The 115343-nt window shown below is 62.8% G+C and carries 88 protein-coding genes, 3 pseudogenes and 1 riboswitch; of the genes and pseudogenes, 66 read left to right on the top strand and 25 right to left on the bottom strand.

Going from position 1 to position 115343, the window contains the following annotated elements:
* Window positions 1–100: 100 nt before the first annotated feature.
* Window positions 101–3283, top strand: coding sequence for an error-prone DNA polymerase (locus CR103_RS11095; protein WP_099916042.1), 3183 nt, complete (start codon window positions 101–103; stop codon window positions 3281–3283).
* A gap of 236 nt (window positions 3284–3519) precedes the next feature.
* On the opposite strand, the gene CR103_RS11090 is transcribed toward CR103_RS11095, so the two are convergent.
* A complete protein-coding gene (locus CR103_RS11090; protein WP_099916041.1) occupies window positions 3520–5196 on the bottom strand; it encodes a methyl-accepting chemotaxis protein in 1677 nt (558 codons plus the stop codon).
* A gap of 204 nt (window positions 5197–5400) precedes the next feature.
* On the opposite strand from CR103_RS11090, the gene CR103_RS11085 reads away from it, so the two are divergent.
* Window positions 5401–6729, top strand: a complete 1329-nt coding sequence (locus tag CR103_RS11085) for an amidohydrolase (protein WP_099916040.1) — start codon at window positions 5401–5403, stop codon at window positions 6727–6729.
* An 18-nt stretch (window positions 6730–6747) separates the two neighbouring features.
* Here the strand turns inward: CR103_RS11085 and CR103_RS11080 are convergent, their stop codons facing one another.
* Window positions 6748–7149, bottom strand: a complete 402-nt coding sequence (locus tag CR103_RS11080) for a PRC-barrel domain-containing protein (RefSeq protein WP_099916065.1) — start codon at window positions 7147–7149, stop codon at window positions 6748–6750.
* Between the two features lie 417 nt (window positions 7150–7566).
* Here CR103_RS11080 and pyrG point away from each other — a divergent pair, with 417 nt between their 5' ends.
* The 5 genes from pyrG (at window position 7567) to CR103_RS23365 (ending at window position 12473) form a co-directional block, all read left to right on the top strand.
* Entirely contained in the window at window positions 7567–9273 is a 1707-nt protein-coding gene (pyrG, locus tag CR103_RS11075) for a CTP synthase (protein ID WP_229443005.1), read from the top strand.
* On the top strand, window positions 9270–10127 hold the full coding sequence (kdsA, locus tag CR103_RS11070) for a 3-deoxy-8-phosphooctulonate synthase (protein WP_099916039.1): 858 nt from the start codon (window positions 9270–9272) through the stop codon (window positions 10125–10127). Before pyrG ends, kdsA begins: the two co-directional genes overlap by 4 nt.
* An 88-nt stretch (window positions 10128–10215) precedes the next feature.
* On the top strand, window positions 10216–11499 hold the full coding sequence (eno, locus tag CR103_RS11065; RefSeq protein ID WP_099916038.1) for a phosphopyruvate hydratase: 1284 nt from the start codon (window positions 10216–10218) through the stop codon (window positions 11497–11499).
* A gap of 54 nt (window positions 11500–11553) precedes the next feature.
* Window positions 11554–11907 carry a cell division protein FtsB gene (gene ftsB, locus CR103_RS11060; protein WP_099916037.1) on the top strand — a complete coding sequence of 118 codons (354 nt, stop codon included), beginning with the start codon at window positions 11554–11556 and terminating at the stop codon, window positions 11905–11907.
* 179 nt (window positions 11908–12086) lie between these two features.
* Window positions 12087–12473: a collagen-like domain-containing protein gene (locus CR103_RS23365; RefSeq protein ID WP_099916036.1), complete on the top strand. Its 387-nt coding sequence runs from the start codon at window positions 12087–12089 to the stop codon at window positions 12471–12473.
* A 248-nt stretch (window positions 12474–12721) separates the two neighbouring features.
* Here the strand turns inward: CR103_RS23365 and CR103_RS11050 are convergent, their stop codons facing one another.
* The 6 genes from CR103_RS11050 to CR103_RS11025 form a co-directional block, all read right to left on the bottom strand.
* Complete coding sequence (locus CR103_RS11050) at window positions 12722–14743, bottom strand: S9 family peptidase (protein WP_099916035.1); 2022 nt, start codon at window positions 14741–14743, stop codon at window positions 12722–12724.
* Window positions 14744–14906: 163 nt separating this feature from the next.
* Window positions 14907–15494 carry a DUF4360 domain-containing protein gene (locus CR103_RS11045; protein ID WP_099916034.1) on the bottom strand — a complete coding sequence of 196 codons (588 nt, stop codon included), beginning with the start codon at window positions 15492–15494 and terminating at the stop codon, window positions 14907–14909.
* A gap of 67 nt (window positions 15495–15561) precedes the next feature.
* Window positions 15562–16158 carry a DUF4360 domain-containing protein gene (locus CR103_RS11040; protein WP_099916033.1) on the bottom strand — a complete coding sequence of 199 codons (597 nt, stop codon included), beginning with the start codon at window positions 16156–16158 and terminating at the stop codon, window positions 15562–15564.
* A 413-nt stretch (window positions 16159–16571) separates the two neighbouring features.
* A complete protein-coding gene (locus CR103_RS11035) occupies window positions 16572–17042 on the bottom strand; it encodes an acyl-CoA thioesterase (protein WP_229443004.1) in 471 nt (156 codons plus the stop codon).
* Between the two features lie 38 nt (window positions 17043–17080).
* On the bottom strand, window positions 17081–18055 hold the full coding sequence (gene hslO, locus CR103_RS11030) for an Hsp33 family molecular chaperone HslO (protein ID WP_099916032.1): 975 nt from the start codon (window positions 18053–18055) through the stop codon (window positions 17081–17083).
* A gap of 3 nt (window positions 18056–18058) precedes the next feature.
* Window positions 18059–18583 (bottom strand): gamma carbonic anhydrase family protein, encoded by a 525-nt coding sequence (locus tag CR103_RS11025; protein ID WP_099916031.1) that lies wholly within the window; start codon window positions 18581–18583, stop codon window positions 18059–18061.
* A gap of 188 nt (window positions 18584–18771) precedes the next feature.
* Between CR103_RS11025 and CR103_RS11020 the strand changes: the two genes are divergently transcribed.
* The 9 genes from CR103_RS11020 (at window position 18772) to bamC (ending at window position 26926) form a co-directional block, all read left to right on the top strand.
* A complete protein-coding gene (locus CR103_RS11020) occupies window positions 18772–19650 on the top strand; it encodes an alpha/beta fold hydrolase (protein WP_099916030.1) in 879 nt (292 codons plus the stop codon).
* An 87-nt stretch (window positions 19651–19737) separates the two neighbouring features.
* Entirely contained in the window at window positions 19738–20571 is an 834-nt protein-coding gene (locus CR103_RS11015; RefSeq protein WP_099916029.1) for a 3',5'-nucleoside bisphosphate phosphatase, read from the top strand.
* Window positions 20572–20661: 90 nt separating this feature from the next.
* Entirely contained in the window at window positions 20662–21552 is an 891-nt protein-coding gene (htpX, locus tag CR103_RS11010; protein ID WP_099916028.1) for a protease HtpX, read from the top strand.
* A gap of 3 nt (window positions 21553–21555) precedes the next feature.
* Entirely contained in the window at window positions 21556–22176 is a 621-nt protein-coding gene (locus CR103_RS11005; RefSeq protein WP_099916027.1) for an L-threonylcarbamoyladenylate synthase, read from the top strand.
* 84 nt (window positions 22177–22260) lie between these two features.
* On the top strand, window positions 22261–22953 hold the full coding sequence (locus tag CR103_RS11000) for a site-2 protease family protein (RefSeq protein WP_099916026.1): 693 nt from the start codon (window positions 22261–22263) through the stop codon (window positions 22951–22953).
* Between the two features lie 5 nt (window positions 22954–22958).
* Window positions 22959–24161, top strand: coding sequence for a tryptophan--tRNA ligase (locus CR103_RS10995; protein ID WP_099916025.1), 1203 nt, complete (start codon window positions 22959–22961; stop codon window positions 24159–24161).
* A 10-nt stretch (window positions 24162–24171) separates the two neighbouring features.
* The gene (locus CR103_RS10990) at window positions 24172–24729 is read left to right on the top strand and encodes a class I SAM-dependent methyltransferase (protein ID WP_099916024.1); all 558 of its coding nucleotides are present in this window, start codon (window positions 24172–24174) and stop codon (window positions 24727–24729) included.
* An 84-nt stretch (window positions 24730–24813) separates the two neighbouring features.
* Entirely contained in the window at window positions 24814–25698 is an 885-nt protein-coding gene (gene dapA / locus CR103_RS10985) for a 4-hydroxy-tetrahydrodipicolinate synthase (RefSeq protein WP_099916023.1), read from the top strand.
* Window positions 25699–25759: 61 nt separating this feature from the next.
* On the top strand, window positions 25760–26926 hold the full coding sequence (bamC, locus tag CR103_RS10980; protein WP_099916022.1) for an NlpB/DapX family lipoprotein: 1167 nt from the start codon (window positions 25760–25762) through the stop codon (window positions 26924–26926).
* Window positions 26927–27093: 167 nt separating this feature from the next.
* Here the strand turns inward: bamC and CR103_RS10975 are convergent, their stop codons facing one another.
* The 3 genes from CR103_RS10975 to CR103_RS10965 form a co-directional block, all read right to left on the bottom strand.
* A complete protein-coding gene (locus tag CR103_RS10975; RefSeq protein WP_099916021.1) occupies window positions 27094–27351 on the bottom strand; it encodes a hypothetical protein in 258 nt (85 codons plus the stop codon).
* Window positions 27352–27653: 302 nt separating this feature from the next.
* On the bottom strand, window positions 27654–28133 hold the full coding sequence (locus CR103_RS10970; protein WP_099916020.1) for a DUF7931 domain-containing protein: 480 nt from the start codon (window positions 28131–28133) through the stop codon (window positions 27654–27656).
* 81 nt (window positions 28134–28214) lie between these two features.
* Window positions 28215–29336 carry a cupin domain-containing protein gene (locus tag CR103_RS10965; protein ID WP_099916019.1) on the bottom strand — a complete coding sequence of 374 codons (1122 nt, stop codon included), beginning with the start codon at window positions 29334–29336 and terminating at the stop codon, window positions 28215–28217.
* An 83-nt stretch (window positions 29337–29419) separates the two neighbouring features.
* Between CR103_RS10965 and CR103_RS10960 the strand changes: the two genes are divergently transcribed.
* Window positions 29420–29959 carry an FKBP-type peptidyl-prolyl cis-trans isomerase gene (locus CR103_RS10960; RefSeq protein ID WP_099916018.1) on the top strand — a complete coding sequence of 180 codons (540 nt, stop codon included), beginning with the start codon at window positions 29420–29422 and terminating at the stop codon, window positions 29957–29959.
* A 50-nt stretch (window positions 29960–30009) separates the two neighbouring features.
* On the opposite strand, the gene CR103_RS10955 is transcribed toward CR103_RS10960, so the two are convergent.
* The 3 genes from CR103_RS10955 to CR103_RS10945 form a co-directional block, all read right to left on the bottom strand.
* Window positions 30010–30948, bottom strand: coding sequence for a hypothetical protein (locus tag CR103_RS10955; RefSeq protein ID WP_229443003.1), 939 nt, complete (start codon window positions 30946–30948; stop codon window positions 30010–30012).
* 41 nt (window positions 30949–30989) lie between these two features.
* On the bottom strand, window positions 30990–33662 hold the full coding sequence (mutS, locus tag CR103_RS10950; RefSeq protein WP_099916063.1) for a DNA mismatch repair protein MutS: 2673 nt from the start codon (window positions 33660–33662) through the stop codon (window positions 30990–30992).
* Window positions 33663–33960: 298 nt separating this feature from the next.
* Entirely contained in the window at window positions 33961–34191 is a 231-nt protein-coding gene (locus tag CR103_RS10945; protein WP_099916016.1) for an SGNH/GDSL hydrolase family protein, read from the bottom strand.
* Window positions 34192–34390: 199 nt separating this feature from the next.
* A riboswitch (TPP riboswitch) is annotated at window positions 34391–34497 on the top strand.
* A gap of 69 nt (window positions 34498–34566) precedes the next feature.
* Between CR103_RS10945 and thiC the strand changes: the two genes are divergently transcribed.
* The 16 genes from thiC to CR103_RS10860 all read left to right on the top strand — a co-directional run bounded on the left by thiC (window position 34567) and on the right by CR103_RS10860 (window position 58418).
* A complete protein-coding gene (thiC, locus tag CR103_RS10940; protein ID WP_099916015.1) occupies window positions 34567–36483 on the top strand; it encodes a phosphomethylpyrimidine synthase ThiC in 1917 nt (638 codons plus the stop codon).
* A gap of 8 nt (window positions 36484–36491) precedes the next feature.
* Window positions 36492–36695, top strand: coding sequence for a sulfur carrier protein ThiS (thiS, locus tag CR103_RS10935; RefSeq protein WP_099916014.1), 204 nt, complete (start codon window positions 36492–36494; stop codon window positions 36693–36695).
* 20 nt (window positions 36696–36715) lie between these two features.
* The gene (locus CR103_RS10930; RefSeq protein WP_099916013.1) at window positions 36716–37504 is read left to right on the top strand and encodes a thiazole synthase; all 789 of its coding nucleotides are present in this window, start codon (window positions 36716–36718) and stop codon (window positions 37502–37504) included.
* Window positions 37501–38289, top strand: coding sequence for a bifunctional hydroxymethylpyrimidine kinase/phosphomethylpyrimidine kinase (gene thiD / locus CR103_RS10925; protein ID WP_099916012.1), 789 nt, complete (start codon window positions 37501–37503; stop codon window positions 38287–38289). Before CR103_RS10930 ends, thiD begins: the two co-directional genes overlap by 4 nt.
* Window positions 38286–38894, top strand: coding sequence for a thiamine phosphate synthase (thiE, locus tag CR103_RS10920; RefSeq protein ID WP_099916011.1), 609 nt, complete (start codon window positions 38286–38288; stop codon window positions 38892–38894). Before thiD ends, thiE begins: the two co-directional genes overlap by 4 nt.
* A 15-nt stretch (window positions 38895–38909) precedes the next feature.
* Window positions 38910–40139, top strand: coding sequence for a D-amino acid dehydrogenase (locus tag CR103_RS10915; RefSeq protein ID WP_099916010.1), 1230 nt, complete (start codon window positions 38910–38912; stop codon window positions 40137–40139).
* 432 nt (window positions 40140–40571) lie between these two features.
* A complete protein-coding gene (locus tag CR103_RS10905) occupies window positions 40572–41573 on the top strand; it encodes a LacI family DNA-binding transcriptional regulator (RefSeq protein WP_099916009.1) in 1002 nt (333 codons plus the stop codon).
* A 300-nt stretch (window positions 41574–41873) separates the two neighbouring features.
* The gene (locus CR103_RS10900) at window positions 41874–44153 is read left to right on the top strand and encodes a TonB-dependent receptor domain-containing protein (RefSeq protein ID WP_229443002.1); all 2280 of its coding nucleotides are present in this window, start codon (window positions 41874–41876) and stop codon (window positions 44151–44153) included.
* Between the two features lie 100 nt (window positions 44154–44253).
* Window positions 44254–46086: an alpha-amylase family glycosyl hydrolase gene (locus CR103_RS10895; RefSeq protein WP_099916007.1), complete on the top strand. Its 1833-nt coding sequence runs from the start codon at window positions 44254–44256 to the stop codon at window positions 46084–46086.
* A 34-nt stretch (window positions 46087–46120) separates the two neighbouring features.
* Complete coding sequence (locus CR103_RS10890; protein ID WP_099916006.1) at window positions 46121–47056, top strand: PfkB family carbohydrate kinase; 936 nt, start codon at window positions 46121–46123, stop codon at window positions 47054–47056.
* A gap of 19 nt (window positions 47057–47075) precedes the next feature.
* Window positions 47076–48419 (top strand): MFS transporter, encoded by a 1344-nt coding sequence (locus CR103_RS10885; RefSeq protein WP_229443001.1) that lies wholly within the window; start codon window positions 47076–47078, stop codon window positions 48417–48419.
* Window positions 48420–48610: 191 nt separating this feature from the next.
* A complete protein-coding gene (gene glgB / locus CR103_RS10880) occupies window positions 48611–50836 on the top strand; it encodes a 1,4-alpha-glucan branching protein GlgB (RefSeq protein WP_218968471.1) in 2226 nt (741 codons plus the stop codon).
* Between the two features lie 13 nt (window positions 50837–50849).
* On the top strand, window positions 50850–53039 hold the full coding sequence (gene glgX / locus CR103_RS10875) for a glycogen debranching protein GlgX (RefSeq protein ID WP_099916005.1): 2190 nt from the start codon (window positions 50850–50852) through the stop codon (window positions 53037–53039).
* A 62-nt stretch (window positions 53040–53101) separates the two neighbouring features.
* The gene (glgC, locus tag CR103_RS10870) at window positions 53102–54385 is read left to right on the top strand and encodes a glucose-1-phosphate adenylyltransferase (RefSeq protein WP_099916004.1); all 1284 of its coding nucleotides are present in this window, start codon (window positions 53102–53104) and stop codon (window positions 54383–54385) included.
* A gap of 55 nt (window positions 54386–54440) precedes the next feature.
* Window positions 54441–55904: a glycogen synthase GlgA gene (glgA, locus tag CR103_RS10865; RefSeq protein ID WP_218968470.1), complete on the top strand. Its 1464-nt coding sequence runs from the start codon at window positions 54441–54443 to the stop codon at window positions 55902–55904.
* A 63-nt stretch (window positions 55905–55967) separates the two neighbouring features.
* Window positions 55968–58418, top strand: a complete 2451-nt coding sequence (locus tag CR103_RS10860) for a glycogen/starch/alpha-glucan phosphorylase (RefSeq protein WP_099916003.1) — start codon at window positions 55968–55970, stop codon at window positions 58416–58418.
* A 48-nt stretch (window positions 58419–58466) separates the two neighbouring features.
* Here CR103_RS10860 and CR103_RS10855 read toward each other — a convergent pair whose 3' ends face one another.
* Both CR103_RS10855 and CR103_RS10850 read right to left on the bottom strand, forming a co-directional pair.
* On the bottom strand, window positions 58467–59462 hold the full coding sequence (locus tag CR103_RS10855; protein WP_307719698.1) for an aldo/keto reductase: 996 nt from the start codon (window positions 59460–59462) through the stop codon (window positions 58467–58469).
* Between the two features lie 686 nt (window positions 59463–60148).
* Entirely contained in the window at window positions 60149–63295 is a 3147-nt protein-coding gene (locus CR103_RS10850) for an alpha-1,6-glucosidase domain-containing protein (RefSeq protein WP_099916058.1), read from the bottom strand.
* 580 nt (window positions 63296–63875) lie between these two features.
* On the opposite strand from CR103_RS10850, the pseudogene CR103_RS24315 reads away from it, so the two are divergent.
* Together CR103_RS24315 and CR103_RS24310 are read left to right on the top strand one after the other, a co-directional pair.
* Window positions 63876–64148 (top strand): annotated as a pseudogene (locus CR103_RS24315) (IS1595 family transposase); the annotation flags it as partial.
* A 23-nt stretch (window positions 64149–64171) separates the two neighbouring features.
* On the top strand, window positions 64172–64576 hold the full coding sequence (locus CR103_RS24310; protein ID WP_143752579.1) for a hypothetical protein: 405 nt from the start codon (window positions 64172–64174) through the stop codon (window positions 64574–64576).
* Here CR103_RS24310 and CR103_RS10840 read toward each other — a convergent pair.
* Window positions 64556–65578 (bottom strand): DUF2345 domain-containing protein, encoded by a 1023-nt coding sequence (locus tag CR103_RS10840; protein WP_229443000.1) that lies wholly within the window; start codon window positions 65576–65578, stop codon window positions 64556–64558. The genes CR103_RS24310 and CR103_RS10840 overlap by 21 nt on opposite strands.
* Before the next feature lie 37 nt (window positions 65579–65615).
* Here CR103_RS10840 and CR103_RS10835 point away from each other — a divergent pair.
* Window positions 65616–65756, top strand: a pseudogene (locus CR103_RS10835) (DUF411 domain-containing protein); the annotation flags it as partial.
* 693 nt (window positions 65757–66449) lie between these two features.
* Here CR103_RS10835 and CR103_RS10825 read toward each other — a convergent pair.
* Window positions 66450–67763 carry an MFS transporter gene (locus tag CR103_RS10825; RefSeq protein WP_099916000.1) on the bottom strand — a complete coding sequence of 438 codons (1314 nt, stop codon included), beginning with the start codon at window positions 67761–67763 and terminating at the stop codon, window positions 66450–66452.
* Between the two features lie 925 nt (window positions 67764–68688).
* A pseudogene (locus CR103_RS10820) lies at window positions 68689–68893 on the bottom strand (IS4 family transposase); the annotation flags it as partial.
* A 411-nt stretch (window positions 68894–69304) separates the two neighbouring features.
* On the opposite strand from CR103_RS10820, the gene CR103_RS10815 reads away from it, so the two are divergent.
* Window positions 69305–70144 (top strand): hypothetical protein, encoded by an 840-nt coding sequence (locus CR103_RS10815; RefSeq protein ID WP_143752578.1) that lies wholly within the window; start codon window positions 69305–69307, stop codon window positions 70142–70144.
* 262 nt (window positions 70145–70406) lie between these two features.
* On the top strand, window positions 70407–71597 hold the full coding sequence (locus CR103_RS10810; protein WP_143752577.1) for a hypothetical protein: 1191 nt from the start codon (window positions 70407–70409) through the stop codon (window positions 71595–71597).
* Window positions 71598–71648: 51 nt separating this feature from the next.
* On the opposite strand, the gene cphA is transcribed toward CR103_RS10810, so the two are convergent.
* Window positions 71649–74219, bottom strand: a complete 2571-nt coding sequence (gene cphA / locus CR103_RS10805) for a cyanophycin synthetase (protein ID WP_099915997.1) — start codon at window positions 74217–74219, stop codon at window positions 71649–71651.
* Window positions 74220–74304: 85 nt separating this feature from the next.
* Window positions 74305–76506 carry a cyanophycin synthetase gene (locus tag CR103_RS10800; RefSeq protein WP_099915996.1) on the bottom strand — a complete coding sequence of 734 codons (2202 nt, stop codon included), beginning with the start codon at window positions 76504–76506 and terminating at the stop codon, window positions 74305–74307.
* Window positions 76507–76847: 341 nt separating this feature from the next.
* On the opposite strand from CR103_RS10800, the gene CR103_RS10795 reads away from it, so the two are divergent.
* The 6 genes from CR103_RS10795 (at window position 76848) to CR103_RS10765 (ending at window position 82287) form a co-directional block, all read left to right on the top strand.
* Entirely contained in the window at window positions 76848–79133 is a 2286-nt protein-coding gene (locus CR103_RS10795; protein WP_099916057.1) for a cyanophycin metabolism-associated ABC transporter, read from the top strand.
* 23 nt (window positions 79134–79156) lie between these two features.
* Entirely contained in the window at window positions 79157–79627 is a 471-nt protein-coding gene (locus CR103_RS10790; protein WP_099915995.1) for a cyanophycin metabolism-associated DUF1854 family protein, read from the top strand.
* A 28-nt stretch (window positions 79628–79655) separates the two neighbouring features.
* On the top strand, window positions 79656–79955 hold the full coding sequence (locus CR103_RS10785) for a YciI-like protein (protein ID WP_099915994.1): 300 nt from the start codon (window positions 79656–79658) through the stop codon (window positions 79953–79955).
* A gap of 433 nt (window positions 79956–80388) precedes the next feature.
* Window positions 80389–80928 (top strand): GNAT family N-acetyltransferase, encoded by a 540-nt coding sequence (locus CR103_RS10780; protein WP_099916056.1) that lies wholly within the window; start codon window positions 80389–80391, stop codon window positions 80926–80928.
* A gap of 360 nt (window positions 80929–81288) precedes the next feature.
* Window positions 81289–81771 (top strand): GNAT family N-acetyltransferase, encoded by a 483-nt coding sequence (locus CR103_RS10770; RefSeq protein ID WP_229442999.1) that lies wholly within the window; start codon window positions 81289–81291, stop codon window positions 81769–81771.
* Between the two features lie 123 nt (window positions 81772–81894).
* Complete coding sequence (locus tag CR103_RS10765; protein ID WP_099916055.1) at window positions 81895–82287, top strand: VOC family protein; 393 nt, start codon at window positions 81895–81897, stop codon at window positions 82285–82287.
* A 54-nt stretch (window positions 82288–82341) separates the two neighbouring features.
* On the opposite strand, the gene CR103_RS10760 is transcribed toward CR103_RS10765, so the two are convergent.
* Window positions 82342–83184: a class I SAM-dependent methyltransferase gene (locus tag CR103_RS10760; RefSeq protein WP_099915992.1), complete on the bottom strand. Its 843-nt coding sequence runs from the start codon at window positions 83182–83184 to the stop codon at window positions 82342–82344.
* A 362-nt stretch (window positions 83185–83546) separates the two neighbouring features.
* Between CR103_RS10760 and CR103_RS10755 the strand changes: the two genes are divergently transcribed.
* From CR103_RS10755 to CR103_RS10695, 14 genes are all read left to right on the top strand, one after another.
* On the top strand, window positions 83547–84812 hold the full coding sequence (locus CR103_RS10755; RefSeq protein WP_099915991.1) for an ice-binding family protein: 1266 nt from the start codon (window positions 83547–83549) through the stop codon (window positions 84810–84812).
* A gap of 28 nt (window positions 84813–84840) precedes the next feature.
* Window positions 84841–85986, top strand: coding sequence for an OmpA family protein (locus CR103_RS10750; RefSeq protein WP_229442998.1), 1146 nt, complete (start codon window positions 84841–84843; stop codon window positions 85984–85986).
* A gap of 332 nt (window positions 85987–86318) precedes the next feature.
* The gene (locus CR103_RS24100) at window positions 86319–87446 is read left to right on the top strand and encodes an OmpA family protein (protein WP_099915990.1); all 1128 of its coding nucleotides are present in this window, start codon (window positions 86319–86321) and stop codon (window positions 87444–87446) included.
* A gap of 180 nt (window positions 87447–87626) precedes the next feature.
* Window positions 87627–90203, top strand: a complete 2577-nt coding sequence (locus CR103_RS10740; RefSeq protein ID WP_099915989.1) for an excinuclease ABC subunit UvrA — start codon at window positions 87627–87629, stop codon at window positions 90201–90203.
* Between the two features lie 99 nt (window positions 90204–90302).
* The gene (locus CR103_RS10735) at window positions 90303–93782 is read left to right on the top strand and encodes a response regulator (RefSeq protein ID WP_099915988.1); all 3480 of its coding nucleotides are present in this window, start codon (window positions 90303–90305) and stop codon (window positions 93780–93782) included.
* 35 nt (window positions 93783–93817) lie between these two features.
* Entirely contained in the window at window positions 93818–94609 is a 792-nt protein-coding gene (locus tag CR103_RS10730) for a CheR family methyltransferase (RefSeq protein WP_099916053.1), read from the top strand.
* Window positions 94606–95214, top strand: coding sequence for a chemotaxis protein CheB (locus CR103_RS10725; protein ID WP_099915987.1), 609 nt, complete (start codon window positions 94606–94608; stop codon window positions 95212–95214). Before CR103_RS10730 ends, CR103_RS10725 begins: the two co-directional genes overlap by 4 nt.
* Window positions 95211–96410: a hybrid sensor histidine kinase/response regulator gene (locus CR103_RS10720; protein WP_099915986.1), complete on the top strand. Its 1200-nt coding sequence runs from the start codon at window positions 95211–95213 to the stop codon at window positions 96408–96410. Before CR103_RS10725 ends, CR103_RS10720 begins: the two co-directional genes overlap by 4 nt.
* A 401-nt stretch (window positions 96411–96811) precedes the next feature.
* The gene (locus tag CR103_RS23850; RefSeq protein WP_267873986.1) at window positions 96812–96946 is read left to right on the top strand and encodes a hypothetical protein; all 135 of its coding nucleotides are present in this window, start codon (window positions 96812–96814) and stop codon (window positions 96944–96946) included.
* 26 nt (window positions 96947–96972) lie between these two features.
* Window positions 96973–98034, top strand: a complete 1062-nt coding sequence (locus CR103_RS10715) for a ligase-associated DNA damage response exonuclease (RefSeq protein ID WP_099915985.1) — start codon at window positions 96973–96975, stop codon at window positions 98032–98034.
* Window positions 98027–99685, top strand: a complete 1659-nt coding sequence (locus CR103_RS10710; protein WP_099915984.1) for an ATP-dependent DNA ligase — start codon at window positions 98027–98029, stop codon at window positions 99683–99685. Before CR103_RS10715 ends, CR103_RS10710 begins: the two co-directional genes overlap by 8 nt.
* Entirely contained in the window at window positions 99682–102168 is a 2487-nt protein-coding gene (locus CR103_RS10705; protein WP_099915983.1) for a ligase-associated DNA damage response DEXH box helicase, read from the top strand. Before CR103_RS10710 ends, CR103_RS10705 begins: the two co-directional genes overlap by 4 nt.
* Before the next feature lie 8 nt (window positions 102169–102176).
* Window positions 102177–102839, top strand: coding sequence for a ligase-associated DNA damage response endonuclease PdeM (pdeM, locus tag CR103_RS10700; protein WP_099915982.1), 663 nt, complete (start codon window positions 102177–102179; stop codon window positions 102837–102839).
* A 127-nt stretch (window positions 102840–102966) separates the two neighbouring features.
* Window positions 102967–104031, top strand: coding sequence for an outer membrane lipoprotein (locus tag CR103_RS10695; RefSeq protein WP_099915981.1), 1065 nt, complete (start codon window positions 102967–102969; stop codon window positions 104029–104031).
* 139 nt (window positions 104032–104170) lie between these two features.
* Here CR103_RS10695 and CR103_RS10690 read toward each other — a convergent pair whose 3' ends face one another.
* The 3 genes from CR103_RS10690 to CR103_RS10680 form a co-directional block, all read right to left on the bottom strand.
* A complete protein-coding gene (locus CR103_RS10690; protein ID WP_099915980.1) occupies window positions 104171–104977 on the bottom strand; it encodes a Crp/Fnr family transcriptional regulator in 807 nt (268 codons plus the stop codon).
* A 456-nt stretch (window positions 104978–105433) separates the two neighbouring features.
* The gene (locus CR103_RS10685; RefSeq protein WP_099915979.1) at window positions 105434–106078 is read right to left on the bottom strand and encodes a response regulator; all 645 of its coding nucleotides are present in this window, start codon (window positions 106076–106078) and stop codon (window positions 105434–105436) included.
* A 127-nt stretch (window positions 106079–106205) separates the two neighbouring features.
* On the bottom strand, window positions 106206–106670 hold the full coding sequence (locus CR103_RS10680; protein WP_099915978.1) for a universal stress protein: 465 nt from the start codon (window positions 106668–106670) through the stop codon (window positions 106206–106208).
* A 379-nt stretch (window positions 106671–107049) separates the two neighbouring features.
* Between CR103_RS10680 and CR103_RS10675 the strand changes: the two genes are divergently transcribed.
* From CR103_RS10675 to CR103_RS10640, 8 genes are all read left to right on the top strand, one after another.
* Window positions 107050–107916, top strand: a complete 867-nt coding sequence (locus tag CR103_RS10675) for a protein phosphatase CheZ (protein WP_099915977.1) — start codon at window positions 107050–107052, stop codon at window positions 107914–107916.
* Entirely contained in the window at window positions 107916–109811 is a 1896-nt protein-coding gene (locus CR103_RS10670; protein WP_099915976.1) for a chemotaxis protein CheA, read from the top strand. Before CR103_RS10675 ends, CR103_RS10670 begins: the two co-directional genes overlap by 1 nt.
* Before the next feature lie 230 nt (window positions 109812–110041).
* Window positions 110042–111445 (top strand): 3-isopropylmalate dehydratase large subunit, encoded by a 1404-nt coding sequence (gene leuC / locus CR103_RS10665; protein WP_099915975.1) that lies wholly within the window; start codon window positions 110042–110044, stop codon window positions 111443–111445.
* Window positions 111446–111475: 30 nt separating this feature from the next.
* Window positions 111476–111610, top strand: a complete 135-nt coding sequence (locus CR103_RS10660) for an entericidin A/B family lipoprotein (RefSeq protein ID WP_099915974.1) — start codon at window positions 111476–111478, stop codon at window positions 111608–111610.
* Between the two features lie 36 nt (window positions 111611–111646).
* The gene (gene leuD, locus CR103_RS10655) at window positions 111647–112294 is read left to right on the top strand and encodes a 3-isopropylmalate dehydratase small subunit (RefSeq protein ID WP_099915973.1); all 648 of its coding nucleotides are present in this window, start codon (window positions 111647–111649) and stop codon (window positions 112292–112294) included.
* Window positions 112295–112334: 40 nt separating this feature from the next.
* The gene (gene leuB, locus CR103_RS10650) at window positions 112335–113405 is read left to right on the top strand and encodes a 3-isopropylmalate dehydrogenase (protein ID WP_099915972.1); all 1071 of its coding nucleotides are present in this window, start codon (window positions 112335–112337) and stop codon (window positions 113403–113405) included.
* Window positions 113406–113429: 24 nt separating this feature from the next.
* Window positions 113430–114557 (top strand): aspartate-semialdehyde dehydrogenase, encoded by a 1128-nt coding sequence (asd, locus tag CR103_RS10645; RefSeq protein WP_099916052.1) that lies wholly within the window; start codon window positions 113430–113432, stop codon window positions 114555–114557.
* A 313-nt stretch (window positions 114558–114870) separates the two neighbouring features.
* A partial coding sequence (locus tag CR103_RS10640) for a type IV pilus assembly protein FimV (RefSeq protein ID WP_441293457.1) occupies window positions 114871–115343 on the top strand: 473 nt, incomplete at its 3' end.

Genomic DNA, 115343 nt, shown 5'->3' with positions numbered 1-115343 from the left:
ATTGCCATCGGCATTTCCTTGCTCATCCGGATCGGTAGGATATACTGTGTTTTTATACAGTACTTTTTATTTGCAGCCTTAATTTTCGTAGCCCACCCCGATGCCGTCCCCCCATTCCCCGCCAGGCCTGCCCGATTACGCCGAGCTGTTTTGCTTGTCGAACTTTACTTTTCTGCAGGGTGCCTCGCACGCCGAAGAGCTGGTGGAGCGCGCGGTCCGGCTCGGCTATTCGGCGCTGGCGCTGACCGATGAGTGTTCGCTGGCCGGCGTGGTGCGTGCCCACGCGGAGGCGAAAAAAGCGGCGCTGCCGTTCATCGTCGGCGCCCATTTCCACCTGACGAACCCGGATGGCGAAGCGGCGTTGTCGCTGGTGCTGCTGGCCCAAAACCGCGAAGGCTACGGCAACCTGGCCGAACTGATCACCATCGCCCGTACCCGCAGCGAAAAAGGTACTTACCGGCTGATGCCGGCCGATTTCAGCGCGCCGCCAGCCGAGCGTGCCCACCTGGCGCACCTGGCGCAGCTGCCTGATTGCCTGGCGATCCTGCTGCCGTCCTATCCCGCTCATGACGCAGCCGACGTCGACCGCCTGCACGCGCAGGCGGCGTGGATGGCGGCGACCTTTCCCGGCCGCGCCTGGATCGGCCTGAACCTGCTGCACCGCGCGTTCGACGAGGCCCACCGCGCCACCATCGAGGAAGTCGCCTGGCAGCACGCGCTGCCGGTGGCGGCGGTCGGCCACGTCGTCATGCACGTGCGCTCGCGCAAACCCTTGCAAGACACGTTGTCGGCGATCCGCATTGGTAAACCCGTGGCCGAGTGCGGCTACCAGCTGGCCCAGAACGCCGAGCAGCACCTGCGCGCGCGCCTGCGCCTGGCCAACATCTACGCCCCCGAGGTGCTGGCCGAAACGATCCGCATCGCCCGCCTGTGTACGTTTTCGCTCGACGAGCTGCGCTACGAATATCCGAACGAGGTGGTGCCGGCCGGCCACACGGCGGCCAGTTACCTGCGCAGCGAAACCTACATCGGCGCCCACCGGCGTTTTCGTGACGGCATCCCGGCCAAGGTGCAAGCCCAGCTCGAGCACGAACTGACCCTGATCGGCGAGATGGAATACGAGCAGTATTTTCTGACCGTCTACGACATCGTCCGTTTTGCCCGCTCCAACAACATCCTGTGCCAGGGCCGTGGTTCGGCCGCCAACTCGGCCGTCTGCTATTGCCTCGGCATCACCGAAGTCGATCCGGCGCGCGGCAATTTGCTGTTCGAGCGCTTCATCTCGAAGGAGCGCAACGAGCCGCCCGACATCGACGTCGATTTCGAGCACCAGCGGCGCGAAGAGGTGATCCAGTACATCTACAGCAAGTACGGCCGCACCCGCGCCGCGCTGGCCGCGGTGGTGATCAGTTACCGGCCCAAAAGCGCGCTGCGCGACAGCGGCCGCGCGCTCGGCATCGACCTTGCCATCGTCGAAAAGGTGGCCAAGTCCCATCACTGGTTCGACAGCAAGCAGGACCTGGTGAACCGGCTGGCCGAAAGCGGGCTCGATCCGGAGTCCAGGCTGGCGCGCCAGTGGGCCACCCTGGCCCAGCTGCTAATCGGCTTTCCGCGCCACTTGTCGCAGCATCCGGGCGGCTTCGTCATCGCCCGCGGCAAGTTGTCGCGCCTGGTGCCGATCGAGAACGCCGCGATGGCCGAGCGCAGCGTCATCGAGTGGGACAAGAACGACTTGCAGGAACTGGGCCTGATGAAGGTCGACGTGCTCGCGCTGGGCATGCTGTCGATGCTGCGCCGCGGACTTGCGCTGATCGGCGAGCGCCATGGCAACGCAGTCGAAATGCAGGATATTGCGCACGACGACAAGCCGACCTACGACATGATGTGCGCGGCCGATACGGTCGGCGTGTTCCAGATCGAGTCGCGCGCGCAGATGAGCATGCTGCCGCGCCTGCTGCCGCGCACATTCTACGATCTGGTGATCGAGGTGGCGCTGGTGCGCCCCGGCCCGATCCAGGGCGGCATGGTCCATCCCTATTTAAAACGGCGCCAGGGGCTGGAGCCGACCCATTACCCGAAGCCGGAAATCCGCGCCGCGCTCGAGCGCACGCTGGGCGTGCCGATCTTCCAGGAACAGGTCATGCAGGTGGCGATCCTGGCGGCCGGCTTCACGCCCGGCGAAGCCGACCAGCTGCGGCGTGCGATGGCGGCGTGGAAGCGCAAGGGGGGCCTGGAAGCCTACTACCAGCGCATCGTCGGCGGCATGCTCGAGCGCGGCTACGAACTCGCCTTCGCCGAGGCCATCTTCAGCCAGATCCAGGGTTTCGGCGAATACGGTTTTCCGGAATCGCACGCCGCCAGTTTCGCGCTGCTGGCCTACGCCAGCGCGTGGATCAAGCGGCACGAGCCGGCCGCCTTCCTGTGCGCGCTGCTCAATAGCCAGCCGATGGGTTTCTACAGCCCGTCGCAACTGGTGCAGGACGCGCGCCGCCATGGCATCGAGGTGCGCCCGGTCGACATCGCCATCAGCGGCTGGGAGTCGACACTCGAAGAGTTCGAGGAATCGCGCGCGCGCCAGCCCGCGGTACGGCTGGGAATGTCCCTGCAGCGCGGCATGCGCCGGGAAGTGGCGGCGCGCATCGAGGACGCGCGCGCGATCCGGCCGTTCGCCAGCGTCGCCGACCTGGCGCGCCGGGCCGGGCTCGAGCGCGGCGACCTGCAGGTGCTGGCCGCCTCGAACGCCCTGGCTTCGCTGGCCGGCAACCGGCGTCAGGCGCTGTGGCAGGCGGTCGGCGCGGTGCCGGACAAGGACTTGCTGCGCCCGACCACGCCCGACGAGGAAACGCCGCAGCTGCGCGCGCCGTCGGAAGGCGACGAGATCGTCGGCGACTACCGTTCGCAGGGGCTGACCTTGGGACGCCATCCGCTGGCGCTGCTGCGCCCCCAATTACTGAAACAGCGCTTCATGCCGGCGTCGACCTTGCACGATTACCAGAATGGCCAGCTGGCGCGCGCCTGCGGCATCGTCACCGTGCGCCAGCGTCCGGGCACGGCGAAAGGCGTGCTGTTCATGACGCTTGAAGACGAGACCGGCAACATCAACGTGATCATCTGGCCCAGCCTGGTCGAGCAGCAGCGCCGCGAGGTGCTGGGCGCGCCGCTGCTGGGCGTGTATGGGATCTGGCAGAGGGAAGGGGAGGTGCGCCACCTGGTCGCCAAGCGGCTGGTGGACATGTCGGCGCTGCTGGGACGGCTCGGAACCCAGAGCCGGGATTTTTGCTGAACGGGCGCGCTCAAATAACTATCGTTAACCTGAAAATCATCAATTTCCCGTGGCGTCGCGTTGCGGTGTTCCAATAAACGGTGAAATCGCCTTTGTGTGCACGGTCGTCGCTCGGTCGCCGCCGCCCACACGACTGATGCCATCGCTTCAGCATACGCCAAACCAATGCTTCAGAAATGTCAGCTCAGCCTGGCGCGTTCGCGTTCGCGAGGGCGACGGTTTTTAGGCTAACGAAATCAGAACTCTTCCCACTCATCGCTACCCGCCCCGCGCGCTGTGCGCTTTGGCTGCGGTGCGGCGATCGCGCGGGTCCTCGGCGCCGCGCGCACGGCAGACGCCGGCACTGGGCGCAGCCGCGGCTCCGCCTTCGCTGCTTGGGCCAGCTTGAACACGCTGACCACCTGCGCCAGGCGGCCGGCCTGCTGCTGCATCGATTCGGCCGCCGCCGCCGACTCTTCCACCAGCGCCGCATTTTGCTGCGTCACCTGGTCCATTTCGGCGATCGCCTGATTGACCTGTTCGATGCCGTCGGTCTGTTCGGCGCTGGCGATGGTGATCTCGCCCATGATGTCGGTGACGCGGCGAATGCTGGCCACCACCTGCTCCATCGTGGCGCCGGCCTGGTCGACCAGTTTTGCGCCGGCGTCGACCTGGTCGACCGAGTTGCCGATCAACGTCTTGATTTCCTTGGCCGCCGCCGCCGAGCGTTGGGCCAGCGTGCGCACTTCCGACGCCACCACCGCGAAGCCGCGGCCCTGTTCGCCGGCGCGCGCCGCTTCGACCGCCGCGTTCAGCGCGAGGATGTTGGTCTGGAAGGCGATGCCGTCGATTACACCGATGATGTCGACGATCTTGCGCGACGATTCATTGATCGAACCCATCGTCACGATCACCTGGCCGACCACTGCGCCGCCCTGGATCGCGACGTCAGAGGCGGTCTGCGACAACTGGTTGGCCTGGCGCGCGTTGTCGGCGTTCTGCTTGACGGTCGACGTCAGTTCTTCCATCGATGCCGCGGTTTCTTCCAGCGAGCTGGCCTGTTGTTCGGTGCGCGCCGACAAGTCGTGGTTGCCGGCGCTGATCTCGTTCGAGGCGGTCGTGATCGAATCGGTGCCAGTGCGCACTTCGGTGACGATGCCGACCAGGCTGTTGTTCATGTTGGCCAGCGCGCGCAGCAGGGCGCCGGTCTCGTCGTTCGACGTCGCTACAATCGTGCGCGTCAGGTCGCCGCCGGCGACGGTTTCGGCCAGCTCGACCGCCTGGCGGATCGGGCGCGTGATGCCGATCGTCAGCAGCCACGAAAAGCCCACTCCGACCGCGACCGCGCAGGCGGTCAGGATCATGATCAGCTTCGTGCTCAGGCTGGCGGTGGCGTCGATGGCGTGGGCCGTCGCGTCGATTTCACCGCGCTGCAGCGTCACCATGTCTTGCAGCATGTCCTGGTACGCCTTGGCCTGCGGCGTGTACACCTGGTCGAGCAGCTTGACCGCTGCCTCGTTGTCGCCGGCGGCCTTGGCCTTGAGCGCGTCGTCGCGCGCGGCACTGTAGAGCTTGCGTTGCGCCATGATTTTTTCGTACAGCGATTTTTCGGCAGCACCCTGGATCATCGGCTCGGCCTGCTTGGTCAGCTCCACCACGCGCTTGGCGGTGGCGGCGCCGTCTTCCTTGAAATACGCGCTCAATTCCGGGTCTGCGCTCTTGATAATCGCCTGGGTGCGGCGGATGGCGCCGAAATTCTGGCCGTACCAGTCGGTAAACAAGCGCTCCTTGGTCAGCGGCTGGACCATCATGGCGTGGGTCGACGCTGCCACATCGTTGAGGCGCCAGACACCGACGATGGCGATGAACACGGTCATTGCCAGGATGAGGGCGAAGCCAATGCCGAGGCGCGGGCCGATCTTGATGTTTTTCACGTTTACTTGCTACTTCCCGTCAAAAATCGCTGAAAATAAAGCCAGGCTTCCATGCTACAGTGCTTTAAAGCAATATTTAATTCATTAATGAAATAATTTGACGGATTGGTTCGCATGTTCTTCGGCCAATTCGATTCGCGATAACATTCGCGGAAATGTTTTTCATCCCTGCATCCGCCCCCATTTTTACCTCAGGACACGCTCATGATTTCAACGCCCCGCTTTTTACAAAAACTGTTAGTTACCGCCCTCGTTGCCAGCGGCGTCGCTCACGCCGCGCCGTTGCCGCAAGCCTTCACCGACCAGCTGAACTCTTTGTATCCGTCGGTCGAATCGCTGTACCAGGACCTGCACCGCAGCCCGGAACTGGCGTTTAACGAGCACCAGACCGCCGCCAAGCTGGCCGCGCTCGCCAAGGGGCTCGGTTTCGAGGTAACGACCGGGGTCGGCGGCACCGGCGTGGTGGCGATCCTGCGCAACGGGCCGGGTCCGACCGTCATGCTGCGCACCGAGATCGATGGCCTGCCGGTGCTGGAAAAGACCGGCCTGGCGTTTGCCAGCACCGTCACCACCAAGAATGCGGCGGGTGAAACGACCCCGGTGATGCACGCCTGCGGCCACGACCTGCATATGGCGGCCTGGTTCGGCACGGCGAAACTGATGGCCGACAACCGCAAGGCGTGGAGCGGCACCCTGATGCTGGTCGGCCAGCCGGCCGAGGAGACGGTGTCGGGCGCCGCGGCGATGCTCAAGGATGGCCTGTTTACCCGCTTCCCCAAGCCCGACTACGCACTGTCGATGCATGACGACGCCAGCGGGCCGTCGGGCGTGATCATGTACCACGCCGGCGCCTTCCGCGCCTCGTCCGACGTCGTCAACATCACCATGTTCGGCCAGGGCGGTCACGGCGCGGTGCCGCACGAAACGCGCGACCCGATCGTGATGGCGGCGCGCCTCGTGCTGGCCCTGCAGACCCTCATCTCGCGCGAGAACAATCCGCTCGACCCGGTCGTCATCACCGTCGGCAGTATCCAGGGCGGCACCGTGGCCAACATCATCCCGGACCAGGTCAAGCTGCAACTGTCGGTGCGCACTTTCAAGCCGGAAGTGCGCAAGCGCGTGCTGGCAAGTATTGCGCGCGAAGCCAAAGGCGAGGCGATCGCCGCGGGCGCGCCGAAGGAGCCGCTGGTGGAAATCAAGCAGGGCACCGATTCGGTCTACAACGATCCGGAGCTGATCGGCCGCATGGTCAAGGTCGTGCAGGGCGCGGTCGGCCCCGATTTCGTGAAAGAAATGCCGTCCAAGATGACCTCGGAAGACTTTTCCCAGTACGGCCTGCAGCCGGGCGTGAAGGCGATCCTGTTGCACGTGGGTGCGGTCGAGGCGTCGCGCCTAGCGGCGGCGACGAAGGCCGGCCAGCCGCTGCCGGGCACCCATTCGCCGCAGTGGGCACCGGACTTCAAGCCGACCGTGATCAACACCATCAAGGCCGAGACCGCGATCCTGCTGGACCTGTTCGCGGAAAAGAAGTAACGACGGCGGCAATCAAGATCAGGTCGCGCTGGTGCCGTAATAACCGTGGATCTGGCTGGCCCAGGACTGGTCGGCCATGTTCGGCCAGCTGTCGGTATCGAAGCCGGGCGCAGCCTCGATCTTCGCCTTGTCCATGTTCATCCGCATCTGGTGGTTGGCGGTGTCGAGGGTGAGGGCTTGCCAAGGCACTGCGAACAGTTTTTCGCCGATGCTGAGCACGCCGCCGCTCGACATCACCACATAGGCGATTTTGCCGCTGCGCATGTCGAGCATGATCTCCTTGATCTCGCCAAGATGCTCATCCTTCAGGTTGTGCACGTGATCGCCAATCAGGGTGTCGGCGCCCATCAGTTCCGGGCCAGGCCCCTTGTGGTTTTTGTTCGAATACATGCCCAAAGTGTCGCGGTTCATATATGACATGGTGGTCTCCCTTGTATGTGCGTTGTACAAGCTGCCAGCATGGGCGAAACACTCTGCCCGGTCTGTTCGCTCGCACACGTACGCCGTCGTCAGGGCGCAGTGTGCGCCGTCGGCAAAGTACCGTACCACCGGCGCACGCGCGAACATTTCGGCCAGCGTCACTTCATGAAACGTCCACGCCAAGGAAATCGGCCATGCCGTCGCCTTGGCTATCAACAATGACAGGGCATGCTAACGATGGCTAGTCAATCCGGGTAAAAAATTAACATTTTACCAATTAAAATCACGGCTTATTGGTCGGCGCCTCCGGCAACCCGGCCTGGCGCAAGCGCGGGACCTTTTAACTTGTCATTCGGAAGTGCGGCTGCTTAAGGTATAATCTCAATTTCCCGCACGTGCCGTTCGGCACCTCCTGCAATGACCAAATTTGTCTTCGTCACCGGTGGCGTCGTGTCATCCCTTGGAAAAGGGATTGCCGCCGCCTCTCTCGCCGCGATCCTCGAATCGCGCGGCCTTAAAGTCACCATGCTCAAGCTCGACCCGTACATCAACGTCGATCCGGGCACCATGAGCCCGATGCAGCACGGGGAAGTGTTCGTCACCGACGATGGCGCTGAAACCGATCTCGACCTTGGTCACTACGAGCGCTTCATCAGCACCCGCATGCGCAAGGTGAACAACTTCACCACCGGCCAGATCTACGAATCGGTGATCCGCAAGGAACGCCGCGGCGAATACCTGGGCAAGACGGTCCAGGTCATCCCGCACATCACCAACGAGATCCAGGACTATATTTACCGCGGCGCCGAAGGCTACGACGTGGCGCTGGTCGAAATCGGCGGCACCGTCGGCGACATCGAGTCGCTGCCTTTCCTGGAAGCGGCGCGCCAGCTGTCGCTGCGGGCCGGGCGCAAGTCGGCCGCCTTCGTGCACCTGACGCTGGTGCCGTACATCGCTTCGGCGGGCGAACTGAAAACCAAGCCGACCCAGCACAGCGTGCAGAAGCTGCGCGAAATCGGCATCTTCCCGAACGCGCTGCTGTGCCGCGCCGACCGCCCGATCCCGGCCGACGAGCGCGCCAAGATTTCGCTGTTCTCGAACGTCGAAGAAGCGGCCGTCATCTCGGTATGGGACGTCGACACCATCTACAAGGTGCCGCAAGTTTTGCACGACCAGGGCCTCGACGAAATCATCCTGGAGACGCTCGGCCTGGAAGCGCCGCCGGCCGACCTGTCGATGTGGACCAAGCTGATTCACGCGCTGGAACACCCGAAGGCGGCCGTCACCATCGGCATGGTCGGCAAATACGTCGACCTGACCGAGTCGTACAAGTCGCTCACCGAAGCGCTGCGCCACGCCGGCATCCACACCGAAAGCCGGATCAACATCGAGTACCTCGATTCGGAAGACATCGAGACCAAGGGCTGCGCCCACCTGGCCAAGTACGATGCGATCCTGGTGCCGGGCGGCTTCGGCAAGCGCGGCGTCGAGGGCAAGATCATGGCGGCCCGCTATGCGCGCGAAAACAAGATCCCTTACCTCGGCATCTGCCTCGGCATGCAGGTGGCGCTGATTGAATACGCGCGCCACGAAGCAGGCATGGCGAACGCCAACTCGACCGAGTTCGATCCGGACACCGACCAGCCGGTCGTCGCCCTCATCAATGAGTGGCAGAACCATGACGGCAAGGTCGAAAAACGCGACGAAAGTTCGGACCTGGGCGGCACCATGCGTCTCGGCGCCCAGACCTGCGCGGTGAATCCGGGCACGCTGGCCTTTGATATCTACGGCAGCGTCGTCACCGAGCGCCACCGCCATCGCTACGAAGCGAACAACCACTACCTGTCGCGGATCGAAGCGGCCGGGCTGGTGGTGTCGGCGCGCACCCCGACCGAAGATCTGTGCGAAATCATGGAGCTGCCGCGCGAAGGCGTGCACGCTCACCCGTGGTACATGGGTGTGCAGTACCACCCGGAGTTCAAGTCGACCCCGCGCACCGGCCACCCGCTGTTCATTTCGTTCATCAAGGCAGCGCTGGCCCACCAGGCCGCGGCCCTGGCCCCGACGCAAGCGGCGCTGGTGGTCAACCTGCCGCTGCGTAATTTGCAAGGAGACGCGGCATGAAGCTTTGCGGATTCGATGTCGGCCTCGATCAATCGATCTTCCTGATCGCCGGCACCTGCGTGATCGAGTCGCGCCAGATGGCGCTCGACACCGCCGGCACGCTCAAGGAAATCACGGCGGCGCTCGGCATCCCGTTCATTTACAAGTCGTCGTTCGACAAGGCCAACCGCTCGTCGGGCACGACGTTCCGCGGCCCGGGCATGGACAAAGGCCTCGAGATCCTGGCCGACGTCAAGCGCGAGATCGGCGTGCCGGTCCTCACCGACGTCCACTCGATCGAAGAGTTGGCTAGCGTTTGCGCGGTCGTCGACGTGATCCAGACCCCGGCGTTTTTGTGCCGCCAGACCGACTTCATCGTCGCCTGCGCCCAGACCGGACTGCCGGTCAACATCAAGAAGGGCCAGTTCCTCGCGCCCGGCGACATGAAAAACGTGATCGACAAAGCGCGCCAGGCGGCCAGGCAGGCCGGCGTCAATGAAGACAACTTCATGGCCTGCGAGCGCGGCGTCTCGTTCGGCTACAACAACCTGGTGTCGGACATGCGTTCGCTCGCCATCATGCGCGAATCGAACTGCCCGGTGGTCTTCGACGGCACCCACTCGGTGCAGCTGCCAGGCGGCCAGGGCACCTCGTCCGGTGGCCAGCGCGAGCACATCCCGGTGCTGGCGCGCGCCGCGGTCGCCGCCGGCATTGCCGGCCTGTTCATGGAAACCCATCCGAACCCGGCCCAGGCCTTGTCGGACGGCCCCAACGCCGTCCCGCTTGCGCGCATGAAGGAACTGCTGTCCGTCCTCGTCGACCTCGATCGCGTGGTCAAGAAGGCCGGCTTCCTCGAACTGCAAAATTTTGCGTAATACGGATGTTGATGCCGGGGTCTGGCCTGACCCCAGTTAGATCTTCACGCCCGCTGAACAGACTTTTTTACCTTCGGAGACCAAAAAAATGAGTGCTATCGTTGACATTATCGGCCGTGAAATCATGGATTCGCGCGGCAATCCGACCGTCGAATGCGACGTGCTGCTCGAGTCGGGCGTGATGGGCCGGGCGGCGGTGCCGTCGGGCGCTTCGACCGGCTCGCGCGAAGCGATCGAGCTGCGCGACGGCGACATGAAACGCTATTTCGGCAAGGGCGTGCTGCAAGCCTGCGAGAACATCAACACCGAAATCTCCGAAGCCATCATGGGCCTCGACGCCAACGAGCAAGCCTTCCTCGACCGCACCCTGATCGACCTGGACGGCACCGAGAACAAGAGCCGCCTGGGCGCCAATGCGATGCTGGCGGTATCGATGGCGGTGGCCAAGGCCGCCGCCGAAGAAGCCGGCCTGCCTTTGTACCGCTACTTCGGCGGCTCGGGCGCGATGCAGATGCCGGTGCCGATGATGAACGTCATCAACGGCGGCGCCCACGCCGACAACAACCTGGACATCCAGGAATTCATGATCATCCCGGTCGGCGCGCCGTCGTTCAAGGAAGCGATCCGCTATGGCGCCGAAGTGTTCCACACGCTGAAAAAAATCCTGCACGAGCGCGGCCTGACGACGTCGGTCGGCGACGAAGGCGGCTTCGCCCCATCGGTTGCGAACCATGAAGAAGCGATCAAGCTGATCATGCTGGCGATCGAGCAGGCCGGCTATGAGCCGGGCACCCAGATCGCGCTCGGCCTCGACTGCGCCGCCAGCGAATTCTACAAGGATGGCAAGTACGTGCTCTCTGGCGAAGGCATGTCGCTGTCGGCGACCGATTTTACCAACATGCTCGCGACCTGGTGCGATAAGTACCCGATCATCTCGATCGAAGACGCGATGGCCGAAGGCGACTGGGAAGGCTGGGCGATCCTGACCGAGGCGCTGGGCAAGAAGGTGCAACTGGTCGGCGACGACCTGTTCGTCACCAACACCAAGATCCTCAAGGAAGGTATCCAGAAGGGCATCGCCAACTCGATCCTGATCAAGATCAACCAGATCGGCACCCTGACCGAGACCTTCGCCGCGATCGAGATGGCCAAGCGCGCCGGCTACACCGCCGTTATTTCGCACCGCTCGGGCGAGACCGAAGACTCGACCATCGCCGACATCGCGGTCGGCATGAACGCGCTGCAGATCAAGACCGGTTCGCTGTCGCGCTCGGACCGCATGGCCAAGTACAACCAGCTGCTGCGCATCGAAGAGGACCTGGGCGACATCGCCAGCTATCCGGGCCGCGACGCGTTTTATAATCTGAAGTAATATTTTTTTACATCCTGTTAACCCCCGGCCGGCCTTGCTGGCCGCTGTCAATCCATGCGCCTGATAACGCTCGCCCTGTTCGCCCTGCTGTTGCTGATCCAGTATCCGTTATGGCTGGGGAAGGGCGGCAGGGTGCGCGTGGCCGACCTCGAAACCCAGGTCGCCGCCAGCCACCGCAAGACCGCTGAACTGCGGGCGCGCAACGCCAAGCTCGACTCCGAAGTGCGCGACCTGAAAGACGGCACCGGCGCCGTCGAAGAGCGGGCCCGCTACGAGCTCGGCATGATCAAGCAGAACGAAATTTTCGTCCAGGTGCTTGACGAGAACGGCAAGCCGACCGAGTCGAAGACACGCTTGCCGACGCCCCTCCCCCCCGCGCCCGCCGGACGCAAACCTGCCAGCCATTAAGTCCGTCGTGCTATGCGCGTTAGCGTACGGACTCAAGCGCAGGAAGCGCTTATCCTCACTCAATCGTTGCTCGTTGACATGATTTACATGCGTGAATAAGACGATCCGGAAATGTTCTGGACGGGACGGCTACCCACACTCTCGTGTGTAGTTTCCTCGGCGACCTACAGGGAGATATCATGAACTATTTGACAAAACTCGTTCCAGTATTGGCAGCCCTCGCATTGGGCGGCTGCATTTCGCTGCCGGCAGGTCCGGCGGGCCCGCAAGGCGCCACCGGTGACACCGGAGCAACCGGTTATACGGGCGAACCCGGGATGAACGGTGCAACCGGGCGCACTGGCGCGACCGGATACACCGGTGCCAGTGGCGGCACCGGCGCCACCGGTGATACAGGTGCAACCGGCTACACCGGCGCGACCGGCGCAACGGGCAACACGGGCGCGACTGGGGACACTGGCGCAACGGGCAACACCGGTGCAACCGGTAACACAGGTGCGAGGGGGAATGCCGGCGTCAAGGGCAGCGCCGGGAATGGCACCGTGATCGTGGTGCCGAATCGCTAGGCAGATTCACTCCAGGGTGTTGCCTTAGGGCGGTCGCGGCAAGCCTTGCCGCAACCGTCCGAGGCACCGCGATACTGATACCGCAACAACGCGACACTCTGGCCAACGATGCGCTCGACTACCGACTGCTGGCAAGCCGCAGTTTCCTCCAGTTCGCAGTACAGAAATAGTGCAGGCGATAGTGGCAAAAGAAAAAGCGCCAACCGCTTCGGTTGGCGCTCTCTTGCGGCAAGTGCGCTTGGTACTGCTTACATCGCTTCCTTCAGACCCGGCGAGAACTCGGCGCCGTGCTTGACCTGCGCGCTCGACGCTTTAAGCGAGGCGCCAATTGGTTCGGCGCGTCCGCCCAGGCACTTGCCGAGGAAGTTTTCCGTCACCGCCATGAAAGCGATGTTGTTGGCGGGACGGGCGAAACCATGTCCTTCATCGGGGAACACGACGTAGGTGACAGGAATGTTCTTCGCGCTCATCGCCGCGACGATCTGGTCAGATTCGGCAACGTTGACGCGCGGATCGTTGGCGCCCTGGCCGATCAGCAACGGCCGGGTGATCTTGTCGGCCGAGTACAGCGGCGAGCGTTCCTTCAAAACCGCCTTGCCCGCCTCCGTGGTCGGATCGCCGATGCGCTTGTAAAACCGCTGCTTGAGCGACTCCCAATAAGGCGGAACCGTGCTTAGCAGAGTGAACAGGTTGGATGGACCGACAATGTCAACGCCGCAGGCAAACTGGTCCGGCGTGAACGCCAGGCCGGCCAGGGTCGCATAGCCGCCGTACGAAGCGCCCATGATGGCGACCTTGTCGCGCGTGGTGATGCCTTCGGCGACTGCCCAGGTGACCGCGTCGAGCAGGTCGTCGTGCATCTTGCGGCCCCATTGCATGTCGCCGGCGGAAATGAATTTTTTACCGAAGCCGGTCGAGCCGCGGAAGTTTACCGACAGCACCGCGTAGCCCCGGTTGGCGAGCCACTGATGCACGCTGTTGTAGCCGTAGCCGTCGCGCGCCCATGGCCCGCCATGCACCAGCAGCACCATCGGGACCGGCGCGTTGGTTTTGTCGCCGGCGCTTTTCGGCATGGTCAGGTAGGAGACCATCGTCATGCCGTCGCGCGACTTGATTTCCTTGGGCAGCATCGGCACCAGCGGCGCGCCTTCCAGTTCCGGGCGCGAGGTGTACAGTTTGGTCAGGCGTTTGCCCTTGCGTTCGTACAGAAAAGTCGACGATGGCTCGATGACGCGGTCGATCACCACAATCCATTTTTCGCCGTCTTCGCTGCGCGAATTGATCCAGAAGGCGCCTTTGGCCTGCTTTTTCAAGAATGCCAGGTCGGCCGCGATTTTTGGGTCGACAGCGATGAATTCATTGGTCAGGTAGTCGAGTTGATAGGCTTGTACCCGGCCGGTGCGCGTGTCGGGCAGGGCGGAGGTGATGTCGGCGCGGGCATCCTCGGCAATGACTTTGGTCTTGCCGCTGGCCAGATCCTGCTCGAGCAGCGCGGCCGTGTTGCGGCCGCGCGAATCGGCCCAGTAGAGCGACTTGCCGTCGGTGGTAAAACCCAGCGGGCGCGTGGTCTGCACATCGTCCATGCCGACACTGGCGTATGGCGTGGGCGCCACTTTGCCGTCGGTGACGGTGTGGAAATCGGTGCCGCCGGCGCTGTTCGACTTGGTGGCGATGCGCAGGTTCAGGCTCTCATCCGGTAAAAAACTGCTGTAGCCGTCATTCTGGAACACCAGCGCGAGCTTTCCGGTGGCCAGGTCAAGGCTGTGCACATCGTGCCATTTTGGATCGCGGTTATTGACCGCCACCAATATCCGGTCCTTGACGTTGTTGCTGATGCCGACCACTTGCACGCGCGTTTTTTCAAACGGCGTCAGGCTTTTTTGTTCGCCACTGGCGACGTTTACGCCGTACAACAAGAAATTCTCGTCGCCGCCCTTGTCATTGATGAACAGCACCGATTTCGAGTCCGGCGCCCAGAACATGGCGCGGATCGGACGCTTGGTCTCGGCCGTGAGCGGCTTGGCCTTGGACAGGTCCGACAATGGAGCCACCCACAGGTTCATGACGCCATCGCGCGGTGCAATCCAGGACAGGTGCTTGCCATCCGGGCTGATCTGCGAACCGGCTTTGGTCGGGTTGCCGAAGAATTTGGCGCGTTCGATCAGGGGCGTGGTCGATAGCTGTGCGGCGGATGCCTGGGCGAAGGCGGAGCCGGAGCCGAAGCCGGTAACGGCCGCCAGCACCAGCACGGACAAGATAGGACGAATCATGTGGAAGCTTTCTGAATGGTCGATGCAAGATGGTATTACGAAAACCATAATGTTGGTAAAAATTCGGATGCATACATGAATTGGCCAGCAAGCCGGCGAAAAATCAGTTTGAAGGGGCGAAGGCAGTGTTAAAAGCACCGCGCGCAAGGAACCAACATACGTGTCAAGGGCAGTTTTTCAAATCGAGGTGGTAGACAATCGCCCCACCCCTGGCAGCATCAGTGGTGTCGAGCGACGCCATGGCCTCGCCGTCCCCCCGGTCGCCAACCAAATTAAGTGAAATGGCGACGTTTAACATGGCATTGGCGCCGCATCCGACGCGTTTCATCTGTCCGGCGCCAATGGTTTCAGTAAAAAAATAATCGCCTTCATGCGCACCTTTGATCTTGCGCTTGAAAACACGACCGTGCGCATGGTTGTGCGGTCCTAAAAAGTATTTAACGGCGAGTTCAGTTTCCTGTGTCGACGCCAGTTTCGCGAAGCCACGGTAGTCGACCTTGTAGACACCGACGGATCGATGTGCGGGCAAGTTCAGTGGCGCCGAAATCTGGCATAGCTTTCTCTGCGCCGCGACGCTCGAACCCGGGCCGCTTTCAACGGTAAATTGGTCAAACAAGATACTCAGGGTCGTGCCATCGGGCGCCAGGACGATCGAATAGCTACCTTCGGGGCATCCATTGGCTTGCGCCGCGCATGCGGGCAGGGCAATAAACGCCATGCAGGCGAGCGTACTTGTCATTAGCAGCGTCATGGGTCTGTCCTATGCATGTCGAGGGCGGACGCGCTGATAGAGCCGGCGCGCCCAGGCTGTAACCGATTTAAGCGCCGCATTTCTTCCATTGCAGCTGATAAATGATTCCCGCATTGACATCTTGCGAGTCGATCGATGTAAGCGCTTCCTTGTTACCCACTGTTCTCACGCGCATGCTCGAGTTGGTTCGCAAATTAACGTCGGCGCCGCAACCGGACCAAACAACCGACTCAGCGGTGAGCTCGTTGTTGATCAAATAGTCCTCGTCGAGGACGCCACGAAATATGCGCTGGAATGCAGGTCCTTTGCTGCCCGCAAAGAAATATTCGACATTGAACTGCGAGGTCGCGGTTGCCGGCAAATGATTAAAGCCGCGGTAATCGATTTTCAGCACAGATACGCTCATTCCCTGCGGCACGTGTACCGGAATGGCGATATTGCAGCTCTTGCGGTCGAAGCTTTTTCCAGTCGTGCCTCCGACCGAGATTTGGTATTGGTCGAATAGCAAACTCAAGGATTTTGCATCCGGGCTCAACGTAGCCGATACAGTGCCTTCCGGGCAGCCGGTGCCGCCATATCCCGGCTTGCCGAGGGAAATGTCATCGGCGGCAAAAGCCGGTGCGCTAAGAATCATCGTGGAAAGTAAGAGGGCATATGATTTCATGGTGATTCTCCTGTGAGATTTTGGTCGACAGAACGCACTTGCAATGAATAGTCACGACTGTTTCAGTTACCAAGAAACCAGACCGGCAACTCAGGTGTAAAAGCATTCGGATAACCAGGTTGCTGTTGGCCGTATGGCGTATCGACAGACTATTCGGCGAAGACCCGAGAGGGTGTATTGAAGCGGTTTCAGCTGTAAGCGAAGGTAACCATGGGCTGGGGCTGGCAACCGATGCGGGTCATGCGATCGGCCGGGCGGCGCGATCGGCGTCGGCCTGTCGTGGCCGGGCCGCTATTCGCACTGGTCGGTCGAGATGATCGACCAGCGCGATCTGGTGTATTTGCCGCATCTCACTGCGATGCTGATGCCGCAGTGCTGAGGATGGACGATCCGCTTAAGCGGGGGCTGGATATTTAGGTCTGTATGGTTTCGAGTATCTGGCGCACTGCCGCAGGAATCGGCACCGGGCGATTGCTTTTGCGTTCAACGTACACATGCACGAAATGACCGGCCGCAGAAGGCAGGGGATCATCGTTGCGGTACAGCGCGATTTCGTAGCGCACGCTGGAGTTGCCCAGCTTGGCCACGCGGATGCCTGCATGCACGGTGTCAGGAAAGGAGATCGCGCTGAAATAGGCGCAGCCGGAATCGACGACGAAGCCCACGATGTCGCCCTTGTGAATATCGAGCACGCCGCGTTCGATCAGGAACTGATTGACTGCCGTGTCGAAGTACGAGTAGTAGACAACATTGTTGACGTGGCCGTAGACGTCGTTGTCCATCCAGCGCGTGCCAATCGCGAGGAAATGCGCGAACGCGGAGCGGGGCGCGTCGCGCATTCCTAGAGCCTGTTCCAACAGGCCACGGTCGCTACTGGCGCGCATGTCATCATCCGCTTTTTCCTTCCCACTGGAATAGACGTTTAGTGCTTGATGTCGCCGGCGGCGATCAAGGTTTCGACCGGCGTATCGCTGGCGAACAACTGCGCGCAGTCGACCTTGTCGAAGTCGTAGTGCTTGCCGCAGAAATCGCAATTGATGCCCAGGAAGTCCAGTTCGGCCAGCGCATCGTCGACTTCGGCGCGGCCCAGCATCTTGAGCATGTTGCCGACTTTTTCGCGGGTGCAGCTGCAGAAAAACTGCGGATGGGCCGGGTCGAACACGCGGATCGTCTCTTCCCAGAACAGCCGCTGCATCAAGGTCCCGATGTCGGTCGACAGCAGCTCTTCTTGCTTTAAAGTCGAGGCCAGGATGACGGCGCGGTTCCACGTCTCGAGGTCGTCCGCCTCGCTGGCCTGCTCGACCTGATCGATCTTGCCGCTGTGGCGCGGCAGTTTTTGCAGCAGCAGGCCGCGCGACACGGTGGCGTCGGCGGCCAGCCAGAGGCGGGTGTCGAGCTGCTCGGAACGCAGCATGTAGTTCTCGATGACGGTGGACATGTCGTCGCCGTCGAGTGGCACGATGCCCTGGTAGGGCTGCTGGCCCGGCATCTTGTCGAGCGGGTCGAGGGTGATCACGAAGCGGCCCTTGCCGTGTACGTTGAGCAGTTCGGTCAAGCCGGCGTCGTCCGCCACGATGGCGTCTTCGGACAGTTTTGCGGTGGCGCGCAATCGCAGGTCGGAGTCGCATTCGACCACCAGCAGGCGTACCGGGCCGTCGCCGTGGATCTGCATGATGATGGCGCCGTTGAACTTGAGGTTGGCCGACAGCAGGGCGGCCGCCGCCAGCATCTCGCCGAGCACGGTCTTGACCGCCGGCGGATAGTCGTGCCGGGCCTGGATTTCGCGCCAGGTGGCGGACAGTTCGACCAGTTCGCCCTTGACGGCGGCGTTGTCGAAAATAAATTTTTGCAGGGTGTCCTGGGTATCTGGGGTATCTGGGGGTGTGGTTTGTGTCATGGTTTATCCGATTTTTTTCAGTTCCGACCGGTACAGCTGGCCGCGCCTGACGTAGCCGTCGGCGATCTCGCCGAGCCTGGCAGTGTCTTCCTGCGTCAGCGTGCGCACGGCCTTGGCCGGGCTGCCGATGATCAGGGTGTTGTCCGGGAATACTTTACCTTCGGTGACCAGCGCGCCGGCGCCGACCAGGCAACCCTTGCCGATCTTCGCGCCATTCATGATCACCGCCTGGATGCCGATCAGGGCGCCGTCGCCGATACTGCAGCCGTGCAGCATGGCCTGGTGGCCGATCGACACGCCGACGCCGATCTCGAGCGGATAGCCCATGTCGGTATGCATCACCGTGCCTTCCTGCACGTTGCTGTCGGCGCCGATGGTGATGTGCTCGTTGTCGCCGCGGATCGTCACGCCGTACCACACGGTGGTGTTGGCGCCAAGGGTGACCTTGCCGATCAGGTTGGCGGTATCGGCCACCCAGGCCGAAGGGTCGATCTGGGGCGCGTCGTCACCGAGTTGATAAATAGCCATAGTGTGTTGGAAGGTTTTTTTGTTGGAATAGCGGTATTTTACGCCCGCCGGTCGCCTCGCCGGGCTGACGTTGATAAATTGGGCCCGTCTGCCGGAAATCAATGCAAGCACGGTGGCTACGCAACCGCCGCGTATAATTCGAACGGTCGTACTTTTACTGTTTGACATTGAGCTTCTCAGGCATCTTCATGAAACCATCCCGATCCGAATTTATTAGCGTGCGCGGCTTGCGCACCCATGTGCGCCACTGGGGCAGGCAAGGCGCGCCCGTCATCTTCATGGTGCACGGCTGGATGGACGTCGGCGCCTCGTTCCAGTTCGTCGCCGACAGCCTGGCCGGCGATTGGCATATCATCGCCCCCGACTGGCGCGGCTTCGGCCAGACCGAGCGTTCGGGGTGCGACACCTACTGGTTCCCCGATTATCTTGGCGACCTCGACGCCATGCTCGACCATTATTCGCCGGCCGTGGCGGTCAATCTGCTCGGCCATAGCATGGGCGGCAACGTGGCCGGCATCTATGCCGGCGTGCGGCCGCAGCGGGTGCGCCGGCTGATTAATCTGGAAGGCTTCGGCATGCCGGCCGCTGGCCCCGAAAAAGCGCCGCGCCACTATGCCAAATGGCTCGACGAGCTGCGCGAACCGGCCGAGCTGCGCACCTATCCGAGCGTGGCGGCGGTGGCATTGCGCCTGCAAAAAACCAATCCGCGCCTATCAAGCGAACGCGCCGCTTTCCTGGCGGCGCACTGGTCGGCCCGGAACGACGCCGGCGACTGGGAAATTTTGGGTGACCCGGCCCACAAGAAGCCAAGCCCGATCCTGTACCGGGTCGAGGAAGTCATGGCGTGCTGGAGCGCGATCACCGCGCCCGTCATGTGGGTCGAGGCGGCCGACACGACTATGTGGCAATGGATGGGACCGAAGCCGCAGGCGCGCATCGAAGTCGACCGCCGGCTCGGCCACCTGAAGGACGTCGAAACCCACATGATGCAAGATGCCGGCCACATGCTGCACCACGACCAGCCTGAACAACTGGCGCAGCTGGTCGAAACCTTTCTCGCCAAATAAGCAAGCAAACGGGGGCGCCCGACATCGCCGTTCCCGTCCGCGTACAATGGACGCTCCGTCACTGATGCTTCGAAGTGCCTTGTCCTTATGTTGAACGTAGATTTGCATTGTCATTCGAATGTGTCCGACGGCGTGTTGTCGCCGGCGGCCGTGGCGCAGTACGCCAGCCGTGCAGGGGTCGACGTCTGGGGTCTGACCGACCATGACGAAGTCGGCGGCATCGCCAGCGCGCGCGCCGCCGCCGCCGAGGTCGGCATGCGCTTCATTGCGGGTGTGGAAATTTCGATCACCTGGGCTAACCAGACCGTGCACATCGTCGGCCTGCACATCGACGAAACCAACCCGGTGTTGCTGGAGGGGCTGGGCGACACCCGCAGCGGGCGCGATGCGCGCGCGCGCGAAATGGCGGCCCAGCTGGCGCGCGCCGGCATTGCCGACGCTTACGAAGGCGCCCTCAAGTTCGTTGCCAACCCGGACCTGATGTCGCGCACCCATTTCGCCCGCTTCCTGGTCGAGCGCGGCGTCTGCGCGAACATTGCGGAGGTGTTTCGCAAGTACCTGACCGAAGGCAAGCCTGGCTACGTGCCGCACCGCTGGGCTTCGCTCGGGCAGGCGGTCGGCTGGATCAAGTCGGCCGGCGGCATCGCCGTGATCGCCCATCCGGGCCGCTACAAGTTCAGCGCGCTCGCCGAGGGTGCGCTGTTCGACGAATTCAAGCAGTTGGGCGGCGCCGCCATCGAGGTCGTCACCGGCAGTCATACGCCGGACCAGTATCCGGTGTACGCCGAGCTGGCGCGGCGCTATGGTTTTCTGGCCTCGCGCGGTACCGATTTCCACGCGCCGGGCGAGTCGCGCGCCGATTTTGCGCTGCTGCCGCCGCTGCCGGCGAACGTCACACCGGTATGGCACGACTGGTTTTAAGCTCTTGAATTTTCGGCAAGCCAGCCTTATCTTATTAGCAGTCCATCAATTTACCAATCGCGCGCATTTGCCTGCGCCCGGGAGCCCTACATGAAGCGCATTATCTTGTTCCTTGCAACCAACCTCGCCGTGATGCTGGTGCTTTCGCTGGTGCTCAATGTGCTGGGCGTGGGTAGGGCGGTGACCGGCGCCGGCATCAACGTCCCGGCGCTGCTGGTGTTTTCGCTGGTGGTCGGCTTTACCGGGTCGATCATTTCGCTGCTGATCAGCAAACCGATGGCCAAGTGGTCGACCGGCGCGCGGGTGATCGACAACCCGGCCAACTCGACCGAGCTGTGGCTGGTGAACACCGTGCGCCAGCTGGCCGAACGGGCCGGCATCGGCATGCCCGAGGTGGCGGTCTACGAGGGCGAACCGAACGCGTTTGCCACCGGCGCGTTTAAGAATTCGGCGCTGGTGGCGGTGTCCACGGGCCTGATTGAAAGCATGAACCGCGAAGAGGTCGAAGCTGTACTCGGCCACGAGATTGCCCACGTCGCCAACGGCGACATGGTCACGCTGGCGCTGATCCAGGGCGTGGTCAACACGTTCGTGGTGTTCATGGCGCGGGTGGTCGGTTTTTTTGTCGACAAGGTCTTGCTGCGCAGTAACAGCGAGCGCGGCATCGGCATCGGCTACATGGTCACCGTGTTCGTCTGCGAGCTGGTGTTCGGCCTGCTGGCGTCGATCATCGTCGCCTGGTTCTCGCGCCAGCGCGAGTTCCGCGCCGATGCCGGTTCGGCAAACCTGCTGGGCAGCCCGGTGCCGATGCAGCGTGCGCTGGCGCGCCTGGCGGGCGTGCCCGCCGGCGAGATGCCGAAAGCCATGTCGGCGTTCGGCATTTCCGGCACCGGCGGCGGCTGGGGCGCGCTGTTTTCGACCCACCCGCCGATGGAACAGCGGATTGCCGCGCTGCAGAACCTGCAAGCGCGGCCGGCCTGACGCATGAGCCAGTTCTTCCAGATCCACCCGGAAAATCCGCAGGCGCGCCTGATCAAGCAGGCCGCGCAGATCATCCACGGCGGCGGCATCGTCGCGCTGCCGACCGACTCGTGCTACGCGCTGGTATGCCACCTGGACGACAAGGGCGCCGTCGAGAGGCTGCGCCGCATCCGCGGCATCGACGAAAAACATCACCTTACCCTGCTGTGCCGCGACCTGTCCGAGATCGCGCTCTACGCGCGGGTCGACAACAGCCAGTTCCGCCTGCTCAAGGCGGCCACCCCGGGGCCGTACACGGTGATCCTGGAGGCAACGCGCGAGGTGCCGCGCCGGCTGTCGCATCCGTCGCGCAAGACGATCGGCTTGCGGGTGCCCGAAAATGCCATCGCCAACGCGCTGCTGGCGGAACTCGGCCAGCCGCTGATCGGCACCACCCTGATCACTCCGGACAACGAATTACTCAACGATCCGGAAGAGATACGCGAACAGATGGGCAAGCTGGTCGACCTGGTCATCGATGGCGGCGCCTGCTCGATGGAGCCGACCACGGTGATCGACCTGACCTCGCTTGAACCGGTGCTGGTGCGCCAGGGGCGCGGCAACGCGGCCTTGTTCGGCCTGTGATGGCGCTGCGATTACCGACGCACATATCAAGGCAAACCTGCCGCAAACTGCGGCCTGCCGGTCTGCTCTGTTAAAATCCACGGCATGAATGAACTCGATACGATCGTCCGGACGGTTACCGTATATGCAATTCCGGTGTTGTTTGCCATCTCACTTCACGAAGCCGCGCACGGCTACGTCGCCAGGTATTTCGGCGACCCGACCGCGTCCGACGCCGGTCGCCTGAGCCTGAACCCGGGCCGCCATATCGACCCGTTCGGCACCATCTTGCTGCCGCTGATGCTGTACCTGTCGCCGCTGCACATCCCGTTCGGCTACGCCAAGCCGGTGCCGGTCGATTTTGACCGCCTGCGCAACCCGCACCGGCATATGCCGTGGGTGGCGGCGGCCGGTCCGGCGGCCAATTTTGTCATGGCGCTTGGCTGGATGATGCTGTTCGTGGCGCTGGCGTCAAGCGGCGCCAACGATGCTGCCGGCGGCATGAGCGAATTCTTTTTCAGAATGGCGAAAGCGGGCATCACCGTCAACGTCGCCATGTGCGTATTTAACCTGATCCCGGTGCCGCCGCTCGACGGCGGCCGCATCCTGACCGGCCTGCTGCCGCTGTCGCTGGCGCGCAGGTTCGCCCGCATCGAGCGCTACACACTGTGGGTGTTCGCCGCCCTGATCGCCCTGATGTACCTCGGTGTCCTCGATGGCGTGTTCGTGCGGACGATGAGCTTTGTCACCCGCCTGCTCGCTACCCTGGTGTACCCCCTGACCTTACTGTTGAACTGAGCTCCATGTATCCCGATCGCGTTGTTTCCGGTATGCGCCCCACGGGCTCGATGCACCTTGGCCACTTTCATGGCGCCCTCAAGAACTGGATCAAGATGCAGTCGGAGCATCCTTGCCTGTTCTTTGTCGCTGACTGGCACGCCTTGACCACCCATTACGACGACCCGGCCATCATCGAGCGCAGCGTGTGGGAAATGCTGGTCGACTGGCTGGCCGCCGGCGTCGATCCGTCGCAGGCGACGCTGTTCATCCAGTCGAAGGTGCCCGAACACGCCGAATTGCACCTGCTGCTGTCGATGGCCACGCCACTCGGCTGGCTCGAGCGGGTGCCCACTTACAAGGACCAGGTCGAGAACCTGGCCAACAAGGACTTGTCCACCTATGGTTTTCTCGGCTACCCGCTGCTGCAGGCGGCCGACGTATTGATCTACCGCGCCAGCCTGGTGCCGGTGGGCGAGGACCAGGTGCCGCACATCGAAATGATGCGCGAGATCGCGCGCCGCTTCAATCACCTGTACGGCAAGGAGAAAGGCTTCGAGGAAAAGTCGATCGAGGCCGTCAAAAAGCTCGGCAGCAAGCGCGCCAAGCTGTACCTCGAACTGCGCACCGAATACCAGCAGGAGGGCAGGGACGACGCGCTCGACCAGGCCCATGCCATGCTCGACGAAGCGCAGAACTTGTCGAACATCGACCGCGAACGGCTGTTCGGCTACCTCGAAGGCAGCCGCAAGCTGATTTTGGTCGAACCGCATGCAAAGCTGACGGCCGCTTCGCGCCTGCCTGGCCTCGACGGGCGCAAGATGTCCAAGAGCTATGGCAATGCGATCGCGCTGCGCGAGGACAAGGACTCGGTTACCAAAAAAATCCGCACCATGCCGACCGACCCGGCGCGGGTGCGCCGCACGGACGTCGGCGACCCGCTCAAATGCCCGGTGTGGCAGCTGCACGAAGTCTATTCCAGCAACGCCACGCGCGAATGGGTGGTCAAGGGCTGCACCACGGCCGGCATCGGCTGCCTCGAATGCAAGCAGCCGGTGATTGACGCCGTCATCGCCGAACAGGAGCCGATGCATGAGCGCGCCCAGCAGTACCTGGACGATCCGACCCTGGTGCGCGCCATCGTCGCCGACGGCTGCGACAAGGCCCGCAAGCTTGCGCAGGAAACCATGCGCGACGTGCGCGAGGCCATGGGCCTGAGTTACAGTTGATGAGCAGCCGATGAGTGCGCCTTCGCCCTGGGTCGTCCGCTTCGCGCCCCTGGTGCCGGGCGGCGAAGTGCTCGACCTGGCTTGCGGCGGCGGGCGCCATGCGCGCCACCTGGCCGCGCTCGGTCACCCGGTGCTCGCACTCGACCGCGATGCCCAAGCGCTGGCGCTGGCCGCCGGGCCCGGCATTACCACTGTCGAAGCCGACCTCGAGGTGGCCGGCGCCGCCTGGCCGTTTGGTGCTGGCCGCTTTGCCGGCATCGTCGTCACCAATTACCTGCACCGCCCGCGGCTGGCGCAGCTTGCCGCCAGCCTCAGGCCAGATGGCGTGCTGATCTACGAAACCTTTGCGATCGGAAACGAAGCCTTCGGCAAGCCGTCCAATCCCGACTTTCTATTGGCGCGCGGCGAACTGCTCGCCTTTGCGCACCAGGCCGGCCTGCGCGTGATCGCTTTCGAGGATGGCCGCGCGGATGGGCCGAAACACGGCTTGAAACCTGCAATGCTGCAGCGCCTGTGCGCTTGCGGGCCGAATTTTCCAGCGAACAATGCCATGCTGGGGCCTGTTTGAGTCTGGTTTCTAGGCAAGAATGAACCATTCAGGCGGGGTATCCGCTACAATCAGGTTTCTATTGACCACCAACGTCACGAAATTATGATCAAGGGCAGCATAGTAGCAATCGTCACCCCGATGTACGAAGACGGCAGTCTCGACTACCCCGGCTTGCGCAAGCTGATCGACTGGCATATCGCCGAAGGCACCGACGGCATCGTGATCGTCGGCACCACGGGCGAGTCGGCCACCGTCAACGTGCAGGAACACTGCGAGTTGATCAAGCTGGCGGTCGAGCATGCGAAAGGCCGTATTCCGATCATCGCCGGTACCGGCGGCAATTCGACCGACGAGACCATCGTCCTGACCCGCTTCGCCAAGGACGCCGGCGCCGATGCCGCGCTGCTGGTCGTGCCGTATTACAACCGGCCGACCCAGCAAGGCATGTACCGCCACTTCAAGGCAATTGCCGAAGCGGTCGACCTGCCGATCATCCTGTACAACGTGCCCGGCCGCACGGTTGCCGACATGTCGAACGAGACGGTGCTGCGGCTGGCCGCAATCCCCAACATCGTCGGCCTGAAAGACGCCACCGGCAACATTGGCCGCGGCGCCGAGCTGCTGCGCCTGGCGCCGAAATCGTTCGCCGTCTATTCGGGCGACGATCCGACTGCGATGGCGCTGATGTTCATGGGTGGCGCCGGCAACATCTCCGTCACCGCCAACGTCGCGCCTCGCGCCATGCATGCGCTGTGCGTGGCGGCGATGGCCGGCGACGTCGCCGCTGCCGTTGCCATCAACAACCAGGTCATCCCGCTGCACGCCAAACTGTTTGTCGAGCCCAACCCGGTCCCGGTCAAATGGGCAATGGCCGAAATGGGCCTGATGCCGGCCGGCCTGCGCCTGCCGCTGGTCCCGCTTGCCGAAGAATTCCACGACACCGTCCGCGCCGCCTTGCGCGAAGCGGGTGTCCTTCCACAGCCCTGAGCCCGCAAGGGTCCGGATTATTTCTGACACCAGCTGCCCGCAGCGCTTATCCAGTTACGACATGACTACTCGCAAGACAATTACCCCCGTCGCCGCCCGCGGCTTCGTCCTTTCCGCGCTCATGGTCAGCCTGAGCGGCTGTGGCATGCTGAGCTCGGTGATGGAGTCCGATAAACTCGATTATCGCTCCTCCAAGAAAGCAGTGGCGCTGGACGTGCCGCCTGACCTGACCCAGCTGCAGAAAGACAACCGTTACGCCGTGCCGGACGGGCGTGGCGTTGCCACCGCTTCCGGCCAGCAGCAAGCCAGGGGCGCTGTCCCGGCACTGGCTGCCAGCGGCGATGTGATCGGCGTGGCCGGTAACGCCGCCGTCAAGGTCGAGCGCAACGGCAACCAGCGCTGGCTGGTCGTCAAGCAGACGCCGGAACAGCTGTGGCCGCAAATCAAGCAGTTCTGGAGCGACTCCGGTTTCACTGTCGAAACCGAATCGGCGGCCACCGGCGTGATGGAAACGAACTGGGCGGAAAACCGCGCGAAGATCCCGCAGGACATCATCCGCAGCACGATCGGCAGGGTATTCGAATCGGCATACTCGACCGGCGAGCGCGACAAGTACCGCACCCGCCTCGAGCGCGCCGCCGACGGCAGCACCGAAATCTACATCAGCCATCGCGGCGCCGAAGAAGTGCTGACCGGCCCGCAAAAGGAAACCATCCAGTGGGCGGGGCGTCCCAACGACCCCGGCCTCGAATCGCAATTCCTTGCCAAGCTGGTAGCGCGCCTGACCGGGGCCGCCGACGTCAAGGCGGCCGCGCCGATGGTGGCGAACGCCCCGGTGCAGCAAGCCCACGCCAAGCTCGTCGCCGGCGCCAACGCTGCTTCCAGTTATGTCGAAGTCGACGAAGGATTCGACCGCGCCTGGCGTCGCGTCGGCCTGGCGCTGGACCGGGTCGGCTTCACGGTGGAAGACCGCGACCGCGTCAACGGCGTGTATTTCGTGCGCTACGTCGATCCTGACGCTGCCGGCAGCACCGGTTTCCTGAAAAAGCTGTTCACCTTCGGCGCCGCCGCCGACAAGGAAAAAGAAGCGCAGCGCTTCCGCATTGCAGTCAAGGCCGACGCCACCGGCAACGCCAGCCAGGTGGCGGTGCAGACCAACGACGGCAAGGCCGAGGCAACCGGCGCCGGCGTCAAGATCCTCAAGTTGCTGGGCGACGAGCTGAAATAATGGTGTAGAAGGCAGATGGGTCCTCGCGAACGCGGCGACCCCATTAGCGTAACAGTAGCCGGCCCCGTGCCGGTTTTTTACGCCTGGCCCTTGCGGACCAGCTGCGGACCAAAACCACCAGGCGTAAAAAAGCCGGCCCGCAGGCCGGCTCTTTCAACGCCAGCGAATTACTTGGCTGGTGCAGCAGCAGCAGCAGCCGAAGCGGCAGCCGAAGCAGCGGTCGAAGCAGCAGCAGCAGCGTCAGCAGCCGACGAAGCAGCCATCGAAGCCTGGGCAGCTGCGTCAGCAGCAGGAGCTGCAGCAGGAGCAGCAACTGGTGCGGTTTCAACTACTGGAGCTGGAGCAACAACAGGAGTTTCTTCTTTTTTGCTGCAAGCAGCCAAAGCAACAGCCAGCAGGGAGATGATCAGCAGGGATTTTTTCATGGGTTTTCCTTAATTAATTCAAAAGTAGAGACTATGTTGATGCGATGAATAATTACCGGTAATTATCGCTCATTAGGAGATCTCGTTAGCTTTCGTACCTGTAATGGTGCCTGACAGACAACGGAAACTTCCTAACCCGATATTATATCTAAATTTGGTGCTTCGCAATAGGCAAAAGATGCTTTTATGGAAGTTTTTGGCTTCCTGGCAAAGTTCATTTTGTAACAATATGTTTATATTCGATGATTTGTCCTGTCATATTTCTTTTTTAGCCACAAAATTTGGCGGTTTCCGTTGCTGCGCTACAGCCCGGTCGGCGTCGGATGCAGGCAAGGACGCGATTCCAGCCAGATGCCGTCGAACCGTTCCAGGCTGATCGCCGCCGCCGGCCTTGACCCGAACGCCGCCTCGCCGCGCATGTGGTCGCTATGAAAACGCCGCACGATGTTGACCGCATCGCCGATGCAGAACGAGTCGGTCAGCTGGCGCAGGTTGGCCGGCGTGGCGCGGCACGCGATGCGGTGGCCGAAATCGCGCAGCAGGCGCATGAAGCGCGGGTAGTCGTGCCCGATGGTGCCGCTGCGGTGCATCGCCAGCTGCATCGTGCCGCCGTTGGTGAGGAAATGGCGCAGCGCCGCATCGACGTCTTTCGTGCCGAGCGGGAAAACGCGAAAATCCGGGTCGAACAGCTGCAAACTCAGGGTTGATTTCTCGATGCATTCGCGAAACCGCAAACCCAATTCGAGCTGGGCGGTAAAGCCGGTGGCGGCGAGGTTTTCCATGGCGGCGATCCGATTGACCCTCTTGTTAATCAGCCCAGTTAATTAGCCCAGTTAATCAGCCCAGTTAATCAGCCTAGTTAATCAGCCCAGTTCGATCCAGCCGTCCTGGTACCAGGCGTACAGCGACTCCATCACATCGTCGGAAGGCGAGGCCAGCGCCGCGCCGTTCAAGGCGCGTTCGTTGGCCAGTGCGTCGAGGATCGCCTTGTCGGCCCGGCCCACGGCAAACGACTCGCCGTTGATGAACACGTGCTTGCCGCGGTACAGCATGCGGGTTTTCGGCGACAGCGCCGCGCCCCGTTTGGCTACCGCCTGGGCGAAGCGGCCCATCGTCAGCGGCTTGGCCGGGCCCTTGAAAAACACATTGTGCTTGGGCTCCGACAAGTGCTCACCGAGGAAAATCGTCACGTCTTCCTCGGTGAAGCGGACCTTGTTGATTTCCTCGGTAATGGTCGACAGCATGTGGCGCGGGATCTCGGCGGGTTTGCTGGTCGCTTCCAGGTCGGGGTCGGCGTAGAGGCCGGGCAGGTCGATCGAATCGGCCATGAACTGCAGGAAGGCCTCGCCCAGTTCCTGGTACGACGGCGAGCGAAAGCCGATCGAATACGTCATGCATTCGCCCTCGGCCACGCCGTCATGGGCATAGTGCGGCGGCAGGTACAGCATGTCGCCCGGCTCGAGCACGAATTCTTCCTGCGGCTTGAAGTTCTTGAGGATCTTGAGCGGCATGCCGTCGACTAGCGACAGGTCTTTTTGCGCACCGATCTTCCAGCGCCGCTTGCCGTGGACCTGCAACAAAAACACGTCGTAGGAATCGAAATGGGGACCGACGCCGCCACCATCGCTGGCGTAACTGATCATCAGGTCGTCGAGCCTTGCATCGGGAATGAAGCGGAACTGGCGCAGCAGCGCGTCGGCGCCGGCGTCGTACAAGTTGGCCCCTTGCACCAGCATGGTCCACCCTTTGCGTTCGCGCGGCGGCAATTCGGCCAGCGGACCATGTTCCATATTCCACTGGCCGTCGAAATTGGTGATCAGGCGCGATTCGATGAAGTTTTCGGTGGCCATCTTCGCCAGTGCGTCGAACGGCAAAACCGGCTTGATGCCAGGAATCGCCTGGCGAATCAACAGCGGTTTCTTGTGCCAATAATCGCGCAGGAATTGGGCGGGCGTGATGTTGCCGAGGAGCGGAATTTTTTTCATGCGACATTATAACCATGCTTGAACAAGGCAAAGCCGATGTCGGAGGTATAATCTGCCTGCTATAACAATGAGAGGAAAGCACTATGAAGATTGCCAAGAACACAGTAGTCACGGTCAACTACAAATTGTCGGACGCACAGAACAACCTGATCGAAGACGGCAGTCAGCCCATGGTCTACCTGCACGGCGGCTACGAGAACACGCTGCCGAAGATTGAAGAAGAGCTCGATGGCAAGGAAGTCGGCTATGCGTCTACTCTCCAGATCGAGCCGGACGACGCCTTCGGCGACTACGATCCCGCGCTGGTGAAAGTCGAGCCGCGCAACCGCCTGCCCGAGCCGCTCGAAGTCGGCATGCAGTTCGAAGGCATGCCCGACAGTCAGGAAGGCGACGACGACGCGATGATTTTCACCGTGACCGACATCGCCGACGACAAGGTCGTGCTGGACGGTAATCACCCGCTGGCGGGCATGGCGCTGCGCTTCGAACTGTCGGTGATCGACGTGCGCGCTGCAACTGACGAAGAAATCACCCACGAGCACGTGCACGGCGCGCATGGCCATCATCATGGCGATGACGACGACGACGCGGGCGATGAGTTCCGGTCGCATCCGGTGCATTGATACATTTCAACGTCGTCCTCGCGTAGCGGGGACGACGTCGTTCAGTTCTTTTACTTCTCGTCCGCCGCATCCTTCAGCGCGAACGGTGGATTCGCCCCCGGCGTGACCTTCACCTCGACCGCGCGCGATCCCAAGCTCAGGTGACCCAGGTTGGCACGCCATTCGATTGCCGGCGCACCCTTTTTGTGCGCCGGGTCGGAATCGACCAGCAGCACCTTGCCCGCAAACTTCGCCGCCAGCGTAGCGATCTGGCGGCGCGTTTCGTCGAAGCCGTCCTGCCGGTTGGCCGAGCGCGCCAAAAAGCCGCGCAGGCCGGTGGGCTGCGCCAGCGCCTTGACGTCGCCTTCCGAAAACAGCACCACCGCCTCGAGCTTGTCGCGCCGCGCCATGGCGAACAGGCGGTTTAGCCAGAACCGGTTGGCCACCATCCGGTCTTCGAACTCGCTGTTGCGGCCGGCCTCGGGACGAAAGTGGTTGTTATTGGCGGGCAGGTTAACGGTTGCATACAGCACGTCGCCAACCTGCCAGTGGGCGTTCTCGGGATAGCCGCGAAATTTGCCGCTGGCCGACAGGCGCGTGAGCGCCAGCTTGCGCGTGCCGAGCGAGGTCGGCTCGTTGTAAAACAGTTCGCGCAGGCGGTTGAGCCGCTCGATCGCCACCGAGCGGCCGGAACGATTTTTGCACTCGCTCCAGTCACTCGCCGCCGGCAGCACGATCATTGGCCGGCGCGCGTCGTCGAACAGCTCACGCCGCGTTTCATACAGCTTGTCGCTGCACGCTTCGTCCGCACCCTTGATGCCGGTGACGACGACGAAGGCGAGAGACGCTTCGCTCTCGTCGGCGATCGCCTGCTTCAGCCTGGCCTCGCCACCGCTGCCGGCCTCAATGAAGCTGTTGCCGATCACGCCGAACTGATGGCGTGTGGGGTCGTTTTTCGGCGCCGCCAGCAGCGCGCCGTGGACGGCCAGCGCGGCCAGCGCGGAAAGCAAACGCGCCGCCGCCGCGATCCGTCGATGTGCCGGGCGCGCCATTATGCGGACAAACGCTTTAGCTGGTAAAGCTGATCGAGCGCCTGGCGCGGCGTCAGCGCGTCGGGATCGATCGCCGCCAGCGCCGCCAGCAGTTCGCTGCCGGCCGCATCGGCGCCGGCGTCCTCTCCTGCATCGACCCGCGGCTCCACGCACGGCAGTGCGAACAGGTCCAGTTGCGGCGTCGTGTCGAGCGCCTGCGATTCGAGCCGCGCCAGGTGCTTGCGCGCCGCCTTGATCACGCCCTGCGGCACGCCGGCCAGCTGCGCCACCTGCAGGCCGTAGCTTTGCGAGGCGGGGCCGGCCTGTACCGCATGCAGGAACACGATGCTGTCCTTGTGCTCGACCGCCGACAGGTGCACGTTGGCCGCGCTCGGATGGCTTTCCGGCAGCTGCGTCAGCTCGAAATAGTGGGTGGCGAACAGCGTGAAGCTGCGGCTGGTGTCGATCAGGTGGCGCGCGATCGCCCACGCCAGCGCCAGGCCGTCGAACGTCGAGGTGCCGCGGCCGACTTCGTCCATCAACACCAGCGAGTGTTCGGTGGCGCCGTTCAGGATGGCCGCCGATTCGGTCATCTCGACCATGAAGGTCGAGCGCCCGCCGGCCAGGTCGTCGGTGGCGCCGATACGCGTGAAGATGCGGTCGATCGGGCCGATCGTGGCGCTGGCGGCCGGTACGTAGCTGCCGATGTAGGCCAGCAGCGTGATCAGGGCGACCTGGCGCATGAAGGTCGATTTGCCGCCCATGTTGGGACCGGTGATCAGCAGCAGCCGGCGCTCGTGGCTGAAACAGCAGTCGTTGGCGATGAAGCGCTCGATCTGGTTTTCCACCACCGGGTGGCGGCCTTCGCGGATATCCAGGCAGGGCTCCGCCACCAGGTGCGGCGCGTTCCAGTTGTGTGCGAGCGCGTGGGTCGTCAGCGCGGTGAGCGTGTCGAGCTGGGCCAGCGCGCGCGCGATGGTCTGCAGGCTGCCGATATGCGGCGCCAGGTCGGCCAGCAGCAGCTCGTAGAGCAGCTTCTCGCGCACCAGCGCCTTGTCCTGCGCCGACAAGGCCTTGTCTTCGAACACCTTCAGTTCCGGCGTGATGTAGCGCTCGGCATTTTTTAGCGTCTGGCGGCGGCGGTAATCGTCCGGCACCTTGTCGGTCTGGCCGTGGGTGACTTCGATGTAAAAGCCGTGCACCTTGTTGTATTCCACGCGCAGGTTGGCGATGCCGGTGCGGGCGCGTTCGCGCGTCTCCAGGTCGACCAGGAACTGGCCGGCGTTTTCCGACAGGCCGCGTAGTTCGTCGAGCTCAACGTCGAAGCCGCGCGCGAACACGCCGCCGTCGCGCACCATCGCCGCCGGCTCTTCCATCACCGCGCGCGTCAACAGGTCGAGGCAGGTGTCAGGCGTCGCCAGCGCGCCGTGGATCGCCGCCAGCAGGCCCGGTTCGCCAACGGTGAACGCGCGCTGCACGCCGGCGCGCAGCGCCGGCAGCTGTTTGAGGCCATCGCGCAGGCAGGCCAGGTCGCGCGGGCGCGCCGACAGCAGCGCGATGCGGGTGGTGATGCGTTCGATATCCGGCACCTGGCCAAGCGTGACGGCGAGCTCGCCGCTGGCGTCGAACCTGGCCAGCGCGCCGATCGCCGCATGGCGCGCGCGCGCCACGCCCTGGTCGCGCCGCGCGTGATGCAGCCAGTGGCGCAGCATGCGCGAACCCATCGCGGTGCGGCAATGATCGAGCAGCGAGAACAGCGTCGGCGACTCCTGGCCGCGGATGGTCTCGGTCAGCTCGAGGTTGCGGCGGGTAGCCGCATCCAGGCCGATGAATTCATTTTCGGTTTCGGTCGACAGCGAACGCACGTGCTGCAGGCCGCGGCCCTGGGTCGACTGGGCGTAGCGCAGCAGCGCGCCGGCGGCGCCGAAAGCGGCGCCCAAGCCATCGGCGCCAAAGCCGGTGAGGGTGGCAACGGCCAATTGGTCGAGCAGCGCCTTGTGGCCGCCGACGACGTCGAAGTGCCAGTCGGGCACGCGCTGGGTGTGGGCGATGCCGTCACCGGTGAACAGGTCGGCGCCGGGGTCGGCTTCCTGGTGGAGAAGTTCGGCCGGTGCGATGCGTTCGAGTTCCTGCCGCAGGCGCGCGCCGACGCTGCGGCTGTCGCCCGAAAACTCCATCAGCTTGAGCGCGCCGGAAGCGAGCGACAGCCAGGCCAGGCCTACCGTGACGACCTTGCGAGTGCTGATCGTGCACAGCGCCAGCAGCGGCCGTTCGGCTTTTTCGGGCAGCAGGTCGGCGTCGGTCAGCGTACCCGGCGTGACGACCCGCATGACCTTGCGTTCGACCGGCCCCTTGCTGGTGGCCGGGTCGCCGATCTGTTCGCAGATCGCGCACGATTCACCCAGTTTGACCAGCTTGGACAGGTAGGGATCGAGCGAGTGAAAAGGAATGCCGCACATGCGGATCGGGTTGCCGTTCGAGGCGCCGCGCGCCGTCAGCGTGATGCCGAGGATGCGCGCCGCTTTTTCCGCGTCGTCGTGAAACAACTCGTAGAAGTCGCCCATGCGGTAGAACAGCAGCATGGTCGGGTAGTCGGCCTTCAGGCGAAGATATTGCTGCATCATCGGCGTGTGTTTTTCGCCCGCGCCGTTCTTGATGGCGGCTGCGTTGATTTCGGTGGGAACGGTGGTCATTTCTTCTTTATCGGTGTGGCACTGGCTTGCCTGAGTCAATCCCCATTTTACCGCTTTCGCGTTGCTCATCGGCGCCATTCTGCCGCGGCGTCTGAAAAACGTTCAACCCGGCTGGCCGGGCGAAGCCGGTTTTTTCAGCGTATGACGACCGTTCCGGTAAAGCCGTTTTGGCTGGCCAGTAACGACAAGCCGCGCTCGTCGGCGCCCAGCATATCGACGCACTGAGCACGACACCGGCAGGGGCTTACCCGGATTCGGCTGCGCGGGCCGATGACCATGCCGTGAGACTGGACGCGTCTTAGCCGGCGATCATGTCGTTGAGCGTTGGCGCCTGCGACACGGGGATAGTGCCGGTGCCGGGGTGGCCGATATCGTTGATGCCGATCAGCACGATCATGTATTCGACGCCAGGCTGGGCCAGCACGTCGCGGTCGAAGCGCTCCAGCGTATTTTTGCCGAACAGCGGTGGTTGACCCGGGTCGCGCAGCAGCCGGTTGCCGCCGATACCCTTGTTGAGCACGCCAAGCATGCTGGTGTTGCCTCACAGATCCGTCGGTAATCGAGTCGCCCAGCGCGACGATCGATGCGCTCAAATTGCGTCCCTGCACGTCGACGCTACTGAGGAACGGCCATGCTGCGCAGCCCGCTCGAGCCTGCCGGCAAAAATATATTTATCCATAGTTGGCGAAAGCGTCATAACGCGGTTAGAATTGACGCTGCCGAACAACGGCAAACGCTAGGGGTCCTGCAAGTCGCGAACGCGATGCGCGGGTGAGAAACACCCTCTGAACCTGATCTGGATAATGCCAGCGAAGGGAAGCATAGTGATATCGGCCCCGCGCCGTCTCCCTACACTCCTTTGCTGGCTCCTGCTCGATATACCGAGAAGCTGACAAGGAGCCACATGAACGCCGTTACCCCGCAATTTCTCTCCGCCACCGCCACAGTGGACGAGGCCGCCATCCTGCCGTTGCCGATGTCGCGCAAAGTGTACGTCGAGGGCAGCCGCCCCGACATCCTGGTGCCGATGCGCGAAATCAGCCAGTCCGACACGCTCGACTCCTTCGGCGGCGAGAAAAATCCGCCGATCTACGTCTACGACACTTCGGGCCCCTACACCGACCCGGCAATCGCCATCGACATCCGTTCCGGCCTGCCATGCCCGCGCACGCCGTGGATACTCGAGCGTGACGACACCGACGAACTGCCCGGGCCGACGTCCTCCTACGGAGTCCTTCGCCTGGCCGATCCGGCCCTTGCCGCGCTGCGCTTCAACCTGCAGCGCAAGCCGCGCCGCGCCAAGCCAGGGGCCAACGTCAGCCAGATGCACTACGCGCGGCGCGGCATCGTCACCCCCGAAATGGAGTTCGTCGCGATCCGCGAAAACATGCGCCGCAAGGAGTACCTGGCCGAGCTGCAGGCTTCCGGCCCGATGGGCAACCGGCTGGCCGAGCTGATGGGCCGCCAGCACCCGGGCCAGTCGTTCGGCGCCAGCATGCCGGCCGAAATCACGGCCGAATTCGTGCGCGAGGAAGTGGCGCGCGGGCGCGCCATCATTCCGGCCAACATCAACCATCCGGAAGTCGAGCCGATGATCATCGGCCGCAATTTCCTCGTCAAGATCAATGCCAACATCGGCAACTCGGCGGTGACGTCGTCGATCGGCGAGGAAGTCGAGAAGATGACGTGGGCGATCCGCTGGGGCGGCGACAACGTCATGGACCTGTCGACCGGCAAGCACATTCACGAGACGCGCGAATGGGTGATCCGCAACAGCCCGGTGCCGATCGGGACCGTGCCGATCTACCAGGCGCTCGAAAAAGTGAACGGCAAGGCCGAGGATCTGACCTGGGAAATCTACCGCGATACCCTGATCGAACAGGCCGAGCAGGGCGTCGATTACTTCACCATCCACGCCGGCGTACTGCTGCGCTATGTGCCGATGACGGCCAAACGGCTGACCGGCATTGTCTCGCGCGGCGGCTCGATCATGGCCAAGTGGTGCCTGGCGCACCACGAAGAATCGTTCCTGTACACGCACTTCGAAGACATCTGCGAGATCATGAAGGCGTACGACGTCTCGTTCAGCCTGGGCGACGGCCTGCGTCCGGGCTCGATCTACGACGCCAACGACGAAGCCCAGCTGGCGGAACTGAAAACGCTGGGAGAGCTGACCCAGATCGCGTGGAAGCACGACGTGCAGGTGATGATCGAAGGCCCCGGCCACGTACCGCTGCACATGATCAAGGAAAACATGGACCTGCAGCTCGAGCAGTGCGACGAGGCGCCGTTCTACACGCTCGGACCTTTGACAACCGACATCGCGCCCGGCTATGACCACATCACGTCAGGCATCGGTGCTGCCACCATCGGCTGGTACGGCACCGCGATGCTGTGCTACGTCACCCCCAAAGAGCACCTCGGCCTGCCCAACAAGGCCGACGTCAAGGACGGCATCATCACCTACAAGATCGCGGCCCACGTCGCCGACCTGGCGAAAGGCCACCCGGGCGCCCAGATCCGCGACAACGCGCTGTCGAAAGCGCGCTTCGAGTTTCGCTGGGACGACCAGTTCAACATCGGCCTCGACCCCGACAAGGCGCGCCAATTCCACGACGAGACGTTGCCGAAGGATTCGGCCAAGGTGGCGCACTTTTGCTCGATGTGCGGACCGCATTTCTGTTCGATGAAGATCACGCAGGAAGTGCGCGAGTATGCCGCCAAACAAGGCATCTCGGAGGTCGCCGCCCTCAAGCAGGGGATGGAAGTGAAATCGGTGGAATTCGTCAAGCGCGGCGCCGAAATCTACCAGAAGCAGTGAGCGGCCCGATGACAGACATCATCCTGAACGGCGCGCCGCACCAGATGGCACCAGGCGCGACCCTGGCCGACCTGGTCGAGGCCATGGGGCTGTCGACCGGGGCGCTGGCGCTGGCGGTCAACCGCATTGTCGTGCCGCGCCAGCAATGGCTCGTGCGCGGCGTGTCGGCGGGCGACCAGGTCGAAGTGGTCCACGCCATCGGCGGCGGCTAATTCAATTTCAAGGACGAGACATGAACGAAGAAAACCAAGGCTTGACCATCGCCGGCAAGACGTATCGATCGCGCCTGCTGGTGGGCAGCGGAAAATACCGCGACCTGGCGCAGACGCGCGAAGCGACGGACGCCGCCGGCGCCGAAATCATCACCGTGGCGATCCGGCGTGTAAACATCGGCCAGGATCCAAACGCGCCGAACCTGCTCGATGTGCTGCCGCCGTCGCGCTACACGATCCTGCCCAACACCGCCGGCTGCTACACGGCAAAGGACGCGGTCTACACGCTGCAGATGGCGCGCGAACTGCTGAACGGCCACAAGCTGGTCAAACTCGAGGTGCTGGGCGACGACAAGACGCTGTTCCCGCATATGCCGGAAACGCTGGTGGCGGCCGAGGCGCTGGTGCGCGACGGCTTCGACGTGATGGTCTACTGCAGCGACGATCCGATCCAGGCCAGGCTGCTCGAGCAGATCGGCTGCGTCGCCGTGATGCCGCTGGCCTCCTTGATCGGCTCGGGGATGGGCATCCTCAATCCGTGGAACCTGTCCCTGATCATCGAACAGGCCAGCGTGCCGGTACTGGTCGACGCCGGTGTCGGCACGGCGTCGGATGCGGCAATCGCGATGGAACTCGGCTGCGACGGCGTGTTGATGAACACGGCGATTGCCGGCGCGCGCGATCCGGTGCGCATGGCGCGGGCGATGCGCATGGCGGTCGAGGCCGGACGCGAAGCGTACCTCGCCGGGCGCATCCCGAAACGTTTTACGGCGTCGCCGTCGTCGCCGATGGCCGGCCGCATCGCATGAGCCAAAGGCCGGCCGGGTCACGTCCTACCGTGCTGGTGTTTGCCGGCGCCGACCCGAGCGGGGGCGCCGGCATCGCTGCCGACATCCTCGCGATTGCCGCAATGGGCGCGCACGCGCTGCCGGTGATCACCGCGCTGACCGTGCAGGACAACGACCGCGTGTTCGACATCAATCCGGTGGCAAGTGAAATGGTACGTAGCCAGGCCCTGGCGCTGATCGGCAAAATCGCCATTCACGCCGTGAAGATCGGTATCCCCGGCAACCGCGCCAATGCCGAGGCGATTGCGGACCTGGTCAAAGCACTGCGGCTGCATCTGCCCGGTCTGCCGGTGGTGCTCGATCCGGTGCTGGCCAGCGGCGCCGGCGATTTTTTAACGCGCGAGGATGCGCTGGCGCCGCTGCTGGCGCTGGCGACGTTGACGGTGCCGAATTTGCCGGAAGCGCGGGCGCTGGCGCTCGATGGCGGCATGGGAAAAAATCGCACCGCGGGCGACGTTCTCGTCACCGGCGGCCATGCCGATGGTGAGTTCGTCATCAACCGGTGGCTCAGTGGCGGGCGCGAACGCGCATGGCGCTGGCCGCGCCTGCCCGGCCAGTTCCACGGCAGCGGCTGCACGCTGGCCTCGGCAATCGCGGCGCGGCTGGCCTGCGGCGACGGCATGGAACAGGCGCTCGGCACCGCCCAGCAATACTGCCACGACGCGCTGGCGGGCGCGTTTTCGATCGCCGGCGGCCAGCGCATTTTGCTGCGCACAACTGACATGACATTGAAGGAAGCGCCATGAGAGGACTGTACCTCGTCACACCCGACTGGAACGACACTGCCGCATTGTTGAAAACCACCGAACAGGCCTTGCGCGCGGGCGCGGCCATGGTCCAATACCGCCACAAGAGCGCGAGCCCGGAGCTGCGGCGCGAACAGGCTTTGCTGCTGCTGGCGTTGTGCCGGCGCCATCGAACTCCGTTCATCGTCAATGACCATCTCGCGCTGTGCATTGAAATTAATGCCGACGGCGTGCACGTGGGCGGCCTTGATGCCTCTGTGGCCGAGGCGCGCAAAGCCCTCGGCGGCGAGAAAATTGTCGGCGCCTCCTGCTACGGCGACAGGCAGCTTGCGCGCGACGCGTGCGCCAACGGCGCCAGCTATGTCGCCTTCGGCGGCTTTTATCCATCCCGGGTGAAGCAGTATCCGGTGACGACGCCGCCTGACATCGTCGACTGGGCCAAGGCTGAAATCGCGCTGCCGTGCGTGGTGATCGGCGGCATGACGCCGGCCAATGCGGCGCCGCTGGTGGCGCGCGGCGCCGACATGGTGGCGGCGATCAGCAGCGTGTATGGCGCGCCGGACGTCGACGTGGCGATGCAGGATTTTGCGCGCCTGTTCGCCTGACCTGATGGCCGGTCGATGAAGGTAATCGTGCTGGGCGCCGGTGTGATCGGCACCGCGTCGGCGTGGTACCTGCGCCGGGCCGGCATTGACGTGACCGTGATCGAGCGCCAGGGCGGGGCGGCACTGGAGACCAGTTTTGCGAACGGCGGCCAGATTTCGGTCTCGCACGCCCAGCCGTGGGCCAATCCGGCAACCCTGCTAAAAGTGCTGGCTGACCTCGGGCGCGAAGACGCGCCGCTGCTGTTCCGGCTGCGCGCGGACCCGGTGCAGTGGCGCTGGTGCCTGCAGTTCGTGCGCGAATGCTTGCCCGGCAGGGTGGCCGCCAACCTGCGCCGCATCGTCGCCATTGCCGAAGACAGCCGGCGCTGCCTGCAGGAATTGCGCTTTGAAACCGGGATCGAATTCGACAGCCTGTCGCGCGGCATCCTGCATTTCTATACCGATCAACGCGAGTTCGACAAGTCGCAGGGTGCGGCGGCGGCGATGCGCGAGCTAGGCTGCCCGCGCAATCCGATCAGCGCCGACGAGGTGGTACGCATCGAGCCGGCGCTATCGAATGTGCGCGCGCAACTCGTCGGCGGCGATTTTACCGCCAGCGACGAGTCGGGCGACGCGTTCGCATTTACGTCGCAGCTGGCGGCAAAGGGCGCTGCGGGCGGCATCGAGTTTTGCTATAACACCACTGTTACGCGCCTGTTGAATGAAGGAGGCAAGGTGAGCGGCGTCGAGATCATCGATGGCGTAGGCCGCCACCAGGTGCTGCGCGCCGACGCCTTCGTCGTCGCGCTCGGCAGCTTCTCGGCACCGCTGCTGGCCCCGCTCGGGGTCAAGCTGTTGATCTATCCGGGCAAAGGTTATTCGGCGACCTACCGGATTACCGACCCGGATGCGGCGCCGACGGTGTCGCTGACCGACGACGGCCACAAGCTGGTGCTGTCGCGCTTAGGGTTGCGGCTGCGGGTGGCGGGCACCTGCGAATTGAACGGCTATTCGCGTGAACTCAATCCGGTGCGCTGCGAAGCGATCACGCGGCGCGTGCGCGCGCTGTTCCCTGGCGCCTGCGATTACGACGACCCGACTTACTGGGCCGGCTTGCGCCCGCTTACGCCGTCGAACGTGCCGTATATCGGCACGACGCGCTATCCGAATCTGTTCCTCAATACAGGGCATGGGACGCTCGGGTGGACGATGGCCTGCGGCTCGGGGCGGGCGATCGCGGAAATCGTTTCAGGGCGCAGGCCCTGACCGCCATTATCGGTTCACCGTCGCCATCCGTCTGGTGCAGCACCCACGCCAGCTGGCCCGGCGTGACACCGTTCGCGTCGACATTGGCGCCCTGCAGACGCGCAACCTGGTGACGGAAATCGGATGGTGGATATTGTTCGGCGCGTTTGGCGGTGCCGGCCAGGCAGGATATTAAACCCCGCAACCCCCGCGAGCCTTGCACCGGCTGCCGGCTGCCGGCCGATGCCGCGACGTCACCGCGCCCGGCGCGATCGCCGGTGCATCTGAACGTCAGCCGTTTCGATGCAAGCAGGCTGTGCCCGCACCTTTGCAGTCGCGCCACGCTGACATACAATGGGCCGCTTGGCCCTGCGGGGCGCCTGGAAGAAACGGCGTATGGTGAAAGTTCAACGAGAACAAGCGGGTAACGATGGCGCGCGACGGCGCTTGCAGATGGCGGACATTGCGCGCCTGGCCGGCGTCTCCACGGCAACCGTATCGCGCGCGCTGAATCACAGCCCGCTGGTCAACGAGGAAACCCGTGCCAGGATTCTCGAGCTGGCCCGGTCGCTGAAGTACTCGATCAACGTCGGCGCGCAAAACCTGCGCCTCAAGCAGAACCGCACGGTGAGTGTGATGTTTCCGGTCGAGCGCGACACGCGTCAGCATCTCTCCGACCCGTTCCTGCTGGCGATGCTCGGCAGCCTGGCCGACGCCTTGACCGAGCAGGGTTTCGACATGCTGTTTTCCCGTATCGGTAGCGATGAACTCGGTGCGGCGGCGGCGCCGTTCGACAGCGGGCGGGCGATCGGCATCATCCTGATCGGCCAGTGGCAGCGTCACGAACAGATCAATGAGCTGGCGGCGCGCCAGGTACCCATCGTGGTGTGGGGCGCCCATTTACCCAATCAGCTCTATTGCTGCATCGGCGGCGACAACGTCCGCGGCGGCGAGTTGGCCACCGAGCACCTGCTTGCGCTAGGCCGCCGGCGCATCGCTTTCTTCGGCGACCTGGCACTGCCCGAACCCCGGCAGCGCTATCGCGGCCATTGCGCTGCGCTCGAGCGCCACGCCATCGCCGTCGACCCCCGCTTGCAAGTGCCGGTATCGTTCTTGCCCGAGGGCGGTGTGCAAGGCGTGCTTGAAATGGTACGCCGCGGGCACGCATTCGACGCCGTGTTTGCCTGCAGCGACCTGCTCGCCATGACCGCGATCGATACGCTGCGCACGCATGGCATGCGGGTGCCCGACGATGTCGCCGTGACCGGCTATGACGACATCGCCCAGGCGGCCGTTTTTCATCCGCGCCTGACGACGGTGTGCCAGCCGATCGCGCTGGCCGCCGAGACGATGGTCGCTTCGCTGCTGTCGCTGATCAATGGCGGTCCGGTCCGTTCGGTCGAACTACCTACCAAGCTCAGCATCCGGGCCAGCGCCGGCGAACTGCTGGTTTGAAAAGCCAGCAGTGCTGGCTAGACATGATGGTAAAAATGTAATCGATTTCAACGGCAGCGTTTCGGTAGAAATTCAAATAGCCGTGCCGCTACGTCGTCTATTTCAGCGCGATCCTCGCCTAAATTAACCCGGCATGTAGCGGTCTGTACGCAAAATACAACACTATGCAATGAATCGATGCAATCGATTGCACTCGGTTTGAAACATCATGATAATGAGCTTTGATCGATGCGCAAATACAACAGCCAAACGCGCTCGCTATCCCTCGCTGGAAATAATTTAAAATAATTGGAGAAGACCATGAAATTGAATTTCACTCGTATGGCCGCGGCCGTGTCACTGGCCATGTTGCAGATGAACGGCGCGTTTGCCCAGCAGGCACCGGCCACTACCGGCGGCGATGCCCTGCAAATGGAGCGGGTGGTCGTTACTGGTAGCGCCGCCGGGACGTCGAAAATGAAGTCCAGTGTGTCGATCAGCACGATGGAACACGACGCCATCATGCAGGCGGCGCCAACCAGCGCGGCCGATGTGCTGCGCTCGATTCCCGGCGTGCGCTCGGAGTCGTCCGGCGGCGAGGGCAATGCCAACATGACGGTGCGCGGTGTGCCGATTTCGGCCGGCGGCGCACGCTACGTGCAGATCCAGGAAGACGGCCTGCCGGTGCTGCAATCGGGCGACTTCAATTTTATTACGCCCGACGCCTATGTGCGTATCGACGGTACGCTGTCCCACCTCGAAGTTGTGCGCGGCGGCTCGGCTTCGACGCTGGCGACCAATTCGCCAGGCGGCATCATCAACTTTATCAGCAAGACGGGTGCAGAAAAAGGCGGCAGCGTCGGCGTCAGCACCGGCCTCGACTACCAATCCACGCGATTGGACTTCGACTACGGCGCCCCGATTTCGGACAAGACCCGCTTCTTCATCGGCGGCTTCTACCGCCGTGGCGAAGGAATCCGCGAGAGCGGCGTGACGAGCGAGCGTGGCGGGCAAATTCGCGGCAACATGACCCATGAACTCGATAATGGCTTCATCCGGCTGTCGTTCAAGCACCTCGATGACCAGACCCCGACGACCTTGCCGGTGCCAGTGCAAGTAAGCAATCAGCGCATCTCCACCATTGACGGCATCGACCCGCGCACCGTCACTTTTTATTCGCCGTATTGGGTGTCCGACGTGGCGCTCGACAAGAACAACAACCGCGTCTCGCATGACGTCAACGACGGCCTGACCGTCAAGAGCAACACCATTGGCCTGGAAGCGCAGTTCAATTTGGGCGCCGGCTGGACGTTGAGCGAGAATTTCCGCAAGTCGAGCAACAGCGGGCGCTTTATCGGTGTATTTGCCGCCAACAACGGCAAGATTGGCAACTACACCGTGGCATCCGGTCCGAACACCGGCAAGCCATACGCAGGGCGTGCATTTTCCGCTGTCGTGTTCAATACCTCGATCGACGACGCCGGTTCGGCGATGAGCAACACCAAGCTTGCCAAGACGTTCCAGCTTGCCGACGGCGCCAAGCTGACCGCAACGGGCGGGCTGTATACATCGATTCAGAACATCGGCCTGACCTGGAACTTCAACGAATACCTGATGCAGGCCACGGGCGACAAGCCGGCATTGCTCAAAACCGCCAGCAGCACCCCCGGCCTGGTCGGACCGGCCTTTGGCGGCTGCTGCTCGCGCGCCATCGACATGCAATACCGCTTCATTTCCCCGTACGTCAACATGGGCTTTGAACGCGGCGCGTTCAACGTCGATGCCAGCGTGCGCCAGGATCGCCAGAAGGCGAGCGGCACGGCCAACATTGCCACTGGCGCCGTCCGCTACAACCCGGCCACCGTACAGTTCGTCGATTACAGCCTGAATCACAATTCGTATTCGGTGGGCGGCAATTACAAGCTCACACCCGCGCTGGCATTTTTTGCGCGGGCCAGCGACGGCGTTGCCTTCAATGCCGACCGTATCCTGTTCGGCACGCCGCTCGATGGCAGCGCGCCGATCAATATCAACACGGTCGAGCAAATCGAAGGTGGCGTGAAGTGGCGCAGCGGCGCGCTGAGTACCTTCGTGACGGCGTTCCAGGCCAAGACGCGCGAGACGAACTACGAAGCGACGACGCAAAAGACCACCGCCAACAGCTACGACGCCAAGGGTGTCGAACTGGAAGCGGCCTACCTCATCGGCGCATTCAAGGTCAACGGCGGCGTGACACTGACCAACGCCAAGATCATTGCCACTGCACCCGGCTCGGAAGCGTTGATCGGCAACACGCCGCGTCGCCAGGCCAAGGTCGTGTACCAGCTGGCCCCGACGTATGCCTTGGGCGACGCGCTGTTCGGCGTCAGCGTGATCGGCACCGGCAAAGCGTGGGCCGATGACCAGCACACCATCCTGATGCCGGCCTACCAGGTAGTGAACGGTTTCCTGAAATACCAGGTCGCCGCGAAAACCTCGATGTCCCTCACCGTCAACAATCTGTTCAACAAGATCGGCTACACCGAAGTTGAGGGCGATGGCCATGCCGCCCGCTCGATCACCGGGCGCTCGGTCAAGCTTGGCTTGACGTATTCGTTTTAAGTAATACGCAAGTTACCGGTCCCGGTGCGCCTGCACCGGGACCGGTGTAATCCCCGCTGGTGTTAGTTCCGCCGGTGTCAGTCCCTCTTTCGAAAGTTGTATGCAATTGCCCAACTCCCAACGCCTGCTTGACGTCCTGCCCGAACATTTGCGGGCGGAAGCGGAGCGCCGCTACGCCGTGCGAGGTCCCGTGCTGTACCAGCATCTCTTCAAGCTGTACGGCGGCACTCCCGGTTTCGACCTGTGGTACGGCGACCTGCTCGAGTCGATCGGCCGCCTGCACGGCGCCCGTGCACCGGCGCTGCTGGCGCAAGATGCGCAGCGCGCGGCGCAACCGGACTGGTTCGCCAGTCAGCACATGCTCGGCTACAGCACCTATGTCCAGCGCTTCGGCGGCAGCCTGCGCGGGGTGGCCGAGCGCATCACGCACCTGCGTGCGCTGGGCGTAAGTTACCTGCACTTGCTGCCGTTCCTGCGCCCGCGCGCCGGCGAAAACGATGGCGGTTTTGCGCTTGCCAGTTTCGACGAAGTCGATCCGGCGCTCGGTACCAACGGCGACCTGGAAGCGCTATGCGCGCAGCTGCGCACTGCCGGCATCAGCCTGTGCTCGGACCTGATTTTGAACCACGTCGCTGACGATCACCCGTGGGCGATCAAAGCCGCGCAAGGCGACGCGCAATTGCGCGACTACTTCCATATCTACCCCGACCGCGTCATGCCCGACCGCCACGAGCGCACGCTCGCACAGGTCTTCCCGCAGGCAGCGCCCGGAAACTTCACGTTCGTCGAAGCGCTGGGCGGATGGGTCTGGACCACGTTTTACCCGTTCCAGTGGGACCTCAACTATGCCAACCGCGCGGTATTGGCCGAGATGGCAGGCGCGCTGCTGCGCCTGGCCAATAGCGGCGTCGAGGTATTCCGGCTCGATTCCACCGCATTCCTGTGGAAGCGCGAAGGCACCGACAGCATGAACCAGCCGGAGGCGCATACATTGCTGCAGGTGTTGCGCGCCATCGTCGATATCGCTGCCCCCGGGGTGCTGCTCAAGGCCGAGGCGATCGTGCCGACGTGCGAGCTGCCGGCCTATTTCGGCGCCGAGGGCGAGCCGGAATGCCATCTCGCCTACCACAGCACCTTGATGGCGGCGGCATGGGCGGCGCTGGCCGAACAGGATTGCGCCATGCTGCGTGAAGTAATCGAGACGACGCCGAAGCTGCCGCCGGGAGCCAGTTGGGTGACGTATGTGCGCTGCCACGACGACATCGGCTGGAAAGTGCTGATGGCGGAAGCGCGCTCGGCGCAGCGAATTGGCGCAATCGCCCAATTCTACCTGGGGCAGGGCGATGGTTTCGCGGCCGGCGTGCCATTCCAGGAGGGCGGCGCCGGCACCGTTTACGCCACCAACGGTATGGCGGCGTCGCTGGCCGGACTCGAATCGGCGCGCGACGAGCAGCAGTGGGAACACGCGCTCAGGCGATTGTTACTGGTGCACGGCATTGCGCTGTCGTTTGGCGGAGTGCCGATCCTTTACATGGGCGACGAGCTGGGGATGCAAAATGACTACGCGTACGCCGTCGATCCTGAGCGCGCGCATGATTCGCGATGGGTCCAGCGTGCCAACTTCGACGCGCAACGGCTGGCGCAGAAGGGCGACCCGTCCACGCCTGCCGGCAGGGTGTACGACGCCATCCATACACTGATCGCGCAGCGCTGCCGGCAGCCGGCGCTGGCCGCTGGCGTACCGCGCAGCGTGTGCCACACAGCCGATCCGGCATTGCTGGCATTGGCGCGCGGCAGCAGCTTCCTGGGCTTGTTCAATTTTTCCGCGCGCAACATCAGCGTCAGCCTGGCGGCGATGGGCGAAGGGGCCTGGCCAGGACAAGACGAGTGCATCGAACTGGCGCCTTGGGCAATGCTCTGGCTTGAACGCTGAAGCAGTCGCCGAGACTGACCGAAAGGACTAAAATATGTTTGCAGACACCAAAACCACCGTCGTATTCGGCGAAGCACTGGTCGATGATTTCATCACTGAGGTGGTGGTTGGCGGCGCCCCGTTCAACGTCGCCCGCCACCTGGCCGCGTTTGGCGCGGCGCCATTGACGATCACGCGGATCGGCAGCGACGCCAACGGCGCTACCGTGCGCGCCGAGTTTGCGCGCTTTCGCATGCGCGAAGACGGCCTGCAGGTCGATGCCGTCGCTCCCACCGGGCGCGTGATCGTCGAGCGAGGCGAGGGAACGCACCGCTTCATCATTGCGCCCGATCAGGCCTACGATTATATCGAGGCCGGCGCCGCGCTGGCGGCAATGTCCCGTTGCACGCCTGCTACCATCTACTTCGGCACGTTGGCGCAACGTGCAAACGATTCTTGCTACGCGCTGACGCAACTGTTGGCGGCCACGCCGGCGCGGCGTTTCCTGGACCTGAACGTGCGCGAAGGCCAGGTGACGCAGCGGTGCGTGTTCGCCTCGCTGCACCATGCCGATATCGTCAAGGTCAATGAAGATGAATTGGGCAATCTGTTCAGCTGGTACACGCACGCGCGCCCGTGCCCGACAGACATGGCCGACGAGCGCCTGCACGCCGCTTGCGCGATCTTGATCCGCGTATTCGGCCTGACCGGCTTGATCGTCACGCTCGGAGAACGCGGTGCGGTGTATTTCGGCGCCGAGCGGTTTCGCCTGCATGCCGGTGCAGGCGACGTTGTCGACGTTGTCGATACGGTCGGCGCGGGCGATGCGTTCTCGGCGGTTTTTTTGCTCGGCAGCGCGCTTGGATGGCCGCTCGAAACGATTCTGTCGCGCGCCAACGAATTTGCCGCCGCCATCTGCGGCATCACCGGCGCGGTGCCGGCCGATACCGCATTTTACGAGCCCTGGATGACGCGCTGGCTCGCTGATTGATCACTTACGAAAGCATATCGTGACCCATAAACCGCATTTGTCGTTCTGGCAGATCATCAACATGAATGTCGGGTTCTTCGGAATCCAGTTCAGCTTCGGCTTACAGCAAAGCAGCATGAGCCCGATTTACAAGTATCTCGGGGCGGACGATGCGACGCTGCCGTTTTTATGGTTGGCAGGCCCGGTGACCGGCCTGATCGTGCAGCCGATCATTGGCGCCATGAGCGACCGGACAATTACCCGCTGGGGCCGGCGAACGCCATACTTCCTGATCGGCGCGATCTTGTGCAGTGTCGGCTTGTTGTTCATGCCTTTCAGCCCAACGTTATGGGTTGCAGCGAGCCTGTTGTGGATCCTCGATGCCGCCAACAACGTCACGATGGAGCCGTACCGCGCTTTTGTCAGCGACAAGCTTGCCCCTGCCCAGCATTCACTGGGATTTTTGACCCAGAGCGCGTTTACCGGGTTGGGCCAGACGCTGGCTTACCTGACGCCGACGTTGCTGGTGCTTTTTGGCATGAACAAGGATGCCACCAATGACAGCAACATCCCGCACATCGTTATCGCCGCTTTCCTCACCGGCGCCGTGTTTTCCTTGGCGAGCGTGCTGTGGACCCTGAAAACCACGCCGGAAATCCCGCTCGAACCGGATGAGTTGCAAAAAATTCGCCTCAAGTCTCCAGGCGTCAAGGCCATGCTGCTCGACATTGCAGTAGCGATACGCGAAATGCCGCCGACCATGAAGCAACTGGCCCTGGTCAAGCTGTTTCAGTGGTACGCGATGTTTTGCTACTGGCAGTACATCTCGCTGTCCCTGGCGACGACCCTGTACGGCAGCACCGACCCGACCACGACAGGTTTTCGCGATGCGGGGCTGCTGAACGGGCAGATCGGCGCTTTCTATAATTTCGTCGCATTTATCGCAGCATTCGCACTGGTTCCCTTCACGCGCCGTTTCGGACCGAAAGTGATGCACAGCATATGCCTGACGCTGGCCGGCGTCAGCATGCTGTGCATTCCGCTGATCCACACGCCCGCCTTGTTGTTCGTGCCAATGGTCGGGGTCGGACTGGCATGGGCGAGCATCATGGGCAACCCCTACATCATGCTGGCAGGCTGTATCCCGCCGGAGCGAACCGGGGTCTACATGGGTATTTTCAACATGTTCATCGTCATTCCGATGATTATCCAGATTTTCACCTTGCCGCTGTTTTACCGTGCCTGGCTGGACGGCAATCCGGAAAACGTCATCCGGCTGGCCGGTGGCCTCCTATTGTGCGCAGCGGTGGCCGCGTTATGGGTCAAAGTGGGACCCGTTTCTTCCCGACTGGCGGCGCAGAAAGCGCAACCGTTGCAGGCATAGTTTGCCGGCTTGTGGACACGCTCAAGCGTGGCCACGAGCCGGGGCCGTGCCGACAGTTGAGCATGAGTAACCGTTGTGATAATGTACAGTTGTTTGGTTTTTGGCCGTGATGCATGATCGAACCGCCCGCATGTCGATCGACCCGGCAGCGGGAAACGATCGCCAGGAACGACACCATTTTCAAGGAACTCATGATCGTTGAACAAGCAACCGTCGCTGCGCTGATGCAGGGCGACCATGGCGATCCGTTTGCCGTACTTGGCATGCATCGGCACAATGGCGCCCTGGTCGTGCGGGCCCTGTTGCCGGGAGCGGCATCGGTGGCCGTGATCGACGCTAAAAGCGGGTGCAGGCTCGCCAGCCTCGACCAGATTGATGGCAGCGACGTGTTCTGCGCTGTGATCGCCCGGCGCAAAACCCCGTTTGCCTACCGCTTGCGGGTCGACTGGGGCAGCCATCAGCAACATCAGCAGCAACATCAGGACATCGACGATCCATATCGCTTTGCGCCGATCCTGGGCGACATGGATCTGTGGCTGCTGGCGGAAGGCACGCATTACCGTCCTTACGAAAAACTCGGTGCCCATCTGGCGCACATCGATGGCGTGGCGGGCGTCAGTTTCGCGGTCTGGGCGCCGAACGCGCGGCGCGTGTCGGTCGTCGGCAGTTTCAACAACTGGGATGGACGGCGCCACATGATGCGCTGGCGCGGCGCCTCCGGCATATGGGAAATTTTCCTTCCGCAGCTCGCCATTGGCGACCTGTACAAGCTGGAAATCAAGACCCTGGACGGCGAACTGCTGCTCAAAGCCGATCCCTTCGCGCTGCGCGCCGAACTGCGCCCGGACACCGCCTCGGTGGTGCAGGCATTGATGCCGGTGCAGCCGTCGAACCCGGCGCGCCGATTGGCCAACAGCCTTGGCGCACCAGTGTGTATTTATGAAGTGCATCTTGGATCATGGCGCCGGGTGCCGGAACAAGGCAATCGGTGGCTGACCTACCGCGAACTGGCCGCGCAACTCGTCCCGTACGTGAAGGATCTCGGCTTCACCCATATTGAATTGCTGCCCATCAGCGAACATCCGTTCGATGGCTCGTGGGGTTACCAGCCGGTCGGGCTGTACGCGCCGACCTCGCGTTTCGGCAGCCCGGACGACTTTCGCTATTTCGTCGAGACCGCCCACGCCAGCGGCATCGGCGTGCTGCTCGACTGGGTGCCGGGGCATTTCCCCAGCGACGCCCACGGTCTGGCCAAGTTCGATGGCAGCTGCCTGTACGAGCACGCCGACCTGCGCGAGGGCTTTCATCCGGACTGGAACACGCTGATTTACAACTATGGGCGCAAGGAAGTTCTCAACTACCTGGTCGGCAATGCGCTGTACTGGATCGAGCGTTTCGGCATCGATGGTTTGCGGGTCGATGCAGTGGCCTCGATGCTGTACCGCGACTACAGCCGCAAGGAAGGGGAATGGATCCCGAACCAGTTTGGCGGGCGGGAGAATCTGGAGGCGATCGCGTTTTTACGCCGGCTCAATGAAGTCGTCTGCGCCGAACGTCCCGAAGCGATCACGATGGCGGAAGAATCGACCAGTTTTCCGAACGTGTCGCGCCCGCTGGAAACAGGCGGCCTGGGGTTCCATTACAAGTGGAACCTGGGGTGGATGAACGATACCCTCAAGTACATGCAGCAAGACCCGCTCAAGCGCAAACACCATCACGACAACATCACCTTCGGGTTGGCATATGCGTTCAGCGAAAATTTTGTGCTGCCGCTGTCGCACGACGAAGTGGTGCATGGCAAGGGCTCGATCCTGGCGCGCATGCCGGGCGACGAATGGCAGCGCTTCGCCAACCTGCGGGCGTATTACGGTTTCATGTGGGGGCATCCGGGCAAAAAACTGTTGTTCATGGGCTGCGAATTCGGCCAGGCAAGCGAATGGGATGCCGACAGCAGCCTCGACTGGCACTTGCTGAAGCAGCCGTTGCACCAGGGCGTGCAGCGCCTGGTGCGCGATCTGAATGCCGTCAATCGCCACTATCGCGCACTGCACCAGTGCGACTTCGAGCAGCGCGGTTTTGAGTGGATCACCCACGAAGACCGCGAAAACTCCGTGCTCTCGTTCATCCGCCATGCCGGCGCTGGTGCGAATGGTGCGAATGGTGCGAATGGTACGAATGGCGACACCGTGCTGGTGCTGTGCAATTTCACGCCGGTAATCCGGCACGACTATCGGATCGGCGTCGCGCAAGCGGGATGCTATCGTGAAATCATCAATACCGATGCCACAATATATGGCGGCAGCGGAGTCGGCAATGGCGTCCTGCGGACCGAACCGATTGCCGCACATGGCCGCGCTTGCTCGCTCAGCCTGAGCCTGCCTCCGCTGGCGACGCTGATGTTGACACTGGTGCCGTGAAGGAACCCACAGGATGACGGGTGCAACAACATTGAGCGCAGGCGCGGCCTATCCGTTGGGCGCGCATTGGGATGGCCGCGGCATCAATTTTGCGCTGGTGGCGCCGCATGCGCACTCGGTTCAGCTGTGCCTGTTCGATGCTGGAGGCGAGCGCGAACTGATGCGGCTGGCCATGCCCGTTTGCCAGGACGGCGTCTGGCATGGCTATCTCGACGCCGGCGCACCTGGCCTGGTGTATGGCTATCGGGTCTTTGGCCCGTACGCGCCGCAGAATGGCCACCGCTTCAATCCCAACAAGGTGCTGCTCGATCCGTACGCGCGCCAGGTGGTGGGGCAATACCGCGGTCAGCCAGGTTTCCTCGATCAGCAGGCGCCGCTGCCCGCATTGCCCTCCAGCGCGCACGTCGATCCGAACCCGTTCGACAATGCCGCGATGGCCCTCAAGGCGCAGGTCGTGCATGCACCATACGACTGGGGCTCGGATGCGCCGCCGCGGGTGGCCCGGGCCGAGACCATCGTCTACGAAGTGCACGTCAAGGGTTTTACCCAGCTGCATCCCGGAGTGCCGGAGCCGCTGCGCGGCAGTTACGCCGGCCTCGCGCAACCGGCCGTGCTCGATTACCTGCAACAGCTCGGCGTTACCACGTTAAACCTGCTGCCAGTTCATCAGCGCGCCGACGAGATGCGCTTGCAGCAGATCGGCTTGTCGAATTACTGGGGGTATTCCAGCATCGGCTTCTTTGCGCCCGAGATGCGCTACTGGTCCGGCCAAGCCGGCAGCACCTCGATTTCCGAATTTCGCGACATGGTCAAGGCGGTGCATCAACGCGGCATCGAAGTAGTGCTCGATGTGGTCTACAACCATAGCGCTGAAACCGACGAATTTGGTCCGACGCTGAGCTTTCGCGGGATCGACAATGCGCTCTACTACCATCTACAGCCCGGCAATCCTGCCTTGTACGAAAACTGGACCGGCTGTGGCAATTGCCTCAATCTGGCAGAACCGCGCGTGCTGCAACTGGTGATGGATTCCTTGCGCTACTGGGTCCTGGAGATGCACGTCGATGGTTTTCGCTTTGACCTGGCGCCCGAATTGGCCCGCACTGCCCAGGGCTTTTCCAGCACTGCCGCCTTTTTGGCGGCAGTCCGGCAAGACCCGGTGCTGGCGCAAGTCAAACTGATCGCCGAACCGTGGGACATCGGGCCGGGCGGCTATCAGCTTGGCAATTTCCCTGCCGGCTGGCTCGAATGGAACGATCGATACCGCGACACGATGCGTGCTTTCTGGCTCACGCAGGGAGCCTCGCTGGGAGAATTTGCCCGGCGCTTTGCCGCTTCCAGCGATGTGTTCCAGCACCGCGGACGGCAGCCGGATGCCAGCATCAATTTCATGACGGCGCACGACGGTTTTACCTTGCGTGACCTGGTCAGTTACAACCACAAGCACAATCACGCCAATGGCGAGGACAACCGCGACGGCAGTCAAGACACGCTGAGCTGGAATTGCGGCGTCGAAGGCGCCACCGACGACGCCGGAGTGCTGCAGTTGCGCGCGTCGCTGCAACGGGCCTTGCTGGCGACGCTGTTGTTTTCGCAGGGCACGCCGATGCTGCTGGCCGGCGACGACATCGGCCATTCCCAGCACGGCAACAACAATGCGTATTGCCAGGACAATCCTGTGTGCTGGCTGGACTGGCAGCATGCCGATCACGCACTGGCCGCATTGACCGGCCGCCTGATTGCACTGCGGCGCCGCTATCGCGCCCTGCGCCAGGCCGGCTGGTACAGCGGTGCGACGCAGCACGATGGACACAGCGACATCGCCTGGTTGACGCACGATGGCGCGGCGCTGGACGAGGCGGCGTGGAACGCCAAGCACCGCTCTTGCATCGCGATCCGGCTGGGCGCGGATGCGGGGAAAGAAACCTGCCTGCTGCTGATCAATGCAGAAGCCCAGGCAGTCGATTTTGTGCTGCCTGCGGGAACCTGGCGGATGGTGATCAACACGGCCAACCCTGCTTTGCCGGAGCGTGACGTCGGCGCCGGCTTGAGGGTGCCGGCGCGTGCTGTCGTGCTGCTGGTGTCGGGAGCGGCCATCGTCGATGCGCTGAAAGGCGCTGCCGGCGAAACCCTGGCGCTTGCCGACGACCTGGCGGAAATTTCGGCGCGCGCGGAAAGGAGCCAACCGGCAGTGGCAAGCTGAGGACGCTCGCAAGCAACGGACCTATTTTGTATCGCAACGATCATAATAAAAACGGAGGCAATATGCAGCAACTGGAAAACAACAACAACAACAACAACAACCTGCTTTCCCGCCGGCTGCCGGAACGGGCCGTCGTGCTGGTGCTGGCGGGCGGACGCGGTTCGCGCCTGGAGCAGCTGACCAGCAAACGCACCAAGCCGGCGGTCTACTTCGGCGGTAAGTTCCGCATCATTGATTTCGTCTTGTCGAACTGCGTCAATTCGGGCTTTCGGCGCATTGGCGTCGTTACCCAATACAAATCGCACTCCTTGCTGCGCCACCTGCAGCGCGGCTGGAGCTTTTTGCGCGGCGACAATAATGAATTCATCGACCTGTTACCGGCCCAGCAGCGCGTCAATGAAGAACACTGGTATCGCGGCACCGCCGACGCGGTGTTTCAGAACATCGACATCTTGCGTTCCTACAATCCGGAGTTTGTGGTGGTGTTAGCGGGCGACCATATTTACAAAATGGATTATTCCCTGATGCTGCGCGACCATGTTGCCACCAAGGCCGACTGCACCGTTGGGTGCATCGAGGTGCCGAAAGCGGAAGCGTCGGCCTTCGGCGTGATGGCGATCGACGCCAAACGCACCATCACCGCTTTTATCGAGAAGCCCGCCGATCCGCCGACCATGCCCGGCAAGCCAGAAATGACACTGGCCAGCATGGGGATTTATATCTTCAATGCAAAATATCTGTATCAACTGCTGGAGGACGATATCGCCAATCCGGCATCGAGCCATGATTTTGGCAAAGACATCATTCCAAAGATCGTCGCCGCCGGCGGCGCGGTCGCGCATCCGTTCAGCATGTCCTGCATTCCGACGGCCGACGGCGTCGCCTACTGGCGCGATGTCGGCACCGTCGACGCCTTCTGGTCAGCCAATCTCGACCTGGCGTCGATTTCGCCGGAACTGAACATCTACGACGACAAATGGCCAATCTGGACGCATCAGGAACAATTGCCACCAGCCAAATTCGTTCACGACAGCGCGGGCGCGCACGGGATGGCGGTCAACGTGCTGATCTCCGGCGGCTGCATCGTGTCGGGCTCGCATGTGGCGCTGTCGGTCCTGTTTTCAAATGTACGGGTGCACTCGTTCTGCCACATCGACCAGGCGGTAATCCTGCCGCGTTCCGAGATCGGCGAAAATTGCCGCCTGACCAAGGTCGTCATCGATCGCGGCTGCAAGATTCCGGCCGGAATGGTCATCGGCGAAGATGCCGAGCTCGATGCACAACGTTTTTTTCGCACCGAAACCGGTGTGGTGCTGGTGACTTGCGAAATGCTGGAAAAACTCTGAAGTAATGAGTCGTATGGGCAGGAAAATGATGGGTGCTCGAGTAGTTTGAACAGGAATGAAGATGCGTGTTTTACATGTTTGTGCTGAAATTTATCCCTTGCTGAAGACCGGCGGCCTGGCCGACGTCGCCGGCGCTTTGCCGGCGGCGCAGGCGCGCGCGCGCTGCGATGCACGCGTGCTGGTACCGGGTTTTCCGGCCCTGCGCGCTGGCATCCTCGATCAACGGCTGGTGGCAGAGCTGGCGCCGGCGTTCGGCGCACAGGCGATACGGCTCTATTGCGGCATCTTGCCCGATAGCGGCGTAATGGCTTATGTGATCGACGCGCCGGAACTGTACGACCGGCCCGGCAATCCGTATGCCGATGCGAATAATCATGCGTATCCCGACAATCATCGCCGCTTCGCCTTGCTTGGCTGGGTGGCCGCGCGCCTGGCGCAAGGGCTCGATGGCTCCTGGCGGGCGCAAGTGGTGCATGGGCACGACTGGCACGCCGGCCTGGCCGCGGCGTATTTGAAAGCGGCAGAGCACGCTGCCGGCCGCAGACTGGCCGGCAGCGTGTTCACCGTGCACAACCTGGCGTATCAGGGCAACTTCCCGCGCCACGCGTTTGTCGATCTGAACTTGCCGGCGTATTTTTTCGACGTCGACGGCATCGAGTTTCATGGCCAGTGTTCATTCATGAAAGCCGGTTTGTTTTACGCCGACAAGCTCACCACGGTCAGTCCGACCTATGCGCGCGAAATTCAGGGCAGCGAACAGGGCTGCGGCCTCGATGGCTTGCTGCGCAAGCGCATGGGCGATTTGTCCGGGATACTGAACGGCGTCGACGATACGGTATGGAATCCGGCCCTTGACGGCTTGATTGCCGCGCCGTTCGCCACCGGCACCATGCGCGGCAAGCAAACGTGCAAAGCGGCGCTGCAGCAGGAAGCGGGGCTGGCGATCGATGCCGATGCGCTCTTGTTTTGCGTGGTCAGCCGCCTGAGCGAGCAAAAAGGATTGCACCTGTTGTTGGCAGCTTTGCCGGAGATTGTGCAACGCGGCGGCCAGATCATGCTGCTGGGCAGCGGCGATGCGGCACTGGAAAACGCTTTTCGCGACGCCGCAGCCGCGCAGCCGCACGCGGTCGCTGTGCGGATTGGCTACGACGAGCAGCTGGCGCACCGGATCATCGCTGGCAGCGATGTGATCCTGGTACCATCGCGCTTCGAGCCCTGCGGGCTGACCCAGCTTTACGGGCTCAAATACGGCACCTTGCCGCTGGTGCGCAAGGTCGGCGGACTGGCCGATACCGTTGTTGATTGTTCGCTGGAAAATTTGGACGAGGGATTGGCAACCGGTGTCGTCTTCGACACCTTCGATGCGGCCGCAATCAGCGCGGCGCTGCGGCGGGCATGTGCGCTGTATAAACGCAAAGCCGACTGGAAGCAGGTGCAGAAACACGGCATGCAGCAACAGTTCGGCTGGGATGCGGCAGCGGCGCAGTACATGGCGCTGTATGCGCGGATCGGGGTTTGACGATCTGATCCGCGCCAGATTGTTTTGCTCCAGCTTGATTTACTTTTCAAAAGACACCACGCAATGAACCTGACTGATTTTCAATACGACAATTTGGCAAACGATGTCGCCCATCTCAAGCTGTCGATTGCCAACAAACTCATTTACACGGTTGGCAAAGATCCGGTAACGGCCCAGCCGCAGGACTGGTTGCAGGCAACCGCCCTGGCCGTGCGCGATCGGCTGGTGGAGCGCTGGATGAAAACCACCCGCGCCCAGTACAAGCAAGACGTCAAGCGGGTGTATTACCTGTCGATGGAGTTTCTGATCGGACGCACGTTTACCAATGCGCTGCTGGCGCTCGATATCTACCAGAATGTACAGCAGGCGCTCACCGAGATGGACGTCGATTTCGACCAGCTGGTCGACCTTGAACATGATGCCGCCCTTGGCAATGGCGGCCTGGGCCGGCTTGCCGCCTGTTTTCTCGACTCGATGGCCACGCTCGGCCTGTCCGGGTTCGGTTACGGCATCCGCTACGACTACGGCATGTTCAAACAACAGATCATCGACGGCCATCAAGTCGAGGTTCCGGATTACTGGCTGACGGGCGGTAATCCGTGGGAGTTTCCTCGCCCGGAAGTGCAATACCGGGTGCGTTTCGGCGGCCGCCTCGAGCAGGACGGCGAGACCGTGCGCTGGCTTGATACCCAGGATGTGCTGGCCACGGCGTACGACACCATCATTCCCGGTTACGCCACCGAAACGACCAACACGCTGCGGCTCTGGTCGGCCAAGGCCAGCAGCGAAATCAACTTGTCCGCTTTTAATCAGGGCAACTACATGGCGGCGGTCGAAGACAAGAACCATTCTGAAAACGTGTCGCGGGTGCTGTATCCGGACGACTCCACGCTGTCCGGGCGCGAGTTGCGCCTGCGACAGGAATATTTTTTCTGTGCTGCCAGCTTGCAGGACCTGATCCACCGCTATCTGCGCACGCACAGCAGTTTCGACCAATTGCCGGACCATGTCGCGATTCACCTCAACGATACGCATCCGGTACTGGCCATCCCCGAGTTGATGCGCCTGCTGGTCGATGAGCACCACGTCAAGTGGCCGCAGGCCTGGGCGCTGACGCAGAAAGTGTTTTCATACACGAACCACACCTTGATGCAGGAAGCGCTGGAAACCTGGCCGGTCGATCTGCTGGGGCGGGTCTTGCCGCGGCATTTGCACATCATTTTTGACATCAATGCCGGTTTCATCGCCAACATTACCGCCACCTTCGGCGCCGATATTGCACTCATGCGGCGCGTGTCGCTGATTGACGAACAGGGCGAACGGCGGGTACGGATGGCCTATCTGGCGGTGGTCGCCAGCCACAAGATCAACGGCGTCTCGGCCCTGCATTCCGAGTTGATGAAGCAATCGATCTTCGCCGATTTCGCCAAAGTGTTTCCGGATCGCTTCAATAACAAAACCAACGGCGTCACGCCGCGACGCTGGCTGTCGCAGGCCAATCCGTCCTTGTCCCGGCTGATCGACGACCGCATCGGACGTGACTGGCGGCGCCACCTCGAGCAACTATCCGGTCTGAAAGACATTGCCGGCGATGCCGTTTTCGGCGCGCAATTTCGCGCCGCTAAACTGGCCAACAAGGTGCGCCTGACCAACTGGGTCGCGACCAATCTCGGCCTCGCGCTCGATCCGGCGTCCTTGTTCGATGTCCAGATCAAGCGCATCCATGAATACAAGCGCCAGTTGCTCAATGTGTTGCATGTGATCACCCGCTACAACCGCATCCTCGCCAATCCGGATGCCGACTGGGTGCCGCGCACGGTGGTGTTTGCCGGCAAGGCAGCGTCGGCCTATCACATGGCCAAGCAGACCATCAAGCTGATCAATGACGTCGCCGTCACGATCAACAACGATGCGCGCCTGAAAGACCAGCTCAAAGTCGTGTTCATTCCGAACTACAGCGTCAGCCTGGCGGAAATCATCATCCCGGCAGCCGACCTGTCGGAGCAAATCTCCACCGCCGGCACCGAAGCGTCCGGCACCGGCAACATGAAATTCGCCTTGAATGGCGCGCTGACGATCGGCACGCTCGATGGCGCCAACGTCGAAATGCGCGACAGCGTTGGCGCCGACAACATCTTCATCTTCGGCAACACCACGCACGAAGTCGATGCCTTGCGCACCCATGGTTACCAGCCGCGCCTGATCTACGAGCACAATGCCGAACTCAAACTGGTACTCGACCAGCTGCGTGACGGTGTTTTTTCCCCAAGCGACAAGGGACGCTTCCAGCCGATCTGCGACACGCTGTTGAACTGGGGCGATCACTATTTGCTGCTGGCCGATTACGCCAGTTATGTCGCTACCCAGGACCAGGTCGACGAGCTGTATCGCCAACCGGACGAATGGACGCGTAAAGCCATCCTGAACGTGGCCGGCATGGGCATTTTTTCATCCGACCGGACGATTGCCGAATATGCCGGGCAGATCTGGCATGCGGCGCCGATCAAGCTGTAGGGCAAAGCCAAGGCCGCGCGGGTTGCCCGTGATGTTGGCTGGGCATGGTCAGCGGTCCACCGTCGCCATCCGCTCCAAGCTGTAGCGCGGCCCGGCGACCTGCGTCAGCGCGCTGGCCAGTTGCGCCAGTTCGGCTGCGTCAAGCGCAATGTCAGCGGCGGCGACGTTCTGTTCGAGGTAGCCGCGGCGCTTGGTGCCGGGGATCGGCACGATGTCGTCGCCCTGGTGCAGCACCCACGCCAGCGCGAGCTGACCCGGCGTGACGCCCCTGGCGGCGGCGATGTCGGCGATGATTCGCGCTGCTTCGACGTTGGCGTCGAAATTGGCGCCCTGCAGGCGCGGATCCTGGTGGCGAAAATCGGATGGCGGATAGTCTTCGGCGCGCCTGGCGGTGCCGGCCAGGAAGCCGCGCCCGAGCGGGCTGAAAGCGACCAGGCCGATGCCCAGCTCGCGTAGTACCGGCAGCACCGGCAGCACCGGTTCTGCGCCAGCTTCGAGGTTGCGCTCCCACAGCGAGTACTCGCTTTGCAGCGCGCTGATCGGATGCACCGCGTGGGCGCGACGAATGTTGGCGACGCCCGCTTCGGACAGGCCGAGGTAACGTACTTTACCTTCGCGTACCAGCTCGGCCATGGCGCCGACCACGTCTTCGATCGGCACCTGCGGATCGATGCGGTGCTGGTACAGCAGGTCGATGTAGTCGGTACCCAGGCGCCGCAGCGATCCTTCCACCGCGTGCCGGATGTGCGCCGGGTCGCTGTCGACGCCGACGTTGGCGCCGTTCTCGATGCGAAAGCCGAACTTGGTGGCGATCGTCACTTCGCTGCGCCGGCCGCCCAGCGCTTGACCGAGCAAGGTCTCGTTGGTGTACGGGCCGTAGACTTCGGCGGTGTCGAACAGCGTCACGCCCAATTCGATCGCGCGCTGGATCGTCGCGATCGATTCGGATTCAATCGCCGCGCCGTACGCCGTACTCATGCCCATGCATCCCAGGCCGATCGCCGATACGGTCAAGCCCTGGCTTCCCAAGCTGCGCTGTTTTATTTGCTGTTTGCTTTGCTGTTTGCTCTGCTGTTTGCTCACTTGTTTCTCCTGAACGAAAGTGGGTGGGCGATGCAATGCATCGACAGGTCCAGTATCGCCTTCTGTTGAAAATTACACAATCCGGTTAACATGCATGCCGCTTACATGCCGGGCAAGCACCTGGCATTGAACCTGCACGCCTTCATCGATTACCTGGTAGCCGCGCAGTGCTGTCCGGAACAGGCGCGCGGTGCAGGGCTTCGCCGCTGAAGTCGATCTGCATCGGCGTGGCGGTGGGAAACACGAGCGAGAGAGAGCCAGCAGAAGTATCCGGTGACGGATGGCGTCGGGGGGCGGCCAGGGTGGCTGCGAAGGTCGACTCCGGCTGCGTCAAGATGTGCAATTTGCGCTATTTGGCGCGGTCGGCAACTAGCTGCGCCATACAGGTCGAGTAGCTTATCTGCGCCGCGACCGGCTCGATATCGTGCATCGCTTCGGCCGGCGTTCCCAGGAACTACTCCAGGCGCGCCACCGCGTGCATGGTTGGCGCGGCGCGATGACTGAGCTCGTCGTCTGCATTGTTCATGGTCACTTCTCGAAGATCCTCGGAATCTCGATTGTGCGCCACTGCGGGCAGTTTCGCCGCACGCCGCGGCGTGCGAATTTCAGTGTCTTAACTCAGCGTCTTAATTCAGGTTGTGATGATCTCAGTCGTCATCCCCTTTACCGGAATTTTCGACGAACACCACCGTGGTGCGCGGCGGGATCGTGAAGCTGCCGGTGGCGCTGTCGTACAGCGCGGTGCGCGCCCATTGTTCGCTGCCGGACTGGCGATGCGCCTTGTGGGTTTTCAGCATGCGGCCCTTCAGTTCGGCCACGGCGAGCGTCTTGGCCACCTTGTCGACGTTGAACAGCACCACCACGCTCTTGTATTTGGCGCCCTCGTAGCTGCGCGGATGCTGGCCGTCGATGCTCATCACGATCAGCCCGGGTAGCTGTTGCGGGCCGACGTTATAAAAACGCAGCCGATCCGTCACATCCTGGCCTGAGCGCAGGCGGAACAGCGAACTGTCCTTGCGGATCGACAGCAGGCCGGTGACATACCCCTTCGCGGCGACGATGTCGGCCATGCGCGGCATGAGTTGCGGATTGGCCAGCAGCGGCGCCATCAACGGCCAGTTGTCCCGGTTGACCCCGGCCATCGGCAAGCCGGCGCCGAAATTGTTCGACTGGTAGCTGTAATCGAGTTTGTTGAACCAGTCACCGGCGTTGTAGCTGTCGCGGTCCATCGATTTCGAGCGCAGGATTTCCTGGCCGGCGTGGAAGAAAGGCACGCCTTGCGACAGCAGGTTGAGGGCAGCGCCGAGGTTTTGCACGCGCACGCGGTCGGCCATGCTGGTTGCCACTGGCAGCTTGTAGGCGTTCAGGTCGAACAGCGTCTGGTTGTCGTGCGCCTCGATGTAGTTGATGGTCTCGCCCGGATTGGCGGCGAAGCCTGCGCCCTGGCCGAAATAATCGATCTGCGCGTTGCTGCGCAAGGAACCGAAGCGGTCCGTAAAACGGTAGTCGCGCAGCGTGCCCGACAGGCCGACCCGCACCAGGTCGGCCAGGCGCAGCAGGTCGTCCTTCGACTGGTTCGCCAATGCGTTTTGGTCGTACCAGGCGCCGTTGATGAAGCCCTGCTGGCTGACCAGGCTGGAACCGCCATCGCAGCAGCCGCCGCCGCGCACCGCGTCGCGCAGGCGGTCGTTGAACGAAGCGATGCCGGTGCCGAACATGTTGACCTGGCGCGCCTGCACGAAGCGCGCGTCGTTGCCGGCGCTGCCGAAATTCCAGCCTTCGCCATACAAATAGATGTCGCGCCCGGCGGCCTGGTTGACACGGCTTTGCAACTGGGTCATCACGGCCAGCGGCGCAAAACCCATGAGGTCGAAGCGGAAGCTGTCGACCTTGTACTGGCTGGCCCAGGTGGACACCGAATCGATCATCAGCTTGCCCATCATGGCGTTCTCGGCGGCGGTGTCGGCGCAGCAGCTGTCGCTGGTGATGCCGCCGCTGGCGTTGAGGCGATAGTAATAAGCCGGCACGATCCGGTCGAGCACCGACAGGGGGCCTTGCTGCGAGCCGCTGGTATGGTTGTACACCACATCCATCGTCACGCGCAGGCCCTGCTCGTGCAGCGACTGCACCATTGCGCGAAATTCACGTACCCGCACCGCGCCGTCGTTGGCGTCGGAAGCGTAGCTGCCTTCCGGCACGCTGTAGTGGACCGGATCGTAACCCCAGTTGAAGCAGTCGCTGTCCTGGCTGGCCGCGACCGCCGCTTGCTGGGCGCTCGCATCGGGTGCGCCAGCCGGGATCGCCGGCGCCGCGCAGCCGCTGCCATCGACACCTTCATTGACACTGGCAAAATCGAAGCTCGGCAACAGGTGGATGTGCGTCATGCCGGCCTTTTGCAAGGAGCGCAAATGGCGCATGCCGTTCGAGCCGGTGTCGGTAAAGGCGAGGTATTTGCCGCGGTGCGGCTTCGGTACCGTCGCGTCGCCGGCGCTGAAATCGCGGATATGCAGTTCATAGAGCGCGATGTCGGTGGCATGCGCCAGCGTTGGAATGGTGTGCTGGTCCCAGCCGGCCGGTTTCAGCGCCGCGCTGTCGAGGTTGGCGACGAAACTGCGGCCGCTGTTGGCGTTCAGGCTGAGCGAATACGGATCGGTCACCAGGTTGGTGACGACGCTGTTGCCGGCCCAGCGCGACAGCACCTTGACGGTGTAGGTGTAGTAGTAGCGATTGCTCCAGCGCGCATCGGGCGCGCGGTAACTCCAGACGCCGCTGGCGGCGTCCTTGATCATCGCTACCTGGCTGGTGCTGGCGGCGTTCGCGTCCGGGTACAGGTCGAGCGCGACCGACCTGGCGGTCGGCGCCCACACGCGGAAAGTCGGCACGCCGGCGCCGCTGAAAGTGACGCCCAGTTTGCTGTTCGACGCGGCGGCGGCGAACACGCTATCGAGCATGCCGGCCATTTGCAGCGACGTCACCTGCACCAGCTTGCCGTCGGTGCCGTATTGCGCGACCGCGAACTGGGAACCGGCTTGTGCGGCCAGCCTGGCGGCGTCCAGCTCGGACATCGCCAGCGCGGTGGCGCCGGCCAGGTGCGGAAATTTTTGCAAGAGCGCGGCGGGCAGGGCGCCAACCGGGGTCAGGTCGACGCTGCCGTCGGCCCCGATGACGCCGCTGGTGCTTGATCCGAGGCCGCCGTTGGCAGCATAGAACAAGCGGTAGCTGCCGTTGCCGGCAGCGCCCGGCCAGGCCAGCGTGGTGGCCGAGAGCCAGTGCGCGCTGGCGTCGTTCAGGTTGCCAAAGCTGATCGGCGGCGGTGTCGCGTACACCGTGCAACTGCCCTCCAGCATCCAGATTTCCTGGCCCGCGGTGGCAATGCCGGCGGCGAAATTGACCGACTGGTCGTTGCCGCAGTTCTTGTTGCCGGCGCCGTCGGTGACGAGGAAATGCAGCGCGCTCTTGCCGGTATTGACCGGAATGTCGACGTAGCTGCCGAAGCTGTCGGACTGGGTCATCATGAAACGGTCGGTGATCCACGCCGAACTTGGGTTTTGCGGCCCGTCCCACGAATACACGCCCCATTGCGAAGCGTCGCCCTGCACGCGGCGGTAGTGGATCCGGATGGTGCCGGCAGCTTGCGCCGTGCTGGCGCTGACGCCGCTGGCGAGCAGCCTGGTCGGCTGTGCGGCCGCGGCCGATTCTGCGCCATTGCCGCCGCATGCGGCGAAAAGGATGGCAGCGGCGAAACCGCTTGCGGTGCGAAAAATAGACGAACTAAAACTACCAAAATTGGGCATGCCGGTCTCCAGATTGTTATTGGTGACCCGTGTCGGCACGTAAAAAGCGCCTTGCCGCTGGGCGCCGACATGCATGTGGACGAGTCTTTATGTAAGAATACTACACATTAAAACGTGGAAAACCGTGGTGCAAAAATAAATATGTACGGCGAGACAATGCGCGGCCGGGGGGCGGGTCCAGGGCGATTGCATGAAGCCTGGCCCCAATCGCTGATTCGATTCGTAAAATCTTGCTTGTACACTCGAAAAGAAAGGCGTTTACTCTCGGTATTTAAGCGAAGAGATGGCAAACGCACCGATATCTGTAGCGGCTCGCATTTGACGCCGATTTCGGCTCGAATTAATTGAAAATGACCGCAGGCCGGTACGCATGCTATCTGCAAATGAGCTTGCAATCGTCGGCGCTGGCTTGCATTCCATGGCGACGTGCTTGTGCTGAATGCAAATCACGGGTTTGTTTGCCCGTGCGGCCATATAGCCGCTGACGAATTCAGGCGGCAGGGACGACGTTACTGGCAGTGTGGCGCCTGTCGCGCATCAGACCAGCCTGCACTCGGGAACGGTGATGGAGCATCGTCACCTACCGTTGACGAAGTGGTTCCTGGCGATCTACCTGATCACGCAGTCGAAGACGAACATCGCAGCGCTGGCTTTGATGCGGCAGTTGGGCATTTCCTGGAAGGCCGCCTGGCTGCTCAAGCACAAGCTGATGGCGGCGATGGCCCAGCGCGAGGCCGATCGCCCGCTGGAAGATGATATCGGTGTCGATGACGCCTACCTGGGCGGGGAGCGCACCGGCGGCGGGCCGGGACGCGGATCGTCGAACAAGGTGGCCTTCGTCGCGGCCGTGGAAATGCGCGAGGGCGTCCGCAACGAGTGCGTTTCGATCCAGTCGCCGGCTTTTCGTTCGCGGCCCTGACGCTTGCCGGCGGCGATCAGCAAGTCGCCGTAGGTCGGGCCGCGCGGCCACATCTCTCCGGAATCTCGCACCAGTTCCATGCCAGGGTCGAAACCCCAGCAGCAGATATCGATGCTTTCCTTGGCCGCATTGATTTGCGCGGCGATGTCCTTGAAGCTGTCCTCTCCGCAAATGAAAACCTTCAATGCACTGTTGTCGCAGATTGGGTGCGTGGCGTGCTGATGCTCCAGCAGCCACTGGGAGGAACTGCTCGATCTGCGTTTTTCTTCGCTGACGTAAATGGTTTGCGTTCGTTTGATTGCATCTGCCATGGCGCTTTTCCAAATGGTTCGGTCTGCAGTTCAGTCGTGTTGCCGATTTGATGGCGTGTCTTGCGCCGACGGCGCAGCCTGGCTTATCGCTGCGTTTTCGGCAGACGGTAGCCGGTCTTTTTCTGTCGCCGATACGTTCAGTACAAATGCTTCGCCATCGCCCATGACAATGCGATAGCGCGGCGTGCCCGCCTGATGGGGAATCTTCGCCACGCCCAAACGGTCGGTCATGCCGTCCTTGATTTTCGTGTCGCCTTTGAACAGCGCGTAGGCCAGGTGCTCGTAATTACCCCCGGCAAAGTGAGGCCGCAGATCGTGGTACAGATATTCCTTTTCCGGCTCTGCCGATTCTGCGCGAGCTATATCGTTTTTCGGCGGCGGCGCGCCTGGTTGCGGACGATTCGCAGGCGCCAACGTTTCGAGGTTGCCATGAAACAGCGTCGGCGAGGCGCTGAAGCACTGCACCTTGTCGCTGACCTCGAACATTGAGTCGCCGCCATGCAGGCGCACACCTTTCTTGCCGCGGATGTCGACCCAGTCCGACTCGCTGATCAAGGTCAGCACCTTGTTGGCAACGGCCGTGATGTCGTCGGACTGCGCCTGGATGTGCACCTTCCCGGCAGCGGCGATCAGGCGCATGCCGGCCTTGTGCACGAACAGCCGGAAGGCATTGGTGACGCTGGCGAGCAGGCTGTCGCCGGTGGCGATCGACAGGTTCATGCCGGCCGTGATTGCGGTGTGCTCGGCGCTGGCGATGTTGGTCGACTTCTTGCTGGTGGTCGCGATACCGGCCGGGCTGGCGAGCACCAGGTGCGGTGCGGCCAGCTCGGGAAACACAGCGTCGCCATTGGTGCCCTGAATGGCGTCGTTCTGGTCCTTGACGACCTTGGCGACGGCGCTCTGGTCGCCCTGCGCGTTGGCGGCGTCGTGCGCGTGCGCCGTTTCGGCCAGCGATTTCTGCAAGGCAGCCGCCGCGACCAGGCGCTTGATGCTTTCGTCCATCCCCTTGACTGGACCTTGCCCGCGCGGGCGTGGCTCGGTCGTCAGCAGCATGCCGCCACCGGCGCGCACCACGCCCGCCGTGTCGGGCGCAAAGCCGAAGGCGAAGGGCCTCGCGGTACCAGCCATGCCGCTCGGCTCGTCCGGCATGGAAGGCCCGCGCAAGGATCCGTTTGACGTCCTGCCGGTAAAAGCGGACGGCAGCACGTCGGTCTACAAACATGACAAGTAATTGTCCAGGCCGCGCCAAGCCTGACGCCAGGCTGCTCGATGCCTGGCATTGTGCGCCGCTGCCGCAGGAATTTTTCGCTAATGTTGCGTCTGCCAAATTTACCCTTGAGCCTTGCCTTGGACCTCACGTTGCTGTGCTCGCCACGGTGCATTGCGTGTAACGCGTGGCGTCGGCAGGTTCAAACTGCCCCTTCGCTCCGTTCCTGCGCGCGATCGCTCCGCGCGCGACAGCGCCTCCGATGAAGTCATGCTCAACCGGCTACTCCATGAAATGGATGGATTGCGCGGACGTGTTTTTCATTCTGCCGACGAATCGGCCCGGGACCCTCGAGCCGGCCCTCGCCGGCCTACCAGGCCGAATCGATCAGCCGCCCGCGATGCTTGCACTTTTCCCGCACATGCAAAAAAGGCTTACAACTGAACGTTGCAAGCCTCTGATGTACAACGAATTCTTGGTGGGAAGTGCAGGCTTCGAACTTGCGGCCCCTGCAGTGTGAATGGTCGATTTCGGGACACTTCTGAACGACGCCGGACAACTCTCTCACAGGAAAAAACTGGATGTTCGGCCCGGGTTGCCCTCAGGTATACGCCGCTGTTTTCGTCCTGTTTCGTGTTACTTCATACCTTGCCTAGCCACGTGGTTCAATTGTGCGATAGAAGCAGGCGAGGACAAGCACGCTCGCCTGCTCGCTTTCTATTTATTGACCAATTCCTTTGGTTGCAATAATGCCAGAACCGCACCGAGGAACAGCGCAGCGGAAACGACATACATACCGGCGTTGGTGCTCTGCGTAACGTCTTTCATGAACCCAATAATGGATGGACTGACGAAGCCAGCCAGGTTGCCGATGGAATTGATCATCGCAATCCCGGCAGCGGCTGCGGTACCGGTCAATATTGCGCTCGGATAAGTCCAGAACACCGGCATCGTCGACAACAGGCCTGCTGTGCCGAGCGACAGCGCTGCCAGCGCGATGACCACATTGGAGCCGTAAATCGTGCTGAGCAACAAACCCAGGCCGCCCAGCGCGCTGGCAATCGCAAAGTGCCAGCGGCGCTCGCGCATGCGGTCGGCGCTTCTGGCGTTGAGCAGCATGGCGACCACCGCGCAGCCATACGGGATGGCGGTCAGCAGACCAACGTCGAGCGGGTCCTTGACGCCCGCAGCCTTGACCAGCGTCGGCAGGTAGAAGCTCACGCCATACAGGCCCATCATGCAGCAAAAATAAATCGCTGCCATCAGCCAGACTTTGCTGTCACCGAAAACCTTGGCCAGGGAATGATCCGCCTTGCCGCTGCCATCTTTCGCGATGTTTTCTTCGAGCATCTTCTTTTCTGCTTCCGTCAGCCACTTCGACGCGCCAATGCTGTCCGGCAGGTAGAACAGTGTAACGACGCCGAGGATGAGCGATGGAATGGCTTCCAGCAGGAACAACCATTGCCAGCCTGACCATCCATGCACACCGTTAAACGCGTTCAGGATATAGCCCGACAGCGGGCCACCGACAACGCCGGCAATCGGAATGCCGATCATGAACAATGCGTTCATGCGACTACGCCGTTGTGCCGGGAACCAATAGGTCAGATACAGCACGATGCCAGGGAAAAATCCCGCTTCGGCCACGCCAAGCAGGAAGCGAATCGTATAGAACATCGTCGGGCTGGTGACGAACATCGTCGCGGCCGAAAGGATCGCCCAGGTGATCATGATGCGGCCGATCCAGATGCGGGCGCCGACCTTATGCATGATGACGTTGCTTGGCACTTCGAACAGGAAATAACCGATGAAGAAAATACCGGCGCCCAAGCCATACACAGTCTCGCTGAAGTGCAGGTCATTGAGCATCTGCAGCTTGGCGAAGCCGACGTTGACGCGGTCAAGATAAGCCGCCACGTAGCACAGGAAAAGAAAAGGCAGCAAGCGCCATGTCACTTTGGCGTAGGTCTGGTCTTCCAGCTGAACGCGCTTTTTTAACTTGCGCTCGAGATTAAGGGACGTTGTGTTCATATTTGTTACCTAAAAAATAAAAATCAGGATCTACAATCGTCGGAGGATCACTTCCCCGCTGTCGCCATTGAATTGCTGTTCCAGGCCTGATACCGAACAATTATGCACACACGAACCGCCAGAATTGTCGGCCAGACCTTGGGCCACCCTCCGCACGAGGGCAAGGACATGTCGGTGTTGTTTGATTGCTTGGCTTCCGGCCGGGTGGGCAGCATGCCGCCGTCAACGCGAGTACCTGCCGAACAAGAGACAAATACCGGGACACCCGCATATCAACAGCAAACGTAGTTAAAACGAGTATAACTATAATTCGACCAATAGTCGCGTAAAATGAGCCGGAAATTTGTTGCACTTGCTAAAGAGTTCACGGGCAAGGCGCCGTTGACGAAGCTGCCGACGCCGTCAGTGCTGAGCAACAGCATTTGAGCTCGATTTTCTCCATCCAGGCTGCTAGCGGACGGTTTCGATTGGCCCGAAACCCTGGAGCCGGCCCTCGCCAGCCGCGATTTTTGCACTTCCCCCGAACATAAAAAAAAGGCTTGCAACTGAACGTTGCAAGCCTTCGATTTCAAACTAATTCTTGGTGGGAAGTGGCAGTTTCGAACTGCCGACCCCTGCAGTGTGAATGACGAATAATGATACTTCCCGGGATATTACTGGACTATCCTCTCATAGGAGAAACCCGGTTTTTTGTCCGGTGACGTCCACCAAAATCCGCTGCAATTTTTCGTACTTTTTTCGTACCTTGCGCTCGATCCTACGGTAGGATTTATGCTTCATCCTTGCATGTTAGAGCCTGTCATGAACCGATGGAACAAAACTAAATCCAAAGCAATTTGACGCCGACGAGTCTCAGCAAGCGCCACTCGATCGGCTTGACGCCATCGGGCGCGTCGACCTCGCGCGGCTTCACGCCGTGCCGCGCCGCCATCTCCGCGATCCGCTCGTAGCCCTCGATCCAGCGCACACTTTCCTTCGGTCCGCCGCGCCCACATCCACGCGTCGATAATGCCCAGCGGTGCGCGCGCGGGCGTGACCGCGTAGGTCGGATGCAGGTACATGCCGCGCTGGGCCTCGTAGCTCAACGGGCCGAGGCAAAACGCGCCTTGGCCGTTGAAGTCCAGTTCGGTCTCGGTCCAGGATGCAGGTGCGGTAGCCGATTTCGTTCATTCAAAAGACGAAAGTAAACCTGAACTTCGAACGCTTCCAGCAAGGATACCGGTGCGTTTGTCATCTCTTCGCTTAAATATCGAGAGCAAACGCCTTTCTTTTCGAGTTTACAAGCAATATTTTACGAGTCGAATCGAATCAGAGACGGGGGGGGCCAGGCTTCATGCAATCGCCCTGGGGGCGGGTCGGCGCGGCAGCCGCCTATCAGCAAGCAAGTGAAAGATATTTCTCGTGTTCCATTGATATAAGACAAGGTTGCTCACCTTTTGGTTGGTAATGACGGGTCCAACTGCCTATATTAAAAAGCTGTCACTTGTCTTTTTTTCTACAGCCAGCCTTTCCGCATCCTGGAGGAATACCCGACCATGCTGATGAGCCCACCCGCCGCTGCCGCTGCCGCTGCCGCTGCCGTGCTGGCGCCGTCGGCGCACGCCTTGCTCAAGAGCGTGGCGCGCGCGCCGGCCAAGGTGCCGGCCGCCGACGTACGCGATGCGCTGGCGCGCATCCTGGCCGGGGTGGGGTTCGTCAAGGCGCACCGCACCAGCCGGCTGCTGCAGTTTTTGGTCGAGAAACGGCTTGCCAATGCGGTGCGCGACATTAACGAGTACACCATCGGGATCGAAGTATTCGAGCGCGACCCGGCCACGTTCAGCCCGGGCGAGGATCCGGTGGTGCGGGTCCAGGTCGGGCGCCTGCGCGAAAAGCTGAAACTGTATTACGCCGCCGTTGCGCCGCGCCCGGAGATCGTCTTCGCCATTCCGACCGGGAGCTATATGCCTGTCATCGAGCGCAGCCGGGGCGGCGGCGAGGCGTCTGAACCCGGCGGCCTGCTGGCGATCACGCCGCTCGCCTGCATCGCCGAGGACGATGCCTGCGCCGCTTGCGCGGCGTTCACCCGCGGCCTGGGCGAGGAGCTGACTCACCGCCTGTTCCTGCAATTCGGCAACAAGGTAGTCGCGCCTGGTTTTTCCAGCGCGCGCCAGCCTGGCGCCGCTGTGCCAGCCCTGGCGCGCGCCGGGCATGTACTCGAAGGCAGCGTACGCTTTGATGGCGAGCTGATCAGGTTGTCGATCCGACTGGTTGGCGCCAGCGACGGGGCCATCGCCTGGTCGCAGCAATTTGACCGCTGCCGCGCGTTTACCATCGCTTTGCAGGAAGAGCTTGGCTACTTCGTGTGCGCCGCGGTGAAACGCCATTTCCAGCACGACTGACCCGATACCGTAGCAGCGCGACGGCGTTACCTGTTGATACTGATCAAGGCATTCGCTTCCCGATACAGTTTCACCCAGGTGTCGAGCACAGGCGCCCATTCGGCAACTGTGCGACGCCTTATCACGCCGATCCATCCAACACAGAGGGAAGTCCATCATGGCACTTGATAATCAAGATATGTTTGCAATTTATGTAGCCAGTTTGTCAAAAGCATGCGGTTTGCCAGTCAACGCGCCCAACCTTATTCTCACTGGCAATGCATTGCAGGCGAACCTGGCCTACAATTCCAAGTCGCTGACCAGCCCGCCGAGCCTGCAGCAGGCGCTGGCGCAGGTGTACAACCTGGCGGACACCGAATTGTTTCCGCAAGGAATTTACGACCAGACCACGAATTCCTTCTTTAACGATTACGCCAGCTATATCGACAACCTGGTGCCGCAGGGCTCGCAAAAGGCGCCGACGCCAACCCAGCAGGGCCAGATCAACCTCATCAAGGGTAATCTCTCCACCGCGACGACGCAGTTCTACACCGACCAGAGCGGCGCCTTCACCGCCTATCAGCAGGCAACGACAATGTATCCCGGCAAGTATCCGAGCTTCCAGAGCTACCTGAGCCAGACCGCCTGGGGCGCCACCCTGAACACCGACGCCAACCTGATGAACGGCTACAACAGCCAGCTCAACAACATTTACAGCGCCGTGTATGGCCAGGATTATGTGGCGATCCAGCTGGCCAAGACCACGGTCGACAGCGTGCGCCAGGCCAAGCTCGGCTCTGCGGCCCAAATGCCGACGGTGATGAGCATCGCGGTCGCCTCCGGCACCCTGATCGTGCCCGACTACGTGCCGGGCGACCTGTCGCAGTTCTCCAATTGGGTCGACCAGACCGTCGCCCAGCACGGCAACAGCGGCGAGCAGGCCATTACGATCGGCTTTAGCGGCACGTCGTCGATGTATGACTTCTCCAAGTCGAGCTATTTCAGCCAGACCAACTGGGGTAGCAGCTTCTGGTTCTGGTCGGCTGGCGGTTCGTCCACCCAGTCGTCTTCGCAGGTCAACGTCGATACGGCCTCGTCTTCGTTCAACCAGCGCATGGCGTTCGACGCCATCACCACGGTGTCGCTGGAGCCGGGCCCCTGGTACGATTCGTCGCTGATGTACGACTATCCGAACCAGGCCGGGCTGGTCAGGCCGACCGCGCTGCTGGTGGCGATGTATCCGTCGATCACGGTGACGATGGATGCGGCAAGCTATGCGGCGGCGCAGTCGGCGTACAACTCGTCGAGCGGCTTCGGAGTCGGCGCCTTCTGGGCCAGCGCCGGCAGCCAGACCAGCACCAGTTCGGTCAACATGAACGCCGTGTGGCACGCCAGCGGCAGCAGCGTGACGATGTCGAGCCAGTCGACGACGCCGGTGGTGGTGGGCCTGCTGGTGGCACCGCTCAAAAGTTGACCACAGCTGACCACCGCTGACCCCGGGCCGGCGCGGCGGCCGGCCGCCCGGTCAGCCTTCGGCGATGCGCCCGGCGATATGGGCCAGCGCCTCATCGACCTGATCGATCAGGATCAGGCACAGGTCGCCCGGCATCAAGCGCGCCAGCGCGGTGTCGATGGCGACGAATTCGCCGTTGATTTCATCGACGTAGCTGGTGCGTTTGGCGCCGGCCAGGCCTTGGCGCAGCAGCGCGACGACCTCGCCGTCTTGGCGTCCGCGCTGGCACTGGTCCTGGTACAGCAGCACGTCGTCGAAGGCAGCGCCGAGGATCTCGGTCTGCTGGCGGATGTCCTGGTCGCGCCTGTCGCCGGCGCCGCTGATGACGACCGAGCGGCGCTTCGCCGGCATGCTCTCGACAGCGCCCACTAACGCCAGGATGGCGTCCGGGTTGTGGCCGTAATCGGCGATCACGGTGGCGCCGCGGTAGTCGAAGACATTAAAACGGCCTGGCGCATTGTCGCTTTCGCCGGCGAACGATGCGAGGCCGGCGCGGATCGCTTCCCACGGCATGTCGACCGCCCACGCCGCCGCTACCGACGCCATCACGTTGTCGACCTGAAAACCGATGGCGCCGTTGCGCGTGATCGGCACTTCCGACAGCGCCATCCGGTGCGTCGTTTTGCCTTGCGCGGCAACGATGTCGCCATTGTCGACAAAGACCACGCGCTTGCCTTGCGCGCGGTGCATCGACATCACTTCGTGGTGGACGTCGGCGCCAAAAAAGGTGACGGCGCCGCGGCAGTTGTCGGCCATGCGGACGACGACCGGGTCGTTAGCGTTAAGCACCGCCATGCCGTTGGCGGCGACGTTCTGCACGATCACGCGTTTAAGCACCGCGAGGTCTTCGAGGGTAGTGATGTAGTTCAGGCCGAGGTGGTCGCCCGAGCCGATGTTGGTGACGACGGCGACCTGGCAGCGGTCGAAAGCGAGGCCTTCGCGCAGCAGGCCGCCGCGCGCGGTCTCGAACACGGCGGCGTCGACGTCGGGATGAAGCAGCACGTTGCGCGCGCTGCGCGGGCCGCTGCAGTCGCCGCTGTCGATGCGCCGTCCTTCGATGTAGACGCCGTCGGTATTGGTCATGCCGGTGCGCAGGCCGCCGGCGGTGAGCAGGTGGGCGATCAGGCGCACCGTCGTCGTCTTGCCGTTGGTGCCGGTGACGGCGACGACCGGGATGCGGCCGTCGTCGCCGTCGGCGAACATCGAGGCAACGATCGCTTCACCGACCGGACGGCCTTTGCCGAACGAGGGCGTCAGGTGCATCCGCAGGCCCGGCGCGGCGTTCACTTCAACCACCCCCCCGTGCTGTTCTTCGATCGGTTTGAGCACGCTGTCGCATACCAGGTCGACGCCGCAGACGTCCAGCCCCACCATGTGGGCGGCGGCGATCGCGCGCGCGGCCACTTCCGGGTGGACGTCGTCGGTGACGTCGGTGGCGGCGCCGCCGGTCGACAGGTTGGCGTTGTTGCGCAGGATGACGCGGCGCCCGCGCGGCGGTACCGAGTCGGCCTCGTATCCTTGCGTCGCCAGGCTGGCCAGCGCGATGTCGTCGAAACGGATTTTGGTCAGCGGCGTCGAGTGGCCGTTGCCGCGCCGCGGATCGAGATTGACCTGGTCGACCAGCTGGCGCACGGTTTTGGCGCCGTCGCCGGTCACTTGCGGCGGATCGCGGCGGGCGGCGGCGACCATCTTGCCGCCGACGACCAGCAGGCGGAAGTCGTTACCCGGCAGGTAGCGCTCGACCAGGATGTCGTCGCGAAATTCGGATGCGGCGGCAAAGCCGGCATGCATCTGTTCGCGGGTGGTGATGTTGACGGTGACGCCCTTGCCCTGGTTGCCGTCCTTCGGCTTGATCACCACCGGCAGGCCGATCTCCAACGCCGCTGCCCAGGCGTCGTCGGCGTCGAGCGCCACCCGCCCGTGCGGCACCGGCACGCCGGCCGCGTCGAGCAGCTTCTTGGTCAGTTCCTTGTCCTGGGCAATGGCTTCGGCGATGGCGCCGGTGCGGTCGATCTCGGCGGCCTGGATCCTGCGCTGGCGGCTGCCCCAGCCGAACGTCACCAGGGAGCCGTCGGTCAGGCGGCGAAACGGAATGTTGCGCGCCACCGCGGCCTGCACGATCGAACCGGTGGACGGGCCGAGGCGCACGTCTTCATCGAGTTCGCGCAATTGCGCCAGGGCGTTGTCGATGTCGAACGCGGTGTCGTCGAAAGCGGCCTGTAACAGCTGCTCGGCCAGCGTCAACGCCAAACGGCCGACGGCTTCTTCCGAATATTCGACGACGACCTGAAAAATGCCCCGTTCGAGCGTGGCGGTGGTGCGGCTGAAGGTGACGGGGCAGCCGGCCTGTGCCTGCAGGTCGAGCGCGGCCAGTTCGAGCACGTGGGCCATCGGGATGCTGTCGTCGTGGCCGGTCGGCTGCAGCGGCGAGAGCGCCGGGAAGCGGGCGCGCACCCGGGTTTCGAAACCGGCGAGGTTGCCAACGCAATCTTCGTCGGGAGTGCAGGCGACGATCGCCTCCACCGACGTGTGGTGACTCCAGAGGTTGGGGCCTCGCAGCGCCCGTACGCGTGATACTTGCATAAACCGTGATCCTGTCTGATGGGGGGGGCGGCGCCACGCGCCGGCCGGGGGACGTAACCCGGCGCCGCGCGCCGGGCCTGATTCATTAATGAGCTGGTAGCTTCGGCGCCGCGTCGAAAGTGCGCAGGCCGGCCACCAGCAATTCCGGGGTGACGTCCAGCGCCCACGCGGCAGCTACCGCGGCGAGCACGCTGGCCGGGTATTTGACGGTCGCGGTTTTCATCGAAGACAGCGGCAACAGGGCGGTCTCGAGCGCGCCGTCGGCGATCACGATGGCGCCCGCGCGGACGAACACCGTGCGCTCGCCGGCGGCGCGGTGACGCGCGACGACGTCGTTGTCGGGGTCGAGCGCATAAAAAATCACCTTGCCGTCGCACAGTGCGGCCAGTTCCGCCACTTGCGCGTTGTCGGCGTTGAGCACCGCCACGCCGTCGGGCAGGATAACGTCGACCTGGGTGCGGATCACGTTGGCCATGGCGTCGGCATCGCGGATATAGAATTCGGCCAGGCCGAGGCTCTCCATGCCTTCCATGTCGGTGACGATGCCGACCTGGCATTTGTCGTAAGCCAGGCCTTCGGTCAGGATCATCCGCGCGTGGCTCTCGAAAACCGCGGCGTTCAAGGTGCGGTTGATCAGCAGGCGCTGGCCGGTTTCCCACTTGATGCAATCGCCGGCGACGACCTGGCGATTGTCGAGGTACATGCCCTGGCCGCTGATTACACCAACGTGTTTGCCGGTCAGCTGCAACAGGCAGCCGGTCAGCTTGGCGATCAGGCTGGTGCCGAGGGTGCCGGTGACGCCGACGATCGGGATGCGGCCGTTTTGCGCGGGAGTGAACAGGTGGGCGATGATGGCGGCGCCGACCGGGCGGGCAGGGCCGTCGGCCGGTTTCAGGTGGGCCAGCAGGCCGGGGCTGGCATTGACTTCGATGATGGCGCCGCGCTGCTCCTCTAACGGGCGCGAGATGTCTTCGCACACCAGGTCGATGCCGGCGATGTCCAGGCCCACCACGCGCGCCGCCAGCGCCGCCGCATGACGGACCGACGGGTGGATCTTGTCGGTAACGTCGAAGGCAACGTTGCCGTTGGGCTGGATCAGCACCTTCTGGCCGGCCAGCGGCACCGAGTATGCGGTCAAGCCCTGGCGTTCCAGTTCGAGGATGATCTCGGCGCCTTCTTCGGGCGCCAGCGCGTTGAGCGGCGAATCTTCGCCGCTGCCGCGGCGCGGGTCGGTGTTGATCTGGCTGTCGACCAGCGCGATGATGTTGGCAGCGCCGTCGCCGGTTACCCACAGCGATTCGCCCTTGGCGGCGGCGACTACCTGCGTGCCGACCACCAAAATGCGGTGCTCGTCGCCGGTGATGTAGCGCTCCACCAGCACGCTCTGGCTGTCGCCCTTGCGGCTGGCCAGGTGATAGGCGGCGACGACGTCGGCCTCGGTCATCAAATTGAGCGAGACGCCGCGGCCGTGGTTGCCGTCGTAGGGTTTGACCACCACCGGCAGGCCGATGTCCTGGGCTTCTTCCCACGCCTCTTCCGCGCTGCGCACCAGGCTGCCCTCAGGCACCGGCAGGCCGCACGACTTGAGCAGCGACTTGGTCAGATCCTTGTCGCTGGCGATGCTTTCGGCGATTGCGCTGGTGCCGTCGGTTTCGGCGGTCCAGATGCGGCGCTGGGCGGCGCCGTGGCCGAGCTGCACCAGGTTGCCGTCGGTCAGCCGGATCGACGGAATATGGCGTTCGGTGGCAGCTTCCACGATGTGCGCGGTCGACGGCCCGAGACAGTGTTCGTCGACCAGGTTTTTGAGGATCGCCACTTCGGCCGCGAGGTCGAACGGGGTATCGCTGGTGTCGTCAGGCCCGTTGATTGCCGCCATTAACAGCGACCGTCCGGCCGCCAGCGCGGCGCGCCCGACGTGCTCTTCGCGGGTACGAAAGGCCATCTTGTAGATGCCGGCCTCGCCGGTCTCGCGCGTCTTGCCGAAGCCGGTGCGCATACCCGCCAGGGTTTGCAGTTCCAGCACCACGTGTTCGAGGATGTGGCCGGCCCAGGTGCCTTCGCGCAGGCGCTTGAGGAAGCCGCCGTACTCGCCCACGCCGCAGCGGTGCACGACCAGCCCCGGCAGCGACTCGACCAGCCGCTCGTACAGGCCGGGAATCAGGTTCGAAGGGAGCTCTTCCAGCGCACCGATGTCGACCACGACCTCGATGACGGGACGGTAGGTCCAGATGTTCGGCCCGCGCAGATGTGTCACGCGGAGGAAATCAAGGTCTTTCTTCTTTATCATTTAATAATTTCTTGATAACAGCCGCGGTGTTCATGACACACGTGGTCGTTGTAAGGCATTGCCTGTTTGACTGCATCTGGCTGCGCTTGAAAAAGCCGGGCTTTTCTGTGGCGCATCATGTTGTATACTTGCTGTAACGAAGCTTACCGCGCTGAACTGATTTCTACCAGTGTCTATGCGCCCAGGCGCCACCGATAAAATACCGTAGATTGCTCTTCCCTCTGGAGCGTGGTCCGCCGGCTCAGCTTTTCTTCAACAATTTTATTGGTGAGCATCCTGCGCGCCACCAAGCGCCTTTTCCCCTTTTTCGAGAGCACTCGCCAGTAACAGGCGGCATGACGATGACAACTCAACAATTTGTTCCTCCATCGGCGGTGGCGCTTGCGGCCAGTTTCCTGCCCGACCACTGGCAGGCTGACGTGGAGAAAAATCTCTTACCCGGGGAGAACGTTTTAAGTAGCGTCGAGGTTGACCTCGATGCGAAATTACGTTTCACAAAGAGCATCCTGGTCGTTACCAACCGCCGGCTGATCGGGCGCGCCCCGGGCGAAGCGGCCTGGCGCGAGTGGACCTACCGGCCCGGCCTGCAGCTGAAGCATCACGACCATGCCGGCGTCGGCCACCTCGAGCTGATCGATGAACAAGGCCGGCTGGCTGCGTGGCGCTTCACCCTCGGCCAGAACCTGCAGGCAATCCGCGTACTCGACGCCTTCCGCGAACAGCTCGACAGTAGTGTCACCGGCCGGCAGGTCGAAAAAGCCGAGCAGAACGTTTGCCCGAGCTGCAAGGCACCGCTCGAGCCGGACCAGGAAGAATGCCCGATCTGTACCAAGGTGTTGTATACGCCGCCGTCGACCTGGACCCTGTTTCGCCTGTGGCGCTTCGCCACGCCGTACCGCGGCCAGCTGGGCCTGGGTTTTTTCCTGATGGTAGCCAGCACCGCGGCCCACATGATTCCGCCGTATCTGACCATGCCGCTGATGGACAATGTCCTGATTCCTTTTCAGAACGGCCAACCGGTCGACCAGGGCCTGGTGTGGCTGTACATGTCGGGCCTGTTCGGCTCGGCCGTGCTGGCCTGGCTGCTGGGCTGGGCCAAGACCTATGTATTGGCGCTGGTGTCGGAACGGATGGGCGCCGACCTGCGCTCGGCCACCTATGAACACCTGATGAAGCTGTCGCTCGAGTTTTTCGGCGGCAAGCGCACCGGCGACCTGATGTCGCGCATCGGCAGCGGCAGCGACCGCATCTGCGTGTTCCTGTCGCTGCACCTGCTCGACTTCGCCTCCGACGTCTTGATGATCATCATGACCGGCGTGATCCTTTGCTCGATCAACCCGCTGTTGGCCGTCGTTACCCTGGTGCCGTTGCCTTTCATCGCCTGGATGATCCACATCGTGCGCGACCGCCTGCGCACCGGCTTCGAAAAAATCGACCGCGTGTGGGGCGAGGTCACCAATGTACTGGCCGATACGATTCCCGGCATTCGTGTCGTGAAAGCGTTTGCCCAGGAAAAGCGCGAAGCGACGCGTTTTCGCGAAGCGAACCGGCACAACCTGGCGGTCAACGACAAACTCAATCGCGTGTGGTCGCTGTTTTCGCCGACGGTGTCGTTCCTGACCGAACTCGGTTTGCTGGTGGTGTGGGTGTTCGGCATCTGGCAGGTGTCGAAAGGCGACATCACGGTCGGCGTGCTGACCCTGTTCATCACCTACAGCAGCCGGTTTTACGGTCGCCTCGATTCGATGAGCCGCATCGTGTCGGTGACGCAAAAGTCAGCCTCCGCCGCCAAGCGCATCTTCGACATCCTCGACCATGTTTCGAGCGTGCCCGAGCCCGCCAACCCGGTCAAGCTCGACAAGATCGAGGGCAGGATCGACTTGCGTGAAGTCGGTTTTCGCTATGGCAACCGGGCGGTGAACCGCGGCATCACCCTCAACATCAAGGCCGGCGAATTCGTCGGCCTGGTCGGCCACAGCGGTTCGGGCAAGAGCACGCTGGTCAACCTGATCTGCCGCTTCTACGACGTCTCGGAAGGTGCGATTTTGCTCGATGGCGTCGACATCCGCTCGTTCGCCGTGTCCGACTACCGCCGCAACATCGGCCTGGTGCTGCAGGAGCCGTTCTTGTTCTTCGGCACCATCGCCGAGAACATCGCCTACGGAAAACCTGGCGCCAGCCGCGCCGACATCATCGCTTCGGCGCGCGCCGCGCACGCCCACGAATTCATCCTGCGCCTGCCGCAAGGCTACGATTCGATGGTGGGCGAACGCGGCCAGGGCTTGTCGGGCGGCGAGCGCCAGCGCATTTCGATTGCGCGCGCGCTGCTGATCGATCCGCGCATCCTGATCATGGACGAGGCGACGTCGTCGGTCGATTCGGAAACCGAGAAAGAAATCCAGAAGGCGCTCGACAACCTGGTGCAGGGCCGCACCACGATTGCCATCGCGCACCGGCTGTCGACCCTGCACCGCGCCAACCGGCTCATCGTGCTCGACCGCGGCGTGGTGGTGGAAGAGGGCAGTCACGACCAACTGATGGCGCGCGAAGGCGCGTACTTCCGGCTTTACGAAGCGCAGGCGCGCAACGTCGATGCCGACATGGACGACGGCGATCAGGGCAACTAAGGGACAACTAAGGGACAACTAGCATGGCAACGAGCATTTTTAACCTGACCCGCGACAGCTTCGGCGGCCTCGCCTTGACGCTCGAGGACGGCCAGCGCTTCGAGGGCGTCTCGCCGGTGCGCGCTTTTCCGATCCAGTCGCCCGACCAGGGCATTTCGCTGGTGCTGCATGACGGCAAAGAGGTCGCCTGGATCGACGACATGGCCGACCTGCCGCCAGGCGTGCGCGCGCTGCTGCAGGACGAACTGGACGGGCGCGAGTTCATGCCCGAGATCGTCCACATCGCCAGCGTCAGCAGTTTTGCGACGCCATGTACCTGGTTCGTCAAGACCGACCGCGGCACCACCGAATTCGTCCTCAAGGACGAGGGCGACATCCGCCGCATCGGCGACGCCTCGCTGCTGGTGGCGGATAATCATGGCATTCACTTTTTGGTGCGCAACATGTTTACTATCGACAAGCACAGCCGCAAGATCCTCGACCGCTTTTTGTAAGTCCTTAAAACCTTCTTCTGGAGTGTGTATGCATTATCTGTTGTGTTACGACCTCGCCGCCGACTACCTCGAGCGCCGCGGCCAATTCCGTACGCCGCATCTGCAACTGGCGTGGGACGCGCAGCAGCGCGGCGAACTGGTGCTGGCCGGCGCGCTGTCGGAACCGGCCGACATGGCGATCTTGCTGTTTCAGGGCGACTCGCCCGAGGTGGCGGAACGGTTCGCCGAGGCCGATCCGTATGTTACCGAAGGGCTGGTGGTGTCGTACAAGGTGCGGCCGTGGAATACGGTGGTGGGGGAGTTGGCGTTTACGCCGATCAGGCCGTGAAGCTGTGGGCGGCGTGCGGGCCGCCACGCAGGTGAATCGCAAGGTCGTCGCGCAAGCTTTGTTCGGCCGCGGCGAAACGCCTGGCACGCAGCCGCCTTTGTGTTTTGCCAGCAGTGCGACGGCATATGCAGCAGGTGCGGCGACTTCGGCACGTTTGGCCATTGATGCGGCGCCAGCGGCCTTGAAGGCGCGCACCGCCTCGTCTTCGTTAAAGGCATACGCCTGGGCAATCCCCTGCGCGAACCAGCGGCGGGCGCCGTCACTGGCTTGCGAAGGGAGCAGGGTGGTGGCGCCAAAGCCATCGAGAACCGCAGGTAGTGAATGTGGGGTTGTCAATTATGTCATATCATTGTCTGGCCTATTTCTGGCCTATTAAATGGCGCGGCGAAGGAATGATAAACTCATCGATTGCCAAAAGACCACGAAAGCGCGCATGCAGATTGCCTTTGGAACCCCGGATCAACCCGACGTGCATGTGCTGATAAGTGAACTGGATGCTTACCTGTATTCGCTGTATCCCGCGGAAAACGTGTACGCGCTGGACCTGGCCTCGCTGCTAAGCCCGGGCGTGCTGTTTGCCGTGGTGCGCGATGCCGCTGGCGAAGCGGTAGGCTGCGGCGCCATCGTATTGACGCCTGCGTATGGCGAAATCAAACGGATGTACGTCCGCCCGCAGGCACGCGGCCAAGGCTTCGCGCGCAGGCTGATCGACACCCTGGAAGCGAAAGCGGTGGAACAGGGTTGCCGAACTTTTATGTTGGAGACGGGACCGACGCTATCGGAAGCGATCATCTTGTATGAACGCCTGGGTTACCGGTGCCGTGGACCGTTTGGCGATTATCCCGATGACCCGCTCTCGGTTTTTATGCAAAAGGACGCAGGTCAAGGCCGTGCGGCCCTGTTGGGACGCCGAAGCTTCAGGTCCGTTTCAGGGCCAGAAACGAATCTTTGTTTTGCCGCGACCAGGCGCTAATGCGAACCACGCGACAAAAGTGCCGCATGCCATTGACCGTAGGGCGTGTTGGCCACAAGCGGCCGGTTGAAATCCGGTGCACCATCAGTCCACCACTCAGGTCCACCCAGGTCCACGCTCGCCCAGGTCGCGCTTGACTGCGTCGATCGCCGCGCGCGTTGCGCTCCGCCCCGGTGTCGCGGGATTTTAAGGCTGCGCCGACTTGCCGGCGTGCACTCATGAGCCGATCGACCAGTTGTTGCCTCTCTTCCGGTGGAAGTTCAGGATTACTCATGCGCCAGAGGCGGCCCGCTACGACGAAGTACCGGCCGTCCGACCATCAAATGCATGGCGCAAATTCCGAGGTGGTGGCCAAAGCGATTGGCTCTGCTCCCGCGTTTTAATAACGTCTCGCTCGAGGAGAAAAAGGTGCCGCTAACCTGGTCACATTCAATCGACAATCTGGACTGGGAGGAGCTCTCGGCGCTGTTCGAAGCCTGTCCGCCGATGGGGAACAAGCGCGCTTGCGACCTGCGGCTGGCGTTCGGCGGCAGCATGTTCCGCTGCTTCGTGCGTGACAGCGGCAAGCTGGTCGGGGTAGCGCGGGCGCTGGCCGACGGCGTCTATATTGCCTACATCGGCGACATTGCCGTGCTGCCAGCGTATCGGGGCATTGGCCTGGGCAAGGCGATCGTCGCCGAACTGCTGCGCCTGTGCGCAGGGCACAAGAAGATCATTCTGTATTCGGTACCCGGCAGCGAAGCGTTTTACCGCCAGTTTGGCTTTCGCGGCATGCGCACGGCGATGGCCATTTTCGAGAACCAGGACGTCGCCATGCAACGCGGCTACGTCGACACGGCCTGATGCAAGCAATCAGGCTTGCAGCAGCGGGCCACAGCCATGGCCTGGCATCGCCCCCTGCTGGCTTATTTATATTATCATTTGGAACATAGCCCGGAGAAAACCTCTGCGGTACAAGGAGAGATCATGTTCAGTCATGTAATGGTAGGGTCGAACGATATCGAACAGGCAAAACGGTTCTACGACGCCGTGCTCGGCACGCTCGGGGCAAGCGAACCGATTCGTAACCAGGCACCTTCTGGTCACACCCGGCTCTTCTACCGGCATGCGGGAACTACCTTTTGCATCAGTGAGCCGATCGACGGGGAAGCGGCGACATGTGCGAACGGCGGCACCATCGGCTTCAAATGCAGCTCGCTCGAGCAAGTGCAAGAATTTCACGACGCAGCAGTCGCGTACGGCGGTCAATCGGTTGAAGACCCGCCGGGCCTGCGTAACAGCGCCATGGGAGCAATGCACCTGGCCTATGTGCGTGACCCGGACGGCAATAAGCTCTGCGCAATCTACCGGGCTAAATAAGGCGGTCGATGCAGAAGTCCGATTGGGTGCGGTTATGCCGCGGGGGACGCTTCGTTATGGAGCGGCGGGCTTGCGTGCTTCCATAAACAACGACGTCGGGTCAAAGACGGCGCCGCCTTTGACGTCCAGTTCATACGCCGGCCAATCGGGAATCGCGCTGCTGTACGCATCGACCTTCTCGGCATTCACAAAACCGACTTCGGCAAGAAGTTTCGATAAGGAGAACCGGTCGTACATCCACATATGGACCTCTCCGCCCAGCCTGAAAGAACCGATACGCGACGCCTCGCTTCTCAACTTGTCCCTTAGCCTCATCGAGACGAAGCTGAACAGGCGTCTTGGTGTAACGCGTTTTAACTTGTCAACCGTTAGTAATTGCGGCCCGCCGCCCGCCGCGTCCGCTTGCCCGCGGTTGCTTTTGAGAAGGCTGCGCTGCCCGACGCGGTCAACAATATAGCGCTCGTTCGGTAAGCTTGGCTGCTTCAAAAACTCGCCCATCAGACCACTACTACGGTTTCTAACCGTCTGGTCATACATTTCGAGCAAAATCCAATCGTAGTTTGCAACCGACACTTCGGTCGGATTCTTGATATTTTCATTCAAGTGGCGCAAATACTCGCTGACGATGTTCTCAAGGTCCGGGACCACAACACGCACTATGCCACCCGGCTTCAATACCCGAAAGCACTCGCGCAAGAAGTCAGGAGCCTTTTCTTTTGGAAAATGCTCGAGAACCTGGGAATGGTAGAGGGCGTCGAACTGGTTTTCGCCGTATGGAAACCCTTTCAACAGGTTGTGAACCTGGACGTGCGGACTGTGCGACGCCATGTCTATATTGGACCACGCTGTGTGAAACTTGTCGCCACAACCAACATTGAGATAGTTAACTTTGTCCATGGCCGCCTCGCAATAGGATTGACAAACGTCGCCAGTGTATATCGGTTGTGCCGTGCGGCATCAGTGACCCGACTTTAGATTGAGCGTCGTCAGCAATCCCAGCGGTTTCAAGTACAAAGTGCCACACCGGGTTGATGAACAGTAGCGGTCGAAGCTGCAATGTGTTGTTTTCTACGTAGATATTTCCACTTCGCAATCCAATGAGCGTTACCGAACAGATCCATTGTGGCGGGCACGCAATGATGGCTGCCCAAGCTCGATTGCTGATATCAATATCGCATCGATCGTGAAATTTCGATCCGCCGAATGGCCCATCCGGCGCGAATCGAGAACAACAGCTACCTCCAAGAAGGAACACCATCATGAATGCTTTGAAGCGCTACACAAGGACACTACTTTGCTCGGTCGGCTTTCTCGGCGCCGCGCTTGTCGCCGGTTGCGGCGGCGGCGACCAGGGCCGCGATCCGATCCTCGGCCTGCCGGCCGCCGTGCCCGTCACCCTGACCTCGATCGCCGTGACGCCGCAAGCGCCAACGCTGCAAATCGGCGCCGCACGCGCCTTGCTGGTAACCGCCACTTATTCGGACACCACCACCGCCAACGTCACCAGCGCCTCGACGTTCGTGTCGGCCACCCCAGCCGTCGCCACGGTGTCCGGTTCCGGCGTCGTGAGCGGCGTTGCGGCAGGCAGCTCGACCGTTACCGCCAGCTACCAGGGCTTGAGCGCCGGCACCAACGCCACCGTCGTTGCCGTCACCTTGACCAGCATCGCCGTCACCCCGGCCACCGCCACCATCGGCGTCAACACCTCGCAGCAGTTCATCGCCATTGCCACCTACGCGGATAACAGCACCGGCAACATTACTTCGAGCGCGGCGTGGACCTCGTCGAACACCGCCGTTGCGACCGTGCTGCCTACCGGCGTCGCCACCGGCCTCAGCGCCGGCACCACCACCATCACCGCCAGCTCGGCCTCGAAATCGGGCAGCGCCGTGCTGACCGTCACCGCAGCCCTGCCATTGCCGCCATCGGCGCCGGTCGATCTGGGCCGCGCGACGAACTTCGCCGTGCTGGCCGGTACCTCGCTGACCAACAACTCGGGCGGCACCACGCTGATCGGCGGCGACGTCGGTTCGCCGTCGCAGACGACCGATCCTAAACAGGATCCCGGTTTCACCAACTACAAGTCGGGCGCACCCCTCGACAACGCACTGGCTGACCTGCAGGTTGCGATCAGCGACGCCAACGGCCGTACCTGCGACGTCAACTTTGCCGGCGGCATCGACCTCGGCGGCGCCACGCTGGCTCCCGGCGTGTACTGCTACGCCGGCTCGATCAACCTCACCGGCACACTGACCTTGTCCGGTTCCGGCGTGTACATTTTCCGTACCGCGACGACCTTGAACACGACCGCCAATTCGATCGTTCAGCTGCTGAACGGCGCCACTGCCGCCAACGTAACCTGGGTGCCGGTCGGCCCGACCACGCTGGGTGCGAACAGCGTGTTCAAGGGTTCGATCCTGGGCAAGGCTGCCGCCATCACGGTCGGCGACAACACCACGCTGCTGAGCGGGCGCGTGCTGTCGGGCGCTGCTGTAACCCTGCGCAATAACCAGATCGCCAAATAATCGTCCACGGAAAGCGGAGAACAACATCATGAAATTTGCTAAAAAACTAGGAACGCTGACCGCAGTTGCGTGCGCCATGCTGGCCGGCCAGGCATGGGCCGCCGAAGACACCTTCATCAACCCGGACTGGGCCAACAGCGCCTGGTACATCGGCGCCGGCGCCGGCCAGTCGCGCGCCAACATCGACGATGCGCGCCTGATCCGCAGCTTGACCGCCAACGGCGCCACGCTGGGCAGCTTTACGACCGACGAGCGCGACAGGGGCTTCAAGGTATTCGCCGGCAAGCAGCTGAACCAATATGTCGCCATTGAAGGCGGCTACTTTGACCTCGGCAAGTTCGGCTTCAATGCCACCACGTCCGGCAACGGCGTTCTCAATGGTGAAGCCGGCTTTCGCGGCGCCAACCTCGACCTGGTAGGCCAGCTGCCGCTGACGCAGCGCTTCTCGCTGCTTGGCCGGATCGGCATGAATTATGCCAAGGCCAGCACGCACTTCACCGGCAACCGCCTGGCTGCGGTGACCAATCCGAACCCGAGCGAACGCAAAATCGGCGCCAAGGCCGGCCTCGGCCTCGAGTACAAGTTCAGCGAAGCGCTGGCGATGCGCGCCGAAGTGGAGCGCTACCGGGTCAACGATGCCGTCGGTAACCGCGGCGACGTCGACCTGGCGTCGGTTAGCCTGGTCTACAAGCTGGGTCGCCCGGCCGCGCGAGCGGCGGTGTATGTCGCGCCGCCGGCTGCCGAACCGGTAGCCGCGCCAGCGCCGGTCGTGGTGCAAACGCCACCGCCGCCGCCGCCGCCGCAGCCCGTCTCTGAAAAAGTATCGTTCGCTGCCGAATCGCTGTTCGACTTCGACAAGGCCGTCGTCAAAACGGACGGCAAGGCGGCGCTCGACGGCCTGGTGGCCAACCTGCAGGGCATGAACCTTGAGGCGATCGTGACCGTTGGCCACACCGATTCGGTCGGCTCCGACGCCTACAACGAGAAGCTATCGTTGCGCCGGGCTGAAGCGGTCAAGGCTTACCTGGTGTCGAAAGGCGTTGAGGCGTCGCGTGTTTTTGTCGAAGGCAAGGGCGAAGCACAGCCAGTGGCCGACAACAAGAGCGCCGAAGGCCGCGCCAAGAACCGCCGCGTGACGGTCGAAGTGGTCGGCACCCGCACGGTAACGAAATAATTCTTCGTAAAAATATCACCAAATGTAACTGGTTTTAACAAACGTGTTGTCGTTTGAAGAGGCCGCCCTTTGCAAGCCGGGCGGCTTTTTGTCACTTTTTTTCTATCAAAAAACCACATTATTGCAAACTTGGTACAATTAGTTCTTAAATTCAACAGTTATGCGCGTTAGCGAACAGAGCAGCGAGTTCAAAACGGCAATAGTTGAGTCCATGGTTGCTACCCAACAAGCATAGACCGCAAAATTTCCCCGACGCCGACCCTCGGCGGTTGAGGAAGAAATCCAGGCTTCATTCATTAACAACACTGAACACTGAAAACGGAAAAAATTACATGAAATTCGCTAAAAAGGTCGGCACCCTGACCGTCATCGCCGCTTCGCTCTTTGCTGCCCAGTCGAGCTCGGCTGCTGAAAACGATTTCATCAATCCAGAGTGGGCCAATACCGCCCAGTACATCGGCCTCGGCTTTGGCCCGTCGCGTGCTGCCCTGAACAACAGCCAGATCAACAGCGCCATCAGCAACAGTGGCCGTATCAATGCGACCACGGAAGACAACCGTGGCTTCGGCGGCAAATTGATCGCAGGTAAGCAACTGAACCGGAACTTGGCAGTTGAATTCGCCTACTTTGACTTGGGCAAATTCGATTACAGCGCATCGAACGTCACCGGCGGCACCCTGAGCCGCCACACCAGCGTGCGCGGCGGCAGCCTCGACCTGATCGGCATCCTGCCGATGTCGGAGCGTATCTCGGCCTACGGCCGCGTCGGCGCTACTTATGCCATGGTGCGTGACAACATCGGTGGCAACCGTGCTTACGCCGGTGACGAGTTGCGCAACAAGAAATTCAACCCGAAAGTCGGTGTTGGCCTTGAATACAAGCTGTCGGAGGCGCTGGCCTTGCGCGGTGAAGTCGAGCGCTATCGCATCACCGACGGTTTCCGCAACCGCGACCACGTCAACGTCGCATCGGTCAGCCTGATCTACAAGATGGGCCGTCCGGTCGCAGCGCCAGTGGTCTACGTCGCGCCAGTCGTCGCGGCCGAGCCGGCGCCGGCGCCAGTGGTCGTGCAAACGCCGCCGCCGCCGCCGCAGCCAGTGTCGGAAAAAGTCTCGTTCGCCGCTGAATCCCTGTTCGACTTCGACAAGGCGGTCGTCAAGCCAGCCGGCAAGGCAGCGCTCAATGAGCTGCTGGGCAAGCTGCAAGGCATGGACACCGAAGCGATGGTCAGCGTCGGCCATGCCGATTCGGTCGGTAGCGATGCGTACAACCAGAAGCTGTCGCTGCGCCGCGCCGAAGCTGTCAAGGCCTACCTGGTGTCGAAAGGCGTTGCACCATCGCGCGTCTTCGTCGAAGGCAAAGGCGAGTCCCAGCCAGTGGCCGACAACAAGACCGCCGAAGGCCGCGCCAAGAACCGTCGCGTGATCGTTGAAGTCGTCGGTAGCCGCTCGTCGAAGTAATCGATTAAAGTAAGCTGAAACCTGGCTGAAACGCCGTCCCTGAAAGCCGTCCGGCGCAAGCCGGGCGTTTTTTTTCGTGCGCGTAAATTTCCCGGCTAGGCTGTTCGGTGTGGCAGCGTACCGTTGCGAAGGCCATCCGGTGGTCTGATACGGTTATCGACATTGCACCGCGAGAACGGCATGCGCATGCGCAGCAGCAGCAGCAACAACAACAACCGGCCGCTTCCCGGGTTTGTCCAGGTACGCGGCGCGCGCGAACATAATCTGAAAAACGTCACCCTCGATATTCCGCGCGACGCACTGGTCGTTTTCACCGGCGTCTCCGGTTCCGGCAAGTCCTCGCTCGCGTTCGGTACCTTGTACGCCGAGGCGCAGCGGCGCTACCTCGAATCGGTGTCGCCGTACGCGCGCCGGCTGTTCCACCAGATGCCGGTGCCCGACGTCGACGACATCACCGGCCTGCCGCCGGCGGTCGCCCTGCAGCAGCAGCGCGGTTCGCCCACCACCCGTTCCTCGGTCGGCAGCGTCAGCACCCTCTCCAATTCGCTGCGCATGCTGTATTCGCGCGCCGGCGACTATCCGGCCGGCCAGCAGTTGCTGTACGCCGAATCGTTTTCTCCCAATACGCCCGAAGGCGCCTGCAGCGAGTGCCATGGCCTTGGCCGGGTCTACCAAGTGACGGAAGCATCGATGGTGCCGGACGATACGCTCACCATCCGCGAGCGTGCGGTGGCGGCCTGGCCGACCGCCTGGCACGGCCAGAACCTGCGCGACATCCTCACCACGCTCGGCTACGACGTCGATACGCCGTGGCGCGCGCTGCCGAAAAAAGACCGCGACTGGATCCTCTTCACCGACGAGCAGCCGACGGCGCCCGTGTATGCCGGCTTCACCCCAGGCGAGGTGAAAGAGGCGCTAAAGCGCCGCGCCACCCCGAGCTACCAGGGCACGTTTACCGGCGCGCGCAAATACGTGCTGCAGACGTTCGCCACCACCGAGAGCGCATCGATGAAAAAGCGCGTCGCGCGCTACATGGTCAGCTCGCCATGCCCGCTGTGCAAGGGCAAGCGGCTGCGCCGCGAATCGCTGTCGGTCACCTTTGCCGGCCTCGACATCGCCGAGATGGGACGGCTGCCTTTGGCGCGGCTGGCGGCCTTGCTGCGCCCGCACGCCGACGGCAGCGCCGCGCGCAATGCCAGGGCGGCGGCCCTGCATCCCGAAAAGCTGATCGTCACCCGCCGCATCGCCGAAGATGTGGTGGCGCGCTTGAACGTGCTGGAGGACCTGGGGCTCGGCTACCTGGCGTTGGAGCGCAGCACGCCGACCCTGTCGCCGGGCGAACTGCAGCGTCTGCGCCTGGCCACGCAGGTGCGCTCGAACCTGTTCGGCGTCGTCTACGTGCTCGATGAACCCTCGGCCGGCCTGCATCCGGCCGATACCGAGGCCCTGTTGACCGCGCTGGCCCAGCTCAAGGCATCGGGCAATTCGCTGTTTGTCGTCGAACACGCCCTCGATGTGATCGCCCACGCCGACTGGATCGTCGACGTCGGCCCGGCTGCCGGCGAGGCGGGCGGCCACGTGTTGTACAGCGGGCCGCCGGCGGGGCTGGAACAGGTCGAGGCTTCGCAGACCCGCCGCTACCTGTTTGCCAAAGACAAGCCGGCGCTGCGCCAACCGCGTCAACCCACCGACTGGCTGCGGCTCGAAGGCGTCACTCGCAACAACCTGCACCGGCTCGATTGCGCGTTTCCGCTCGGCGTGCTGACCGGCGTGACCGGGGTCTCGGGCTCGGGCAAGTCGAGCCTGGTCAGCCAGGTGCTGGTCGAACTGGTGGCGGCTGCCCTGGGCCACGAACTGGAAGCCGGGCCGGACCAAGGCGAAGGGGAGGGCGCGGGCGAGGCGCTCGAACAGGCGGCGCAAACGCCGCTCGAAGGGCGCATCGTGCAGGGACTGGCCGGCATCAAGCGGCTGGTGCGGGTCGACCAGCGGCCGATCGGGCGCACGCCGCGCTCCAACCTGGCCACCTACACGGGCCTGTTCGACCATGTGCGCCAACTGTTCGCCGCTACCGACACAGCGCGCGCGCGGCGCTACGACGCCGGGCGCTTTTCGTTCAACGTCGCCAAGGGCCGCTGCGAGCACTGCGCCGGCGAAGGCTTCGTGATGGTCGAACTGCTGTTTTTGCCCAGCGTGTATGCGCCGTGCCCGACCTGCGGGGGCGCGCGCTACAACGCCAACACGCTGGAAGTGCGCTACCAGGACAAGAACATCGCCGAGGTGCTGGCGCTAAACGTCGACGCGGCGGCGCGGTTTTTCGCCCACGAGAGCGCGGTGGCGCGCTCGCTCGAGATGCTGCGCGAAGTGGGCCTGGGCTACCTGCGCCTGGGCCAGCCGGCCACCGAGCTGTCGGGCGGCGAGGCACAGCGCATCAAGCTGGCCACGGAACTGCAGCGTGCCGCGCGCGGCAACATGCTGTATGTGCTCGACGAGCCAAGCACCGGCCTGCACCCGGCCGACGTCGATAAACTGGTGGTGCAGCTCGACCGCCTGGTCGAGGCCGGCAACACGGTGATCGTCGTCGAGCACACGATGCGCATCGTCGCCGCTTGCGACTGGGTGATCGATATCGGACCGGAGGCGGGCGAGGCCGGCGGCAAGATCGTCGCTTGCGGGCCGCCACGGCAGCTTGCGCGCGCCAGCGGCAGCCGCTCCGCGCCTTACCTGGCGCGCTTCTTCGACAAATCGGCATCAATCTAAGTGCCTTGGAGTAAGAGCGAGTAAGCGCGGTTGTTTGTGCGCTGTGGCATCTGCGTTAAACTGCTGCAATCTTTTTGAACCAGCAGGTAGTTACGACCCATGATCTACAACAGTCAGTTCCGGCGCATTTTGGCACGCAATATCGCCATACCGCTTGCAGTGGGCATCTTCAGCGCCGCAGCCTTCGTCGGCATTATTGTCTACCTGATCAGCGTGCTGAACTGGGTCGAACATTCGCAGCGCGTTATCGGCGACGCTAACCAGGTCGCCAAGTTGTCGGCTGAAATGGATAGCGGCTTGCGCGGCTACCTGATCACGGACGACGAAAGCTTTTTGGCGCCCTACCTGCTGGCCCTGCCGCGCATCGCGGACGAGCTGGCCGCGCTGGCGCACGAGGTGGGCGACAGTCCGGCCCAGGTGGCGCTGCTGCGCAAGGCCGCCGCCGCCCAAGTGCTGTGGAACCAATACGCCGCTGAAATGATCGAGGTGCGCCGCAAGGACAGCGATTACGTGCCGATCGTCAAGAGTGGACGCGGCAAGTCGCTGGCCGACGAGGTGCGCCGCCAGTTCGCCGCCTTCCTCGATGTTGAACAGCGATTGCTCCAGCAACGCAGCGAGTCCGCCAGGACCGTCACCAAATGGTCGGTCGGCCTGTTCCTGCTGTTCAGCCTGACGCTGTCGGGCTTGCTGGCGTTGTTCGGCCGGCGCGAACTGGTATCGCTGTCGACGTCGTACACCGCCGCGATCGACCAGCAGCAAGCGCACACCGAATTGCTGGAAAACCAGGCCTGGCTGCGCAGCGGCCAGTCGGAGCTTGCGGCCAGCATGGCCGGCCATCACGCGATGGGGCAGCTGGCCCAGGCCACGCTCGACCATATCGCGCGCTACCTTGACGGCGTGGTGGCCGCGCTCTACGTGCGCGAGGATGGCGGATCGATGCGGCGCGTGGCCAGCTACGGCTTTGCCGCTTCGTGGGCCGGCCAGGAACAGCTGTTCGGCCCGGGCGAGTCGCTGATCGGCCAGGCGGTGCGCGAAGAGCGCATGCTGGCGCTCGACAATCTGCCGGCGGACTACATCAAGGTGTCGTCGGGCCTGGGCCGGGCCGCGCCGCGCCAGCTGTTGATCGCGCCGTTTCGCAACGAAGGCGAAATCAACTGCGTTATCGAAATCGGCTTCCTGAACAACACCGCCACGCGCGACCTCGAGTTCCTGCAACTGGTGGGCGAGAGCATCGGCGCCGCCGTGGCCGCCGCCCGCTTCCGCCAGCGCCTGCAACAGTCGCTCGCCGAAACCCAGCAGTTGAATGAAGAACTGCAGGTGCAGCAAGAGGAACTGCGCACCGCCAATGAGGAACTCGAAGAGCAGTCGCGGGTGCTGGAACAATCGCAGTCGAGCCTGGAGAACCAGCAGGCCGAGCTGGAGCAGACCAACGACCAGCTGGCCGAGCAGGCACTCATCCTCGACACCAGGAACGTCGCCCTGACGGACGCCCAGGACCAGCTGCGCCAGCGCGCGCGCGATTTGGAGCGCGCCAGCCGCTACAAGTCCGAGTTTTTGGCCAACATGTCGCACGAATTGCGCACGCCGCTGAACAGTTCGCTGATCCTTGCCAAGCTGTTGTCGGACAATACCAACGGCAACCTCAACGCCGAGCAGGTGCGCTTTGCCCAGACCATTTATTCGGCCGGCAACGATTTGCTGCGGCTGATTAACGACATCCTCGACATTTCCAAGGTCGAGGCCGGGAAACTGGAACTGGTGCTCGAATCGCTGCCGGTGCGCCGCGTGGTCGAGTCCCTTTGCATGACATTCGAGCCGCTGGCCCAGCAAAAGCAGCTCAGCTTCCGGGTGCTGGTCGCGCCGTCGGTGCCGGCCACCATCTGGACCGATCGCCAGCGCCTCGAGCAGATTCTGCGGAACCTGCTGTCGAACGCGGTCAAGTTCACCGACAGCGGGGCGGTAACGCTGACGGTGCGTAGCACGGGCGACAACGCCGCGGGCGGCCCGTTGCACTTCGCCGTCGAGGATTCCGGCATCGGCATCCCGCCCGAACAGCAGCAAAAGATTTTCGACGCGTTCCACCAGGCCGACGGCACCACCAGCCGGCGCTTCGGCGGCACCGGGCTTGGCCTGTCGATCTCGCGCGACCTGACCGCCTTGCTCGGCGGCGAACTGAACGTGACCAGTTCGCCTGGCAGCGGCAGCGTGTTTACGCTGGTGCTGCCGCGCACCTGCCCGGCGGTCGACGGCGCGGGCGACGCGGCGCCAACACCGGGGTTTGCGCCATCGCTTACGCTACCCTTTATGCCCCCCATGCCCCCCATGCCGCCCGCCGCGCCGCCGCCCGCCGCCTTACTCTTCGACGACGACCGCGCCGCCGCGCCCGGCGCCGCCACCCGCACGGTGCTGGTGATCGAGGACGACGCCAGTTTCGCCGCCATCCTGTACGCGCTGGCGCACGAGATGGGTTACCGCTGCCTGGTCGCGCTGACCGGCACCGACGGCCTGCAGTTGGCAAGCGGCCACCTGCCCGATGCCATCCTGCTCGACATGCGCCTGCCGGACCGTTCCGGCCTGTCGGTGCTGCAGCTGTTGAAAGATAATCCGCAGACCCGCCATATCCCGGTCCACGTGGTGTCGAGCAGCGACAACGGCGGCGAGGCGATGGGCCTGGGCGCCATCGGCTACGCCATGAAACCGACCACGCGCGAGGAACTCGAGCTGGTATTTCGCAAGCTGGAGGAAAAATTTACCCAGAAGATCAAGCGCATCCTGCTGGTCGAGGACGACGAGCGCCAGCGCGGCAGCGTGGTGGCCTTGATCACCGATACCGACGTCGAGATCGCCGCGGTCGGCTCGGGCGAGGAGGCGTTGGCGCTGCTGAGGACAAGCGTGTTCGACTGCATGATCATCGACCTCAAGCTGCCCGACATGCAGGGCAACGAGCTGCTTGAGAAAATGTCGCTTGAAGCGCTGTGCTCGTTCCCGCCGGTGATCGTCTACACCGGCCGCAACCTGACGCGCGCCGAAGAAAACGACCTGCTCAAGTATTCGCGTTCGATCATCATCAAGGGCGCCCGTTCGCCCGAACGCCTGCTCGACGAAGTGACGCTGTTCCTGCACAAGGTCGAGTCGAAGCTGTCGACCGAACGCCAGAGCATGCTCAAAACCGTGCGCGACCGCGACCGCGTGTTCGAAGGCCGCACCATCTTGCTGGTCGACGACGACGTGCGCAACGTGTTCGCCCTGACCAGCGCGCTCGAGGGGCGCGGCGCGAAGGTCGAGATCGGCCGTAATGGATTCGAAGCAATAGCGAAGCTCGATGAAGTGGCCGCCATCGACTTGGTGCTGATGGATATCATGATGCCCGGCATGGACGGCATGGAAGCGATGCGCCGCATCCGCGCCGACGGCCGCTTTGCCCGCCTGCCGATCATCGCCATCACCGCCAAGGCGATGAAGGACGACCAGGAGCAGTGCCTGGCCGCCGGCGCCAACGATTACCTGGCCAAGCCGATCGACCTGAACCGCCTGTATTCGCTGCTGCGGGTGTGGATGCCCAACCTGGAGCGGATTTGAAGCCCCGGCTGGACGCGGCCGACATCGAACTGCGGATGCTGATCGAAGCCGTCTACCTGCAATACAACTACGATTTTCGCGACTATACGGGGGCGTCGCAAAAACGCCGGGTTCTGCACGCGGTGCGCGAAATGGGCTGCGCCAGCATCTCGGCCCTGCAGGCGCGGGTGATGCACGATGCGGCCGATTTTTCGCGCCTGCTGCAGTACCTGACGATCCCGGTCACCGAGATGTTCCGCGACCCGCACTTTTATGCCGCGCTGCGCGAGCAGGTGGCGCCTTTTCTCGGCACGTATGCGTCGCTCAAGATCTGGGTCGCCGGCTGCAGCACCGGCCAGGAAGTCTATTCGATGGCGATCATGCTGCGCGAAGAGGGGCTACTCGAGCGCTCGATCATTTATGCCACCGACATCAACCCGCAATCGCTGGAAACGGCCAGGCGCGGCGTTTTTCCGCTTGAACAAATGCAGTTGTATACCGAAAATTACCAGGCCGCCGGCGGCAAGCGCGCCTTCTCCGATTACTACACGGCCGCGTACGGCGGCGCCCTGTTCGACAAGTCGCTGATCGAGAACGTCACTTTTGCCGACCACAGCCTGGCGACCGACAGCGTGTTTTCGGAAACCCACCTGATCAGCTGCCGCAACGTGATGATCTACTTTAACAAGCGCTTGCAGAACCGGGTGTTCGGCCTGTTCCACGAGTCGCTGTGCCACCGCGGCTTTCTCGCCTTGGGCAGCAAGGAGAGCATCGACTTTTCGGACTACGCCGGCCGGTTCGATGCGCTCGTCAAGCGCGAGCGGATATTCAGAAAGGCCAGCGCATGATAACGCCCCTCTGGTTCACCCCGGCGCTGGCGGCGCGCCGGCCGCAGGCGCTCATCGTTGCCGGCTCGGCCGGCGGCGTCGAGGCCTTGATGACCTTGTTGTCCGCCGTGCCCTCTGGGCTGCAGGTGCCTGTCATTTGCATGCTGCACCTGCCGGCCAACCGCGACAGCCGGCTCGCCGACCTGTTCGACGAGCGCCTGCCGGTGCCGGTGCGGGAGGCAGCCGACAAGCAGGCGATCGCCGCCGGCACGGTGTATTTCGCCGGGTCCGGATACCATCTGTCAGTCGAGCAGGACCGCAGCTTTTCGCTCAGCTGCGAGGCGCCGGTGCATTTTGCCCGGCCCGCCATCGACGTCTTGATGACGTCGGCGGCCGACGCCTACGGCGATGAGCTGGCCGCCATCTTGCTGACCGGCGCCAACCGTGACGGCGCTGCCGGCATGGCCTACGTCCATGCCAAGGGCGGCCTGACGGTGGTGCAGGAGCCGCTCGACGCCCAGGTCGCTACGATGCCGCAGGCGGCGATCGACGCCTGCGCACCCGATCTGGTGCTGCCGCTGGCGGCGATCCGCGAATTACTGCAATTGTTGCTGGAGAAGAAATGAAAGAACAAATCGCCAGCAAAGTGCTGATCGTCGACGACCTGGCCGACAACCTGCAGGCGCTGGACGCACTGATCCGCCACGAACAGCGCTTGGTGTTCCATGCCGCCTCCGGCGAACAGGCGCTGCAACTGCTGCTCGAACACGAGTTTGCGCTGGCCATCCTCGACGTCCAGATGCCCGGCATGGATGGCTTCGAACTGGCCGAGCTGATGCGCGGCACCGAGCGCACCCGGCATATCCCGATCGTGTTCACCAGCGCCGCCGGACGCGAACTCAATTACGCCTTCAAGGGCTACGGCACCGGCGCCGTCGACTTCCTCTACAAGCCGCTCGACAGCGATGCCGTGCGCAGCAAGGTCAATGTGTTCGTCGCGCTCGACCAGCAGCGCCACGAGGGCCGGCGCCAGGTCGCCGAGCTCGAGCAAAGCCGCCGGGAGCAGCAGCAGTTGCTGGAAGAATTGCACGTGACCCAGGCTGAACTGCAGCGCTCGCTGCGCATGCGCGACGACTTCATGTCGCTGGTGGCGCACGAGCTGCGCACCCCGCTCAACACCTTGTTTTTGGAGAGCCAGATGCGTAGCCTGCAACTGGCGCGCGGCAATTTTGACGCACTCGGGCCGGAGAAGTTACCGGCGATGGTGGCGCGCGACCGACGCCAGATTCAATCTATGATCCGGCTGATCGACGACATGCTCGACATCTCGCGCATGCGCAGCGGCAGCCTGTCGATCCGGCGCAGTGCTTTTGAGCTGATCGGCTTGCTCGAGCGTGTCGTCAGCGACCTGGCGCTGCAGGCGGCCGGTTATGGCAGCAGCTTGACCTTGCGTGCGCATGCGCCGGTGCATGGCTGCTGGGACGAGTTCCGCATCGAGCAGGTGATCATCAACTTGCTGACGAATGCCTTGCGCTATGGTAATGGCAAGCCGATCGAGATCGGGGTTGACACCGACGCCACAGGCGAGGTGAGGATCGACGTCATCGATTGCGGCATTGGCATCGCCGAGGCCGACCAGCAGCGCATGTTCGAGCCGTTCGAGCGCGGCAGCGCCAACGGCGAGGCCAAGGGACTGGGCTTGGGCCTGGCGATCTCGCGCCAGCTGGCCGGCGCCCATGGCGGGCGCTTGAGCGTAGCCAGCGATGGCAAGACCGGCTCGGTGTTCAGTCTGACGCTGCCTTTGGCCCTCGCGCCGGTGTAAGCGATTGCGGGTTGACTTCAGCTGAAGCTATCACGCTCTAGTGCAGGAAAAGTGCGGCGTCACGCAGCAGGTCGGAAGTGTAGACGACATACGCCGAGGCGCCGGCGAGGGCAAGTTGGAGGCTGGTCCAGGTCAGCGGGCATTTGCTCATCATGGTAGGGTTCCTGTTGTTCTTGTTCGTTGCTAGTACAATTATCTTAAACATGATGGTGCTGAAAAGCATCGGCAAAAGGATTGTCGCCACGTAGGACAATGGCTTATAGGTTTGTCTGGCTGTCTTGTCTGGCTATTAATAAGCAGGCTGGGGCGCGGCTCCTACGATGGATGTAGGCTGCGTCCTATAGTGAAACTGCTTCGTTCGTTTTACTATTATGTTCATGAATGGACATGCACCCCACCTCATGCACCAGAGCTTGCGCGCCATCCGCCGCGACGCCATCGCCAAACTGCCGCGCGGCGTCGCCGGCGCCGCGCGGCTGCGCGCCGGCCGGCAGGACGTCATCAACAGCGTGCTCGACCATGGCCGGTTTGGTTGAGCCGGCCTGAGGCAGGGGGGCGGCGTATGGCAGACATGGTGGTGGTGCGCAAGGATGGTTTGTACTGCGTTCCCGGCGGCTTTTACATCGACCCGTGGCGCCCGGTGGAGCGGGCAGTGATCACCCACGCCCATGGCGACCATGCGCGCGCCGGCCACGGCCATTACCTGTCGGCCGCCAGCGGCGTGAACGTCCTCAAGTCGCGGCTCGGCCAGAACATCCGCATCGACGGTATCGAATACGGCGCGCGCATCGAACACAACGGCGTGGCGATTTCGCTGCATCCGGCCGGCCACGTACTCGGTTCAAGCCAGGTGCGCCTGGAACACAAGGGGGAAGTGTGGGTGGCGTCGGGCGACTACAAGGTCGAACCGGACCGCACCTGCGCGCCGTTCGAGCCGGTGCGCTGCGACACCTTCATTACCGAATCGACGTTCGGGCTGCCGATCTACCGCTGGCAGCCGGAACAATCGATTTTCGACGACATCAACGCCTGGTGGCGCGGCAACGCGGCCGCTGGACGTTGCAGCGTCGTGTTTGCCTATTCGTTCGGCAAGGCCCAGCGCATCCTGTCCGGGCTCGATGCGGCCATCGGCCCGATCGTCTGCCACGGCGCCGTCGAGCCGTTGAACCGGGTCTACCGCGCCGCCGGCGTCAACCTGCCGCCGACGGTTTTGGTGACCGACATCGACAAGCAGGCGTTGAGATCGGCCATCGTCATCGCGCCGCCGTCTGTCTCTGGCTCGCCATGGATGAAGCGCTTCGGCGATTACAGCGACTCTTTTGCCAGTGGCTGGATGCTATTGCGCGGTGCGCGCCGCCGGCGCGGTGTCGACCGCGGGTTCGTGCTGTCGGATCACGCTGACTGGCCCGGTTTGATGACGGCGATCCGTGCCACCGAGGCGCCGCGGGTGATCGTCACGCATGGCTCGATTGCCGTCATGGTGCGCTGGCTGCGCCAGCTCGGGCTTGATGCTTCCGGCTTCGACACCGAGTATGGAGACGACGAAGCGGAGGCGGCCGCCGCCGCCGATGGTGCCGATGGTGCCGAGGGTGCTAACACACCGCTGGAGAAAACCGATGCGTGAATTCGCCCGCCTGTTCGCCGAGCTCGACGAGACCACCGCCACCAACCGCAAGCTCGATGCCCTGCAAGCCTACTTCGGCAGCGCGGCGCCGGAGAACGCGGCGTGGGCGGTGTATTTCCTTGCCGGCGGCAAGCCGCGCCAGACGGTGCCGACCAAGCTGCTGCGCGAATACGCGATCGCATACGCCCAGCTCGACGACTGGCTGTTCGACGAGTCCTACCACGCGGTCGGCGACCTGGCCGAAACCATCGCCCACATCTTGCCGCCGCCCGAGCACCACAGCGACGTCGGCCTGGCGGTGTGGATTCAGGAGCGCATTGCTCCCTTGCGCGGCGCCGATCCGGTGGCCATCCGCGCAGCGCTGTTCGGCTTTTGGAACGAGTTGGATACCCGCGAGCGCTTCCTGCTGACCAAATTGATCAGTGGGGGTTTCCGGGTCGGCGTCTCGCGATTGCTGGTCACGCGCGCACTGTCGGCCATCGCGGCGGTCGACAGCAAACTGATTGCGCAGCGCCTGATGGGTTGGACCGACGGCAGCGTGGCGCCGACCGCGGGCGGTTTCCTGCAGCTGATCGCCGCACAGTCCGACGACGAGCACAAGCTGCGCGGCGGCCAGCCGTACCCGTTCTTCCTGGCCCACCAGCTTGCGGGCGAGCCGCAAGCGCTGGGCGCGATAAGCGATTGGCAGGTCGAGTGGAAATACGACGGTATCCGCGCGCAACTGGTGCGGCGCGGCGCGCAGAACTACCTGTGGTCGCGCGGCGAAGAGCTGATCACCGAGCGCTTCCCTGAATTGGCCGCGCTGCGCCTGCCGGAGGGAACTGTGATCGACGGCGAGGTGCTGATCTGGAACGATGGCGCACCCGCGCCGTTCGCCGACCTGCAAAAGCGCATCGGCCGCAAGACCTTGTCCGCCAAGCTGCTGGCCGAACTGCCGGCGGTGCTGGTGGCCTACGATCTGCTGGAACAAGCCGGTGTCGACCTGCGCGCGTTGCCCCAGCATGAACGGCGCACTTTACTGGAGGCGCTTGTCGAGCAAACCGGCCAGCTCGGGCCGCAGCAATTGACACTGTCGCCGCTGGTCGAGGCGGCAAGCTGGGACCAGTTGGCGCACATCCGCACCGAGTCGCGCGCGCGCGGCGTTGAAGGGATGATGGTCAAGGCGAAAGATGCGCAGTATGGTGTCGGCCGCACCAAGAACGTCGGCACCTGGTGGAAGTGGAAGATCGACCCCTACACCATCGACGCGGTGCTGATCTACGCCCAGGCCGGGCACGGGCGCCGCGCTTCGCTCTACACCGACTACACGTTTGCGGTGTGGGATGCCGATGCGGGCGGCGAACGTAGGCTGGTGCCGTTCACCAAAGCCTATTCGGGATTGACCGACGCCGAGATCGCGGTGGTCGACAATGCCATCCGCAAGACGACGGTCGAAAAATTCGGCCCGGTGCGCAGCGTGCGCCCGACCATGGTGTTCGAGATCGGATTCGAAGGCATCGCCCTGTCGAGCCGCCACAAGGCCGGTATTGCGGTGCGCTTCCCGCGCATTTTGCGCCGCCGCGACGACAAGAGCATCGACGACGCCGATTCGCTCGACACGCTCAAGGGCTTGCTGGCGGCAGCCGGCCCGTTGTCCTCATCCCCGGCATGAGCAAAAGCGCGATGGCGCAGAAGGTCGACGCTTGGTTCGCCGCCCGCGGCTGGAAGGTGTTTGCCTTCCAGCGCGCGGTGTGGCGCGCCGCGCTGGCGGGCGAATCGGGCCTGCTGCATGCCAATACCGGCTCCGGCAAGACCTACGCCGTGTGGCTGGCGGCGCTGCTGCGCGGCGCGCTGGTATCGAAGCGAAAGAGCAGCGGGCTGCGGGTGCTGTGGATCACGCCGATGCGCGCGCTGGCGGCCGACACCCTGCGGGCTCTGGAGGAGTCGAGCGCGGCGCTGGCGCCCGAATGGACAATCGGCGCGCGCACCGGCGACACCAGTTCGGCCGAGCGCGCGCGCCAGTCCCGCAAGCTGCCGTCGGCCTTGATCACCACGCCGGAAAGCTTGTCGCTGCTGCTGTCGCATGCGGCGGCGAAAGCGCAGTTCGCGGGCCTGGACATGATCATTATCGACGAATGGCACGAGCTGATGGGCAGTAAACGCGGCGTGCAGGTGCAGCTGGCACTGGCCCGGCTGCGTTACTGGAATCCGCAACTGGTGGTATGGGCGTTGTCGGCGACGATGGGCAACCTGGCGCAGGCGCGCGAAGTGCTGCTGGGCGGGAGTGATGGAGAAGGCGAGGGAAAGGCCAACGGCGTACTGGTCGAAGGCGACTTGCGCAAGCAGATCGTGGTCGACTCGCTGGTGCCGGCCAATGTATCGCGCTTTCCGTGGAGCGGCCACCTTGGCATCGAGATGCTCAGGCCCGTGATCGACGAGATCGAACAGTTCAACGCCACGCTGGTGTTTACCAACACGCGCTCGCAGTCGGAGCTGTGGTACCAGAGCATCCTCGAGGCGCGCCCGGACTGGGCCGGCGTCATCGCGCTGCATCACGGCTCGCTCGATCGCGAGGTGCGCGACTGGGTCGAGATGGGCTTGAAAAAAGGCGAACTGAAGGCGGTGATCTGTACCGCCAGCCTGGACCTTGGCGTCGATTTCCTGCCGGTCGAGCGGGTGCTGCAGATCGGTTCGGCCAAGGGCATCGCGCGCTTGCTGCAGCGTGCCGGGCGCAGCGGCCATGCGCCGGGGCGCGTCTCGCGCGTCACCCTGGTGCCGACCAACAGCCTGGAACTGCTGGAAGCGGCGGGTGCCAAGCAGGCGGTGATGGCGCGCCGCATCGAAGCGCGGCTGGTGCCGAACAAGCCGTTCGACGTGCTGGTGCAGCACCTGGTGACGGTGGCGCTGGGCGGCGGCTTTCGTCCGGAGCAGTTGCTCGCCGAGGTGCGCAGCGCCTGGTCCTACCGCATGCTGAGCGGCGAGGAGTGGCAGTGGGCGCTCGACTTTGTCGCGCGCGGCGGCCAGAGCCTGACGGCGTACCCCGAATACCAGCGCGTGCTGCTTGATTCGGAGGGCGTCTACCGGGTGCCGGACGTGGCGATCGGCCGGCGCCACCGGATGGGCATCGGCACCATCGTGTCCGATTCGAGCGTGCAGGTGAAATACATGACGGGCGGGCGCATCGGCAGCGTCGAAGAATCGTTCGTCGGGCGTCTGAAGGCCGGCGACCATTTCCTGTTCGGCGGGAAGATCCTCGAGTTCGTCCGGCTGCACGAGATGACCGCGTTTGTGAAGCGCGCCACCGGCAAGCGCGGCGCGGTGTCGCGCTGGCAGGGCACCAAGATGCCGATGTCGTCGGAACTGGCGCACGCCGCGCTGGACCAGTTGCGCCTGGCCGCCGAAGGGCGCTTCATCGGTCCCGAGATGGAGGCGCTGCGCCCGCTGATCGAGATCCAGCAGCGCTGGTCGGCGCTGCCCACCACCGACACGCTGGTGGTGGAAAACATGAAGAGCCGCGAGGGCCACCATTTGTTCGTCTATCCGTTCGCCGGCCGCTCGGTGCACATGGGCTTGGCTTCCCTGTTCGCCTGGCGCATTGGCCAACAGCAGCCGATCACCTTTTCGATCGCCATCAACGACTACGGCTTCGAGCTGCTGTCGTTTGAACCGGTCGACTGGACCACGATATTCACGGGCGCCACGGGACGTGACGTCGCGCTGCTGGGCACCGAACGCCTGCTCGAGGACGTACTCGAAAGCCTGAACGCGACCCAGCTGTCGCAGCAGCGCTTTCGCGAAGTGGCGCGCATTGCCGGGCTGGTGTTCCAGGGCTATCCGGGCCAGCCGAAAAGCGCGCGCCAGGTGCAGGCGTCGTCGTCGCTGTTTTTCGAGGTGTTCCGCAAACACGACGCCGGCAACCTGCTGCTGACCCAGGCGCAACGCGAGGTGCTCGAGCAGGAACTCGAACTGACCCGGCTGCGCGACACCTTGGGTGAACTGCATGGACGGGCGATCGCGTACCGCGACGTCAGGCGCGCCACGCCATTCGGCTTCGCGCTGATGGTCGAGCGCTTCCGCGAGAAAGTCAGCACCGAAAAGCTGTCGGACCGGGTGGCGCGGATGGTGCGCGAGCTCGAAAACGCGGCGCGGCCTTGAGCACGGCAATGGGCGGCGTCGCGAACTCGCTTGAAATTGTCGTCGCCGGCGAAATAGTGAACTTGCTGGCGCAGAAAACGCTGTACTGGCCGCGCAAAAAAATGCTGGTGGTGGCCGATATCCACTTCGGCAAGGCGGCCTCGTTCCGCGCGCTCGGGGTGCCGGTGCCGCGCGGAACGACGACCCAGAATCTCGTTGCGCTGGACGCCTTGATGGCGCTGTGTGAGGTCGAACACATCATGTTCCTCGGCGATTTTCTGCATGCGCGCGCGGCCCACGCCAGTGCCACGCAGGCGGCGATGCTGGCCTGGCGCCTGTCGCATCCGGACCTGGCGCTGACGCTAGTGCGCGGCAATCATGACCGTCATGCCGGCGACCCGGCCGCCGCGCTCGGCATCGACATGGTCGACGAACCGTATTCGCTGGCGCCGTTTTCGTTCTGCCATCACCCCGACCTCGCCACCCCGGGTTACGCGCTGGCCGGTCACATCCACCCGACCTACCTGCTGGCAACCCGCTTCGACGCGCTACGCCTGCCGTGCTTCGTGGTGGGGCCGCATCGCATGATCCTGCCATCGTTTGGCGCGTTTACGGGCGGCTTTTCGATCACGCCTGGCATTGGAGACGCCGTGTTTGTCAGCTCCGGCGACCAAGTTCACTTTGTACGCTAGCGCACGGACGGGCAGGCGAGCTGAGCGTAACTTACCGTTACCCGCTGTCAAGACGCAGCGCCGCTACCCAACATTCAAGGAGAATATTATTAAAAATACACGAAAACTGCTTGCCGGGCTGGTGTCTGTGCTGCCATTGATTACCGTTACTTTCGCTGCAGCGCCGGCACAGGCACAGCAATACAATACCTCCGCCGCCGCTGACTACGCGCCGGTAATCCGCGGTTTCAACGTCGACGAAGTGCGCCGCCTGGCGCCCGGCGTGGAACTCAATTTCGACGTGTACGGCACGCCGGGCGGGCGGGTCTACCTGCAGATTGCCGGCGCCAACCGCAACCTGCAATTGACCGAAACAGATCCTGGTCAGTATCAGGGCAGCTACACCATCAGCAACCGCGACCGCATCACTCAGAACAGTTCGGTCACCGCCAATTTGCGCGTCGGCAACCAGGTCACCAGCGGCGTTCTGCGCGAGTCGCTGATCGCCGGCATCGGCCGCCATGACGCGCGGCGCCGCGGCGACCTCGCTGGCGGCCAGCCGCGCATCGAGCGTTTTGACGTCGAGGGCAGCGACGATCTGCGTCCGGGCGACGATCTCAATTTTACGTTGCACGGCACCCCTGGCGCCAAGGTCGACATGATGATCGCCGGCACCCGCGGCGTGTTCTTCCTGCCGGAAGTGCGTCCGGGCGACTATGAAGGTTCGTACATTATCCGCCGCGGCGACCGCATCGCGCCGAACACGGTCGTGACCGCCAACATGCGCCTGAATGGCCGCGTGGCAACCCAAACCCTGGGCAAGCCGCTGCAACTGGTGTCGACGGCGCCCGTCGCCACGCCGCGCGTGGTGCGCTACTGCACCAATTGCGCTACCGTGGAAGCGATCAACGTGATTGAAGTCAACGGCGACGGCAACTACCTCGGCACTATCGGCGGCGGCGTCGTCGGCGCCTTGTTGGGCAGCCAGGTCGGCGGCGGCAACGGCAAAACCGCGGCCCAGGTGGTCGGTGCATTGGGCGGTGCCTATGTCGGTCGTAACATCGAACGCAACGCCCGCCAGACCAAGCACTTCGAAGTGGTGATCCGTTTTTCTAACGGCGGTTCCCAGACGGTGCAGTATGCAAACGATCCAGGCCTGCGCGTTGGCGAAAAAGTGAAAATCAACGATGGCGTGCTGACCCGCGACACCTGATCGCGGCAGGCGTGACAAAAAGTCGGGAAATCCCGGCGTCCGCAAGGTCGCCGGGATTTTTTTTGGCCGCACAGGCACGCCGCGCAAAGAAAAACCCGCCGGGCTGGTCGCGCGGCGGGCTGGGGCAAGCTGGCGGAAACTAGATCGTGGTGGCCAAGACCTGGTCGTCGCCTGGTTGCCCGAGTTCTGCCTTTTGCTTGGCGGCAGCACTGGTCTGCTTGGCGCGCGAGCGTGAAGGCGGCAGCCGGCGCAGTGTCTTGAGCGCGTCAGCGTCCTTGATGCCGATGGTGCGCTGGTCAACCGTGATCAGGCCGATTTCATTGAACGCCGACAAGGTGCGGCTGACGGTTTCGAGTGTCAGGCCGAGGTAGCTGCCGATCTCGTGGCGCGTCATGCGCAGGTTAAACAGCTTGCTCGAGTAGCCCATGGCGGCGAAGCGGTCGGCCAGCGACACCAGGAAACGTGCAACCCGGGCTTCGGCCGACAGGGCGCCGAGCATGCCGATCATTGCCTGCTCGCGCACCAGTTCGCGGCTCATGACGCCGTACATGACATTTTCGAGCTCGAGGTGCACGCGCCCAAGCGCGGTCAATTTTTTGAACGGGAGCAAGATGAGGTCGCAATCGGACAAGGCCACCGCTTCGGAAGCGTAATGGCGGGTGTGAATGCCATCGACGCCGAGCATGTCGCCCTTCATCGGGAAACTCAGCACCTGCTCATTGCCGAATTCATCGATCAGTACGGTCTTGAGGAAGCCGGAGTTGACGATGTACAAAGTGTCGAATGCTTGCCCGATGGTATGGACGCGCTGCCCGGTCTTGAATTGAACGTGCTGGAACAGCAGTTCTTCGGTGTTGACGGACACCGCGGCGGTAATATGCAGCAGATCGCAGACTTCTTTCAGGTTGGACCAAAGCCGGCCTTGGCGTTGGCGACCTGCTTCCATTGGCGAGGAATGCATGGTCGACGAGGAATTGGTACGTGGTTCAGACGTTTGCGTGGACATCATTCTCACCTCATGTGAAGAATCTTAAAGTGTTAGGCTGCAGGCAGTCACGGGCGGGAACAACGATCTGTAGTACCTGCTTGACCGGCGCTTCAACAGTGATGGAACAGCGCGCTGGGCCAAACTCACGTAGATGAAAGTTACTGCAAGCAAGTCGGATCGCTGGATTTAGTATGCCGACACGAGCCCGGCATTGATATCAGCGAACGCTGAATCTGACGGTAGGAAGCGGCGCGAGAATGTAAGAATAGTCTTACGGCGCGGGCCGATCGTCAGAGGGAAAACCCAAAATACGCAAAGCGGCAAAATAGGCTGCAAGGAACGGTGGTCGCAAAAGGAGTGACGTATTATCGGCACAAAAATGCAAAGGTGAGGTCTAAAACTTTTCGGCCCAGATCAAGTCCTAAACGGCGACAGCAGGCGGTGCGCGACGGCGTACTGGACCATCTCCGACAGCGACGTCATCCCCATTTTTTGCATGATGCGGGTCTTGTGGGTACTGACGGTTTTTACCGAAAGGTGCAGGCTGTTGGCGATCTCAGTGATGGATTTGCCGCCGACGAGCAAGGTAAATACTTCGAATTCCCGGTCCGAGAGCTGCTTGTGCAGCAACTGTTCGTTCGGCGTCATGATGTTGAGCGCCAGTTGTTCGGCCACTTCGGTGCTGATGTAAGGCCGGCCGGAAGCGACCTTGTGGATCGCGCCGACGAGCTGGGTGCCGGCGCTTTCTTTAGTCAGATAGCCCTGAGCGCCGGCGCGGATCGCACGCACGGCGTATTGCTCCTCTTCGTGCATCGTCAGGATCAGGATCGCCAGCTTGGGCGCTTCGCTGCGGACCTGGCGGATCAGGTCGACGCCGCTGCGCCCCGGCATCGACAAATCGAGCAGCAGCAAGTCGAAGCCGCCTTGGCGCACGTGCGAGAGCACTTCGAAGCCGTTGATGGCTTCGCCGACGATATCGATGTCGGCGGCGCCATCGAGAATGCGCTTGAGGCCTTCGCGCATAATCGTGTGATCGTCGGCAATGACAATACGAATCATAGGATTGCCTATTTAAAAAAACATGAAAAAACCGATGCATGGGGCTGTGATATGCACCGAGCGTACGTCCGGCATGTGTGCGGGCGCAATGTGGATGCTGATAGGTTGACGAAAGTCATCGGATCAACTACGCCCCGGGTTCCTGGATCAGCCGGTGCACCAGCACCGGCTTTTGTGTATGCGACAGCACTTTGTTGGTCACACTGCCGAGCAACAACTGGCCCCAGCCGCTACGCCCGTGCGAACCCATGAAAATCAGGTCGCAGCTTTCTTCCTCGGCGACCTGGACGATCTTCAGCGCCGCCGAGTTGGCGAACGCCGTCATCGCGGCGTGTTTCACACCGGCTTGCTGAGCCGAGCGCAAGATCGGCGCAGTGTGATCAGAGCCCGTGCGCTGCATCGTCTCGACGTACTCTTCCTCGATCGGGTAGGAAGGCGGGATGATTTCCACGTACACGGGATACTGGTACTCCGGTGCGACGAACAACACCAACACTTCCGCCCCCATTTGCTGGGCGAACTTGACGCCGGCGCACGCGGTGTGTTTCGACACCGCAGAGCCATCCGTCGTGATCAGAATTTTCTGGTACATGGTCAGGTCCCTCCCACAAAACAGTCCTATCTTCCATTGTAGTGGGCGATATGACTATTGTAAGAACAGGCGGGTTTGATTTTGCTCAACAGGCAATTCGCATGAGCCGATGTCGCACGGCATGTGACGGCATTGAAGTAACAAAATACAACACTTGCTTCGGTGAAAGTGCCACTAATCGACGATTTATTTATCTTTTAAATAAGTTTATGTCTTCAATTGAAAGTGGTTTGATGTCAGACATTTACCAACAGCAACTACGCTGCTAAACTCGGATCCACGCGCCCTTCGTTGTATACGCTTCGCCGAAACACCGCACGGCACCACCAGACACCGCAATAATTCATTGCAAATAGCAGATTATGGAGAAGCAGGGACTATGACCGACGCCGCTGATGATTTCGACGCCCTATTCGATGAGGTGTCCGCGCAACGTACCACCACCGCGCCGGTTGTGCCGGCCGTGCCCGTGCCTGCCGCCGCCGACGAAGACGACCTTGACGCGTTGTTTGACCGGGTCGCGATAGACCGGGTCGCGATAGACCGGGTCGCGATAGATCAGCTCGCTTCGGCGCAACCGGTCGGTGCGGCCGAGCCGGCAGCCAGTGCGGTCGCCGCCAATGTTGCCACCGACAATGACGACGCCGGCAAACCGATGTTCGAGCGCCTCGGCGGCATCGTGCGACTGCTGCATGACTCGTTGCGCGAACTGGGTTACGACAAGGCGCTGACCGAGGCGTCGTCGCAGATCGTCGATGCCCAGGACCGGCTCGAATACGTCGCCACCCTGACCGAACAGGCCGCCAACAAGGTGCTCAACACCCTCGACGACGGCATGCCGGCGCAGGACGTGCTGTCGAAGCAGGCCAGGGCAATGGACACACGCTGGAGCGACTTGTTCGCCGGCAAGTTAAGCATCGACGAATTCAAGGCTTTGGCCGGCGACTCGCACCAGTTCGCCCAAGCCGTTGCCGCCGCTACCGAAGCCGAGAAAGCGCGCCTGCTCGACATCATGATGGCGCAAGACTTCCAGGACATCACCAGTCAGCTGATCAAGAAAGTAGTGGCGATCACCAAGACCGTCGAACATGAGTTGGCCGAATTGCTTCGCGACAACGCGCCGCCGGAAGCGCGCGAAAAACTCGCGGCCCACGCCAGGCCGGCGCTGATGTCCGGTCCGGCGCTGCCATCGGTGGCGCTCGACCAGGACAATGTCGACGACCTTCTTGCCGATCTGGGGTTCTGATGGACGACATGCTCAAGGATTTTGTCGTCGAGGCGATGGACCTGGCGGTCAACGTTGAAGAACATTTGCTGCGGCTCGAGCGCGATCCGAACAACAAGGAAACGCTTAACGCCGTGTTCCGCTCGTTCCACACGATCAAGGGTGGCGCCGGCTTCATGAACCTGACGGCGATGGTGGCGGCCTGCCACCTGACCGAAAACCTGTTCGACGCGCTGCGCAACGGCGCCGCACCAGTCACCCCTCTGGCGATCGAGGCGGCACTGCAGGCGTCCGGTTTCGTTGCCGACCAGCTGACCGACCTGTCGAACGGCGCCGCGCCCGAGCAGCTCGCCTCGATGCCCGATTCGCTCGAGCGCATCCTGGTCGATGCAATCGAAGGCAACGTCGCCGCGCCGGCCGCCGTTGTCGCTATTGCCACTATTGCCGCTATTGCCGCTATTGCCCCAGTTGCCGTCCCCGCCAGCACGATCGGCGCCGATGGACTCGACTGGGATGCGATGTACCGCGCCGTCATGCCGGCCGGATCCGCTACGGCGGCCGCGCTTGCGCCTGCCACCAGTGCGCCCGCAACCGTAGCGCCTGCAACCGTAGCGGCTGCAACCGTAGCGGCTGTCGCGGCCGCGCCGGCGCCAGCCTTCGCCAACAATGCGTGGGACGGTACCGACCGTCGCGAAGAAAAAGTGCAGGAATTTCGCGCTGCCTCCGCGCCGGCCAAGGAAGACAGCATCCGCGTCGATGCCGTCAAGCTCGACGCGCTGCTCGAAGTGGCGGGCGAATCGGTGCAGGCGGCCAACCAGGCGTCTGTACTGCTCGAGCGCCTGCTGCAGTTCAAATTCGACGGCCCCGCCGCCAGCCTGATGGCGACCCTGACAGAAACGCTGGAACGCGCGTCGCGCTACTCGGCAGAACTGCAGCGCGCCACGCTTGCCACCCGCATGCAGCCGGTCGGGCGCCTGTTCCAGAAATTCCCGCGCCTGGTGCGCGAGCTGGCCAAGGACCTCGGCAAGGAAGTCGAACTGACCATCGAGGGCGCCGAGACCGAAGTCGACCGTGTCGTCGTCGACAGCCTGTACGACCCGCTGGTGCACATGCTGCGCAATGCGCTCGACCATGGCGTCGAGTCGCCCGAAGAGCGCCTCGCCGGCGGCAAGCCGGCCAAGGCATACATCTCGCTCAAGGCGTGGCAGGAAGCGAACAGCGTCATGATCGTGCTGCAGGACGACGGCAAGGGCATGGATCCGGTTGCCCTGCGCAAGAAGGCAGTCGAAAAAGGCTTGATCAACGAAAACGGCGCCGCCAGCGACGAGGAAGCCTACCAGTTGGTGTTCCTGCCGGGCTTCTCAACCAAGGAGCTGGCCACCTCGGTGTCTGGCCGCGGCGTCGGCATGGACGTGGTCAAGACGGCAGTCGAGAAAAACCGCGGCGCGATCCACATCGAATCCTCGCTCGGCCACGGCACCAAATTCGCCATCCGCCTGCCGATCGAACTGTCGATCGTGCCGACCATGCTGGTGTCGACCTCGGGCGCTGCGCTGGCGCTGCCGATGGCGGTCGTGCAGCGCGTCGTCGAGCTGCCGGAAACGTTCATGATGGTCGGTGGCGCCCCGGTGCTGAAAGACCAGGGCCGTCCGCTGCCGGTGCGTTCGCTGGCCGGCGCGCTCGGCTATGAAGCGTGCTCCGAGCGGGTCGGCATCGTCGTCGCCGCGCCCCAGCCCTACATCCTGGCGGTGGCAGCCGTCGACGGCACCGCCGACCTGGTGATCAAGCCGATGACGGCCATTACCGTCGACGGCATCACCGGCACCGCGCGCTCTGCCGAAGGCGAACTGGTGCTGGTGGTCGGGCTGTCGTTCCTGATGGACGGCTGCCGCTCCAGCGTCAGGCTGGCGGCGTAAAAAAACGCAGCAAAACAGGGCTTTGGTGAAAAAAACCGGCCCGCCCCGACCGTTATTAAAAATGCTCGCAGTCATTGGCGGGCATTTTTTATTTGTATTTTTAACTGATTATGAACGTAACATTCGAAAAATGTCAAAAATGCATAGTCAATATTCAAAATCGATACCCTTGCTGACGCAGTGCACAAATATGGCATAATCAAACCCGCTATTTGTTTCCACTCGACGCCATGATGAAAACGCTCTACGACAAACTCTGGGAATCGCATGTAGTGCGCGCCGATGAAGATGGCACCACGGTGCTCTACATCGACCGCCACCTGGTCCACGAGGTCACCAGCCCGCAGGCATTCGACGGCCTGCGCGCGGCCAACCGCCCCCTGTGGCGCACTTCCGCCAATCTGGCCGTGGCCGACCATAACGTGCCGACCACCGACCGCAAGGGCGGCATCGCCGACCCCACTTCGCGCCTCCAGGTCGAAACGCTCGACGCCAACGCGAAAAGCTACGGCCTGACCTACTTCAACATGAACGACAAGCGCCAAGGCATCGTCCACGTGATCGGGCCCGAGCAGGGCGCGACGCTGCCGGGCATGACGGTGGTCTGCGGCGACTCGCACACGTCCACCCACGGTGCCTTCGGCTGCCTGGCCCACGGCATCGGCACCTCCGAAGTGGAGCACGTGCTGGCCACTCAAACTCTGCTGGCGAAAAAATCGAAGTCGATGCTGGTGCAGGTCGACGGCGCCATGCCGGCCGGGGTGACCGCCAAAGACGTCGTGTTGGCCGTGATCGGCAGGATCGGCACCGCCGGCGGCACCGGCTATGCCATCGAGTTCGGTGGCTCGACCATCCGCGCGCTGTCGATGGAAGGGCGCATGACCGTTTGTAATATGGCAATCGAAGCGGGCGCGCGCGCCGGCATGATCGGCGTCGACGACACCACCATCGATTACGTCAAGGGCCGGCCATTGTCGCCCGTAGGTCCCCACTGGGATCGGGCGGTGGACTACTGGCGCACCCTGCATTCGGACTTCGGTGCGCGCTTCGACCTGGTCGTCACGTTCGATGCGGCCGAAATCGTGCCGCAGGTCACCTGGGGCACGTCGCCTGAAATGGTCTGCGCGGTCGACGGCCGGGTGCCCGATCCCGAGCTCGAAAAAGACGCGGTACGGCGCGATGCCATGGAAAAGGCGCTGGTCTACATGAACCTGAAGCCGAATACCCCGATCGCCGACATTCGCATCGACAAGGTCTTCATCGGCTCGTGCACCAATTCGCGCATCGAAGATTTGCGCGCGGCAGCGGCGGTCGTGCGCGGCCGGCAGCGCGCCTCCAACGTGCGCCTGGCGCTGGTAGTGCCGGGCTCGGGCCTGGTCAAAGCCCAGGCCGAGCGCGAAGGCCTGGATAAAATTTTCAAGGACGCCGGCTTTGAATGGCGCGAGCCTGGCTGCTCGATGTGCCTTGCAATGAACGCCGACCGGTTGGAGCCCGGCGAGCGCTGCGCCTCGACCTCGAACCGCAATTTTGAAGGCCGCCAGGGGCAGGGCGGACGCACCCACCTGGTGTCGCCCGCGATGGCGGCGGCGGCCGGCATCACCGGCCATTTCGTCGATGTGCGCGCATTACGCTAAACCACCATCAAAAAACTACAAGTCCAAAACATGAAAAAACTATTCGCCCTGGCCTCCGCCGCGATCGCCATCACCGTGGTCCTGACCGGTTGCAACACCATCGCCGGTGTCGGCAAGGATGTCCAGAAAGTCGGCCAGGTCGTCGAAGGCGCCGGCAGAAAATAACGCGAAAGAGCGGGCCCTTGGCCCGCGCAAAGACCTATGGAAAAATTCATACAATACGAAGGCCTGGTGGCGCCGCTCGACCGTGCCAACGTCGACACCGACGCCATCATCCCGAAGCAGTTCTTGAAATCGATCCAGCGCACCGGTTTCGGTCCCAACCTGTTCGACGAGTGGCGCTATCTCGACCATGGCGAGCCGGGCAAGGACAACAGCGGCCGTCCGCTCAATCCGGACTTCGTGCTGAACCAGCCGCGCTACGCCGGCGCGTCGATCCTGCTGACGCGCAAAAACTTCGGCTGCGGCTCTTCGCGCGAACACGCGCCATGGGCGCTCGACCAGTACGGTTTCCGGGCCGTCATCGCCCCCAGCTTCGCCGACATTTTTTTCAACAACTGCTACAAGAGCGGCCTGCTGCCGGTGGTGCTGTCGGAGGACCAGGTCGATCACCTGTTCAACGAGGTCAAGGCGTTCCCCGGTTTTCGGCTGGTCGTCGACCTCGAGCAGCAGCGCGTCGCCACCTCCAACGGCAGCCTGTCGTACCAGTTCCAGATCGACCCGTTCCGCAAATACTGCCTGATCAATGGCCTCGACGACATCGGCCTGACCTTGCGCCATGCCGACGAGATCCGCGCTTTCGAAGAGCGCCACATGGCCAGCCAGCCCTGGCTCGCCAATGTCATCTAGAAGCAGTCGTCCGTACACTATCTAATCGAGAAACCAGAACATGAAGATCGCAATCCTGCCGGGCGACGGCATCGGCCCCGAAATCATGGCGCAAGCGGTCAAGGTGCTGAACGTGCTCGGCGAAAAGTTCGAGTTGGAGAGCGCCGACGTCGGCGGCGCCGGCTACGCGGCCCACGGCCACCCGCTGCCGCCCGCCACGCTGGCGCTGGCCAAATCGGCCGACGCCGTGCTGTTCGGCGCCGTCGGCGACTTCAAGTACGACTCGCTCGAGCGCTCGCTGCGCCCGGAGCAGGCGATCCTCGGGTTGCGCAAGGAGCTCTCGCTGTTCGCCAACCTGCGCCCGGCGATCCTGTACCCGGAGCTGGCCGGCGCCTCGACCTTGAAGCCTGAAGTGGTGTCCGGCCTGGATATATTGATCGTCCGCGAACTGACCGGCGACATTTATTTCGGCAAGCCGCGCGGCGTGCGCGAGTGCCCGGACGGCCCGTTCAAGGGCGAACGCGAAGGCTTCGACACGATGCGCTACGCCGAGTCGGAAATCCGCCGCATTGCCCACGTCGCTTTCCAGGCGGCGCAAAAGCGCAGCGGGCGCGTCACCAGCGTCGACAAGGCCAACGTGCTCGAGACGTTCCAGTTCTGGCGCGACATCGTCACTGAAGTACATAAAGACTACCCCGGCATCGAGCTCGAGCACATGTACGTCGATAACGCCGCCATGCAGCTGGTGCGCGCGCCGAAAAAATTCGACGTCATCGTCACCGGCAACATGTTCGGCGACATCCTGTCCGACTGCGCGGCGATGCTGACCGGCTCGATCGGCATGCTGCCGTCGGCCTCGCTCGATGCCAGCAACAAGGGCCTGTACGAGCCGTCGCACGGTTCGGCGCCCGACATCGCCGGCAAGGGCATCGCCAATCCGCTGGCCACGATCCTGTCGGCGGCGATGATGCTGCGCTATTCGTTCGGCAAGGCCGAGCAGGCCGGCCGCATCGAGAACGCGGTCAAGGCGGTGCTGGCGCAAGGCTTGCGCACGGCCGATATTTTCGAGGCCGGTACCACGCGGGTCGGCACCGAAGAAATGGGCAACGCCGTCGTCAAGGCACTGGGATAATTTTTTAGATCAAGAGAGAAGATGATGAATTTAGTTGGCTTGGTAGGTTGGCGCGGTATGGTCGGTTCGGTGCTGATGCAGCGCATGCGCGACGAGGGCGATTTCGCCCACATTGAACCGGTTTTTTTCACCACCTCGAATGCCGGCGGCAAAGCGCCGCCGATGGCGAAAAACGAAACCACGCTGAAAGACGCGACGAATATCGCCGAACTGGCCAAGTGCGACATCATCATTTCGTGCCAGGGCGGCGACTACACGAGCGAAGTGTTCCCGAAACTGCGCGCGTCCGGCTGGAACGGCTACTGGATCGACGCCGCGTCGACCTTGCGCATGAACGACGACGCCGTCATCGTGCTCGACCCGGTCAACCTGGACGTCATCAAGAACGCGATGACGCGCGGCGTTAAAAACTACATTGGCGGCAACTGCACCGTGTCGTGCATGCTGATGGGCCTGGGCGGCCTGTTCGAGCACAAGCTGGTCGACTGGATCAGTTCCATGACGTACCAGGCCGCGTCCGGCGGCGGCGCCCAGCACATGCGCGAGCTGCTGACCCAGTTCGGCACGATTAACGCTCAAGTACGCACACTGCTCGACGATCCGGCCGCGGCGATCCTCGAGATCGACCGCGCCGTGCTGGCGGCCCAGCACGGCATGTCAAGCGAAGAGACGAAGCAGTTCGGCGTGCCGCTGGCCGGCAACCTGATTGCCTGGATCGACAAGGACCTCGGCAACGGCCAGTCGAAGGAAGAGTGGAAGGCCGGCGCCGAGACCAACAAGATCCTCGGCCTGGGCGCCGCTTTCGGCGCGCGCGAGATCCCGGTCGACGGCTTGTGCGTGCGAGTGGGCGCGATGCGCTGCCATTCGCAGGCGCTGACCATCAAGCTGACACGCGACGTGCCGCTCGACGAGATCAACGACATCATTGCGTCCAGCAACCAGTGGGTCAAGGTGGTGCCGAACAACCGCGAAGCGTCGATGCGCGAGCTGTCGCCGGCGGCCGTCACCGGCAGCCTGTCGATTCCGGTCGGACGCCTGCGCAAGATGTCGATGGGTGGCGAATACCTGTCGGCGTTTACAGTTGGCGACCAGTTGCTGTGGGGCGCGGCCGAACCGCTGCGCCGCATGCTGCGCATCGTGCTGGACAAGTAATAACATCGCTTAAATTTCTGTCAAGCGTCGTTAATGCCATGCCATCAAAGGGCGGCCTGCGGCCGTCCGCCGGGACTGTTTTTCATAGGTGTTTAGGCGCTATTGGCGGGGGCCGGCAGGCGCGATATTTGCAGAAAAGTCGCGTTAAATGAGCTTGGTGCTCATATCCAATGCGTTGGAGCCAGAGAAACACGCCTAAAGCTTGCATGCTCCAGAGCATGATGATATGTTGAGACCTCCGGGAAACCAGCGTTCTCCCACGACAACTCATACGACACTCCCAACCATGCACTTAACAACTCGCCCTCGAATCATGTCGCTCGCGCTGAAAACACTTTACGGTGCGGTAGCGAGCGCGGTGTTTTTTTCCTCGGTGGCATATGCAGCCGGACTCGGCAAGCTGACGGTGCTGTCGGCCCTGGGTCAGCCGCTGCGCGCCGAGATCGAGTTGACGGCGGTGTCGAACGAAGAGGCGAGTGCGCTGGTCGCCAAGCTGGCGCCGCCGGATGCCTTCAAGCTGGCCAACATCGAATTCAATCCGGCCCTGCTGTCGCTGCGTTTCGCGGTCGAGCAGCGCAATGGCCGCCAGTACATCAAGATCAGCTCGTCGCAGCCGGTCAACGAACCGTTTGTCGACATGCTGCTCGAACTGAGCTGGAACAGCGGGCGCCTGGTGCGCGAATATACCTTCCTGCTCGATCCGCCCGAACTGCGCGCGACGCAGCCGGCGCAAGTGGCGGCGGCGGGCCAGCCCGCCCCGAAGCTGGCCGCGGCCGCGCCGGCGCT

The sequence above is a fragment of the Massilia psychrophila genome (assembly GCF_002760665.1).
In the GTDB taxonomy this organism is placed as follows: domain Bacteria; phylum Pseudomonadota; class Gammaproteobacteria; order Burkholderiales; family Burkholderiaceae_D; genus JAFCUW01.
This window is presented reverse-complemented; position numbering and strand designations above follow the sequence as displayed.

Excerpts from the sequence above, each read along its gene's own strand:
- CR103_RS10905 (WP_099916009.1), top strand. The coding sequence starts at position 40,572 with ATGGCGGACATTGCGCGCCTGGCCGGCGTCTCCACGGCAACCGTATCG.
- CR103_RS10715 (WP_099915985.1), top strand. The coding sequence starts at position 96,973 with ATGGCAGACATGGTGGTGGTGCGCAAGGATGGTTTGTACTGCGTTCCC.
- CR103_RS10740 (WP_099915989.1), top strand. The coding sequence starts at position 87,627 with ATGCGCATGCGCAGCAGCAGCAGCAACAACAACAACCGGCCGCTTCCC.
- CR103_RS11085 (WP_099916040.1), top strand. The coding sequence starts at position 5,401 with ATGATTTCAACGCCCCGCTTTTTACAAAAACTGTTAGTTACCGCCCTC.
- CR103_RS10750 (WP_229442998.1), top strand. The coding sequence starts at position 84,841 with ATGAAATTTGCTAAAAAACTAGGAACGCTGACCGCAGTTGCGTGCGCC.
- CR103_RS11000 (WP_099916026.1), top strand. The coding sequence starts at position 22,261 with ATGAATGAACTCGATACGATCGTCCGGACGGTTACCGTATATGCAATT.
- bamC (WP_099916022.1), top strand. The coding sequence starts at position 25,760 with ATGACTACTCGCAAGACAATTACCCCCGTCGCCGCCCGCGGCTTCGTC.
- CR103_RS10860 (WP_099916003.1), top strand. The coding sequence starts at position 55,968 with ATGAACCTGACTGATTTTCAATACGACAATTTGGCAAACGATGTCGCC.
- CR103_RS10780 (WP_099916056.1), top strand. The coding sequence starts at position 80,389 with ATGCAGATTGCCTTTGGAACCCCGGATCAACCCGACGTGCATGTGCTG.
- CR103_RS10670 (WP_099915976.1), top strand. The coding sequence starts at position 107,916 with ATGGACGACATGCTCAAGGATTTTGTCGTCGAGGCGATGGACCTGGCG.
- ftsB (WP_099916037.1), top strand. The coding sequence starts at position 11,554 with ATGCGCCTGATAACGCTCGCCCTGTTCGCCCTGCTGTTGCTGATCCAG.
- leuD (WP_099915973.1), top strand. The coding sequence starts at position 111,647 with ATGGAAAAATTCATACAATACGAAGGCCTGGTGGCGCCGCTCGACCGT.
- CR103_RS10680 (WP_099915978.1), bottom strand. The coding sequence starts at position 106,670 with ATGTACCAGAAAATTCTGATCACGACGGATGGCTCTGCGGTGTCGAAA.
- CR103_RS10790 (WP_099915995.1), top strand. The coding sequence starts at position 79,157 with ATGGCAACGAGCATTTTTAACCTGACCCGCGACAGCTTCGGCGGCCTC.
- thiS (WP_099916014.1), top strand. The coding sequence starts at position 36,492 with ATGACAGACATCATCCTGAACGGCGCGCCGCACCAGATGGCACCAGGC.
- thiE (WP_099916011.1), top strand. The coding sequence starts at position 38,286 with ATGAGAGGACTGTACCTCGTCACACCCGACTGGAACGACACTGCCGCA.
- CR103_RS11095 (WP_099916042.1), top strand. The coding sequence starts at position 101 with ATGCCGTCCCCCCATTCCCCGCCAGGCCTGCCCGATTACGCCGAGCTG.
- thiD (WP_099916012.1), top strand. The coding sequence starts at position 37,501 with ATGAGCCAAAGGCCGGCCGGGTCACGTCCTACCGTGCTGGTGTTTGCC.
- CR103_RS10730 (WP_099916053.1), top strand. The coding sequence starts at position 93,818 with ATGCTGATCGAAGCCGTCTACCTGCAATACAACTACGATTTTCGCGAC.
- CR103_RS11015 (WP_099916029.1), top strand. The coding sequence starts at position 19,738 with ATGTTGAACGTAGATTTGCATTGTCATTCGAATGTGTCCGACGGCGTG.
- eno (WP_099916038.1), top strand. The coding sequence starts at position 10,216 with ATGAGTGCTATCGTTGACATTATCGGCCGTGAAATCATGGATTCGCGC.
- CR103_RS10765 (WP_099916055.1), top strand. The coding sequence starts at position 81,895 with ATGTTCAGTCATGTAATGGTAGGGTCGAACGATATCGAACAGGCAAAA.
- CR103_RS23365 (WP_099916036.1), top strand. The coding sequence starts at position 12,087 with ATGAACTATTTGACAAAACTCGTTCCAGTATTGGCAGCCCTCGCATTG.
- mutS (WP_099916063.1), bottom strand. The coding sequence starts at position 33,662 with ATGACCACCGTTCCCACCGAAATCAACGCAGCCGCCATCAAGAACGGC.
- CR103_RS10800 (WP_099915996.1), bottom strand. The coding sequence starts at position 76,506 with ATGATAAAGAAGAAAGACCTTGATTTCCTCCGCGTGACACATCTGCGC.
- CR103_RS10720 (WP_099915986.1), top strand. The coding sequence starts at position 95,211 with ATGAAAGAACAAATCGCCAGCAAAGTGCTGATCGTCGACGACCTGGCC.
- leuC (WP_099915975.1), top strand. The coding sequence starts at position 110,042 with ATGATGAAAACGCTCTACGACAAACTCTGGGAATCGCATGTAGTGCGC.
- pdeM (WP_099915982.1), top strand. The coding sequence starts at position 102,177 with ATGGGCGGCGTCGCGAACTCGCTTGAAATTGTCGTCGCCGGCGAAATA.
- CR103_RS10990 (WP_099916024.1), top strand. The coding sequence starts at position 24,172 with ATGAGTGCGCCTTCGCCCTGGGTCGTCCGCTTCGCGCCCCTGGTGCCG.
- CR103_RS10660 (WP_099915974.1), top strand. The coding sequence starts at position 111,476 with ATGAAAAAACTATTCGCCCTGGCCTCCGCCGCGATCGCCATCACCGTG.
- CR103_RS11025 (WP_099916031.1), bottom strand. The coding sequence starts at position 18,583 with ATGGCTATTTATCAACTCGGTGACGACGCGCCCCAGATCGACCCTTCG.
- CR103_RS10785 (WP_099915994.1), top strand. The coding sequence starts at position 79,656 with ATGCATTATCTGTTGTGTTACGACCTCGCCGCCGACTACCTCGAGCGC.
- leuB (WP_099915972.1), top strand. The coding sequence starts at position 112,335 with ATGAAGATCGCAATCCTGCCGGGCGACGGCATCGGCCCCGAAATCATG.
- CR103_RS10690 (WP_099915980.1), bottom strand. The coding sequence starts at position 104,977 with ATGGAAGCAGGTCGCCAACGCCAAGGCCGGCTTTGGTCCAACCTGAAA.
- CR103_RS10915 (WP_099916010.1), top strand. The coding sequence starts at position 38,910 with ATGAAGGTAATCGTGCTGGGCGCCGGTGTGATCGGCACCGCGTCGGCG.
- pyrG (WP_229443005.1), top strand. The coding sequence starts at position 7,567 with ATGACCAAATTTGTCTTCGTCACCGGTGGCGTCGTGTCATCCCTTGGA.
- CR103_RS11050 (WP_099916035.1), bottom strand. The coding sequence starts at position 14,743 with ATGATTCGTCCTATCTTGTCCGTGCTGGTGCTGGCGGCCGTTACCGGC.
- CR103_RS10840 (WP_229443000.1), bottom strand. The coding sequence starts at position 65,578 with ATGCTGCTGACGACCGAGCCACGCCCGCGCGGGCAAGGTCCAGTCAAG.
- CR103_RS10760 (WP_099915992.1), bottom strand. The coding sequence starts at position 83,184 with ATGGACAAAGTTAACTATCTCAATGTTGGTTGTGGCGACAAGTTTCAC.
- CR103_RS24100 (WP_099915990.1), top strand. The coding sequence starts at position 86,319 with ATGAAATTCGCTAAAAAGGTCGGCACCCTGACCGTCATCGCCGCTTCG.
- thiC (WP_099916015.1), top strand. The coding sequence starts at position 34,567 with ATGAACGCCGTTACCCCGCAATTTCTCTCCGCCACCGCCACAGTGGAC.
- CR103_RS23850 (WP_267873986.1), top strand. The coding sequence starts at position 96,812 with ATGCACCAGAGCTTGCGCGCCATCCGCCGCGACGCCATCGCCAAACTG.
- CR103_RS10930 (WP_099916013.1), top strand. The coding sequence starts at position 36,716 with ATGAACGAAGAAAACCAAGGCTTGACCATCGCCGGCAAGACGTATCGA.
- CR103_RS10710 (WP_099915984.1), top strand. The coding sequence starts at position 98,027 with ATGCGTGAATTCGCCCGCCTGTTCGCCGAGCTCGACGAGACCACCGCC.
- CR103_RS11080 (WP_099916065.1), bottom strand. The coding sequence starts at position 7,149 with ATGTCATATATGAACCGCGACACTTTGGGCATGTATTCGAACAAAAAC.
- CR103_RS10890 (WP_099916006.1), top strand. The coding sequence starts at position 46,121 with ATGTTTGCAGACACCAAAACCACCGTCGTATTCGGCGAAGCACTGGTC.
- CR103_RS10975 (WP_099916021.1), bottom strand. The coding sequence starts at position 27,351 with ATGAAAAAATCCCTGCTGATCATCTCCCTGCTGGCTGTTGCTTTGGCT.
- CR103_RS11005 (WP_099916027.1), top strand. The coding sequence starts at position 21,556 with ATGAGCCAGTTCTTCCAGATCCACCCGGAAAATCCGCAGGCGCGCCTG.
- CR103_RS10735 (WP_099915988.1), top strand. The coding sequence starts at position 90,303 with ATGATCTACAACAGTCAGTTCCGGCGCATTTTGGCACGCAATATCGCC.
- CR103_RS10755 (WP_099915991.1), top strand. The coding sequence starts at position 83,547 with ATGAATGCTTTGAAGCGCTACACAAGGACACTACTTTGCTCGGTCGGC.
- CR103_RS11035 (WP_229443004.1), bottom strand. The coding sequence starts at position 17,042 with ATGCGCGCCAGTAGCGACCGTGGCCTGTTGGAACAGGCTCTAGGAATG.
- glgC (WP_099916004.1), top strand. The coding sequence starts at position 53,102 with ATGCAGCAACTGGAAAACAACAACAACAACAACAACAACCTGCTTTCC.
- CR103_RS10960 (WP_099916018.1), top strand. The coding sequence starts at position 29,420 with ATGAAGATTGCCAAGAACACAGTAGTCACGGTCAACTACAAATTGTCG.
- kdsA (WP_099916039.1), top strand. The coding sequence starts at position 9,270 with ATGAAGCTTTGCGGATTCGATGTCGGCCTCGATCAATCGATCTTCCTG.
- CR103_RS10945 (WP_099916016.1), bottom strand. The coding sequence starts at position 34,191 with ATGCTTGGCGTGCTCAACAAGGGTATCGGCGGCAACCGGCTGCTGCGC.
- CR103_RS10795 (WP_099916057.1), top strand. The coding sequence starts at position 76,848 with ATGACAACTCAACAATTTGTTCCTCCATCGGCGGTGGCGCTTGCGGCC.
- CR103_RS10725 (WP_099915987.1), top strand. The coding sequence starts at position 94,606 with ATGATAACGCCCCTCTGGTTCACCCCGGCGCTGGCGGCGCGCCGGCCG.
- CR103_RS11040 (WP_099916033.1), bottom strand. The coding sequence starts at position 16,158 with ATGAAATCATATGCCCTCTTACTTTCCACGATGATTCTTAGCGCACCG.
- CR103_RS11020 (WP_099916030.1), top strand. The coding sequence starts at position 18,772 with ATGAAACCATCCCGATCCGAATTTATTAGCGTGCGCGGCTTGCGCACC.
- asd (WP_099916052.1), top strand. The coding sequence starts at position 113,430 with ATGAATTTAGTTGGCTTGGTAGGTTGGCGCGGTATGGTCGGTTCGGTG.
- CR103_RS10895 (WP_099916007.1), top strand. The coding sequence starts at position 44,254 with ATGCAATTGCCCAACTCCCAACGCCTGCTTGACGTCCTGCCCGAACAT.
- dapA (WP_099916023.1), top strand. The coding sequence starts at position 24,814 with ATGATCAAGGGCAGCATAGTAGCAATCGTCACCCCGATGTACGAAGAC.
- CR103_RS10815 (WP_143752578.1), top strand. The coding sequence starts at position 69,305 with ATGAGCCCACCCGCCGCTGCCGCTGCCGCTGCCGCTGCCGTGCTGGCG.
- CR103_RS10705 (WP_099915983.1), top strand. The coding sequence starts at position 99,682 with ATGAGCAAAAGCGCGATGGCGCAGAAGGTCGACGCTTGGTTCGCCGCC.
- htpX (WP_099916028.1), top strand. The coding sequence starts at position 20,662 with ATGAAGCGCATTATCTTGTTCCTTGCAACCAACCTCGCCGTGATGCTG.
- CR103_RS10900 (WP_229443002.1), top strand. The coding sequence starts at position 41,874 with ATGAAATTGAATTTCACTCGTATGGCCGCGGCCGTGTCACTGGCCATG.
- glgA (WP_218968470.1), top strand. The coding sequence starts at position 54,441 with ATGAAGATGCGTGTTTTACATGTTTGTGCTGAAATTTATCCCTTGCTG.
- CR103_RS10995 (WP_099916025.1), top strand. The coding sequence starts at position 22,959 with ATGTATCCCGATCGCGTTGTTTCCGGTATGCGCCCCACGGGCTCGATG.
- hslO (WP_099916032.1), bottom strand. The coding sequence starts at position 18,055 with ATGACACAAACCACACCCCCAGATACCCCAGATACCCAGGACACCCTG.
- CR103_RS10965 (WP_099916019.1), bottom strand. The coding sequence starts at position 29,336 with ATGAAAAAAATTCCGCTCCTCGGCAACATCACGCCCGCCCAATTCCTG.
- glgX (WP_099916005.1), top strand. The coding sequence starts at position 50,850 with ATGACGGGTGCAACAACATTGAGCGCAGGCGCGGCCTATCCGTTGGGC.
- CR103_RS10970 (WP_099916020.1), bottom strand. The coding sequence starts at position 28,133 with ATGGAAAACCTCGCCGCCACCGGCTTTACCGCCCAGCTCGAATTGGGT.
- CR103_RS10675 (WP_099915977.1), top strand. The coding sequence starts at position 107,050 with ATGACCGACGCCGCTGATGATTTCGACGCCCTATTCGATGAGGTGTCC.
- cphA (WP_099915997.1), bottom strand. The coding sequence starts at position 74,219 with ATGCAAGTATCACGCGTACGGGCGCTGCGAGGCCCCAACCTCTGGAGT.
- CR103_RS10685 (WP_099915979.1), bottom strand. The coding sequence starts at position 106,078 with ATGATTCGTATTGTCATTGCCGACGATCACACGATTATGCGCGAAGGC.
- CR103_RS10825 (WP_099916000.1), bottom strand. The coding sequence starts at position 67,763 with ATGAACACAACGTCCCTTAATCTCGAGCGCAAGTTAAAAAAGCGCGTT.
- CR103_RS10850 (WP_099916058.1), bottom strand. The coding sequence starts at position 63,295 with ATGCCCAATTTTGGTAGTTTTAGTTCGTCTATTTTTCGCACCGCAAGC.
- CR103_RS11045 (WP_099916034.1), bottom strand. The coding sequence starts at position 15,494 with ATGACGCTGCTAATGACAAGTACGCTCGCCTGCATGGCGTTTATTGCC.
- glgB (WP_218968471.1), top strand. The coding sequence starts at position 48,611 with ATGATCGTTGAACAAGCAACCGTCGCTGCGCTGATGCAGGGCGACCAT.